A 112,188-nucleotide genomic window follows, 5' to 3' on the forward strand; every position below is an offset into this window, starting at 1 on the left:
GCCGGTTTCGATCTGCCAGCCGAGCGGTTCAGCGCGGGTGTTCACCACATCAACCGTCTGCGGATGCAGTTCGCCTGCAAGCAGGATACGGCTTCGCTTGTCGCGGTGATGACGGCAGGCAACGCCAATGGCTTCAGCAACCGCAGTTGCTTCATCGAGAAGCGAGGCGCAGGCGACCGGCAGGCCGGTCAGTTCTGCAACCAGCGTCTGGAAGTGGAACAGAAGCTCAAGACGACCCTGGCTGATTTCCGACTGGTACGGCGTATAGGCGGTGTACCAGGCAGGGTTTTCAAACAGATTGCGCTGGATGACCGGCGGCGTATGCACACCATGATAGCCCGCGCCGATGAAGCTCTTCTTCACCACGTTGCGGCCCATGATGGCGTTCAGCTCTGCAAGCGCATCGGATTCACTGAGCGGCGCCGGCAGATCAAGCGCACGGTTCAGACGGATAGACGCCGGAACCGCCTGGGTGATGAGGGTTTCCATGGAAGGAAGGCCGAGCGCCGCAAGCATTGCGCGCTCGTCTTCCAGTCTCGGCCCGATATGGCGGGCAACAAAGGGAAGAACCTGCTGGGTCATCGCGTTATCCTACCAGTTTGTCGTAACCGGCCTTGTCGAGGAGACCGGAAAGCTGGCTTTCATCCGAAAGCTTCAGCTTGAACAGCCAGCCCTCGCCTTCCGCAGCCTGATTGATAAGAGCCGGATCGCTTGCAACGGCTTCGTTGACTTCGACCACTTCGCCATCGACCGGTGCATAAACATCGGAAGCGGCCTTGACCGATTCCACAACCACGATGCCTTCGCCCTTGGTCGCCGTGCGGCCGACGTCCGGCAGCTCGACGAAAACGAGGTCACCCAGTTGTTCCTGTGCGTGGATCGTAATGCCGACAGTGGCAACGCCGTTTTCGACGCTGATCCACTCGTGATCTTCGGTGAACAGGATATTGGCCATGGAAATCATCCTTTGCGATAGCGATGCGGAGTAAAGGGAAGTGCCGAAACGTCAACGGGCACCTTGTTGCCGCGAACGTCAGCGAAGACACGTGTGCCGGGGGTAGCGAGGCTTGCCTCTACATAACCCATGGCGACCGGGAAACCTGCCGATGGGCCAAACCCACCGGAAGTAACGGTGCCGATCTGGCGACCGGATTCATCAAAAAGATCGGCGCCAGCGCGGACCGGCTGACGGCCTTCCGGCTTTAGGCCCACACGCTTGGCAGCAGCGCCCTTGGCAATGGCGTCCAGAACGGCCTTTGCGCCGTTGAATGCAGCTTTTTCCCGCACAGGCTTGGTGATCGCCCAAGTGAGGCCGGCCGAAACCGGATCGGTTTCCGGCGTGATATCCTGACCGTGCAGGCAGAGACCGGCTTCAAGTCGAAGGCTGTCGCGTGCGGCAAGGCCGATCCATTCGACGCGCTCGTCGGCAAGCAGCCTGGTTGCAAGCGCGCGGGCCTCATCGGCTGGCAGGCCAATCTCGAAACCATCTTCGCCGGTATAGCCCGAACGGGTCATGAACCAGCCTTGCTTCGGCTCGAAACCGCTCATAAAGGCAAGCTCCGCACCTTTGAGACCGGCATCATTAATGACGCTTTCAGCTTCGGGCCCCTGAAGGGCGAGAAATACCCGGTCAAGCGGATTGACGGTTACGTTCTTGCCGGAAGCAGCTTCGTTCAGATGCTCGATATCGGCATCGGCATTGCCAGCATTGGCAACGACCATGAAACGGTCTTCACCAAGGCGCGTGACGATCAGGTCATCCAGCACGCCGCCATTTTCGTTGAGGAAGAACGTATATTTAGACTGGCCTTCCTTCAGCACAGTCGGGTCAAGCGGACAGGTTTCAGCAAGAAGTGCGGCAGCGTCCGCGCCCGAAACCTCGATCAGCTTCATATGAGAAATGTCGAAAAGGCCCGCATGTTCACGCGTATGAAGATGTTCCTTCATGACGCCCAGCGGATAGGTTATCGGCATGTTCCAGCCGGCAAATCCGCCGAAGCGCGCGCCAGCCTGTTCATGCAGATCCTGCAAAGGCAGGGTATTCAAATGTGCGGTATCGCCCATAACAACTCCAGAGTCGCACGTGTGCCTCCGCAAAATGCGGTTGCTTCGTGCCCCTCTGTCTCAGGCCTGAGAGACTCGCATGGCTAAAGCCATACTTACACCTTCGGCGCAGGGTTGCCCCCGACTTTCCAGAGTTGTCTTACCGGTCTGCGGTTCCTTGTACCTGAGAGATTTCGGGCGATTTCCCCTTCGGCGGCCAATTGGCGCTCTCCCGCAGACAGACAGTGCAAGAACGTCATACGATATGGCATCCCGACACCCGACAAAACTCCCTTAACCCAATCCGGGGCGCAAGTCATGTGGAATTGTTGTCTCTAACCGACGATTTCCCGGACTTTTGCGACAAAATTCGAAGCCTCCGGGATACCCGGATCTATACTTCATTATACAAGGCTGTCACGACACGAAGGACATCGCGCAATTAGGCGCGTGAGACGAATTAACAGACAGTTGCGCCGCTACAATTTGTGGGAGCAACTTTCTGGACGGTAAATTTTTAAAGAATTTTTAACCGGTTAGCCGCCGAAGCAGCCTGAATCGAGCCGATTTCCCCAATTCGGCATGAGATTGTGATCGCATGATGACCGAGCTGCGCAAAAGACGTGCAACTGACAAGCTTAAACGCATTGCAGCTATGCAAATCTGTCTCTCCAATTCGAAATGCTTCGAGCCTATATGCTGGTTGCAACAAAGAGATAAGATTTTTACTAGGTGAGAGAAATGAACCTGATCCGCTCGTACAACAACTGGCGCCGTTACCGTAACACTGTAAACGAACTGAGCCGCCTGAGCCCACGTGAACTGAACGACCTCGGCATCCTGCCTTCGGAAATCCCGTTCGTCGCACGCAAGGCCGCTGCTCGCTAATAGCGCACCGGAAGGCATTGGCCTTCTTCAAGGATCGCGAGTCCCCATAATTGCGCGGTCCTACAGTTTCCAGAATATCGCCGGGGTGTTTTCTCCTCCTCCCATTCCCTCGGTGATACAAGACCGGATATCCTCCTCCCAAGTCCGGTCTTCCCCATAAAACACCCGTCGCTTCCTCCCGCGACGGGTGTTTTCGTTTGGCGATTACCGCGCCGCGACCACCTCTATCTCGACCTTGAACTCCTCACGCGTGAAACCGGAAACGATCATCAGTGTCGAGGCTGGCGCGGGCTGCGGGAACAGCCGGTCGCGAACATCCATATATGGGTGCATATAGGCTCGGTCGGTGACATAGGCATTGATACGCACCACATTGGATAGGTCCATGCCTCCATCGCGCAGGATGCGGCTTATATTTTCAAAGCAGAGTTCTGCCTGAGCGCCGGCGTCTTCCGGTACATTTCCGTCCGGCGCGATGCCGAGCTGACCGGAACAGAAAACCATTTCTGCACCGGCTTTTAACTTCACGCCATGGCTGTAGGCGGCAAAAGGTGCGGCCATGTCGGCGGGTAGCAGATGTTTCAAAGTGCTCATCGTATATCCTCAAGCTTTCGGCGCAGCGGCCAGCATTTCTTTCAACCTTGCCGCCCCGGCAGCAACATCTGCTTCGCTCGGACTAATGCCCGCGGCCAGGAGCCGACGCGCGATCATATGATCTGCCGGGCGATTGATGGAATCGACAGCGACAAGCCTGTCACCGGCAAAGTGAAAGATGGAGAATGCATTTTCTTCCGGGTTTCCCGAAAGGATATGCCGGTCGGCATCAAAGGACAGGCCTGCCGTCTGCAACTTCATATCGCCCTGATCCGACCAGAACCATGCAATTTCCCTAAACGGCGCCTCGCGGCCCACAATGGTACGAGCGACATGCTTTGCCTGATCTGTCGCATTTTGCACCGATTCAAGCCGCACCCGACGACCGGCCTGAAAATGATCATAGCTTACGCAATCGCCGATAGCGTAGACGTGGCCCGCAGACGTGCGCAGGTTCTCATCCACAACAATGCCGTTGTCGATCGCAAGCCCAGCCATAACAGCAAGCTCCACGTTTGGCACCGCACCCGTACCGATCACAACCATATCGGCCGGGAATTTGGTTCCGTCTGCAGCTTCCACGCCTGTCACGCGACCATTTTCACCCTCAATGGCCGTCACGCCGAGACCCGTCAAAACTGTGATACTGGCGGCGCGGCTCCGCGCTTCCACGTGGGCGGAGATGTGCGTTGCAACCGAACGCCCCAGCACACGAGGTGCTGCCTCGATCAGAACCGTTTTTTTGCCAAGCGCGATCGCGCTATGAGCCATTTCCAGACCAATAAAGCCGCCGCCAATAATGACCACATTCTCAACACTGGGCATTGCTGCCGCGATGCGGCGGGCATCCTCCATCCGGCGGAGCGTGAAAACACCGTCAAGCTCGACACCTGACAAATTGGGAATGCGAGCACGCGCACCGGTCGCGAAGATCAGTTCCGACCAGCTCAGGACTCGCCCGTCATCAAGTGTGACCGTCTTGTCTGCAATAGATACGGCATCGACGCGATGGCCAAACATCATCTCGATATTATTGTCGCGATAGGCCGATTCCGGACGCAGAACCAGACCGCCCCCTTCCGGCGCTTTCAGATAGGATTTCGACAGTGGGGGCTTATGATAGGGAATATCGGTTTCGTCATTGATGAGAATGATTTCGCCTGCATAGCCTTCCTGCCGAAGACTGATCGCAGCCTGCGAGCCAGCATGGCCAGCCCCAATGATAATGCATCTTTCGTCCATAGGACCTCCGGAACTTTCCGCACATCATAAACCTGTCGCGGCCCGTCACGTGACCAAATAGCCACGGATTCACACCTTAATTGCACGCAATCCGTATATTTAAAACATTTAGTTTGACCGATCGGTCAGATTGTTTAGTAGGATGCACTCAAATCTGGTTTGACGCGCATCTTGTTCCGAAAACCGTTTCACACTTTTCGGGATGCGCTCTAACGCCCTTGGCCCGAGCGTGTAGGAGTTGCAGTCTTGAAACGATATTGGTCCGATTATACGAGCGAGGCATTCTCCCGCCTCGAGCGTGAGAAGCTCGTGGCGGTTCTGCCGGTTGGTGCAATCGAGCAGCACGGACCACACCTTCCGCTGGCCGTCGACGCTGCCATCGTTGACGGCATGGTCAAGGAAACCATCGCCCGCCTGCCTGAAACAAGCCACGCGCTTTTCCTGCCGACGCAAGCCATCGGCAAGAGCAATGAGCACAGCCGTTACCCTGGCACATTGACGTTTTCAGCCGAGACCATCATTCGCATGTGGTGCGAGATCGGCGCTTGCGTGGCAGGAAGCGGTGTCCGCAAGATGGCGCTGCTCAATAGCCATGGCGGCCAGATCAGTGTCATGGATATCGTAGCGCGGGAGCTTCGCATCCGTCACAACATGCTTGTTGTAAGCATCAACTGGTTCGGCCTTGGAATGCCGGAAGGTGTATACAGCGATCACGACCTGAAGCACGGCATTCATGCCGGCGACATGGAAACCTCAGTGATGCTGGAGATGCATCCCGATCTCGTCGATATGTCGAAAGTACAGGATTTCCGAACGCTTACGGAAACTTTTGCAAGTGATTTCCAACATCTTTCGCTGAGCGGCGGCGCCAAGCCTGCCTGGCAGATTCAGGATATCAATCCTTATGGCGCTGCTGGTGATGCGACGCTCGCGACCGCGGAGAAAGGTCGAGCGACGATCGATTTTGCCGCCGAGCGCCTGGTAGAGGTTCTGGCGGAAATTGAACGAGCGCCGCTCTCCTGGCTCGACAACAAAACAGCCTGGTAAGGACAATGAGCGTGGCCCCCAACTCGCAAGCTCCATCCTCCCTGATCGAGATAGACGGCGTCTACAAGCAATATGGTACCGGCGTGATGGCCGTGAGCGACATGTCGCTCAGGATCGAACAAGGCCAGTTCGTCAGCTTTCTCGGCCCCTCTGGCTGCGGCAAGAGCACGGCGTTGCGCATGATCGCCGGCCTGGAATCGATTTCAGCCGGAAATATCCGTATCAACGGCCACGCTCCCGGCAAGGGGCCTATCGGCGCGCAGGATATCGGTTTCGTATTTCAGGAGCCGACGCTGATGCCGTGGGCCAGCGTCTTCGACAATGTTTATTTGCCGTTGCGACTGTCCGGCATTGCCCGCAAGGAAGCAACCCCGCGCGTCGAAGAAGCGCTGGCACAAGTGGGCCTGTCCCGCTTTGCCACGGCATTTCCGAGGGAACTGTCCGGCGGAATGAAAATGCGCGTTTCCATCGCTCGTGCTCTGGTTACGCGTCCGCGTCTTCTGTTGATGGACGAGCCATTTGCGGCGCTGGATGAGATGACGCGCTTCAAGCTCAACAATGACGTTCTGCGACTTTGGCAGGAACACGGTCTGACCGTGATTTTCGTAACCCACAGCGTTTATGAGTCGGTTTATCTGTCCAACCGGGTAGTGGTGATGGCTGCCCGACCGGGCCGCGTTGTGGCCGACATACCGATCATCGGCCCCTACCCACGTGCCGAAAACTACCGCACAACCGATGCCTACGCGAGATATTGCGCCAAGGTGTCCGACGCGCTGACCGCGACACTTTCCTCCGAAGATATCGATCATTGAGGACAGGACGATGAATCCGATACAAACCGAACTGCCTGTCCTGAATGTCGAACAGGATCGCCTCGCCCGGCGCGAACGCACCTTGCGCATTGTCATGCCGACGCTGGCGATCATAATCGCCCTTGGCATATGGGAAGGTCTCGTCCGTTACTATCAGGTGCCGCATTACCTGATCCCTGCACCTTCGCTGGTTGCTCAGACGCTTATAAAGGACGGGCCATCGCTGATGGCATCCATGTGGTTTACGGTCAAGCTGACCCTGATCTCGCTCGGCTGTGCAATTATCGGCGGCATTCTGCTCGGCATGATTTTCGCCCTCTCCCGCCCGATAGAAATGGCGTTCTTTCCATTCGCCGTTATCCTTCAGGTAACGCCGGTCATCGCTATCGCGCCGCTGATCCTCATCTATGTGCGTGATACTTTTTCAGCCCTGCTGATCTGTGCATGGATCGTGGCGTTCTTCCCGATCCTGTCCAACACGGTGATTGGATTGCGCAGCGCCGACCACAACCTCCGGGATCTTTTCCGGCTCTACCGTGCTTCGCCATGGCAGCGCCTGCGCTATCTGCTGGCGCCAAGCGCATTGCCTTATTTCATGGCGGCGCTGAAAATCGCCGGCGGCCTGTCACTGATCGGCGCAGTTGTCGCTGAGTTTGTTGCCGGTACGGCAGGTCAGAGCACAGGGCTCGCCTCACGCATTCTGGAATCGAGCTTCCGCAACGAAATTCCGCGCATGTTTGCGGCACTTTTCCTCGTATCGCTGCTCGGCATCGTGATCTTCCTCGTGACAAGTTGGCTGTCGCGCCTTGTGCTCGGACGCTGGCATGAAAGCGAGATCCGTCGTGAGCGCTAGAATGTTGCAAGGGGTAGCCATAGCCGGTCGCACCGGGCACTACGACATCCAGATCGAAGGCACCCGTATCGCCTCGCTTGTGCCGTCCCAGGCGAGGGGTGGTGGTTTGGTCACGCCGCTTTTCGCAGATGTCCATGTCCATCTGGACAAGACATTTACGATCCGGCGCATTGCTGAAAATGGCGGCGCCAAGGTGGATTGCCTGTTCGACGCAATCGACCTGATGAACGCTGACCGGAAGAACTGGAGCGAGGCGGATATTCGCGCCCGCGCGACCCGAGGCCTTGAAGCCGCGTTTGAACAAGGCGTCGGCGCAATGCGCAGCCATGTTGACTGGACGACACCGGAAGCGCCCACTGCCTGGCCCGTTCTCAACGAACTGCGTCAGGAATGGAAAGACCGTCTCGACCTTCAGCTTGCAGCGCTCGTCCATGGCGATCTTGTGCTTGATGCCGGTTCGCAAATCGCGGCCCGCGTTGCAAAAGATAGCGGCGTGTTTGGCGCTTTCTTCTATCGCAATGCCGATCTTGAAGCCAAAGTTGAGGAGATGTTCCGTGTTGCCGTGCAGCATGACCTCAACCTCGACTTTCATGTCGATGAAGGGCTGGAGGTAGAAGCGGACGGCTTCTCGCTGATCGTATCGGCCACCGTGCGCCATGGCATGGCTGGTCGGGTGTTGTGTGGCCATGCCTGTTCACTATCGCTGCGCGGGCCGGACGAACTGCAGCGGATTCTTGATGCCGCCGCCAATGCAGGCACCGCGCTCGTTTCCCTGCCAACGTCCAATCTCTATCTACAGGATCGGATCGAAGGGAAATCTCCGCGCCTGCGCGGTGTCGCGGCTCTCAAGGAAGCGCGAGCAGCGGGCATGGATGTCATGCTCGGCTCTGACAATGTCGGTGATGCATTCTACCCTTATGGCAATTATGACCCACTCGCCATACTGCGTCTTGCAGCGCCGGTCTGCCATGTCGAACCGCAGGAATGGCTCGACAGCATCACTACCCTGCCCGCCCGACTTATTGGCAGCCAGCGCATACAGCCCCTTCAGGTGGACGGCTTGGCCAGCTTCATATGGCACGATGCCGAAGACCTTACCGATCTCATCAGCCGTCCGCAGGCCCGCCGCGTTGTCTGGCGCGACGGTACAAAAATTTAATCGGAGAACCCCATGAATTCTGCCGCACCACAGCGCATCTATGACTGGGCCGCATTCCGGGCCGAAATCGACGGAATCCGCATCTACGATGACCCGAAGCAGGTCGAACTGCGCTCTCGGGATTATTTCTGGTACAGCCCCATCCTCACCGAGGATATCGGCCATTATGTCGGCGATCTCGTCGTCATTCCGAAGGATCAGGACGAAGTACGCCGCGTTGCTGCTGCTGCCGCGAAACTTCGCATCCCGATCACCGTTCGCGGCGGCGGCACCGGCAATTACGGCCAGTGCGTTCCGCTTGAAGGCGGCATCATCCTGGACATGACCAAGATCGACCGCATCATCTCCATCGAACCCGGCAGGGTTCGTGTTGAAGGCGGGGCTCGCATTTCGCGTCTTGACGATGCCGTGCGCGAGACCGGACAGGAATTGCTGATGTATCCGTCCACCCGTCGCATCGCCACGATTGGCGGCTTTTTCTCCGGCGGTTCAGGCGGCATCGGTTCACTGCGCCACGGCATGCTGCGCGACGATGGCAACGTTTATTCCGTCAAGGTCCTGACCGTCGAACCGGAGCCAAAAATCATCGAATTGACGGGACCCGACATCCATAAAGTCCAGCATGCCTATGGGACCAACGGTATCATTCTGGAACTGGAAATCGGCCTCACCAAATCGACCGACTGGATACATACCGCAGCGTTGTTCGACAGTTACGAGGCAACGCTCAACTTCTGCCTCAAGGCACTGGAAGCCAATCTGGACTGCTATCTTCTAACGACAGTAGATCGTCGTTTTGCGCGCTTCTACACCAAGTTCGGCGAACTCTTCCCTTCCGACAAGGATGCGGTTTTCGCCATGATCGCACTGGAAGAGATGGCCCGTTTCGAGGCGCTCGCCACGGAATTTGGCGGGAAGATTTCCTTCGCCATGACGCTGGACGAATTGCACAAGAACGGTCTCCAGCCCGCTTACGAATGCGGCTGGAACCATACGACCTTGCAGGCGCTGAAGGCCGAAGAAGGCTGGACCTACCTTCAGGTCGCCTATCCGCGCCCATTCGACGTTGATGTGGTGACCCGCCAGATCGCGCGCTACGGCGAAACACAATATATGCATCACGAAATGGCCCGGCTCGAGGGTGAAGTACAGATTTTCGCACTTCCGCTTGTCCGCTTCGAAGGCCGTGACGAGATGTATCGCCTGATCAAGGAACTGGAGCAGGTCGACGGCTGCGACATCTACGATCCTCATGCCTACACTATCGAGGATGGCGGCATGAAGGAGATCGACAGCGTTCAGATCGAGTTCAAGAAACTCGCCGACCCGTACGGCCTGCTCAATCCGGGTAAAACACGCGGCTGGACCGCCGACATGGCTTTGACTGATTAAAACAAGGGGAACCAATATGAAAAAAACTCTGATTGCGGCGCTGGCCGCGCTCTCCGTGGGCCTTTCCGCACAAATGGCCCATGCGTTCGACAAGGTGACGCTTGGCACCAACTGGTTGGCGCAAGCCGGTCACGGCGGCTTTTATCAGGCCGTAGCCGATGGCACTTACGAGAAATACGGCCTCGATGTGCAGATTGACATGGGCGGGCCACAGGTCAACAACCGCCCGATGCTGGCCGCGGGCCGTCTCGACTTCCTGCTGACCGGCAACCTGCTTCTGTCGTTCAACAATGTCGCCAATGGCGTGCCGACAACGGTTGTAGCCGCCTTCTACCAGAAGGACCCGCAGGCACTGATGGTGCATGAAGGTCAGTACAAGGATTTCAAGGACCTCGCCAATGCGCCGACCGTGCTGATGGGCAAGGATGCGCAGTTTTCCTTCTGGCCGTGGCTGGTGAAGGAGTTCGGCTTCAAGGACGAGCAGCTTCGTCCCTATAATTACAGCCTCGCCCAGTTTCTTAACGACCAGAAGGTCGTGCAGCAGGCTTATGCTACCGCGGAACCGATCTATGCCGAAAAAGAAGGTGCGAAGGTCACGACCTACCTCCTCGCCGATTATGGCTACAGCACTTACGGCAACACGATCGAAACCCGGCAGGACCTGATCGAAAAGAACCCCGACCTCGTACAGCGTTTCGTCAGCGCTTCCATTGAGGGCTGGACCAATTTTCTCTATGGCGACCGCAGCAAGGCCTATGAATTGATCCTGAAAGATAATCCGGACATGAGCAAGGAAACGCTCGATGCGGAACTGGAGCGGATCAAGAACCTCCAGCTCATCGACAGCGGAGACACGCTCGAAAAGGGAATCGGCGCTATTTCGATGGATCGCGTCAAGGCGTTTTACGAACTTGCTCGCAAGGCAGGAATTGTCAGCGGTGACGAACTCGACATGAGCAAGGTTGCGACCGACGCCTTCGTTAACAAGGGCGTAGGGCTCGACATCAAGAAAAAGCTGGGCCTATAAGCCCCTTATCAATCGCGGCAGGTATGGATGAATAACAGCGACGAGAATGAAGACACCGAACTGACCGGACGGGACAAGGTCCTCGGCCGCAGGCGGCGCATTCTCGGCGCAATACGGGCTGCCGCGATCGATGAGTTCGCCGAGAAAGGCCTAGCGGGGGCATCCACGCAAGGCATTGCGCACCGCGCCGGTCTCACCAAGCCGCAATTGCACTATTACATTTCCAGCAAGGAAGAACTCTACGAGGATATCATCGTCTATATCCTCGATGAGTGGGAAGAAATATTCCTCGGCGCCAATACCGAAGACGATCCTGCCAAGGTGATCCGGCAATATATTCGCGCCAAGCTCGAATACAGCCAGAAGAATCCCAAGGCTTCTCGCCTTTTCACCACCGAAATTGCCAATGGTGCGCCCTATCTCGGACGCCACTGGGCCAAACATCAGTCAGCGACCCAAAACGCTGTCCGCCTCATCCAGTCATGGGTGGACGATGGGCGCATCAGGCCTGTCGACCCGCTGCTGTTTCAGATGCATATCTGGGCCGTGACCCAGCATTATGCCGATTTCGAAGCGCAGGTGCGCAGCATGATGGAGCTCGACAAGGACGAACCGCTGGATCTCGAACGGATCGAGAAGGAAGTTTCTGCACTCTTTCTGCGCGCCTGTGGGCTGGAATAGGACAATCCTGAACGAGTTTCGTCAGCGTAGCCCTTCAAGTTCCGCAATGCGGGCGGCACTGTCCTTTTCCAGCATTCGGGTCATTTCGCGAATGACCGTTTCCGCCAGCACAAAGAGCGCAGCCGAAGAATCCCATGCGGACGGCACGGCTGTGCGCCCCGCCAGAACATGACGGGCCACGCGTGCTATCGGCGAAAGCCACTGGTCGGTGACGAGAACGACCTCGACACCGCGTGACCGCGCCTTTTCGGCAAGCTGCAAAAGACTGTCCTGATAACGGCGAATATCGAAGACCACCAGAACGTCGCGCTTTCCCATATCGAGAAGGCGGTCACGCCAGACGCTCTCCTGCCCGCCAAGATGAAAGACATGGGGACGAATGATCGTTAAATGTGCGGCCATATATTGCGCGATGGGATCGGTGAAGCGGCCGCCGATCAGGTAGATGTTTCCCTTGGCGTCGGTCAAGGCCGAAACAGCCTGCCTCAGCTGCTTTTCGCCTAGATGCCGGAAGCTTTCACGGATATTTTCCAGCGTATGCTCCACCGCCGGATAGGCCGTATCCGGCCCGGCTCCCGGCTGTTCATTGCGATGATGCGGAGACTGTAACTGGGCAGCGAGTTCGTCCTGCAACCGCGCCTGGAAATCGGGATAATTCTGAAACCCGAGCCTGTTTACAAAGCGAAGGATCGTTGGGGAACTGACACCGGCCAGAGCGGAAAATTCCGCGACGGTTTTCAGCCCCAGCATTGGATAATTGGCGATCAGCGTCTGCGCGGCGCTTCGCTCGCCTGCTGGCATCGTATCGATCCGCTCGTTGATCAGTTCCGCAACGCTTGCATACACAGACAGAGTACTTCCCTTAGCGACTGCCCTTTTCAAATTTGGGCGAAATTGTGTTTGACAAATAATCATAGGACGTATCAAATAATCCGCAATAGCGCATAATTGGAAAAAACGTAACATAAGTTACAGCGCGGGGAACGAACAGAATGACGGACGAGCGAGAACATCGCACGGCTTCGTGCGAGCCTGTTTCTGTCTTCAACAAGGAGGGGGAAAGTCCCTATCTTCTTGTCTGCGAACATGCGTCCAATTTCATTCCAGAGACTTTCGACGGACTTGGACTGGATGCCGATGCCTTGCGGGCACATATCGCCTGGGACCCCGGCGCGGTGGAAGTTGCCAGACGTCTGGCTTCGTCTCTTAACGCGCCGCTTGTCGAAAGCCAGCTTTCGCGCTTGCTGATCGACTGCAACCGACCGCTCGACGCCCATGATCTTATTCCGGAAATCAGCGAGACGACCGTGGTTCCCGGAAACCATGCACTCAACTCCATGGAGCGTATGGCACGTATCGATCTTTCGCATCGTCCATTCCACACTGCTGTTGAACAGATCATTTCAAGGCGTGCGCAACGCGGGCTTCCATCATGGATCGTGACGATCCATTCCTTCACACCCATTTATCGGGATGTACCCCGCCCCTGGCAGATCGGCATCATCCACGATGAAGACGACCGGATCGGCAAGCCACTGATTGAGGCCCTGCGCAAGGACGATACCCTCCATGTGGGCGTAAACGAGCCCTATTCGCCAGCGGATCGTGTCTATTACACATTGGAGCGGCACGCCCGGCCGCGCAATGCACCCTGCGTGATGATCGAACTGCGCAACAACGAGATTGCCGATGGTTCGGCGCAGACCGCCTGGGCCGAAAAACTCGCGACCATATTGGAGGACATAGCAAAAGCAATTGGTCCTCAAGACACTGAACAGGGAGCCTGAAGGAGCCGGAAATGCCGAAGCCGATCAGACTGTTCGTCAAATATGTTGATGCAATGAATTATTATACCGGGCGTTTTGCGATGTATCTGTTCTTCGCACTTGGCGCCTGCCTCCTTTATTCCACTTTTTCCCGTGTGTTTCTGGGCGTACCGGTGAATTGGGTACTGGAGATGTCCCAGTTCCTCCTCTCCGCCTATTATCTGCTCGGCGGCGCCTATGCCATGCAGCAAGGCGCGCATGTGCGCATGGATCTTTTCTTCGACCGCCTTTCTCCGCGAAGAAAAATGATCACGGACATGATCAGCATCCTGTTCATCATCTTCTATCTGGGCGTGATGGTTGCGGGCGGAATTTCAGCGACCAATTACGCCATCGTTTACAACCAGAAGAACTATACCGCCTGGGCGCCGCTTCTCTGGCCGATCAAGCTCATCATGACCGTCGGTATTTTCCTGCTGCTGCTGCAATGCGTCTCCAATTTCTTCAAGGACTGGGCCTCCCTGCGCGGAAAGCCGATCAGCACGATTGCGGGTCCTGCCATTGAGGAAGGACATCACATATGAGCTCTGAATTCATTACGCTCTTCATGTTTGCAACCATGATGGTGCTGCTGATGACCGGGCAGCGCGTATTTGGCGTGATCGGTTTCGTCGGTTCGCTCGCGGCACTCCTGCTTTGGGGCAAAGGCTCGTTCGAGATGCCCTATAATGCCACCTTTGCAGTACTGAACTGGTATCCGCTCATCACGGTGCCGTTCTTCGTCTTCATGGGTTATATGCTCTCGGAATCGGGCATTGCCAGCAATCTCTACCGGATGTTCCACGTCTGGTTCGGCGGCATTCGCGGCGGTCTCGCGCTGGGCACGATTGGCCTGATGGTCATCATTTCCTGCATGAACGGCCTCAGCGTCGCGGGCATGGCAATCGGCGCCACCGTGGCGCTGCCCGAACTGCTGAAACGCGGCTACAACAAGGTGATGGTTACGGGTGTCATCCAGGCGGGCAGCTCGCTCGGCATCCTCATTCCACCGAGCGTCGTGCTCGTTCTTTATGCGATGATCGCCCGGCAGCCGGTTTTGCAGCTGTGGCTCGCAGGCATCGGCCCTGGCCTTCTCATGGCAGCGCTCTTTGCGATCTACATTTATATCCGCTGCCGTATCCAGCCCGAACTCGGACCAACATTGCCCAGAGAAGAGCTGGATAAGATCACGTGGCGTGACCGTTTCGTCACCCTGCGCGCAGGCATCTTGCCGCTTGTGGTCTTCGGCGCGATGATGGGCCTGTTCCTCACCGGCGTTACCAGCCTTGTCGAAAGTTCCGCCGTCGGCGCCTTACTTGCAACGCTTGCCGCACTTTTTACCGGACGCCTGAACAAGGCGGTATGGGAAACCACGACACGCAACAGTCTCACCGTCACCTGCATGTTCCTCTGGATCATTCTGGCGGCGCTGTGCTTTTCGTCGGTCTATGACGGTCTCGGCGCGGTGAAAGCCATTGAAAAGATCTTGCTCAACACCTTCGATCTTTCGCCGTGGACAATCCTGGTACTAATGCTGTTTTCATTCATCATACTGGGCATGTTCCTTGATGATACGGCCATGCTGGTCATCGTAGCGCCGCTTTACATACCGCTGGTCAAGAGCCTCGGCTTTAACGCCATCTGGTTCGGCGTGCTCTACACCATCACTTGCCAGATCGCGTATATCACGCCGCCCTTCGGCTACAATCTCTTCATGATGCGAGCCTTGGCGCCGAAGGAAGTCACGCTGATAGATATCTATCGATCGATCGTGCCGTTCTTCTTCCTCATGGTGCTGACCATCATCATCCTGATGATTTTTCCGGAGATCGCGATGTGGTTGCCCAACTGGTACACAGGACGATGACGACAATTACGGGAGAATGCGCATAACCGGTAACAAGAGCCCCAATGGCCAGACCGGAACAAATAAAGGGTGAACTCAAACAAGAGTGGGAGAATGGGCATGAATGAGAATAGCAAGCTTAACAAACGCGATTTTCTCAAGAAGGCCGGGCTGACGTCTGTAGGTGCCTTGGGGGCAAGCACACTTGCAACGCCTTACGTCAGGGCACAGAGCCCGATCAAATGGAGGTTGCAGACCTATGCAGGCCCGGCCCTTGCCGAGCACGTCATCAAGCCCTCGATTGACGCGTTCAACAAGGCTGCCAATGGCGAAATGGTGATCGAACTTTACACGGCCGACCAGCTTGTGCCGCAAGGTGAGTTGTTCCGTGCCGTTCAGTCCGGCACGATCGACGCCGCGCAAAGCGACGACGACTCCATGGCGTCGCCGGTCGACGTTGCGGTGTTTGGGGCCTATTTCCCCTTCGCATCGCGCTACAGCCTTGATGTGCCCGCCTTGTTCAACTGGTATGGGCTCAACGAAATCTGGGAAGAAGCATATAAGGAAATTCCGGGTGTAACGTGGCTTAGTGCCGGGTCCTGGGACCCCTGCAATTTTGCTACAACCAAGCCGATCCGCAGTCTGCAGGATCTGCAAGGATTGCGTGTCTTTACCTTCCCGACCGGGGGACGTTTCCTGACCAAATTCGGCGTCGTTCCGGTGACTTTGCCATGGGAGGATATTGAAGTAGCCATCCAGACCGGCGAACTGGACGGTGTGTGCTGGTCCGGTGCGACGGAAGTATATACGGTCGGCTGGGCCGACATTAACAAATACTACCTCACCAACAATATCAGCGGCGCTTGGGCAGGCTCCTATTTTGCCAATACGGAAAAATGGAATGCCGTGCCGGATCACCTCAAGCAGCTGTTCAAGCTGGCCATGGATTCATCGCATTACTACCGCCAGCATTGGTATTGGTGGGGCGAAGCGCATTATCGCACCACAGGAGGGAAGCTGGAACTGACCAGCATTCCCGAAGCTGAATGGAAGCAGGTGGAAGATGCAGCCATGCAGTTCTGGGATGAGATTGCGGCCAAGAGTGCACGAACCGCGAAAGTGGTCAAAATCCTCAAGAAATACCAGAAGACCATGCGCGATGCAGGCGCACCGTACCGTTATGCCTGACGAACAAGGGCGCCGTGCTTTCGCGCGGCGCCTCTCACTTCATTCCGTGGGAGCACAGCAAACTAAATGGCCGGACAACTGACATTCGATGCATTGAAAAAGGCAGTCGCGGAAGATGAAATCGATACGGTTCTTGCGTGTTTTGTGGACATGCAGGGACGCCTGATCGGCAAGCGCTTCTACGGGCAGTTCTTCGTGGAGTCCGGTTACGACGAGACCCACGGCTGCAATTATCTTCTCGCAGACGATATCGATATGGAGCCGGTCCCGGGCTATGAGGCCGCCGGATGGGATAAGGGCTATGGCGATTTTGTCATCAAGCCGGACCTTTCGACCTTGCGGGTCGCCACATGGCTGGAAAAGACAGCCATCGTGCTTTGCGACGTGCTCGATCATCACGACCACCAGGATCTGGCGCATTCTCCGCGCGCCATCCTCAAGAAGCAACTCGCCCGCCTGCACGAGCGCGGCTATCGCGCCTATTTTGCATCCGAGCTCGAATTCTATCTGTTCGATGAGACCTACAAGACGGCCCGCGCCAAGCACTGGCAGGACATGGAAACGGCTTCGCCTTATGTGCAGGATTATGTCATCCACCTGACCACCAAGGAAGAACCGGTTCTTCGCGCAATGCGCAATCAACTAGCGGCGGCGGGCATTCCGGTCGAAAACTCGAAGGGTGAATGGGGCCCGGGGCAGGAAGAGCTGAATGTGCGCTACGCCGAAGCGCTCGAAATGGCGGATCGCCATGTCATCATGAAAAACGCGATGAAGGAAATCGCCGAGGCGCAGGGCAAATGCATCACCTTCATGGCCAAGTATGATTACAGCAAGGCGGGAAGCTCGAGCCACGTGCACAACTCCATCTGGAGCGCCGACGGCAAGGAGCCGCTCTTCTTCGATCCGAAAGCGCCTTACACCATGACCCCGCTGATGCGTTCATGGGTAGCTGGGCAACTCAAATACGCCACCGATTACACCTATTTCCTGGCGCCCTATATCAATTCCTACAAGCGTTTTCAGGCTGGCACTTTTGCGCCAACGAAGATCATGTGGAGCCAGGATAATCGTACGGCAGGGTTTCGCCTGTGCGGCGAAGGCACGAAGGGCATTCGCATCGAGTGTCGCATCGGCGGTGCCGATCTCAATCCATATCTGGCCTTTGCAGCCCTTATCGCAGCAGGTTTGAAAGGAATAGACGAGCAGCTGGAACTTGAAGAACCTTTCGTCGGCGACGCCTATAGTGCCGTGAAACTCAAGGAAATTCCCTATACGCTTCGCGAAGCCGCTCAGGCTCTCAAGAACTCCGCGTTTCTCAAGGAGGCGCTCGGTGAGGCCGTGGTCAACCATTATGTGCATACCGCCCATTGGGAGCAGATCGAATACGACCGGCGCGTGACCGACTGGGAGCTGCACCGCGGTTTCGAGCGCTACTGACCCCGACATAATGCCAGACTTCAAAGGAAACTACAGATGAGCGGCACAGCCAAAATCATCTCCCCGATAGACGGCTCTGTATATGCCGAACGTCCTTTCTTGAACGAGACCGCAATCGCCTCGGCCGTCGCCGCTGCCCGCGACGCGCAGGCCGGATGGGTTCAATTGAGCATAGCGGAACGCGCACGTTATTGCCGGTCAGCCCTTGATGCCCTCGCCGGAATGCAGGACGAGATCGTGCCTGAAATCGCATGGCAGATGGGACGGCCAACGCGCTACGGCGGCGAAAATGGCGGCGTTCAGGAACGCGGCCAATATATGATCGACATCGCCGAGGAGTCCCTCAAGGCCTATGTGCCAGCGCAGAAGGACGGCTTTCGTCGGTATGTCAAACATGTACCGCTCGGCGTCGTGATGGTAATCGCGCCATGGAATTATCCTTACCTCACCGCAGTCAACACGATCATCCCCGCGCTGATGGCCGGAAACACGGTGATCTTAAAACATGCGACGCAGACGCTTCTGGCAGGTGAACGCTTTGCAAAAGCGTTCGAGAAGGCCGGGCTGCCCAAGGGCGTGTTCCAGAACGTCGTCCTTGATCACGCGTCAACGGAAAAGCTGCTTGCATCCGGCGCAATCGACCATGTGAATTTCACCGGGTCGGTCGGCGGCGGGCGGGCCATTGAGAGGGCTGCTGCAGGCACCTTCATGACGCTTGGGCTGGAGCTTGGCGGCAAGGACCCGGCCTATGTGCTCCCCGACGTCAATCTGGATCATGCCGTCGCCAACCTTGTGGATGGCGCGTTCTTCAATTCCGGCCAGTGCTGCTGCGGAATTGAGCGCATCTATGTTCATGAAGCCATCTATGACCGCTTCGTTGACGGTTTCATTGACCTGACGAAGCAATATGTGGTCGGCAACCCTCTCGACGGTTCAACGACGCTTGGCCCGATGGCGCAGGCGCGTTTCGCCGATCTCATCCGCGAGCAGAAAGCCGAAGCCTTGCGCAAGGGCGCAAAGGCCCACATCGATATGAGCGTCGAAAATGATCGCGCTGGTTCCCCTTACGTCGCGCCGGAAGTGCTTACCAATGTGGACCACCAGATGAGCGTCATGCGTGAGGAAAGTTTCGGCCCCATCGTCGGCATCATGAAAGTGCGCAACGATGAGGAAGCCCTAGCACTCATGAACGACAGCATCTATGGCCTTACGGCTTCGCTCTGGACTGCCGATACGGACCACGCAACAGCCCTCGGCGATCGCATCGAAACGGGTACGGTTTTCATGAACCGCTGCGATTATCTCGATCCTGCACTTGTCTGGACCGGGGTGAAAGACACCGGCAAGGGCGCCGCACTGTCGCCCATCGGCTACGGCAATCTCACGCGACCGAAATCCTTCCACCTGCGCGAGAAAATCTGACCTGATTTGAGTTCTGGAAAGCAATCGACATGACCACTTTGACTGCCAAATGGAATTTCCCCACCACCGTGCTTTTCGGCCCTGGCCGCATCAAGGAACTGCCTGCGGTCCTCAAGGGTGCTGGCATTGAGAACCCGCTCTTTGTGACCGATCCTGGGATGGCAAAGCTTCCCGTGGTGGCCTCAACACTCGCTATTCTGGACGAAGCTGGCGTCAAATACGGAGTGTTTTCCGATGTGAAACCCAACCCGGTCGAAAGCAATCTCTACGCGGGTGTCGAGGTTTTCAAGAGCGGCAAGCATGATGGCGTCATCGCATTTGGTGGCGGTTCGGCGCTGGACCTTGGCAAGCTGATTGCCTTTCAGGCAGGACAGACACGGCCGGTCTGGGATTTTGAAGACATAGGCGACTGGTGGACCCGTGCGGACAGCAAGGCCATTGCCCCAATCATCGCCGTGCCAACCACTGCGGGCACCGGATCGGAAGTTGGCCGTGCAGGCGTTCTGACCAACGAAACGACCCACACCAAGAAAGTCATCTTTCACCCCAAGATGCTTCCGGTCACGGTCATTGCCGATCCTGAACTTTCAATGGGGATGCCGCCTTTCATTACGGCGGGCACAGGCATGGATGCGCTGGCGCACTGTCTTGAAGCCTATTGCGCACCGGGCTTTCACCCCATGGCAGATGGTATCGCGGTCGAGGGCATCCGTCTCGTTTTTGAAAACCTTCCAAAGGCTTACGCCGACGGCAAGAATGTCGAAGCCCGCGCCAACATGATGGCGGCTGCGGCCATGGGTGCGACAGCCTTCCAGAAGGGTCTGGGCGCAATCCACTCCCTCTCCCATCCGATCGGCGCTCTCTACGATACACATCACGGCATGACCAATGCGGTTTTCATGCCTTATGTTCTGATTCAGAACCGGTCGGCCATCGAAACGCGCATCGAAAGGCTCGCCGATTATCTTGGTATCGAGGGCGGGTTCGACGGGTTTCTGACGGCCATCATGAAACTGCGCAGCGACCTCGGTGTCCCCAATGCACTGCCTGAATTCATCAAGGGTCTCAGCATGGACAATGCCCGCAAAGATCTGATCGCTGAGATGGCAATAGTAGATCCTACTGCCGGCGGCAATCCGATTGAATTGACAAAGGAACGCGCGTTGAAGTTGCTAAACGCCGCTATCGAAGGTAAGGTTTGAAACACTAAATTCGGGATAAAATCCATCCTGCAACAGTGCGAAGCGATTTGCGCAGGATACTGCGCAAAAACAAAATGGATAAAGGTAAGCATCGCACCACCTACGGCGGGGGGCGATGCATTGGGGAGCAGGTTCTTGGGGAGGAGCCTGCTCCCTTTCCTTTGCAAAAGTCAGCCATGCAAGAATCCAGACCCGACTTTTAACCGGACGAAAAATGGGAACAAAGGAATAGTTTCAATCGTTCAACCTCGTTATATTAACAAGGAGGGTTGCACATGAATATATTCAAGCAGACCTGTGTCGGGGCCTTCGCCGTGATTTTCGGAGCGACATCGGTTGTACCGACAATGGCGGCACCCATGAATCTGGAGCGCCCTGTCATCAACGACAATGTGGAGCAAGTGCGCGATCATCGCCGACCGCCGCGCCATTTCCGGGGCCATCGGCACAATCGACCCGGCCACTGGAACGGTCACCGGGGTTATCGGCATCATCGCCACGGCTATCGTCGCCATAGCGATGGGTGGTGGTATCCGCTGGCGGCTTTTGGCGCAGGCGCCATTGTTGGCGGCGCATTAAGCCAGCCGCGCCACGTCTACCGGGCACCAAGAATGTCAAACGCGCATGTTCGTTGGTGCTATAACCGCTTCCGGTCCTATCGCTCCTGGGACAATACGTTCCAGCCCTATAATGGGCCACGTAGACAGTGCTTTTCGCCCTACTATCGTGGATAATCGCAAAGCGCCCTCCGGGGCGCTTTTTCATGCAATCCGCAATACGCCGAAGCGGATTGGGACGGAATTTTCCGAATTTTGCTTCGGCCACCGCTGGACGTCTCATTCAAACAGGAATAAGCAAGCCTGCGTCATATCAACGTCGCGAGGAAATTTTTCTTCGTTACATTCTTTCGCGGCGAGAAGGACAATATTCAGAACACCGATCTTGGAAGAAATGTGCTGATTTTCTCCAAGACCAGTTCAGTCCCAGCCGACGGCCACTCTTTAGCCGCGTGCATTGCGCGGGCAGGTTGATTTCGGCGCAAATTCGAGTTTGAAAATGTCGCATACTACCGCCGCAAGCCCTGCACCTTCCAACGCACAACGCGTCGCGATGACAGCCCTCATCGTTGGCGGCATCGCTATCGGCAGTTCGCCGATATTTGTGCGCCTTTCCGAGGTGGGGCCGCTGGCAACAGGCTTTTGGCGTCTAGCACTTGCAGTTTTACCGCTGCTGTTCATGGATGGTCGCGAACGGCGCGACGAAAAGGATGCGGCACCGCTCACACCAACCGACTGCCTGCGCCTCGCCCTGCCCGGCCTGTTCATCGCTTTCGACCTCGGCGCGTGGCACTTGTCGCTGCACATGACATCCGTTGCAAATGCCACGTTGCTCGCCAATATGGCGCCGATTTTCGTGACACTCGGCGCATGGCTGCTTTTCAAGTCGCGCGTGAGCACATCCTTCATGATCGGCCTTGCCGTCGCTGTCATTGGCGTCATCGTGCTAAAGGGCGGGCCGGGCGAGCTTCTCCAATCGCGATCGTCCGGCGATGCGATGGCGCTTCTGGCCGCAGTCTTCTATGCTGGCTACATCCTTTCGGTGGGTCGCTTGCGCAGCCGCTTTTCTACCATGCGCATCATGCTATGGAGCAGCGCGATTGCCGCCGTATTTTCATTGCCGATCGCCTATTTCATGGAAGGCCAGATACTGCCTGCGACGCTCTATGGATGGCTTATCCTCGCGGGCCTTGCATGGGTGACCCACGCCGCAGGCCAGAGCATGATCGCCTATGCGCTTGCCTATCTTCCCGCGTCGTTCTCGTCACTCACCTTGCTTCTACAACCGGTCGTCGCGGCGTTTCTTGCCTGGACTATCCTGTCGGAACCTATCGGCATGTTGCAGGCTCTGGGCGGTATCATCGTGATATCGGGTATTCTGATTGCTCGAAGAGGATAGGATATGAAAAAGCCCCGGAGAACCGGGGCTTTCTTACTGAGCTGATTATTCAGCCAGCCATTCCTTGATGCGGTCCGGATGATCCGCGATATATTTGTCGACGGCCTTTTCATAGGATGTTTCCTGCGCGTCGAACATTGCAGCCTCAAGCTCGCTGATCGGAAGACTCATCTTGGTGAGCAGCGAGGCAACTTTCGGATTTTCTTCCTTGAAGCCCTTGCGCGCAATTGCGTCGATATGTTCCGCACCACCAAGTGCACCTTCGGGATCAGCAATGTAACGCAGCTTGTACTTGCCAAACATCCAGTGCGGGCTCCACGACGTTGCCACGAACCAGCCGTCGGAACGTGTGGCGCGGTCGACTGTGGTCAGCATGGCCGCTTCACTGGAAATATTGAGCTTGTAGTCCAGCCCATATTTCTTGATCGCCTCCTGCGACAGGCGCGTAAGGCCGGCGCCCGGATCGATGCCCTGAATTTCGCCCTTCAGCTTTTCGCGAACTTCCGGCTTCTTCAGGTCCTCGATGGAACTGATCTCGCTTTCGGGAATGTAAGCCGGAACGATCCAGCCAAGCTTGGCACCTTCATAGAGCGGCCCGAGATTTTCGACCTTGCCTTCAATGCGCTTGTAGTAATCGGCGTGGGTTTCCGGCAGCCATGCCATCATCATGGCATCGATATCGCCACGGCTCACGCCCTGATAGAGTGGGGCCACGTCTGTCTGAACCAGTTCGACCTTCTGGCCGAGATTGTCTTCGATCAGCTTCTTGGCAAGTTTTGTGACGAATTCAGCATCCGACCATGGCGCCCAGCCGATTTTAACCGGCTTGCTGTCCTGCGCAAACGCTGCGCCCATGGTCATCGTTCCCGCCACAACTGCCGCCAGACCGAATTTGGTTAGTTTGCCTAACATAGCTTCTCCTTTTCGATTGGTATCAGTTCCCGTTATTATTCTTGGTTATTATTGCTTGCGTCATGCTTCCTGCTTGCGAAAGGATGAGGCGGACTGGGTGTCCGCCGCCTTCCTTAAAGATGCAAGCCGTTTGAAAAACCCGGTGCCACCCTTGCCGAAGCTCTGGGTAATGCGGTCGAGAATGACTGCCAGGATGACCACTGCCAGACCGCCTTCGAAGCCGAGCCCCACATTGAGGCGCTGAATACCGGTCAGAACAGTATTGCCGAGACCGCCTGCGCCGATCATCGATGCGATAACCACCATTGAAAGCGACAGCATGATCGTCTGGTTGATGCCGGCCATGATCGAGGGCATGGCGTTCGGAAGCTGCACCTTGAACAGGAGTTGCCGCGACGTGCAGCCGAAGGCCAGCCCCGCTTCGACAAACTCCGAATGCACCTGCCGAATACCGAGATTGGTCAGACGCACGACCGGCGGCATGGCAAAAATCACCGTCGCAATCGTTCCGGGCACGGCACCAAGACCGAAAAACATGGCAGCCGGAATGAGATAGACGAAAGCAGGCATCGTCTGCATGAGGTCAAGAACCGGGCGGACGATCGAAGCAATCGTGTCGCTGCGCGCCATCGCGATACCAAGCGGGATGCCGATTACGACAGCAATAACTGTCGAGGCCAGCACCAGAGAAAGGCTTTCCATCGTGCCGGTCCACAAATCCATGTGGATGATGAGCCCCAGCGCAAGAGCGGTGAAAATCGCAAATTTCCACCCCACGCGCCACAGCGATAGCAGTGCTAGCACTGCAACCCCGCCGACAGGCGGCACAGCAAGCAAAGCATTCTGGATACTATCGGTAACAAAACCGATAGTGGCTGCGATCATATCGAGCGCGGGCGTAAAGTGGTCAAGTATGTAGTTGACCACAACATCCGCCCATTCGCCGACACTGAAATTCAAATCCATATTTTACCGTCCATTTCCGTATTTCTTCTGGATTGGACCCATTCTGCCCCTGTCAGGCAAAAGTCCGTTGGCGTGCAGGTATCAACCCGCGCGGCCAAGCGTTTCGAGCAATGCCGATTTACTGATGGCACCGACATAGCGGTTCTGGCGATCCGTAACGGGGACCGGCCATGGGCTTTCGGCCACCTGCGTCAACAACCCGGAAAGCGGCGCTTCGGCTTCGATGGCAGAGACGCCTTCCAGCCTCTCCCCACCTTGCGCTGCAACACCCTTCGCCAGCGCGTCACGGCTGACCATACCGCGATAGGTGCGGTCGGCGTCGATCAGCACGCCGAATGTCTTCCCGCTGGCATCGAACCTTTCAAGCGCTGTCGCCAGCTGCTCAGGTTCGAAGACGATCAGTTCGTCCTCGCGCGCCACATCAGCGGCCTTGAAAACGCGGGATACATCGACATTGCGGAAGAACGAACGGACGTAATCGTTAGCCGGTGCAGACACGATTTCATTGGGCGTTCCAACCTGCACCACCTTGCCGTGCTGCATGATGCAGATACGGTCGCCGATGCGCATGGCTTCATCCAGATCGTGGCTGACGAAAATGATCGTCCGGCTGTGCTCCGCCTGAAGGCGCTTCAATTCGTCCTGCATTTCGGTGCGGATCAGCGGGTCAAGTGCGGAAAACGCCTCGTCCATCAGAAGAATGGTCGGCTCGCTGGCAAGGGCCCGCGCCAGTCCGACGCGCTGTTTCATGCCGCCGGAAAGCTGGTCCGGCATGCTGTGAGCATAGGGCTCCAGCCCGACGGCTGCGAGTGCCTTCAGTGCTTTCTGGTGACGTTCCGCCTCACCCATCCCGGCTACTTCAAGACCGAAGGAGGCATTGTTCAGGACCGTGCGATTGGGCAGAAGCGCGAAGGATTGAAACACCATGCTCATGTCGCGGCGGCGAAGATCAATCAGCTCGCGCTTTGTCATTTTGACGACATCGCGGCCATCGACTTCGATGGAACCCGCAGTCGGTTCGATCAGGCGATTGAGCAGACGCAGAAGCGTGGATTTGCCCGAGCCCGAAAGGCCCATAATAACGAATACTTCGCCTTCATAAATATCGAAGGTCGCGTTATCGACGCCGATTGTTGCGCCGAATTCGCTGTGAATCTGGGTTTTTGATTTACCTGCGCGCAATTCCTGCATTGCACGCTCCGGATCATCGCCGAAGACTTTAAAAATGCCTTTCAAGCTTATTTTAGTCTCAGCCGGCGACTTCATACTTTCTTCCTTGTATAAAATACCATGCATCAAGTCTAACCCCGCTGTGCTGGCGGACTTAATCTCCTTTTTAACAATGATAGAACTTCATTCCAACGCAGATTCCTCGCACGGTATCTGCGATCCGCGAACGGTCCGCATGGAATGATTATCGATAGATTTCTTGATTCTATATAGGTCATTTCCCGACATGTCCACCCACTGCCGCGATTTCGTCTAAATGAACCGTCCAGCGACCGTCCCCTTGAATGATTGTTTTGAAGGGTCGCACGACGAATTTCGAGGATTGCCAATGCCGTCCAAAACAGAGGGCAATCGACCAGCCTGAAGACAATAGTAGTCCGCTTCCAGTCAATTGCCGGAACGGCCTGCGACAAATATGCAATCAGCTGCGACATCATCCGAATTAGTATAATTCGGGACAAAAACGACTATAATTGCAGAAAAATAGTGTGATTATACTTCGAACTGGAACTATCTAGTCTATACATAAAAACGGCGCAGATCGGGCAATCCGCGCCGCGATAGACATTCCGCTTGGGCGGATATTTCAGCGATACGCCATATATCCGACAAAGCCTGTGATCTTCCAGCGTGCTTTGTCGCGGCGGCAGAAATAGAGGGTCTGCCAGTTGAGGCGGTCGACGGAGCCGTCCTTCCTTGCGATCGTCCCTTCGAATTTTTTCCGCGCCAAAGCGACGTCGCCCGTAATATCGATGACACTCAGATCGGTCGCGCGGAAGATTCCTTCTGCCAGAGATTCGGCATATTCGACCGCCGCACTTTCCGCCGCCTGACGCAGCCATTCATCACGATAACTTGCAAGCGTCGGAAATCCTGCATCCCATTTGTCGGGATTGCGATCATTATGCGCGTGGATGCCGAGAAAGCGCACCTCGTCGAAATCATCGGCCACCAGCGACCAGTCCTGCGATACGAAAGCCTCGATATCGCGCCGCACGAGCATTTCCCAAATCTGCTCGCGATCCCTGTCACCGGCAAACGGGTTGACCGCAGACCTCATGCTACCCTCCTGACTATCTCAACTTTCCACGTGCGGCGACCGGCAGGATATCGATGACATCCTCGCCCGAAACCAGATGAACCTCGTCAAAGAGATTGGAAACGACGCAGACATGATCAGGAATGATCCGCACGCGCTCGCCAACCTTCAGGTCAGCGACATCGCCGGTCAGCTTGCCGTGCTCCTCGCTCAAGCCAACAACACGGGCGTCGGAACGTCCCCTCACCTCGCCAAAGTCGCTCAGTCCCAACGTATCGCTGGAAAGCGCCTTGGACCCGGCATCTATGATGGCGCGTTCTGCTGTCGGATGGCTGACGATGGTTGAAAGCACCGTAAATGCGCAGTCATCCACTGTCGCAGCCCCCTTCTCGACCTGATACCGGTCGAAATAGATATAAGTGCCGGGACGATATTCGGTGACAACACTGTCACTGGGCTTGCGCCACATATCGGGCGTGCCGCCGCTCGAAATCGTTTCGCAGGAAAGACCGTTTGCATCCAGCAGTTCGCGGGCCGAATAAAGCCATTGTTCAGCCTGGTCCGGCTTGCCCGCTGCGGGATAGGTCATAAGACCGCCGAAACCCAGTCCAGCGCTCTGGTCGATGATGCGAGCCAGTTCCAATGCTTCGGCTGGCGTCTGCACGCCACAGCGCCCCATGCCCGTGTCGCATTCGACAAGCACTTTCAGCGGATGCTTTTCATCGGCGAAACGCGCCGCCAATCCTGCGAGGGAAGTTGAGTTATCGACCGTTACCGACAGTGTAACGCGTTGATGCAGTGCATGGAGGCGGTCGAGCTTTTCCCGCCCCAGAATATTGTAAGGCAGGAATATATCCGTCAGCCCGGCGTCGGCCATGACCTCGGCCTCGCCGAGTTTCTGGCAGGTGATGCCCGCTGCGCCAGCTTCCACCTGCATTTTGGCGAAGAACGGCAGTTTGTGCGTCTTGATATGCGGACGCAGTTTTACCCCTATCGCATCGGCATGAGCCTGCACCCGGGCAATATTCGCTTTCACCCGGTCAATGTCGATGAGGATCGCAGGCGTATCCACGTCGTGAATGGTTTTCGGTCCGGTCATGAATCAATCTCCCAGCGGCAGGCGCGGATCATCTATGGTCAGCGTATTGAGGCTATGCTTGATGCGACGCAGGCTTTCCAGCACCTTCGGCCCGCGCGCTTCCGCCGTGGCCGTGGCGATCATGTCAAGAATTGCGAGCAGCGCGAAGCGCGACGAGGTCGGCTTGTAGATATTGCCGTCTTCATTGGCCTGATAGGGAATGAGCACGTCCGCCGCCTTGGCCAGGTCGGAACCTGCAGGCGTGATCGCTACTGTCTGGGCTCCATATTGGCGCGCGACCAGCACGGCTTCCACGACCGAACGCGCAAAGCCGGAAACGGAAAAGGCGATTACCGTCGCCTCATGCGTGGTGACGGCAGCATACATGCGCTGCAACTGCCCATCCACCTGTGCGCTGACAGGAATACCGAGCCGAAACAAACGGTTCTGCATTTCCGTTGCCAGCATGGAAGAGATGCCGCCGGACCCTAGGCAAAGAACAGGGCCCCCGGCGGCGAGCCGTTCGGCCACTTTCATCAGTACGGCCATGTCCAGTCCGTCGCTGGCGCGTTGGATGGCTGCGACCGCCGCATCGGTCACAGCGGTCGCAATGCGGCTTTCACGCACATCGCGTGCGGGAATTTCAGCCGTCAGATACTGGCCGCCAATGGCCAGCGCCTGTGCCAGATAGAATTTGAAATCACGAACACCGTCGCAGCCGAGCGCGCGGCAAAAGCGCGTGACGGTAGGTTCGCTGACGCCAGCTCTGGCGGCGATTTCCGAAATTGCCGCCTTGGAAGCGTAATCCGGATCTGCCAGCACGAGCGCAGCCAGCCGCCGTTCGGATTTCGATCCGTCCTGCGCCACGACATGCAGCCGCGTGATGATGTCGGCAACCTTGCTCATGGGGAGTTCAAAGCGGGAGACCGCTATCCTTGTCGAAAAGATGTATGTGTTCGCTCTTCGCAGTTACAGGCACTTGTTCACCGGGCGCAAGATGCAAGCGCTCGCGAAACACAGCCCTTATGGGCTGTCCCGCTATCCGGCCATAGATATGCGTTTCCGGACCCGTCGGCTCGATGACTTCCACCGTAAGTGTCAGCCCCGTGCCACCCGGCGCGACTGTAAAATTTTCCGGGCGAATGCCAGCTTCGGCCTGCCGGTTTTCGGGCGATCCCGCCGAGACGGCAATTTCTTCGCCCTCTTCAGTGCGAAATATGCCTTCCGATACGGTTCCGGGAATGAAACTCATGGACGGCGAACCGATAAAGCTCGCCACGAACTTGTTGGCCGGGCGGTCATAAAGCTCAAGCGGCGCACCGATCTGCTGGATTTTTCCCTGATTCATAACCACGATCCGGTCGGCCATCGTCATAGCCTCGATCTGATCATGGGTGACGTAGATCACCGTCGATTTCAGGCGTTGATGCAGCGCCTTGATCTCGGTGCGCATCTGTACGCGCAACTGCGCATCGAGATTGGAAAGCGGTTCATCGAACAGGAACACCGACGGTTCGCGAACGATGGCCCGCCCCATGGCGACGCGTTGGCGTTGCCCGCCGGAAAGCTGGCGTGGATAGCGATCAAGATAGGAATGGAGGTTGAGAATGGACGCTGCCTTGTCCACTTTCGCTGCGGTTTCCTCCGACTTCTCGCCACGAATACGCGGACCAAAACCAATATTTTCACGCGCCGTCATATGCGGAAACAGCGCGTAGGACTGAAACACCATCGCGATATTGCGCTTTTGCGGCGGCAACTCGTTGGCCCGGTCTCCACCGATCAGGAGATCGCCGCCGGAAATCGGTTCAAGCCCGGCCACCATCCGCAGAAGCGTGGATTTCCCGCAGCCCGAAGGACCGACGAGCACGAGAAATTCCCCGCTTTGAATATCGAGATCGACACGATCGAGAACGGTCAATTGCCCGAAGGTCTTGGTAATGCCGCGCAGCGAAACCTCTTTCATCGGTCAGTGTCCTCCGAGAATATCTTCTATGAAAGGACGGCAGCCCGCAGTCAGCCCCGCATCGACCGGGAGGATGGCGCCGGTAATCCCCGATGCCCGGTCGGAAGCCAGAAAGGCTACCGTTTCCGCGACCTCACGGGTGTCAACGATACGCCCCAGAGGATAAAAACGCTGCAAGCGGTCCAGAACGCCCGCGTCCTGCGCGATACGATGATCCCATGCGGGTGTCCGTATCGACCCCGGACAGACCACATTGGCGCGCACGCCCTTTCTTCCGAACTCCACCGCGATAGCGCGCGCGAAGGCATTGATCCCGGCCTTGGCGGCCGCATAGGCCGGGTTTCCGAAATGCAGAAGTCCGTTGACCGACGAAATAAACACAAAAACACCGTGCCCGCGGGCAGCCATGGCCTGCGCCATCACATTGGAAAATCCGGCAACCGCAGTCAAATTGAGGTCGATCTCGGCGTCGATATTGCCCTGATCCAGCCCATCGAAAGTCTCGGCACGGGTCCAGCCAGCATTGTTGATCACAATATCAGGCAGGCCGGATTCCGCTATGATCCGCTTTGCTGCGGGCTCCAGCCCGTCACGGTCGAGCAGGTTGAAGGCGTGACGCGCATGGAAGCCATCGCCAGTCATTGCCTCCAGTGACGTATCGCATCCGATAACTCGGGCGCCGCGTTCGGAAAAAAGATGGACAAGCGCGTTTCCCACGCCGCCACCTGCCCCGGTAACCAGCACCGATTTCCCGGCAAATTCGCCTGCTTGCTCCACGCTATTCCCCTTTATGCGGCAGCTTTCTGCAACTGTTTATTCCCGTCAGCGTAAAAGTCAAAATGTAAGTTTGCAACAAAACTTTTCGCTTGAAACTGCTATCAATGCCGATAATGTAGGAAAATAACAAAAATAGATGGTCATCGCGCCAATGCGGGGCAAAACAAGGGAACGGGAAGATGTCTATCAACAAATGGAAGGCCGGCCTTCTGGCTGGATTGAGCATTCTGGCGTTGTCGTCAGTCGCAAATGCTGGTGAAGTACGCATGACGGTCGCGGAGTACAGCTCCAAGACAGGCCCGTATTTCGAGGAAGTGAAGAAAGCGTTCGAAGCTGCCAATCCCGGCATCACGCTTAATTTCGAAGTTGTTCCGTGGGATGTGCTCCTGCAGAAGCTGACCACCGACATTTCAGCAGGCACCAACGCGGATCTTTCGATCATCGGCACACGCTGGCTGATCGATTTCGTGCAGCAGGGCATCGCCGAACCGCTCGACGGTTACATGAACGACGAGTTCAAGGGCCGGTTCATCGAGACTTTCCTGTCGCCGTCCATCCTGGAGGGCAAGACCTACGGCCTGCCGATCGCGGCCTCGGCTCGCGCCATGTATTACAACAAGGATCTTCTTGCCAAGGCAGGCGTCGAAAACCCGCCTGCAACCTGGGACGAACTGAAAGCCGCCGCTACCAAGATCAAGGCGCTCGGCGGAGAGAATTACGGTTTCGGCCTGCAGGGCAAGGAAATCGAGACCGACGTCTATTACTATTATGCCATGTGGTCCTACGGCACCGAAATCCTCAACAAGGACGGGACGTCGGGCCTGAGCACGCGGGGGGCACTGGAGGCTGCCAAGCTTTACAAGTCACTGATTGATGACGGCCTGACCCAGCCCGGCGTCACGTCCTATGCACGAGAAGACGTGCAGAACCTCTTCAAGCAGGGCAAGGTCGGCATGATGATAACCGCGCCTTTCCTTTCCAACCAGATCAAGGAAGAAGCGCCCAATCTCAAATACGGCGTCGCAGCCATTCCAGCCGGACCGACAGGCGCGCGCGGCACCTATGGCGTGACCGATTCCGTCATCATGTTCCAGAACTCCAAGAACAAGGAGGAAGCCTGGAAAGTGCTCGACTTCCTGTTCCAGACAGAGTGGCGCGCCAAGTTCACACAGGGCGAAGGCTTCCTTCCGGTCAACAAGGAAGAGGCGAAGATGGATTATTATGTGAATAATGCCGATCTCGCCGCCTTTACCGCGCTTCTTCCTGATGCCCGCTTTGCGCCGGTCATTCCGGGCTGGGAAGAAATTGCCGACATCACCTCCAACGCCATGCAGAGCATCTATCTCGGCAAGGGCGAACCCGATGCCGTGCTGAAGGACGCCGCCGCCAAGGCGGATGCGATCCTGAAGAAATAACACTCCCCGCCTGCCCGGCAGAGCCTATGCTCCGCCGGGCGCTTTTTCTTCCCGGGATCCAGATTGCCGATGCAAAGCCGCACCCTGCCCTATCTCCTGATCCTGCCGAGCCTGCTTTTGGCTGCGGTGGTGATCTTCTGGCCCGTGGTGCATCTCGTTGAAATTGCCAGCCACGACGTCAACCGCTTCGGGCAGCTACGCGATTTCAACAACGGCGCAAACTTCACGGCGCTTTTCGCAACGCCCGACTTTCTCAATGCGGTCTGGCGCACTGCCGTCTGGACCGTCGCCGTGGTGGGCGGGGCGCTCATCGTTTCCATTCCGGTCGCCGTCATCCTGAACATGGATTTCTATGGGCGGTCGGTCGCCCGCGTCATCGTCATGCTGCCCTGGGCCGTTTCTCTCACCATGACGGCCATTGTCTGGCGTTGGGCGCTGAATGGCGAAAGCGGAATGCTCAATTCCGCATTGCGCAATCTCGGTCTCATCGACAGCAACATTCAATGGCTGGCGAGCGCCGCGACAGCCTTTCCCATGCAGATACTGGTCGGCATTCTGGTCACCGTGCCGTTCACCACCACGATCTTTCTCGGCGGGCTGTCCTCCATCCCAGACGATCTTTACGAAGCATCGTCCCTCGAAGGCGCCAGCCTGTGGCAGCAGTTTCGCGAGATCACCTTTCCGCTGCTCAAGCCCTTCGTGAACATCGCCATCGTGCTGAATACGATCTACGTTTTCAATTCCTTTCCGATCATCTGGGTCATGACACAGGGCGGTCCGGCAAACTCCACCGATATTCTGGTGACGCATCTCTACAAGCTCGCCTTCAGGCTTGGAAAGCTGGGAGAGGCCTCCGCCGTATCGCTCATCATGCTGGCGATACTGCTCGTCTTCACCGCGATCTATATCCGCCTTGCAATGCGGGGAGAACGTGCATGACCGGCTCAAAATTGAAACGCACGATCGTTGCCTGGGCCGTTCTGTCGCCGCTTATCGTGCTGACGCTGTTTCCCTTTGCGGTAATGTTTCTCACCGCCGTCAAACCGCCGCAGGAAGTTCTTTCTCCAACGTGGTGGCCAAGCAGCTTTCGCTGGCAGAACTTTTCGGAAATGTGGGTCCAGACCAAATTCGGGCAAGCGCTTCTGAACTCGCTTTACGTATCAGTCATTGCTTCCGTGGGCGCGATCATCATTTCCATTCCTGCAGCCTATGCGATGTCGCGCTTTCGCTTTGCGGGTCACGGCTTGTTCCGCCAATTCCTGCTCGTCTCGCAGATGATCTCCCCCATCGTTCTGGTGCTTGGCCTTTTTCGGCTGCTCGCCGCTTATGGGCTGATCGAAAGCGTTTCGGCGGTCGGCGCGGTCTATATGGCCTTCAATATCGCCTTCACCGTGTGGATGCTGCAGAGCTATTTCGACACCATACCGCGCGATCTGGAAGAAGCCTCCTGGATGGAAGGCGCCGGACGCGGCAAGACATTGATAAAAGTGTTCCTGCCGCTCTGCCTGCCTGCCATTGCAGTGACGGCTATCTTCACTTTCATCAATGCATGGAACGAATTCGTCGTCGCATTGACCATGCTGCGCAGGCAGGAAAGCTACACCTTGCCCATTCAGGTCTTCTCGCTGGTGGCGGGACGCTACACCGTCGAATGGCATTACGTCATGGCGGCAACCTTTCTTGCCACGCTGCCGGTCGCAATCCTCTTCATCTGGCTCCAGCGCTATCTCATCAAGGGACTGGCGCTTGGGGCAGTCAAATAACCGGAGAAAATCATGTCCAGAAAACAGGTCTTCGGCGCATCGCATGTGCCTCTTTCCCCCGCCGTCCGAGCAGGCGACACAGTCTATATCTCGGGTCAGGTGCCAGTGGGACCGAACGGCCAGATCGTCGACGGCGGCATAGAAGCACAGACGAAACAGGTGCTCGAAAACGTCAAGGCCGCGCTTGCGCTTGCAGGAGCGACCATGGAAGACGTGGTCAAAACTACTATCTGGCTGGAAGACGCGCGGGATTTCGGGCGTATGAACGCCGTCTATGCCACCTATTTTCCAAAAGAGCCTCCTGCACGAACCACGGTCGAGTCCAGGCTGATGATCGACATCAAGATCGAAGTCGAGGCCATTGCCTACGCACCGCAGAAATAAACCGCCCCTCGCCCAGAGAAATTTTCATGCGCATTTTCACCGCATCGCTTGCGACAGAAACCAATACATTCTCGCCGGTTCCGACCGACAGGGCCTCGTTCGAGATGGCATTCTACGCAGCACCCGGCAAGCATCCAGATACGCCGACATTATGCTCTTCGCCCATCGTGGCATTGCGCAAGCGCGCAGCGGCGGAAGGATTGACGGTCATCGAAGGCACCGCCACATGGGCGGAACCGGGCGGCCTGCTCCAACGGCAAGCTTTCGAGGAACTGCGTAATGAAATTCTGGATCAGTTGAAGGCCGCTCTGCCTGTCGATGCAGTTGTTCTCGGTCTGCATGGCGCCATGGTCGCGCAAGGCTATGACGATTGCGAGGGCGATCTTCTGGAACGCGTGCGCGCCATCGTCGGGCCCGATATTCTGGTCGCCAGCGAGTTCGATCCGCACAGCCACCTCACCCCGAAGCGGGTCGAAAACCTTAATATTTTCGCATCCTTCCTCGAATTTCCTCACACGGATTTCTACGAACGCGGCGAGCATGTGGTCGATCTCGCGCTGGATGCGCTGAAAGGCCGGATCAGCCCGGTCATTTCCACCTTCGACTGCCGAATGATCGGCGTCTATCCGACAAGCAAGGAGCCGATGCGCTCCTTCGTCGACCGCATAAAGGCGATGCAGGGCAAGGAGGGCGTCCTGTCCATTTCCGTCATTCATGGCTTCATGGCTGCCGATGTGCCGGAAATGGGAACCCACATTCTTGTCGTCACCGACAATGACCCGGCGAAGGGCAAATCCCTTGCGGAAAAACTCGGGCGTGAACTTATCGCCTTGCGCGAGCAGACCCTGATGACCATGTTCGACACCGATCAGGGCATCGACCGGGCGCTGGCCGCCCATGCAGCCAATCCTGCCAAACCTGCGGTGATCGCCGATGTATGGGACAATCCCGGCGGCGGTGTCGCCGGCGACGGAACCTATGTTCTTCGCCGCCTGATCGAACGGCGTATCGATAATGTCGGCGTTGCCACGATCTGGGACCCCATTGCCGTGACATTCTGCCATGCGGCGGGCGAAGGTGCGTTAATCAATCTGCGTTTCGGCGGCAAATCCGGTCCGCTTGGCGGTGAACCCATCGATGCCCGCGTTACTGTCCTGAAAACCCTCGCCGAAGGCTGGCAGAGTTTTGGGCCAAGCCGCGTGACGCTTGGACCTTCGGCAGTGGTGCGGATTGAAGGCACCGAGATCGACATCATTCTCAACACCAACCGGACGCAGACATTCGAGCCGGATATCTTTTCCAATATCGGCATCGACCCGATGAAGAAGGACATATTGGTGGTCAAGTCCACCAATCATTTCCACGCGGGTTTTGTGCCGATCGCAGCCGAGATCATCTATGTCGCGGCACCCAGCTCCTATCCGAGCAATCCGCGCACGACCAATTATCGTAAGCTCACCCGTGCTATCTGGCCGCGTGTTGAAAATCCGTGGTGAACAAACGAAAAAGCGCGGGCGTTACCCGCGCTTTTTTGATCAGAACGTCGATCTGATCAAAATCAGTTCGAAACGCAGTCTAATGAGCCAGATAGGTCGAGATAATCGGCACGTAAGTGACGAGCGCCAGCAGGATGAACAGCGCCATATACATGCTGAACGCCTGGCGGGTGAAATCTCCGACCCTTACCTTGGCGATGTTGCAGACCATCAGCATGACAGTACCGACCGGCGGCGTCAGCGTGCCAATCGAAAGATTGACGATGACGACGATGCCGAAATGTACCGGATCGATGCCCAGAGCCTTTACCGTTGGCATCAGGAGCGGAACCAGAACGATCATCAGGGCGGTACCCTCGATCAGCGCTCCGAGGATCAGCAGGATCACGTTGACTGCCAGCAGGAACGCATAAGGGTTGCTGGTGAAGGACGAGATCAGCTGCATCAGCGACTGGCCGGCCTGTTCGAGCGAAAACACCCATGCGAGCGCTGACGACGCCATGATGACGAGCATGACGGAGGCGGTCGATTTCGCCGTTTCTATCAGCGAATCCACCACATGCGAGATGCGCATTTCGCGATAGATCACAAAACCGATGATCAGAACCAGCGTCACGGCAACAGCACCGGCTTCCGTCGGCGTGAAGATGTTCATGCGGATACCGCCGATGATCGCAAACAGCAACAGGACAGCAGGCCATGCCGAGGCAAGCGTCGAGACGACTTCGGCGCCGCTCATCCGCTTTTCACGGCTCGGCTTGTAGCCGCGCTTTACCGACGTGATATAGGCCGCGATCATCAGGATGATGGCACCCAGGATGCCCGGCACGACACCAGCCATGAACATCTTGCCGATGGAAACATCCGCAATCAGACCATAGATGATGAGCGCGATGCCCGGAGGAATGATCGGCGTAATCAGCGAACCGGCAGCCGTTACCGCGCAGGAAAATGCCTTGTCATAGCCACGCTTGACCATTTCCGGCACCATCATGCGGGTAAGCATGGCACTGTCGGCCAGATTGGACGCGCTGACGCCGCCCATCAGGGTTGAAACCATGATGTTGGTGAGCGCCATGCCACCGCGCATGCGACCGACCAGAATTTCCGCGACCTTAATCAGACGTTCTGCAATACCGGTATGCGCCATCACCGTGCCAAGCATGATGAAGAACGGAATGGCGAGCAGCGATGTGTTTTGAGCCGGGCTGATGAAGCGCTGGACTGCAATCGCTATCGGCATCTGGTTGAAGAACGTAAAATAGGTGAAGACCGCAATCAGGATGGCCACGTAGAGGCGCATATTGAGCGCGATCAGCGCCAGCATGATGAGAACGATAGTCGTAAGATTCATGCCTTGCCTCCCGCAAAAGCGGCGCGCAAGGATTTGAATGCGCCTGCAAACATATAAAGGGCGATAATACCGAAGCCGACCGGCACGGCGATATCGATCCAGTAGTAGGAAACGCGCAGCACGTCGGTCACTTTAAGCTGTGCCGCCACCGACAGCTTGTAGCCGGCATAGGACACGTAGAGCAGAAACAGCCCCGACAGGATGGCAACGACAGCGTTGATGATCTCGCGCAGCTTTTCCGAAAACAGCTCAACAAGCATCGGAATGGCAAGATGCTGGTTGCTGCGTTCCGCGGCAACGCTACCGAGCATCACGATCCAGATCATCAGCAGGCCAGCCATTTCCTCGGTCCATTGCAATGGCTGGTGCATCCAGTAACGCATGACAACGGCGATGTTGAACATCGCCAGCAGGATGAACAGCGGCACGGCAGCCAGCCATTCGATCAGTTTTTCAAACAATTTCATCGGATTGAATTCCATGAGCAGACCATGCCGCGGCAAAGCCGCGACATGGCGATATCCGAAAAGGATGGATCAGTTCAGTTCGGCTTTGATCTTGTCATAAAGACCAGGCGACCATTCCGGGAACTGGGTGTAGACCTTCTCTGCAAGAGCCTTGAAGGGAGCGCGGTCGACATCGATGACTTCGACTCCGGCTTCCTTCATCTTTTCGATCATTTCATTGTCTTTTTCGATCGTCAGCTTCTGGCTGTAGAGACCCGCATCATAAGCGGATTCATGGATCATCTTGAGCTGATCTTCCGGCAGCGTGGAAAAGAAGGCTTCGCCGCCCACGATGAGCGCCACGTTGGTCAGATAGCCGACCTTGCTCAGATATTTGGCTTCTTCCTGGAATTTCTGGCCGTACAGAACAGAAATCGGGTTCTCCACACCATCGATCACGCCCTGCGCGAGCGCCGGGAAGGTTTCTCCGAGCGGCATCGGGGTCGGCGTAGCGCCCATTGCCTCGAAGGTCTTGATCTGCATGACATTGTTCGGCACGCGGATCTTCATGCCCTTCAGGTCTTCAGGCGTGCGGATCGGCTTCTTGGAAATGATCTGGCGAATGCCATAGAGATAGTTCGGCATTACGATATGAATGCCCTTCTTCTTCAGCTCTTCGCTCTTTTCCTTGAACCATGGCCCGTCATAGACCTTGAAAAGCTGCGCCGGATCGTCGGTCAGGAACGGACCATAGAGCACGCCGAGATCAGGATCATACTCGGCAAGAAAGCCCACGTCGGAAATGGTCACGACATTGAGGCCCATCATGGCCTGCTCGGTCACGTCCTTCTTGGAGCCAAGCTGCGAGCTTGGATAAAGTTCGAGCGTGATCTCGCCGTTGCTGCGCTTGGCAAGATCGTCTTTCCAGTAATGCATTACCTCATCGAAAGGCTCGCCGGGGTTGTTTTCATAGGCAACCTTGATCGACACATTGGCAGCGTATGCAGCCATGCTTCCTGCCAGCAGCATGCTGGCGGCGATCATGCCGGTAACGAGTTTCTTCATCAGTATCCTCCCGTATGGGGTCATTAAACAATGGCCTTTTGGCCGGTTTCCTCCACTAGCGTCCGGCACCGTCCATGCGGCCCGGACATTTGCTTCGATTTCAGTCGCGTTCGATGATGATCTTCAAGACATTGCGGTCGCCGTCCCAGTAGGGAAGCGCCGCTTCAGCTTCATCGAACGGAAATATTTTGGAGATCAGCTTGTCGGCATCCGCTCCGAGCTTTTCCAGATGGGCGATGACAGCCTCGAAATCCGCGAGCGTCGCATTGCGCGATCCCATGATGTCGAGTTCCTTCAGGTTGAAGAACTGCGTCTGGTAGGTGACTGGGGCCTTGGAATAGCCGACATAAACCACCCTGCCCGCGAAGCCCGCCAGATCGACGGCCTGCGTGAAAGTGATCGGTAGGCCGACCGCTTCAAAAGCAACGTCCACGCCGTCATCGTCTGTCAGTTCCTGAACCTTCGCGACAACGTCCTCGCCGCCCGGAAGCGCATGCGTGGCGCCGAATTGCAGCGCCAGTTCGCGCTTTTCAGCACTTGGATCGATGGCGATGACCTTGGCGCCACGGGCGACTGCGCCGAGCAGCACGCCCATGCCGATCATGCCGCAGCCGAGAACAGCGACCGTGTCGCCTGCCTGGACCCGTCCGCGCTCGACGGCATGGAAGCCGACCGAAAGCGGCTCGACCAGTGCCAGATGACGCGGTTCCAGCGTATCGTTGAGGATCAGCTTTTCGGCAGCCAGCACGATCTGGTCGGCCAGACCGCCATTCTGCTGCACGCCAAGCGTCTTGTTATAACGGCACGCATTGAGCCGGCCCTTGCGGCAGGACGAACATTCACCGCAATTCGTGTAAGGCAGCACGATCACCCGCTTGCCGCTGGCGTAGGCGGCGCTGACGCCCGCGCCTGCTTCAATGATCTCGCCGCCGATCTCGTGCCCCGGAATACGCGGCAGCTGCACCAGCGGATTAAGCCCCTTGAAAGTGTTCAGGTCGCTGCCGCAGAGCCCAACATGCCGTACCCGCACTCGGACATGACCCGCCAGCAACGGCGCTTCGTCGATTTCTGCAAAACGGGTAACGTTTTCGCTCTCGATACGCAGAGCTTTGACCATCGAATTATTCCTGTCAGTCGTCATTGAATAAAGGGCTATGAAACGGGGGATCAGGTTACGGCGCCGACCTGCCACGGCACGAATTCGTTGTCGCCATAGTCATAGACTTCGCTCAACGTCTTCTCGCCTGATGCGACCGCGATGATATGTTCGAAGATGCGCGTACCGGACTGCTCGATGGTCTCATCGCCGGTGACGATACCGCCGCAATTGATGTCCATGTCTTCCTTCATGTGCTCGTACATTTCGGAATTCGTGGCGATCTTGATGCAGGGTGAAGGCTTGAAGCCGGATACCGAACCGCGACCCGTGGTGAAGCAGATCACATTGCAGCCACCGGCCACCTGCCCGGTCACGGCAACGGGGTCATAACCCGGCGTGTCCATGAACACGAAGCCGGGTTCAGTCACGGTTTCAGCGAATTCATAGACGGCCTTGAGCGGCATGGAGCCACCCTTGGCAACCGCACCGAGCGACTTTTCCAGAATGGTGGTGAGACCGCCGAGCTTGTTGCCATGGGATGGGTTGTTGTTGAGTTCGTCGCCATTGCGCGCGGTGTAGTCACGCCACCAGTCGATGCGCTGCAACAGCTTTTCCGCCACCGCTGGCGTTACTGCGCGGCGCGTCAGAAGATGTTCGGCACCGTAGATTTCCGGCGTCTCCGACAGGACGGTCGTGCCGCCATTGCGCACGATAAGGTCCGAGGCATAGCCCAATGCCGGATTGGCGGAGATGCCGGAATAACCGTCCGAGCCGCCGCATTCCAGCGCCACTTTTAACTTCGACAGAGGCTGTCTGGTGCGTACCGCGGAATTGACCAAAGGCAGCATTTCCTTGATCTCGGCAATCGCATGATCGATGGTCTTGCGCGTGCCGCCATGCTGCTGGATCGTCATGGTGCGCAGGCGCGAGCCTTCTTCCATGCGATAATGTTCGAGGATCGGCGCAATCTGGTTGGTTTCGCAGCCAAGCCCGATCAGCAATATTCCCCCGAAATTCGGATGCTTGGCATAGCCCTGAATGGTGCGCGTCAAAAGGCGATAGCCTTCCGACTTTGTGTTGAGCGCGCAACCGCTGCCATGCGTCAGCGCGACGACGCCATCAACGTTGTCGAAACCGTCGAGCCCGCCCATGCGATTGAAATAATCGGCGATGTAGCGCGACACCGTGGCAGAGCAGTTGACTGACGAAATCACGCCGATGAAATTGCGCGTGCCGACGCCGCCAGCGCCACGGTCGAAGCCCATGAAATGGCGGCGTTCCGCCTCCGGCAGCATGCCGCGTTCCTCAATATCGATGGAGAACTGATGCTCGTGTTCGGAGGGCAGCATGGCGAGGTTCTGCAAATGCACGTGCTCGCCCTGCGCAATGTCCTTCGTCGCAACGCCGATCACCTGCCCGTATTTCAGGACTTCCTTGCCTTCCGGAATATCGCGAACGGCAACCTTGTGCCCACGTCCGATCAGTTCGCGGGCCTTGATCCCCTCAAGGCCGATCGGATCGCCAGCGCGAACCGAAACGCGCGCCACCGCAACATCATCCGCAGGATGCAGCAAAATTACCGGCGCAACCGCTGTAGCAACGGAATCATTCATGTGTCTGACCTCACTCCCAAATCGCCCCGGCTAATCACTCGCTGGGTTCATTATCCATCCAACGCTGCTTGGATCGGTCCAGATGCGTTCGCATCGCTGCTTGCGCCTGAAGCGGATCCTTCGCCTCAAGCGCCGCATAGATCGCCTCGTGCTCGGCCAGAGCCAGAGCCCATGTATCGTTATCCTCGAAGCGCGTTCTGATATGCGACGTCAGCGGACTATGCCGCTCGTCGAAAAGGTCGCGCACGATGCGCACCAGCACGGAGTTCCCCGATTGCTCGGCGATGAGCAGATGAAACTGCCTGTCGAGTTCAATGGCCTTGCGCCCGGCATCGACATTCACCTTCATGGCGTCAATCGTTGCGCGCAGTTCGGCCAGGCTTTCAGGCGTCATGCGCGCACAGGCCATGACAACCACGCTGCCCTCGACCATTTCGCGCGCCTGCATGATTTCGAGCGGGCTCTCGCCGATGGAAGCTCCTTGTGAAAGCGAACGCTTTTCCGACTCTGCCGTGACATAGATGCCGGAACCCATGCGGATTTCGACATTGCCGGCGATTTCGAGCGCAATCAGCGCTTCGCGCAGCGAAGGCCGCGACACACCGAGCTGCTGTGCCAGCTCGCGCTCAGCCGGAAGCCTGCTGCCAGCAGGAAACTGGCCGTCCTGAATGAGGTTTCTCACCCGGTCTGCAATCTGCTGATAAAGCCTGCGCGGTTCCGCGGTCGCCGTAAAGTCGCTCATGATGCTCCCAATTCGCCTCTCCTCGAATTGGCCTTACCATATTAGCAAGCGAAACGAAGCGCAATATACGCAGAAACTCAAAGAATTGCGGCAAATTGCACATTTCCACATCTGCGCTGAAATCATTCGGCCCTTAAATCTTCCCACTGGCTTGACCAATTTACCCTGCATCGCTTAGTTAAAACCACTGATTTATGGGAGAAGGTCATGCACGAAAAGCCAGCGATCCTGCAGTTTGGCACCAGTCGTTTTCTGTTGGCTCATGCCGATTTCTTTGTTTCGGAGGCGCTTGCCGAGGGCAAAGCCATCGGGACAATCGCCGTCGTGCAGACTACTTCAAATCCGCAGAGCAGCCAGCGGATCGCAGCCCTGAACGAAGCCCGCAGCTATCCGGTAATGATCCGCGGACTGGCTGATGGGAAACCCTTTGAGAAGGAATATCAGGCGCAAGGCGTCACCACCGCCTATTCCGCCCATCAAGACTGGCCTGCGATTCTCGACCTTGGCACCAGTGTCGATGTGATTCTTTCCAATACCGGGGACAAGGGTTTTGAGCTCGACAAGAGCGATGACAGTTCGCTTCTTGCCAATCCGGAAGCTTTACCGAAGAGCTTTCCGGCCAAGCTTCTGGTGCTTCTGCATCACCGCTGGCAGCACAATCCCGATGCGCCGCTGTCGGTATTTCCCTGCGAGCTGATCTCGCGCAATGGCGACAAGCTACGCTCTATCCTGATCGATCTCGCCCATGACTGGAAACTGCCGGACAGTTTCGTGCAATGGCTCGAAACCCGCTGCGTCTTCGCCAACAGCCTTGTTGATCGTATCGTCTCAGAACCCATCGAGCCGATCGGCGCCGTCGCCGAACCCTATGCGCTGTGGGCAATCGAGGAGGCCGATGGCCTGACGCTGCCTTGCGAACACAAAGATATCGTCCTCACCGACGATCTTGCACGCTATGAGCATCTGAAGCTCTATCTGCTCAACCTTGGCCATACATTCATCGCAGAACAATGGCTGAAGGGCGGTCGCCCGAAAGACGAGATAGTGCTGGAAGCCATGCAGGACGAAACGATCCGGCGTGAACTGGAAACGGTCTGGCGTGAGGAAGTCCTGCCGGTTTTCGCTGCGGACGGGCTTGGAGACCAGGCGGCGGCTTATATGGATTCTGTGCGGGAACGGTTTCTTAACCCCTTCCTCAAGCACCGTATCGCAGACATTGCTTCCAACCACGAGGAGAAGAAGCGCCGCCGCTTCGCGCCGGTTATCGATCGCGCGTCGGAACTCGGTCTCGACCTGGAGCAGCCACGCCTGAAAGCGGCTGTGGCCTCCTGAAACTACGCGTCGTGCTTTCCGAAAATCGGATTCGATTTTCGGGCCGATGCTGCCAGCCATTCGTTCAGCTCGACTTCGGCGCGTTCAAGCGCGCTGTAGTTCAGCAGTTTGCGCAAAAGCGCGACCGTTACCGCGCGCGCCCGCAGATTGAAACGCCCCTCATCCGGCTCGCTCTTCTCCTGATACACCCCAAGTTTTTCATAGAGTTGCTGCAATCTGTTCTGGACACTTCTCAATGACAGATTGCGGCGGCGCGCAATGACGCGATCCGTAAGCCCCAGCGCGATATCGATCAGAATCTCATATTCGCTTTCGCTGAAACCGCTGGCATGACCAAGGCTCTTTTGCTGGAGGCCGCGCACCTCACGGTCGATGACGCATTGGGCTTCGACGAAGATGCTGCGCAATGCCAGCCGCAGCTTGTCGTCCGATGCGGACTTCAAAACATAGCCGTAAGCCGCCCCTTCCGGCACGATGCGCGACACGCCGCGCACATAGGCTTCGTCGGCATAGTTCGACCAGAACAATATGCGCGTTTCGGGATTTTCCTTCCAGATGGTGCGCGCGGCTTCGATGCCGTTGCGCCCGTTCATCTGCAAATCCATGACGATATGGGCGGCCCTGTGCTGGCGCGCGAGTTTCTCGCCCGTCGACCCGTTTTCAGCTTCCAGCACATCGCTGCATTCCGGCAGCGCCGCCCGCACGGCCTCGCCGAGATAGGCGCGGTGCAACGGATCATCTTCCACGATCAGAACATGCATTTTATCCTCCGCCCTCCCGGCACATTTCCGCAGGCAGGTGAATCGTCACACTGGTGCCGCCGCCTTCCCCGTTTTTCCTGATAGCGAAACTCGCAGAAATCAACCGCGCGCGTGTGCGCATATTGTCGATCCCATGCCCAACGTCGGGACGCTGCGTATGGCGATCCATACCGATGCCGTTGTCCGCCACTTCAACATGCAGGCGACCGCCCTTGTTGCGGAACGCGACGCGCAACCGGCTTGCATGAGCATGACGGATTGCATTGTTGATTGCCTCCTGCACGATGCGAAACAGCGAGGTCGCGACCGTTTCTTCCAGCCGATCCGCCATGCCGCCGCTGCTGTCATCCAGCGTCCATTCGACGGACGATCCGCTGTCGCGCACCGAACGGCCCAGATGGTTTTCCGTCGCCTGCACGAAACCGAACAGCTGGAGGATCGAAGGCTTCGCTTCTTCAATGATTTGCCGAAGATCGTGCATGCAATGCTGGAGCCCCCGAAACAGCGGCTCGAGCTGCTCGCCGGAGAGGTCCGGGGCATGGGTGAGCCGCTCCACATGGCGCGCCAGTCGTGTCAGATCGGCGAGCGTCTGGTCGTGCAGGTCCATGCCGATGCGGTGGCGCTCGATTTCCAGCGCTTCCGTCAGTTTAAGCGCGCCGAAGCGCAAGCCTTCCTCCCGCGCTCGCGCTTCCGCTTCCACAATGGCGGACCGCTTGGCCTGCTCCGCCGCACGGATCGCGAAGAAATACGGGGTAAGCAGATCGGCAATCGACTGGGCATTTTCCACGTCCCGCATGGTGTAGCAGGCGGGAGTGAGACTGGAACAGCTGAGCGCGCCGATAATATCGCCCTGCGCCTTTAGCGGCACATGCAGGCGGCCCTTCAGATCGTGCTCGATAATGGGTCTGGAGAAAGCACCCGTAAAATGAAAGCGCGGATCGGTGCGCGCATCGTCAGTGAGAAGATGATCGGCCTCGCCGGAAAGCACAGTTCGAATGGGACTGCCGGAAAGCGGTGCGGGCGGATTGCGGCTCCAGTCCGTCGATATGCCGCTCTCATAGGCGATATGAAACTTGCCATCGAGCGTCTTGATGCAGACGTCCAGATGGTCATAGGGCACGATATGCGTGATCTCCGCCGCCACCGCCCGGATGATGGAATCGAAGTCGAGTTGTCCCGCCAGCAATCTGGAAATATTCAGATAGTGGTCGAGCAACCTTTGGGGGGCGAGTTCAAGCAAGCGTCTCTCCTCCAGAACGCAAACTGCTCATGAAGCTATAATACGCCGCGACATCCTCGGCGCGTCTTGCGGGTTTCCGCAATTTTGCTGCGGGAACCCGCAAGTCAGTTGCTTCAATGGGCCTTCACAGAAGGCTTCTCTTCTTTCATCCTCGCTTCACCAGAAAATTGCCCGCGATACAAGAGTGAAAAATCGCATCAGGCGCGGACTGGTGCCGTTGAGGAGCGGCGGTGCGGGAGGCTCGCGCCACAATCAATTCAGACGATCCGAAGTGCCGGGGCGCTGCGGGTCGCATACTGGCAACTGGGAGGAATGAATGAAACTCGCAAAAATCCTTTTCGCATCCGCAGCACTGGCAGGCGTATTGGCCGCAGGCAGCGCAATGGCCGACACATCATCGAAGAAGATCGCATTCTCGAACAATTATGCTGGCAACTCGTGGCGTCAGGCCATGCTGGAAAGCTGGGACAAGATCACCAAGGAAGCCGTGAAGGCCGGCGTGGTGGCTGCTGCCGACCCGTTCACGACGGCTGAAAACCAGGCGACCGAACAGGCCGCGCAGATCCAGAACATGATCCTGCAGGGTTATGACGCCATCGTCATCAATGCCGCCTCGCCAACCGCCTTGAATGGCGCGATCAAGGAAGCCTGCGATGCGGGCATCACGGTCGTTTCCTTCGACGGCATCGTGACCGAGCCTTGCGCATGGCGCATTGCGGTCGATTTCAAGGCGATGGGTGAAGGACAGATCGACTATCTTGCCAAGCGCCTCCCGGATGGCGGCAACCTGCTCGAAATTCGCGGCCTTGCCGGTGTTTCCGTCGATGACAATATCCATGCCGGCATCGAAGAAGGCGTGAAGAAACATCCGAAATTCAAGATCGTCGGTTCCGTCAATGGCGACTGGGCCGCAGACGTCGCACAGCGTGCCGTCGCGGGCATTCTCCCAAGCCTGCCGAAAATCGATGCGGTCGTGACGCAGGGTGGCGACGGTTACGGCGCTGCGCAGGCTTTCGCCGCCGCCAAGCGCGAAACGCCGATCATCATCATGGGCAATCGTGAGGACGAACTGCAGTGGTGGAAACAGCAGAAGGACACCAACGGCTACGAAACCATGTCGGTTTCGATTGCGCCCGGCGTATCCACGCTTGCTTTCTGGGTTGCCCAGCAGATTCTCGACGGCAAGGACGTGAAGAAGGACCTTGTGGTTCCGTTCCTCAGCGTCAGCCAGGAATCGCTCGACAAGGACCTTGCCAACACCCAGAAGGGTGGCGTCGCGAATGTCGAATATTCGCTTGAAGACGCGCAGAAGGTCATCGACGCCGCGAAATAAGCAGCGCGTTGCATCATCAGACGATTGGGGCGGGTTTCGTTCCCGCCCTTTTCCGTCACCTCTATTCAGCATTTCCAGCAGTCAGATGAACGTATGACAGAAGCAGCAGAGAAACGAGAGGTCGTCGCCGCGCGCAATATCCGCGTGCAGTTCGGTGCGGTGAAAGCACTGGATGGCGCCGAACTCGTGATCCGCGAAGGCGAGTGTGTCGGGCTTGTGGGGCACAATGGCGCGGGCAAATCCACCATCGTCAATGTCATCAATGGCGGGCTGTCGCCGCACGAAGGCAGCGTTTCCTATCACGGCGAAGCGGGACATGGCGTGGCGATGGCACGCAAGCACGGTGTGCGCTGCGTGTTTCAGGAACTGTCGCTGTTCCCCAACCTGACGATTGCCGAGAATGTCCGCATCATGCAACGCGACCTCGAAGGCGCGAACTGGCGCGGCAAGGCCGTTGAACTGATTTCCAAAAAGCTCAACGAGATTTTTCCGGGCCACAAGATCGACAGCAGCGCGACCATCGACGAACTGTCGATTGCCGAGCGGCAGATGGTGGAAATCGCAATCAACTTCACCGCTCCCGGCACTGCACCAAAACTGGTCATTCTCGACGAGCCGACCTCATCGCTCGATGCAGGCATTGCCGCGCAACTGATGGCCTATGTGCGTCGCTTCGTTGAAACCGGCGGTGCCGTTATCCTCATTTCGCACATGCTGGGCGAAATTCTCTCCACCTCCGACCGCATCGTGGTGATGAAGGACGGCAAGGTCGTCGCCAATCGCGCCGCCAGCGAATTTACCAATCGCAGCCTCGTCGAAGCCATGGGCAGCGTGGAGCGCGAGAAAGCGGCGCGCCGCGTCGCAAAGACGGATGCCACCGGCTCACCCGTTCTGTCCTTCGCAAAGCGCGCCTCCGACATAAAGCCGTTTCAGGCTTTCAAGGGCGAAGTCATCGGCCTCGCCGGTCTGGCAGGGCACGGACAGACCAGGATGCTGCTCGACCTTTACTATGCGCGGCGCCCCAATTGGATACCGGCCCGGACCTGCGAGATCGCCTTCGTCGCAGGCGACCGCAGCCTCAACGGCACTTTTCCGCTGTGGAGCATCCTGCACAATCTCACGGTCAGTTCGCTCGACCGGCTTTCGTCGCTGAAACTCGTCGACCAGACAAGGGAAGACGCGCTCGGCGGAGAATGGAAGGACCGCATCCAGATACGCACGCCTGATATGGGCAACCGCATCCTGTCACTGTCGGGCGGCAACCAGCAGAAAGTGCTGTTCGCCCGCGCTCTGGCAACCAGCGCGCATACGATCCTGATGGACGATCCGATGCGTGGCGTCGATGTCGGCACCAAGCAGGAAGTCTATGAAATTCTGCGCCATGAGGCGGAAAACGGGCGCACATTCGTCTGGTATTCTACCGAAATGGACGAAATCGAACTTTGCGACCGCGTCTATGTTTTCCGCGACGGTGCTATCGTTGCTGAACTGACCGGCGAAGACATTACGGAAAAGAACGTGCTTGCCGCATCATTCGAGGGAGGTCACGAATAATGCGCCTCTCCTCTTCCACCATCCGCCTGCTGACGCCGGTGTTCTCGCTGGTCCTGCTTCTGGCCGCCGTCTTCTACATGCAGCCGCGTGCCATGAGCTACACCGGGCTGAACCTCCTGTTCAATCTTGCCGTCCCGATCGCACTGGCAACCATCGCCCAGATGCTGATCATGGCCGTCAACGACCTCGATCTTTCGATGGGCACCTTCGTGAGCTTCGTGGTCTGCGTCGCCGCCACCTATCTTCACACCGCTCCCATCATCGGAGTGTTGATCCTCGCCGCCGCTATTGCGGCTTATGCGGCGCTCGGCGCGCTGATCCATCTGCGCAACCTGCCATCCATCGTCGTCACGCTGGGCATGAGCTTCGTCTGGGGCGGCTTCGCAGTCCTTCTGCTGCCATCGCCGGGCGGCCAGGCTCCCGACTGGGCGCGGTGGATCATGACCGCCAAGCCGCCTTTCATGCCGATGGCTATTGTCGCCAGCATTCTGATTGCGCTGGTCACGCATTTCATCGTGATGCGGTCGACCTTCGGCGTGCTGATGCGCGGCGCGGGCGGCAACACGCGCTCCATCGAGCGCGCCGGCTGGTCTGTCACCACGATCCGCGCCGGAACCTATGCGCTGGCTGCTTTCTTCGCGGTGCTTGCAGGTATTGCGCTGGTGGGCCTCACCACATCGGCGGACGCCAATATCGCGCTACGTTATACGCTTCTCTCCATCGCAGGCGTCATTCTGGGCGGCGGTGAATTCGTCGGCGGGCGCGTCTCGCCCATCGGCGCTGTCATCGGCGCGCTCACACTGACGCTTGCAGGATCGTTCCTCTCCTTTATGCGCATTTCACCGGATTGGCAGATCGGAGCGCAAGGCGGCATTCTCATCGTGGTGCTGGCCCTGCGCCTCTTCCTCAACCGCCTCGAAAAGAGGGAGAAAAAGCAATGAACGGTCTCGCCCTGCTTACCAGCCGCCCATGGATATGGTCGTTCATCGCGACCGTCGTCGTGTGGATCATCACCATTCTTTTCACCGGAGGCGCAGGCGCGCACGGGCTTTCCCACGCTGCCTTCACCTTTGCATCCTTCTCGGTGATCGTCGGCCTCGGCCAAATGTTCGTCATCACGCTCGGCCCGGGCAATATCGATCTGTCGGTGCCTGCCAACATGACGCTCGCCGCAACGCTGGCGCTGAAGCTGATGGATTCCCAGGAGGGAATGATCCTCGCCGGGCTCGCCGTGGCGCTGCTCATCGGCCTTGCCATCGGCATCTGCAATTATGCGCTGATCAAGCTCCTGCGCATTCCGCCCATCATCGCCACCTTGTCGATGAGCTTCCTGATCCAATCAACCGCCATCTGGAGCAATCGCGGCCTGCGCGTAAAACCGCCGGAAAGCCTGGCACAGTTTACCACAGCCTCGACCTTCGGCATTCCCAATGTCGCCATCGTGGCTCTGATCCTGTCGGTCATTGGCTGGGTACTCCTGAAAAAGAGCATCTACGGGCGCTGGATTTCTGCAATCGGCCAGAATCCTTTCGCGGCGCGCATGGCCGGAATCCCTGTCGATGGCACGCGCTTCATCACCTATCTGCTCTGCGCCGTTCTGGCCTCGCTCTGCGGCTTCCTGCTTGCCTGTTTCTCGGGCGGCGCGGCGCTGAACATGGGGGCGGAATATCTCCTGATGTCGATTGCTGTCGTCATCATCGGCGGTACAGCGGTTGCCGGTGGCGATTCCAACATCCCCGGCATCTGGGGCGCGGCCCTGTTCATGTTCCTCATCGTCTCGATGCTCAACACTTATGGTTTCGGCGCCGGTGTCCGCCTCGTCCTGACCGGGCTCACCATCATTGCGGTGATCATCCTCGCCAGTGGCCGTCGGGCTACGCGATAGTTTTTCCGGAGTAATTTTCCTTGCTACAGACTGTTTCGATTTACGAAATCCACGACGAACGTTTCAAGCAGATGATCGTGCCGAGCGCCGATCTGGACGAGCTTTATTGCGGCTGTCGCTGGGCGGAAGGTCCGGTGTGGTTCGGTGACCAGAACTGCCTTTTGTGGAGCGACATTCCCAACCAGCGCATTCTGCGCTGGGTGCCAGAAGGCGGAGTTTCCGTATTCCGCCAGCCATCCAATTTCTCAAACGGCAATACGCGCGACCGCGAAGGACGCCTCGTCACCTGCGAGCATGGGGGCCGGCGCGTCACCCGTACCGAACCGGACGGCAGCATCACCGTGCTTGCCGAGAGCTACCAGGGCAAGAAGCTCAATGCCCCCAATGATGTGATTGTGCGTTCAGACGGAACCGTCTGGTTCACCGATCCGACATACGGCATCATGGCCGATTATGAAGGCTACAAGGCCCTACCCGAACAGCCGACACGCAACGTCTATCGCCTTGACCCGAAAACGGGCGAACTCGATGCGATCATCACCGATTTCCATCAGCCGAACGGCCTTGCCTTCTCCCCTGACGAAACCAGGCTCTATGTTGCCGACAGCGCCTACAGCCACGACGAGAACGCACCGCGCCACATCCGCGTCTTCGACGTTGTGGATGGCGGCAAACGCGTCACCGGCGGCACGGTCTTCTGCACCATCAATAATGGCTTGCCGGACGGTTTCCGCTTCGATACGGACGGCAACCTGTGGACCAGCGCCGGCGACGGCGTGCACTGTTTCTCCCCGGAAGGCACGCTCCTCGGCAAGCTCAGAACGCCGCAGACAGTCGCAAACGTGACTTTTGGCGGCCCGCGCCGCAACCGGCTTTTCATCGCCGCCACGAAGTCGCTTTATGCGGTCTATCTCACCGTCACCGGTGCTCAATATCCCTGAAAAAAATTACGGCGGCTTTCCAGAATGAAAAGCCGCCGCTCATTATAAATAGAGTAATTCATTGAAATAACTGCATTTGCCGCACGCCCGTTAATGCGGGCGTGCCAATATTGTTTCTTGATCCAAAACGGATCTTTCCGGCCGAAAGCCAGAGAGACCCGCATATCAGGACCGAGAATGACGGAACAAATCAAAGAATGATCTCTTCTGTCCTTCTGCAATGCACCTGGAGACAAGGCTACGCCTGCCACTCGGTGCATATGCCCTGATGCGCTGAGGCTTTATAACGCCATCGTCAACGCCATGAAAACAGATTGTCAATAAATACAGTCAATTTACTGTGATTAAATTGAATAAAACGTGCAACTTATCATAATGTTAGTATTATTTTATAAGTATCTATATTAGCAATTTCTATTTTATAATCCTACTTGTTACCATATTTATTAGGATATCCACATGAAGCAGGATAATGACCGTCGCGGACTGCTGTTCAATCCTCTCACCCCCGTCAAGCCGAATATCTGAGTTTCACAGAACGTCGGTCCGGCGCTCGATAGCGGATATGGCACCCGTCGATGCCCGTGTGCTCGACGTCGACTTCTATGCCGAAGACCTCGGCGATGCGCTCTGCCCGCAACACCTCGCGGGGCGTGCCCAGCGCGACGAGGTTTCCGCGGTCCATGACCGCGATACGGTCGCAGAACATCGCGGCGTGGTTGAGGTCGTGCAAGGCAGCCACGACCGTCAGCTTCTGCCGGCTGACAAGATCGAGCAGCCCGATCTGGTGTCCGATATCGAGATGATTGGTCGGCTCGTCCAGCAGCAATATCCGTGGTTCCTGCGCCAGAGCGCGGGCTATGTGCAGTCGCTGTCGCTCCCCACCCGAAAGCGTGTGCCAGTAGCGGTCGACCAGATGCGCCATATCGACATTTGCCAGCGCCTGATCAACGATTGCATCATCTTCCGCCGACCATGGCGACAGCGCGCCCAGATAGGGCGTCCGCCCCAGCTCCACCGCCTGACGCGCCGTGATGCGTTCCGTGGTGCCCGCCTGCTGCTCGACCAGCGCCATCCGGCGTGCGATCTCGCGACGGCTGAAGCTGCCGATGGGCGCGCCGCAAAGGTTCACTTCGCCGACGCGGCACCGGCGCACGCCAGACAGCAGGGACAGAAAACTGGTCTTTCCCGATCCGTTCGGCCCGATGATGCCAAGAAATTCACCTTCCGCCACGTTTAGCGAAATATTGCGCAAAATCTCGACATTGCCCGCCGACCAGCCGACATTGCGTGCTGAAAGGATCATGACGACGCCCTTCTTTGTCCGAGCAAGAGGGCGAAGGCGGGCGCACCGAACAAAGCCGTGATGACGCCAATCGGAAGCACCTGCCCCGGAATGATTATGCGCGACAGGATATCGGCAACGATCATGAAGATTGCTCCAATCAGAGCCGCCGCAGGCAACAGCCTGCCGTGCCGAACCCCGACCACCATTCGGGCGGCATGGGGAATGACGAGCCCGATGAAGCCGACAGAGCCGACGATGGATACCATGACCGCCGTCATCATGGCGCTGACGCCGATCAGCACCGCATAGACGCGCCGTACCGGTATGCCGAGCGAAGCTGCGGATTCCGTTCCGAAGGTAAAGGCATCCAGCGCCCGTGAATGCCACAGGCAGATGGCAAGGCCCACCAGACAGGCAGGCAGGGCAAGGATGACGTCCGGCCAGCGCACGCCCGAAAGATTACCCAAAAGCCAGAACATGATGCCGCGTGCCTGTTCTGCATTTGCAGCCTTGGTGACGATGAATGATGTCAGCGCATTGAAAAGCTGTGAACCGGCAATGCCGGCGAGGATGATCGCGCTGCTGTCCCGCCCTGCCCGCAGCGCCAGCAGGGAAACAAGGCAGAAGGCAACGATGGCTCCGATGAAAGCGCCCAGCGAAAGCGATAGCACACCAGCGCCGATGCCCAGAATGGCGACGCCGACAGCCCCGGTCGAAGCACCCGCAGAAATTCCAAGAATGTAAGGATCGGCAAGTGAATTTCGCAGCAGCGATTGCAGGATGACGCCGGATATTGCGAGCGACGCGCCGCAACATGCGGCGATGACGGCCCGGCTGAGGCGATAACTCCAGACGATGCCCTCATCGATGGGTTCGAGCGCATATCCGGCGTTCCACACCCGGTTGGCCACGGTCTTGGCAACCACGTCGAGCGGTATCGCCGTTTCGCCTATCGCAGCCCCAAGCCAAAGGGCGACAAGAAGCAGGACAAGCGAAAAGACCAGGAAAGACACGCCGGAGCGTGCCCTTCCCTTGTGTTTCAAGCCCGTTGCTGTTGCCCGCGCCGTCACTTGTCGAGGTCCGAGGCGGCAATATCGGCGGCAAGCGTTTCGATGCCCTCGATCACGCGAAGCGATGTGCTCATCGATTGCGCATCCATGTCGAAGACATGCTTGTCCTTCACCGCAGGCATCAGCTTCGTGACAGCATCATTGTCGAGGAACTGGCGCTTGACGGCAATGTCATCAGCCGGATAGCGGCGGCGATCCAGCTTTGCGGCAACGATCATCGACGGGTTCGATTTCGCGATCGTCTCCCATCCGACTGTCGGCCATTCTTCCTCGCTGTCGATCACATTCCTGATGCCGAGCGCCGAAAGAATATAGGCCGGCGCACCGAACTTACCCGCTACATAGGGGTCAGCGTCAACCTGTGCGCTGGAGAACCAGACGACTGCAGAAAGATTTTCGCCTTTGGACGAAATTTTCTCACGCGCCGCTGCTTCGCGGGCCTTCAGGTCGGCGACGAGTTTCTCGCCACGGTCCTGCACGTTGAAGATTTCCGCCAGTTCGGTGATTTCCTGATAGACGATATCCATCTTGAACGCCGCAGTGCGAACGCCGTCGCCGCCACCGGAATTATCCTTGCCGACGCAATCGGATGGCGACGTGTAGGCCGGAATGCCAAGCTCCTCGAATTGTTCCGGCTTTGCCACAATGCCCGTGGGGCCTACATGCCACTGAAAATCAGCCGTCACGATTTCCGGCTTTTCCGCCAGAACGCTTTCAAAGCTCGGATCGTTATCGGCGAGCCGCTTTACCTTGGCGTTGGCCTCCTCGAAACCCTTGAGGACAGGGCCGAACCAGACCGCTGTCCCGACGAGCTTGTCGCCGAGACCGAGGCTATAGAGAATTTCTGCGCTGCTCTGGCCAACCGCGACGGCGCGGCTTGGTGCCTGCTTGAAGGTGACATCACGGCCGCAGTTTTTCAGCGTCAGCGGATATTGCGTTTCTGCTGCCCGTGCAGCCGGACCGCTTGCCAGAAATGCGACCGCGCAGAGGGCGGCACGAAACGGCGTATTGCCTGGAATTTTCATAGGAATCCCCGAAAATGATAAGAGAAACGAGCCCTGTCAGGCGGCGGAAAAAATCCGGCGCGAAAGACGGACAGGCATATCCGGGGACATGTCGAAATCATGCGATGACGATGGAAGGAAGCGTCCTGCGACGCGGAAAACTGTCATAACCGGCTCCTGCTCCGGGCATCCCCGCCCGTGACAATGGACAACACTAGACGGCAGGTCTCCTGGCTCGCGAATATCTGCTGTTCATCTGCCTTCCCGCGCTTCTCCGGCGCAGTGGCATGACGCTTTCAACGTCACGAGGATGAACGGCAATCCGCTTACAGTTGCGGGGGCAGCCACGGTCTTGGCCCCTTTTCGGGTCGTCCTCACCGTGTTCCCTATTAATCCCCTTCGCTCTCGGTCGGGGAACCGTCGTTACACTATTACGTTGGCCCGCTGCCGCCGTCAAGCAGGTCTCGACGGCTATTTCCGGCGCGCGATCTTCAAGCGATTCGAAAGCGTGTCACTTAAATTGCGGCCAAACTATTGTCGCATATGCTGGCCTATTGAATTTGTTTTCGCTAATCTCCATGTAGTTTGCTCCTGCTAGGAAAGCGGGACTTTGGGGAGGTCCGCCGCAGGGCGGCAATATATTCCGTTGGGAGGACATATGCGTAGATTTATTCTGGCCCTGACGTCGGTAGCGGCGTTGGCTATGGCAGGCTCTGCTTCCGCAGAAGACTACAAGGTGCTTGCGCCTGCTGCTCCGGGCGGCGGCTGGGACCAGACGGCGCGCACGATGCAGAGCGCGCTTCAGGACGAAAAGATTTCCGGCAGCGTGCAGGTCATCAACGTTCCCGGCGCTGGCGGCACCATCGGCCTTGCGCAGTTCGTGAACCAGAACAAGGGCGATCCGAGCCAGCTGATCGTGGGCGGCTATGTCATGGTCGGCGCGATCCTGACCAACAAATCGCCGGTTACCCTGGAACAGATCACGCCGATTGCCCGCCTTACCGGCGAATATGAAGCCATCGTCGTTCCGGCTTCTTCCGACATCCAGAACATTGGCGACCTTGCCGCGAAGCTCAAGGCCGATCCGGGCTCGGTTTCGTGGGGCGGCGGCTCCGCCGGCGGCACAGACCACATCACCGCAGGCCTTTTTGCCAAGGCCGCAGGCGTCGATCCGACCAAGGTCAACTACATTGCCTTTTCTGGCGGCGGCGAGGCGCTGGCGGCCATTCTCGGCAATCAGGTGACCGTCGGCATTTCCGGTTACGGTGAATTCGAATCGCAGATCAAGGCCGGTACGCTGCGCATCATCGGCATTTCGAGCGACGAGCGCGTGGAAGGCATCGACGCACCGACCTTCAAGGAAGGCGGCGTGGACGTTTCGATCCAGAACTGGCGCATGGTCGGCGCGGCTCCCGGCATCACTGCCGAGCAGGAAGCTGCCATCAATGCCGATATCGAGAAGATGGTGAAGTCGGAATCCTGGCAGAAGGCGCTGAAGGACAAGGGCTGGGCGGATACCTACCTTGCCGGTCCGGCATTCAAGGAGCAGCTTGCCAAGGACGTTGCCGCGACTGAAACCATCCTCAAGGAAATCGGTCTCGTCAAATGACAGGATCAAACCAGCATGAAGAGCGCCGCCCCGAAAGGGCGGCGCCAGACCTCGCTGCACTCGTCATCGCTCTCGTTCTCGCAGCTGTCGCCATCGCCATTGCCTGGTCGACAACCTATGGCAACGATGTGACGAGCTATTCGCCGGTCGGCCCGAAAACCGTTCCCTATGTCGTCGCAGCCGGATTGTTCGGCCTCGCGATCTGGACCGTGTTCGAGGCGCTTCGCGGCGATTTCCCCGAACGTGAGCATCAGGAAATCGGGCCGATGGCCTGGATAATCGGCGGTCTGGCCCTCCAGATGCTGACGATGAAGACTGTCGGCTTTTCCCTGTCCACCGGCCTGCTTTTCGCAGCGACCGCACGCGGCTTCGGCTATCGCAAATTCTGGATCAGCGTTCCCGTGGGCATCGTCTTTGCCTTCGTGATCTGGTTCATCTTTGCACGCGGCCTGCAGCTATCGTTGCCGTCTGGCTGGCTCGAACAATTCGTTTAGAGCATTCCCCGTTTCGGCTGAAACGTCGGAAATGCCCTAAGTCCTCGTGATATCGCATTATCCTACGCAAAACCGCTTCGCGCATTTGCTGGAAATGCATTCTTGTGTTGTCGCATTATCCTACGCAAAACCGCTTCGCACTTTTGCTGGAAATGCTTTCTTGTTTTGTCGCATTATACCACGCAAATCGCTTCGCGCATTTGCTGGAAATGCTTTAAAGGCTGAGTGCCCTCATGGATACTGTCGCACTTCTCGCCAACGGACTTCTGGTGGCGCTTGAACCATCGAATCTTCTTTATGCGCTGATTGGCGTAACACTCGGCACCGCCGTCGGCGTGCTGCCCGGCATCGGCCCGGCACTCACCGTCGCGCTGCTCCTGCCCGTTACCTACAAGCTCGACCCTTCGGGCTCCCTCATCATGTTCGCGGGCATCTATTATGGCGGCATGTATGGCGGTTCGACCACGTCGATCCTGCTCAACACGCCGGGCGAAAGCGCCTCCATCGTCACCGCACTGGAGGGCAACAAGATGGCCCGGGCCGGGCGCGGCGGACCAGCGCTGGCGACAGCCGCCATCGGCTCCTTCATCGCGGGCCTGATAGCCACTCTGGCACTCGCCTTCGTCGCGCCATGGGTCGTGAAATTCGCCCTCTCCTTCGGGCCATCGGAATATTTCGCGCTGATGCTGCTTGCCTTCATGACAGTTTCAGCGGCCTTCGGCGATTCCACACTGCGCGGCCTGACATCCCTGTTCATCGGCCTTGCGCTCGGACTGATCGGCATCGACCAGTTGACCGGTCAGGCGCGTCTCGTCATGGGAACGCCGAACCTGCTCGATGGGATCAATGTCACCACATTGGCAGTCGCGCTGTTCGCTATCGGCGAAACACTCGCAGTCGTGTCGAAGAAGCTTCGGCCAGAAGATGAGGTCATCGCCGTCAAGGGTTCCGTCTGGATGACGAAGAACGACTGGAAACGCTCGTGGATGCCGTGGCTTCGCGGCACCGCAATCGGCTTTCCAATCGGCGCCATGCCAGCGGGCGGCGCCGATGTGTCGAGCTTCCTTTCCTATTCGGCGGAACGGCAGTTCTCGAAACATCCGGAAGAATTCGGCAAAGGTGCAATCGAAGGCGTGGCCGGACCGGAAGCGGCCAACAATGCTTCCGCCGCCGGAACTCTCGTGCCGCTCCTGACGCTGGGCCTGCCCACTACGGCCACGGCTGCAATCATGCTTGCCGGCTTCCAGCAATTCGGCCTGCAGCCGGGCCCCCTCCTCTTTGTGACCAATGCCACGCTGGTTTGGGGTCTGGTGGCGAGCCTTCTCGTCGCCAACCTCATGCTGCTGGTTCTCAACCTGCCCCTCATCGGCCTGTGGGTGAAGATGCTCACCATCCCGCGTCACTGGCTTTATGCGGGCATTCTGGTTTTCGCGACGCTTGGAACAATCGGCGCGAATGCCTCCACCTCGATGCTGTTCGGCCTGCCGGTCTCATTCGAGCTGGGTCTGCTTCTGGCGTTCGGCGTGCTGGGCTATGTGCTGCGGCGCTTCCATTATCCCATCGCGCCGGTTGTCGTTGGTCTGATCCTCGGGCCGATGGCCGAGAAAAGCCTTCGTCAGGCATTGCAGATCAGTCAGGGCAACCCGATGGCCCTGGTACATTCATGGGTATCGATCGTGCTGATCGCGCTTGCGATTGCCGCAGTCGTCGTCCCGATGATCATGCGCCAGCGCGGCAAGGGCGAATTGCTGAGCCAGATGGCGACGGACGAAGACTGAGAAAACAAAAGCCCGGCACTGCCGGGCTTTTTACTCAGATACGCATACGCCTACTTGGATTGCTTAACCCTGGATGCGGCGGAACTGGTCAACGTCGATGCCAAGCGTCTCAAGGTCCTGCGCAGTGGGCTTCTGACCAGCGCGCACAGCGGCAGAGGCACGAACGGCGCTACCGAATTGCGCGAATGCACGACCGAAACGATTATTGAAGCGGGTAAACATTTTTTTCTCCATCGCGGACAGTTCTTCGTCCGCACTCATCAGATGGGGATCGTTCCGCCTGCTTAGAAGATCGCCCTTTGCATGCCAGCCATGCAGTTTCGGCATGTTCCTTTCCACCGGGCTTGATTGCAATCAATGCTGCCGGCTTGCTTGCTTGCGAAGCTCTTTTCAACCCAAAGGAAGGAGCCTTGGAATGTCGAATACCCCTCATACGCTCGGTGAAGAGTTTCCCGGTCAGCTCGAAGCCATCCATGCCCTGAAGGCAAAGAACGCGCGTTTTGCCCAGATTCTGGAAGAATATGATTCAGTGAACGACCGCATCCATCGGGCGGAAACGAAGATAGAACCGGTAAGCCAGGAAGAAGAGACGAACCTGCGCAAGCAGCGTCTTGCCTTGAAGGACCGCATTGCCGAGGCACTCGCCGAAGCCTGACCCATCCCTCAAAGGGATAAGGCCCGACGACAGCTCAGGAGGGCTTGCCCCCGACTTTACAGTCGACTTTGCTGTTGTCCGGGCCGACGGAGTTTTCCATCTTTCCCACCACGATCAGGACAGCGACGGCGATGAACGTCGCCATGATCGCGATATGCCAGAGGCCGAGACCGCTGGCGAGGCCGACGGAAGCTGCGAGCCACATCCCTGCGCCTGTCGTGATACCCGTTATTTTTCCACGTGCGAAAATGATGAAACCGGCCGCCAGAAAGGCAACGCCGCTGGTGATCGCCTCCACGAGACGCGAAGGGTCCATCCGGATATTCTGATCGTTGAATACCGGCACGTTGACGAGTTCCAGCGAGACGATCGTGAAGGTAGCCGAGGCGAGGCAGACGAGCATATGCGTCTTCAGTCCGGCTGGTCGCCTGCGCCATTCCCGTTCAAGGCCAATGATGGACCCGAGCAGGGTTGCCAGCAGCATTCGCGCCAGTACCACCGGCAAACTGACTATATTGTCGTGCGTGAATTCAGCCCAGAATTGTTCCCAGAATTGTTCCATGCCCGATAACGGGCATGGTGGGGTTTGGTTCCGCCGGGATTATTCGCTTACGGCTCACTCGGCCGAAGCCGGAGGAACTGTTTCAGTCGTCGCGGGCGGCAAGGAATTTTCGCCGTTCGGCGTGTTCTCATCGGGAGAAATGACGGCACCGTAGATTTCGACCAGCACCCAGACGGCCAGCGCCGCCGCGATACTGACCAGCAGCACCATGAGAACGGGCTTACCTTCACGTCCTTGCCTTGCCTCAGTCGGGTTGACCTGTTTCATGGATCAAATCCTCCTGTTGGTTGCAGCGGCTTTAAAACTGGCCGCTATAGACCTAATGGAAGGCTGGGAAATTGGTTCCAATTCAGCGAACCGCCACGCAGGCCTTGCGTGGGCGCTTCTCTAAACTCGCAGCTAATATGTGAGGGCAATGGTACGGTCGGTTGGAGTTGAACCAACGACCTCAGGAGCCACAATCCTGCGCTCTAACCAACTGAGCTACGACCGCGTACCTTTGTGTCGGCTGCGTGACGCTCTGGCGTCGCCGACAGGGGGTCACATACGGAGAATCGATCCATATTGCAAGTGATTATAGCTCTATTTTTTGAGAAATTCCCAATTGCGGGATTCTATATCAAATCCGGCTGATAAAGGTCACGGGCTGGTAACCATTCCAGATGACCGGCTGTGCACAACCGGGTTATTGGCCTGGGCCTGTAAAATTACCTTTCCCGTATTAACTAATGAAATAGAAAATGCGGCCCATATCCAATGGCAATGTGGACCCGCGCCCATAAGAGGCTTATTAACAGGGCGTTAACAAGCACTGCGGGCGGTCGAAAGAACAGGTAAGGACTGGTATGTCAGGATCATACCCCTTCATCGATATTGCCGCGCTGGATTCTATCCGCGAGGGCTTTGCAAAGGGCGATGCGCAGCTCGTGCTGACGCACGACCTGTCGGCAGTGCTCTGGGTCAATGGTCCCGGCGCAAAGCTTTTCGGCTTTGATCGCGTGGAAGACATGATCGGCGGAAGCCTTGACCTGCCCATTGCCACGCGCCGGCAGATTGCTTCGTCCAACAGCAATGCGGAGGGTGAGACCCGGACCATTTCCATTCGCCTCGGCGGTGGCCTGCGTTCCGACCTGACCCGTTTCAACGTTTCGCATATCGCACTTCCCGATGGCGTGTCCGGCCTGCTGCTGACGGCCAATGGCGAAAACACCAAGGCCGAAGCCATCATTTCCGGTCTGAGCGATGAAACCACCCATGTGGCCCTGATCGACGCAAACAGCCGCGTGATTGCAGCGAGCCCGCGTTTTGCCGCGCTTGAAATTTCTTCCGCCACGCTGGAAGACCTCGTCATCGAAGCCGCAGACGCGGCTGACCGCATCGTCAAGCGCCGCATCCGCGCTGGAAGACATTCCGTACCGGGAGCGATTGCGCGGCTGACCGATACGCGCCCCATGCATCTCCTCTGCATTATCGGCGATGCGCCGGACGTCGTGCAGGCAGCGCCCGTTGCGCTGCCCGGCGAGGCCGAGGAGATACTCGAAGAGATGCTCCCCGAGCCTGCCGAGAGCGCGAACGTCGATATGGTCGAACAAGCTTCAGCCGATCAGCCGAAGCCCCGGAATTTCGTGTTCGATCAGGATGCACCTCCCGCGCGCTTCATCTGGAAGGTTGGACCGGATGGCGCATTCACCGAAGTGTCTCCGGATCTTGCGGCGACGATCGGGCCGAATGCAGCCGATGTCGTCGGACGCCGCTTTGCCGATGTCGCCAATGTCTTCGGCTTCGATCCGGATGGCAGCATTGCCGCCCTGCTCGACAAGCGCGATACATGGTCGGGAAAACGCCTGATGTGGCCGGTGGAAGGCACGGATCTGCGTGTGCCGGTGGAGCTTGCCGCCCTGCCCGTCTATTCCCGTGATCGGGAGTTCACCGGCTTTCGCGGCTTCGGCGTGGTCCGTCCGGCAGATGCGGAAAAGGACCCTGAAAAAATCGGTCTGGTGCTTGCAGGCGGAATTCCGCAAACGCGCAAGCCCGTCAGCGAGACCGTGGAAACGGTGACGCCTGTAGAAGACGACGACATTCTGGCGTTGAGCGAAGAAGTCGCCAACGACGACAGGCCTGTCGCCACGTTGCCCAAGCCGCCGCTCGATATTGCGCCGACGCCCGGCCGTCGCGAATCCGACAAAGTCATCAGCCTGCTGAACGCCTGCGCTCAGGAAAAAGTGGCGGCGGATCAGGCGCGCATCCTGAAGGAACGGGAGCGTGAAGAGCGCCCCGAAGGCGGTCTCACCAAAACTGAACGCAACGCTTTCCGCGAAATCGCCGACCGACTGCGCAAGCAGGGTCTCGCCAGTTCGCGGTCGACCAGCGAGGCGGGCGCGCTGTCGGAAGAGGCTGTTGCGGGCAGCCCGCAGCCGGTCGCCGTTGAAGAAGCGGCACTGCACATCCCCAGCCCGGCGCACGGCGATGAAACTGCCCTGCTGGCCAATCTGCCTGTGCCGGTCATCATCCATTCGGGCGATACGATCCACTACGTCAATCAGGCCCTGCTCGATTTGACCGGTTATGAATCGCTCGACGATATTCGCGGCGCGGGTGGCGTTGATGTGCTGTTCAACAGCGAAAGCGACGATGGCGAAACGCGGCAGGGCATGGTGCTGCGCCGCGCCGATGGCAGTGAAGAGCCTGTCGATGCGCACCTCAATGCCATTGCCTGGCGCGACGGCCGCGCACTCATGCTGAGCCTGATGCCGGTAGCAGCCCCCGCAGCACCCGCGCCGGTCGAAACCGCTGCCGCTCCGGTTGAAACGCCGGTGGCGATGGACAAGGATGAAGAAAAGCAAGCGCTGGCCGATCATGTCGAGGAACTGAAGACCATTCTCGACACGGCAACCGACGGCGTTGTCCTCATCGACCCGGAAGGCCGCATCCGCTCCATGAACCATTCGGCCTCGGCCCTGTTCGGCTATGACCGCGAGGAGACGGAAGGCAAGTTCTTCTCGATGCTGTTCGCCATTGAAAGCCAGCGCGCTGCGATGGACTATCTGCACGGTCTTTCCGGCAACGGAGTTCTGAGCGTCCTCAATGACGGACGCGAGGTGATTGGCCGCGAAGCCAAGGGCGGGTTTATTCCGCTGTTCATGACCATCGGCAAGCTGCCGCATACGCGTGGGTTCTGTGCCGTGCTGCGTGACATCACGCAATGGAAGCGCACCGAGGAAGAACTGACCAATGCACGCAAGGAGGCGGAGCGCGCCTCAAGCCAGAAGACGGAGTTTCTGGCACGCATCAGCCACGAAATCCGCACGCCGCTTAACGCGATCATCGGCTTTTCCGAACTGATGGCCGACGAGAAGTTCGGCCCTATCGGCAATGACCGCTATCGGGATTATCTGCGCGACATCAATCGTTCCGGCAACCATGTGCTGGCGCTGGTCAATGACCTGCTCGATATCTCGAAGATCGAAGCCGGCGCTCTCGACATGCAGTTTGAAGCGGTGTCGCTCAACGATGCCATCGCCGAAGCCATCGCGCTGATGCAGCCGCAGGCCAATCGCGAGCGCGTCATCATCCGCTCCAGCTTCCAGTCCAACCTGCCCGACATCGTTGCCGATACGCGTTCGATCAAGCAGGTCGCGCTGAACCTTCTGTCCAACGCGGTGCGCTTCACCGCGCCGGGCGGTCAGGTGATCGTGTCGACAAGCTACGAATTGAACGGCGATGTGGTGATGCGGGTGCGCGATACCGGCATCGGCATGACCAAATCCGAGGTGGAACAGGCACTGAAGCCTTTCCGGCAGGTCAACGCGCTGGAGCGGCGCAAGGCTGAAAGCGCCAAGGACTGGCGCAACGAAGGCACCGGCCTGGGCCTGCCGCTGACAAAAGCCATGGTGGAAGCAAATCGGGCGCAATTTGCCATCGATTCCACTCCGGGACATGGAACGGTGGTCGAGATCGCCTTCCCGCCGACCCGCGTTCTGGCGGACTGAGCCTCCTCAGCCCTTGCGCGGGCAAAAAAAAGCGCCGGACGAACCGGCGCTATCGGAATCTCAGAGACAAAAGGACACAAAAGCAATTCGCAACGGAGCACCGGAAACGGCAGCTCGATCATCACTCAGGTGTTGCCTTCCTTATCGCGTGAAGCCGGTTAACAAGGGCTTAAATTCCCCGTTTCGGGTTTACGCCTTGGTAGCCTCTGTAAAATCAGGGTTAATTTCCGCGCAGCAATTGATTAACCAACTGACATTTCCCGCCTGCTTCACCTGGCGAAACAAATCAGGGCGCGCTCTATCTCTTTGTTTTCGCCGCATTTATGCAGCATTCCATCTTTCCATTTGACTGAAAAATACTCTAGTTTACACCGTAACCTTGTTTCACTGATTGGATGGTTGATGCGCTGGCCCCGATTTACGCGCCTCATAATTGCGCTCGTCATTCTCTGCGCCGCGGCTGCAGCAACCTTGCTGGCTGTGGTGCCTTTCATCGTTTCCACCGATGCCATCCGTATCCGCGTTGCTCAGGAAATCAGTGCCTGGACTGGTTACAGCGTCGAACTCAAGCAGGCGCCCCGCCTGAAGGTTTTCCCTGTTTTGCGCGCCTCCCTGAACGGCGTGACGCTCAGCAAGCTCACCGATCAGGGCCAGAAGCCGCTCATGAGCGCGGATCGCATCGATGTCGAGCTTTCGCCGCTCGATGCCATCATGGGGCATATCTCGTTTTCCGAAACGCAGATCGTCCGCCCACATGTAAACCTCGACGGGCCGGTTTCGAATTTCTCGCAACTCCTTGACGCCATCGCCAATTCCAACGGGCGCCTTGGCACCGCTATCCGCGCGCAGCGCGCATTGCAGCAAAGCGGTTCCGGCGACAATGCGCTGGCCGCGCAGCAGGCCTCGCAGCCCTTTGGCCGCGTCGTGGTTCGCGACGGGACGATTGCCTTCAACCGGCCGGGCAGCGAGCCGGAAATCACCAGCGACGAGCAGATCACCAATGTCAGCGCAACATTGGAATGGCCGCGCACATCCAGCGCCGCGACGCTGAAGGGCAGCGCCAAATGGCGTGACGAGACTTCACAGTTCAGCCTGACCGCCGCGCAGGCACTGCCGCTGCTGGCAGGCGGCACATCGGATGTGACCGCGAGCCTCACCGCCAATACGTTGAGCCTCACCTTTCAGGGCAAGGCAAATATTTCCAAGGATCGTTTTTTCGAAGGCGCGCTGACGGCAAAAACGCCCTCGCTCAGCGGCGCGGTGCGCTGGCTTAGCCTGCGGCCTATGGCGGGCAGTGCGGAGATCGGCGCGTTTTCGCTGGAATCCACCATCACCGCGACACCGAAACGGCTCAAATTTGCTGACGTGGAAATGACCGCCAACGACAGCCCGGCCAAGGGCGTGATCGAAATCGGTCTGGAGCAGGCACAACCGGCGGTGACCGGCACCCTGGCCTTCGACAAGCTGGACCTTCGCCGCCTGTTTTCGGCCTTCATTCCGCTTCCCGACAGCGCCGCGCGTTCGCCGAGCGAGCGCGACAATGCCGACCGGGAGCTGGTCGACACAAGCTTCATCGACCGCGCGGAGGTCGACCTTCGTCTTTCGGCTCAGAACGCCACGGCGGGGCCGGTCAACATGACGGGCGTGGCCGCTGCCGTGCAGATACGTGGTGGCCGTGCCATCTTCGATATCGGCGACGCCAAGGCCTTCAACGGCATCATGCAGGCCAATGTCCAGATCGTGCGCGACCTGAAAAGCGCGAGCGGCGAATTGCGCTTCAACGCTTCGGATATCGACAGCTCGCAGTTCTTCACCGCAATGGGCTTCGAGAAGCCTTTCGTGAGCGGCAAGGGAAATGTTTCCCTGTTCATGAAAGGCCCGGCCAATCGCTGGTCCGGCCTTTTGACCAATGCGCAGGGCAATGTTTCCATCCAGCTCAACAATGGCCAGATGCAGGGCTTTGCCGTGCAGGATTTTCTCTCCAAGGCGCAAAGCCAGCGTTTTTTCGCGCTTGAACGCAAGGAGAATGTTGCACTTGCCTTCAATCGTCTGGATGTGAAGGCCAATCTTTCCGACGGGGTGGCGACGCTGGAAAATGCGCGCCTCGACACATCCGACGGGACGCTGACACTGGCAGGCATCGTGCCTTTCGTGGATCGCAGCCTGGCGCTGAGCGGCGAGGTCGTCTTCCCCAACGGCCAGCCGCAACAACAGCAACAGGAAGGCGGCACCGACGGCCAGAACAGCCAGCCGCCTGCCGAAGCCCCGCCCGCAAAGCCGCCGCTCAATTTCTTTGTCGGCGGCTCGTGGGACAGGCCCTTCATCTCACCGTCCTCGCCGGGAATGGGGCAATAATCCGGTTCCTGCATGCGGGGCGCGCTTACGTCTTTCGGTGATGCGGGCCATCCGAAGGCCCGAATTGACCGAAGGACCCATGGCCCGCAAAGTCGGTTCCCTCACTAAAGCAGGGGATCGCGCTCGTGCCGATACATACCCAGCCGGGACGCTATCCCGAACTTGATGCGTTGCGCGGACTGGCAGCGACCGTCGTCCTGATGCGGCATTTCGTGAACATCTGGCCCTATGATGCCATGGGGCCATACTTTTTCATTCTGCTTCGATCCCCGCTGCGGTTCTTTTTTGCCGCTCATGAAGCAGTCCTGCTCTTCTTCCTGTTGAGCGGCTTCGTTCTCACGCTGCCTTTCATGAACCATGCGCCATCTTATCCAGCCTATCTTATCCGACGCACCTGCCGCATATATCTGCCCTATCTCGTTGCGCTTTCGCTCGCGCTTGTCGGCGCCCTGTTTCTGAACGGGCCGATCCCGCAGCTCAGCAACTGGTTCAACCTCACATGGACCACACCGGTGACGCCGCAAACGATCGCGCAGCATCTGCTGTTCATCGGCGCCTATCCCAATGGCGAAGTGAACACGGCTTTCTGGTCTCTGGTTTACGAGATGCGGATATCCATCATATTTCCGCTGCTCTTCGCCCTCACCATCGCATTACGGCCAACAACGGCCATTGTGGTTGCTTTCGGGCTTTCCATTCTCGCAAATGGCCTTCGATCCGATCCCTATACGGGCGGCTGGTGGATAACCGTGCATTTTGCCAGCTTCTTCCTGCTGGGCAGCCTGATGGCGCAGAACCTGCCTGCCATTCAAAGCTTCTACCGGCGGCTATCAAACCGGATGGCGATCGCGATCAATATCCTGGCTCTGATACTCGTCACCTATGGAGCCGGGCCGCCCATGCTCAAAAGCTGGCTCGGAGACCTGACGGACTGGGCGACGATCACAGGGCTGGTGTGGGTCATGTTGCTTGCGGTTTCCAGCGACACGTTGCGCCGCTTCCTGCTCCTGCCCCTGCCGCAATTTCTGGGCCGCATTTCCTACAGCCTCTATCTCGTCCATGCGACTGTGCTTTTTGCGCTCGTGCATGTGTTTTACGGGCATGTCGCGCTGATTGCGCTGCTGCCGGCCTATCTTGTCCTGAGCGTGGGCGTCGCTACGCTGATGCACCGCTATATCGAGTTGCCGACAATGGCTCGGGGCAAACTTCTCGCGGCGCGGTTTGCCTACTGACCGGAAACGGCCAGCAGGCAGCCACCATTACCCGAGGCGGAATGCCGCCTGCTCATCGCGGCGGCGCTGCACTTCGCGGCGCTTGTTGACGATGGATGCGACGATGACGCCGGTGGTGACCAGCGCGATCAGGATCGTACAGATCGCGTTGATTTCCGGTGTTACACCCCGCCGCATCTGGCTGTAGATTTTCATCGGCAAGGTGCTTGCGCTCGGGCCGGAGGCGAAGCTTGCAATCACCAGATCGTCGAGCGAAAGCGTGAAAGCCAGCATCCAGCCGGAAACCACGGCAGGAAGGATCACCGGTAACGTTACCTTCATGAAAGTCGTGACCGGCGGTGCGCCGAGGTCCATCGCCGCTTCCTCCAGCGAGCGGTCAAAGCTCACCAGGCGCGACTGCACGACGACTGCCACGAAACACATGGCAAAGGTGATATGGGCCAGAACAATCGTCCAGAAGCCGCGGTCGAAATTCATCGCCACGAACAACAGGAGCAGCGAAAGGCCGGTGATGACGTCCGGCATGACAAGCGGGGCATAGACCATGCCCGAAAACAGGATGCGTCCTCGAAAACGCGTATAGCGCGTCAGCGCCAGCGCGGCGAGCGTGCCGAGCACGGTTGCCACGGTCGCTGAAAGAAACGCGATGCGCAGCGTTATCCATGCTGCCGCCATCAGCGATTCATTATCCAGAAGCCCCCGATACCATTTGGTGGAAAAGCCGGCCCAGACAGTCACCAATTGCGATTCATTAAACGAAAAGATCACAAGGATAACGATCGGCAGATACAGGAATGCAAAGCCGAGCACGACTGACGCAATATTGAAACGTGACCAATTGCTATTCATGGTCTATTTCCCCTTTTCCTGCGCACGTGCCTGAACTTGCTGGAATATGACGATCGGAATGATCAGGATGACCAGAAGGACAACGGCCACCGCAGAGGCCACGGCCCAGTCACGGTTGGAGAAGAATTCGTTCCAGATCGTCTTGCCGATCATGAGCGTTTCCGAACCGCCCAGCACGTCCGGGATCACAAATTCGCCGATGGCAGGAATGAACACTAGGAAGCAGCCAGCCAGCACACCCGCAAGCGACAGCGGGAAGGTAGTTTTCCAGAAGGCGGAAAATGGTGTGCAGCCCAGATCCTGCGCCGCTTCGATCAGCGAATAGTCCATCTTTTCCAGCGACGAATAGATCGGGAGCACCATGAAAGGCAGATAGGAATAGACGATACCGATAAAGACCGCCGTATCCGTATTCAGAATAGTCAGCGGCGCATCGATAATATTCAGCCACATCAGAAACTGGTTGAGCAGTCCTTCCGGCTTCAAAATGCCGATCCACGCATAGACGCGGATCAGAAACGATGTCCAGAACGGCAGGATCACCATCATCAAAAGCGTCGGGCGGATCGTCGTCGGCGCACGCGCAATGCCGTAGGCCATCGGATAGGCCACCAGCAAAGTCAGGAAGGTTGAAATCGCCGCGATGCGGACACTCGACAGATAGGCCTTGTAATAGAGCGGATCGTCGAGCAGCCAGAGATAATTGTCGAAGGAGAGCTGTTTGATCTTCGCCCAGTTCGCGGCAAGCCCTTCAGCGATCCCAAAGGTTGGAACATAAGGCGGAATCGACATCGCGACCTGCGACAGCGAAATCTTGAAGACGATGAAGAACGGGACGAGGAAGAATACCAGCAGCCAGAGATAAGGCACCGCGATGACGAGACGGCTGGCAATGGAAGCAATCAGCTTCTGCATGGGGCAATCCTCACGCTGTGAGCACCAGACCGGCGTCGGTATCGAAGGAAACCCAGACGCGCTCGTCATAGGTCAGCGGATTTTCGGTCCTGCGCACGGCGTTGAGGCTTGCGGCCTTGATCGTGCGGCCATTGTCCAGCCGCACATGGAACACCGTCATGTCGCCGAAATAGGCGATATCCCAAAGCTCGCCTTCCACCGCGTTTATCGAAGCATCGTCCGGCTTTTCGCGCGTGATCCGCGTCTTTTCGGGACGCACCGCATACCAGACCTTCTGGCCCGGATCGAGTTCTTCGCGGGTTTCCGTCTGGATATGAAAGCCGAATTTTTCCGTGGCGATCTCAGCCTCGCCATTGGTGGCTTTCACCACCTCACCTTCAATGATGTTCACATTGCCGATGAAGTCGGCCACGAATTTGGAGCGCGGCGCTTCATAGACTTCCGCAGGCGTCGCCACCTGCTTGATGCGCCCCTTGTCCATGACCGCGATGCGGTCGGCCATGGTCATCGCCTCTTCCTGATCGTGGGTGACGACCATGAAGGTCATGCCGAGCTTGACCTGCAGATCCATCAGCTCGAACTGGGTCTGCTCGCGCAGCTTCTTGTCCAGCGCGCCAAGCGGTTCGTCCAGCAGCAGCACCTTCGGGCGCTTGGCGACAGAGCGGGCGAGCGCCACGCGCTGGCGCTGGCCGCCGGAAAGCTGATGCGGCTTGCGCTTGCCATATTGCTCAAGCTTCACGAGCTTCAGCATTTCGGCCACGCGCGCATCGATTTCCGATTTCGCCATGCCGTCCTGTTTCAGGCCGAAGGCGATATTCTTCTCGACCGTCATGTGGGGGAACAGCGCATAGGACTGGAACATCATGTTGACCGGGCGCTTGTAGGGCGGGATGCCGCGCATGTCCTGGCCGTCCAGCGTGATGCGGCCCGATGTCGGCTCCTCGAAGCCCGCCAGCATGCGCATCAGCGTGGTCTTGCCGCAGCCCGAAGCGCCAAGCAGCGCAAAGAACTCGCGATTGAAAACATTGAGCGACAGATCATCGACGGCGGTGAAGTCGCCGAAAATCTTCGTCACATTTTCAAAAGAAATGAAGGGCTTGGCCGCAGGGTCGTTCCAAGGCGCAAACTTGCGGCGAAAACTGCCAAAAGATTCCATTCCGTTCCCCTATAAGCCTGCCGGAACCTGCATGAATATGCTGTTACAAGATTGAAAGCGGCCCCCTGATAAACAGCGAGCCGCTCTTCACGATTTTACCGGGCCTGCCCTCGGCAGGTATTACTGGCCTGTGACGATCTTGGTCCAGGCGCGTGTCACCACGCGCTGGGTCTTGGTGTCGTAAGGCGTCGGCACGAAGAGTTTCTTCATGACATCCTCGGTCGGATAGATTTCCGGATCGTCAAGGATTTCCTTTTCGATGAACTCCTGCGAAGCCTTGTTGCCATTGGCATAGAACACATAGTTCGAAGCCTTGGCGGCCACTTCCGGGCGCATCATGTAGTTCATGAATTCAAGCGCTTCCGGCACATGCTTGGCGTCTGCCGGGATCGCCATCTGGTCGAACCACATCAGCGCGCCTTCCTTCGGGATCGAATAGCCGATCTCGACGCCCTGCTTTGCCTTTTCGGCACGGTCGCGGGCCTGGAAGATATCACCCGAATAGCCGACGGCCATGCAGATATCGCCATTGGCCAGCGCGTTGATATATTCGGACGAGTGGAACTTGCGAATGTTCGGGCGGATCTTCAGATAGAGATCCTGCGCCTTCTGCAAGTCGTCAGGCGACGGGGAATTCGGGTCGAGACCCAGATAGTTCAATGCCGGGCGCAGCATTTCGCTGGCGGAATCGAGCAGGTAGATGCCGCAATCCTTCAACTTGGCCGACTGTTCCGGATCGAAAAGAACGGCCCATGAATCGATGGTGTCGGTGCCGAGCGCTTCCTTGATCTTGGCCTTGTTGTAGCCGATGCCGGTCGTGCCCCACATGTAGTTCACGGAATATTCGTTGCCCGGATCGTAGGTTGCCGCGCGGGTCGAAATTTCGTCCCACATGTTCTTGAGGTTCGGCAGCTTGTCCTTGTCGAGCTTCAGGAACACGCCTGCCGGAATCTGGCGGCCAAGGAATTCGCCCGACGGCACCACGAGGTCATAGCCGCTACCGCCTGCCAGAAGCTTCGTTTCCAGAATTTCGTTGGAGTCGTAAACGTCGTAGACGACCTTGATCCCGGTTTCCTTGGTGAAGTCCTTGAGGATGGTGTCGTCGATATAATCCGACCAGTTATAGATATTGACCACCCGCTCCTGTGCGCTCGCGGAAAATGTGGCAGCTGCGACAAGGCCCGTCACGACGGTCGTTGCCAGAAGGAAGGATTTAATCCCCATCATTTGCTCCAATCTGCACAATAAATTCCGGTGCAGGTTCAAGGTGGATATACGGTTTCTTTATTGCACTTTTTTAGATTGCGCCGCGTTCGTCAACAGGGTCGTGACAGGACGAACATAAAAATTGCATCGCAGCCCCCCGCCCCAACCGTAGGGCAAGGAGATTTGGGCTGTGCGGAGTCGAAAATGGTGGGGCTTGAGAACCGGAGCGGAGCGTAATTTGGGGTAGGTGAGCACCGAAAGCGAAAAGCCACGCCATTTGCAGGCCAGCAAAGCCGAAATATCGCGCCCTACTGGAAGTCGAAGGCAGAAAGCCCCGCCACCATCTCGTCCAGCCCGAGCGGTCGGGTCAGCGGCGGCTCGGCGCGGGTGATGCAGCCCTGTCTTTCGCACAGACGACAGGCAGGGCCGATCTCCGTATTGCCGGCCTTTGAAAGCGATGCGCCGTAGACCGTGTCGGCGCCAGCTTCCAGCGCACAACCAAGCAGCAACGCAGTGCGGCGCGGACGCTCGCTGAACGCGCCCTGCGGCCCTTCCAGCGTGCGGGCAATTGTCAGAAAGGCCGAGCCGTCCGGCAGTTCCACCGGTTCGACCAGTACCTGGCCTGCCTGGGCGAAAGCCGCATAGACCGGCAGCTTGGGACATTGCCCGCCGAAGCGGGTCGGAAAACCTTCCGCACCCGCAACGCGCAGGCGGTTGCCCGCATGGTCGATCTCCATGACGAAGAAGGGCAGCGCACTTGCCCCCTGCCGCTGCAAACTGGTCAGCCGGTTTGCCGCCTGCTGGAACGAGACCCCGAAGCGCGTGCGCAGCACGTCAACATCGTAACGCGCCCGCACGGCTGCATCGCGAAACTGGCGGTAGGGCATCATCAAGGCCTGCGCCGCATAACGCGCCAGCTCGAACCGCGCGATGCGCTTCGCCTCGCCCGATGACAGCTTCAAGCCTTCCGTTTCAGCACCGATCACCACCTGCATGCGGACAAGTGCTGCCTCCATGGCGATTTCCTGCAACTGATCGAAGGGCGACAGGCGCTCGGAAATGAAAAGCCGCTGCGAATGCCGGTCATAACGCCTGCGCCAGTTCGGCATTGTGGCAACCGGCAGCGTGCGAACCGTAATGCCGTGCTCGCGGCGCAACCAATCCTTCAGGGCGCTCGATAAATCGCCGTCCGGTTTAAGCAGGGTATAGAAACTCTCTGCCTCCTCCTCGATGCGCGGATAATGATTGACCCGCCGCGCCATCACATCGCGCACTTCATCGAGCGGCAGACGTGTGGCGGAAAGTTCCGCCCCGCTTCCCTCATGCGACAGCAATTGCGACAGATCAGACAAGCGTTGCTGCTGCTCGCGATAGGCGCGGTAAAGCTTCATGATGCCGACGGCGGCATTGGGCGCCGCCTCGCCGATCTCCACCAGTTCCTGATCGCCCGGCAGTTCGCCGGTCAAAAGCGGATCAGAAAACACTTCCTTAAGGCCCGTGATCGTGGAGCCGCTTTCTGCCTGGAGACTGTCGAGGTCGAGCTTGTAGACGCTGGCAAGCTTTAAAAGAAGCTGCACCGTCAGCGGGCGCTGGTTGCGCTCGATCAGGTTCAGATAGGACGGCGAAATGCCGAGCGCCTCGGCCATCGCCGTCTGGGTCAAACCGCGTTCATTGCGGATGCGCCTGATGCGCGGCCCGGCAAATATCTTGCGCTCGCTCAACTCGACCCTCCCGATCTTTACAATTCATGACAAGATAGATGCAAAGATCGACTTTGACAATATTTACAATTTTACACCTCTCGTCAGTCAAAACACCGACAGCATTACCTCAATTATGCGGCGGTTTTGTCGGTTTTTCTGGTGGAAACCGAAACACAATTGTAAATCTGGTCACAGAAAGAGCGCAGGAAAATTGCTCTTCCCGAACCAATTCAAAGTGTGAGGAGACACCGAAATGACAGATTTTTACAGCCTTATTCCTTCGGCACCCAAGGGTCGCTTCGACGGCATCCAGCGTGCGCATACGGCCGAGGACGTAAAAAGGCTGCGCGGTTCGGTGGAGATCAAGTATTCGCTGGCTGAAATGGGTGCCAACCGTCTGTGGAAGCTGATCCATGAGGAAGATTTCGTCAATGCGCTCGGCGCGCTTTCCGGCAATCAGGCCATGCAGATGGTTCGCGCCGGTCTGAAGGCAATCTACCTCTCCGGCTGGCAGGTTGCAGCGGATGCCAACACGGCTTCGGCCATGTACCCCGACCAGTCGCTCTATCCGGCAAATGCCGCCCCTGAACTGGCCAAGCGCATCAACAAGACCTTGCAGCGCGCCGACCAGATCGAAACTGCCGAAGGCAAGGGACTTTCCGTCGACACGTGGTTCGCGCCCATCGTTGCCGATGCGGAAGCAGGCTTCGGCGGTCCGCTGAATGCATTCGAGATCATGAAGGCCTTCATCGAGGCAGGCGCCGCCGGTGTTCACTATGAAGACCAGCTCGCTTCGGAAAAGAAGTGCGGCCATCTTGGCGGCAAGGTCCTGATCCCGACGGCAGCGCATATCCGCAACCTCAACGCGGCGCGTCTGGCAGCGGACGTGATGGGAACGGCCACGCTGGTCATCGCCCGCACGGATGCGGAAGCCGCCAAGCTTCTGACTTCCGATATCGACGAGCGCGACCAGCCATTCGTCGATTACGATGCGGGCCGCACGGCGGAAGGCTTCTATCAGGTGAAGAACGGCATCGAGCCATGCATCGCCCGTGCGATTGCCTATGCGCCCTATTGCGATCTGATCTGGATGGAAACATCCAAGCCCGATCTCGAACAGGCCCGCCGCTTCGCCGAAGCCGTGCACAAGGCGCATCCGGGCAAGAAGCTGGCCTATAACTGCTCGCCGTCGTTCAACTGGAAGAAGAACCTCGACGACGCCACGATTGCCAAGTTTCAGCGCGAGCTGGGCGCGATGGGCTACAAGTTCCAGTTCATCACGCTGGCCGGTTTCCACCAGCTCAACTACGGCATGTTCGAACTGGCACGCGGTTACAAGGACCGGCAGATGGCAGCCTATTCCGAACTGCAGGAAGCGGAATTTGCAGCCGAAGCCAACGGCTACACCGCGACCAAGCACCAGCGCGAAGTCGGCACCGGCTATTTCGATGCCGTGTCGCTTGCAATCACCGGCGGTCAGTCTTCGACCACCGCCATGAAGGAATCGACTGAAACAGCACAGTTCAGACCGGCTGCTGAATAACAGCCCGGCGACAAACAGGAGGAAGTTCCATGAATTCGCCAGCACGCGTCAAGGAAAGAGCAGAAGAACAATCTTCAAGCATGACCACGGATCAGCAGACCGTTATCCGTATGCTCGCCAACGATCTGCATCGCCTTAACTACACCGTCATGAAGGCGGTCGAGGCAGGCGTTTCCGTGGAACTGGTCCGCTCGGCCCGTCATCATGGCGGCGACGGCAACTGGGGYGATCTCTTGATCCCCGTCATCGTCACCCACGAGAAATGATGGCGCTCTCGACCATCGCCGTCGCCGCCATGTTCCTTCAYTTCGTGTGCCTTCGGCAGCACGGGAGCGGCGACGGCAACTGGGGYGATCTCTTGMYCCCCKTCATCGTCACCCACGAGAAAYGATGGCGCTCTCGACCATCTCCGTCGCTGCCATGCTCACCCATCTGGGTTTTGGCAGCGACACAATGTCCAAACGCGCGGTTGTCCGTAAAATTCGATGAAACGGACTTGATATACCACTCGCTTTATGGTCGGATTTCCTCAACTGACCTCCCCGGCTGGTCCTGCCAGTCGGGGCTTTTTTTGCCTCACGCAATCGAGACGCGGTGGCAACCGCCAATACAGCAATCTGAATCTTGACCAAAAATTCACCGAACCCCGACAAAGCGGCGTCCCATGCATTGACGCCGGTGCCTCATTGATGGTCCCTGCATCCCGGCCCGGTTTCTGTTTTCGGGTCGCCTGTAGATGGTTGGGGCGGATGCCGTAGCGCCTTGCCTCCAACCGCGGTTTGAACCGCCCCTTGCGGGGGCAAGGAATACGGAATTTTCATGTCTCTCCAATCTCTCATCGACAGCATCGCCACCAAGATCAACATCGATCCGCAGCTTGCCGAAAAGCTCGCCGGCTCGGTGTTTTCCGTGCTGCAGCACAGCGCGCCTGAAATCGGCAACAAGATTTTCGCGCTCCTGCCGGATGCGCAGCAGCTCGCCAGCGCCCACGACGTGCTCGCCAACAGCGCCGGCGGCATCATGGGTGCGTTGTCGGGCCTGATGGATAATGTGGCAGGCGAAAAGATGAGCGCGCTTTTGAAAGCTGCGGCCACGCTCCGCTCCAGCGGCCTTTCCAGCGACCAGATCACCGAAGCAGGCGGACAGGTAATCAACTATGTGCGTGACCATGACCCGCAATTGATCGACCAGTTGGTGGCGAATGTGCCCGCGCTGAAGGGCCATTTCGGCCTCTGACACATGGATTTTCTTTTGTGTGCGCTTTCTGCGACGGCGCACACAAAAGCTTGGCCAACCCATTTGTCATTGCGGCCGGTCACGGCTATCATGCCGATATCGAAATCATTTTCTGGTGATGGATGTCTGCTGATACGACGGAAAAGAAGGTTACGCGCGCGCCGCGTCGCCGTACGCCTGCCTATGTCAAATCTCTTCGCGGTGTGAAGAACTGGAAGCAGGCAACCGAATGGCTCGCCTGGCGCGACATCGAAGACATTGAATGCATTACCCCCGATCAAGCGGGGGTTGCCCGCGGCAAGATGATGCCGTCGAAGAAATTCACCTCCAATACCTCGCTGGCATTGCCCTCCGCCGTCTTCATGACGACGATTTCCGGCGATTATCCGGAAGACGGCTACGGCTTCCACTATCCGGAAGATGACGGCGACCTCAAGCTGATGCCGGATCTTTCGACCCTTTCGGCTGTGCCGTGGGAGTCCGATCCGACGGCGCAGGTCATCTGCGATCTGGTCTATCAGGATGGGCGCGCGGTGGAATTCACCCCGCGCAACGTACTGCGCAATGTGGTTGCCGCCTATAACAAGCGCGGATTGAAGCCCGTCGTGGCGCCGGAAATCGAGTTCTATCTGGTTCGCAAGAACCCCGATCCCGATTATCCGCTGACGCCGCCCGTCGGCCGTTCCGGCCGCGCCATTGGCGGTGGTCAGGGCTATTCGATTGCGGGCGTCAACGAATTCGACGAACTGATCGACGATATCTATCATTTCTCCGAAGGTCAGGGGCTGGAGATCGACACGCTGATCCACGAGGAAGGCGCAGGCCAGCTTGAAATCAACCTGCGCCACGGCGACCCGGTGGAACTGGCCGATCAGGTGTTCATGTTCAAGCGCACAATCCGCGAGGCGGCGCTGAAACACGACATGTATGCCACCTTCATGGCCAAGCCCATTCAGGGTCAGCCGGGATCGGCGATGCATATCCACCAGTCCATCGTGGACAAGAAGACCGGGCGCAACATCTTCACCAATGAGGATGGCAGCGAAAGCGAGGCTTTCCGCCATTTCATCGGCGGCATGCAGCGCCATGTGCCGAACGCGCTCGTCATGTTCGCGCCCTATGTGAACTCCTACCGCCGTCTGACGCCGGACGCTTCGGCACCGGTCAATGTCAAATGGGGCTATGACAACCGCACCACGGCTTTCCGCGTTCCGCGCTCCGACCCCAATGGACGGCGTGTGGAAAACCGCATTCCCTCCTCCGACGCCAACCCCTACCTTGCCCTTGCTGCGTCCCTCGCCTGCGGCCTGATCGGCCTTGTGAACAAGATCGAGGCGGAACAGCCTGCGACCACGAGCGTCAACACCAAGGAAATCGACCTGCCGCGTGGCCTCATCGACGCGGTGGAGCTGTTCGAGGAAGACGCCGAACTGCGCAATCTGTTCGGCAGTTCCTTCATGACCACCTATGCCGCCATCAAGCGCGCCGAATTCGAAACCTTCATGGAAGTCATCAGCCCGTGGGAACGGGAGTTTCTGCTGCTCAACGTTTAAGGGAGTAAGGGAGTAAGGGAGTAAGGGAGTAAGCAGATATGCGGGGGCGTGGCTGTGGCAATCAATTCTTATCGCGATATACTTGCGTGGCAACAAGCAATGGAGCTCGTGACGGTCATATACAAATCGACTGACACCTGGCCGAAAGAGGAAATTCATGGCCTTATCGGCCAGATTCGGCGCGCTGCCGTTTCCGTGCCAGCCAATATTGCCGAAGGTTACGGACGCGACACGCGCGGTTCCTACCAGCAGTTTCTGCGTATTGCTCAAGGCTCACTGAAAGAAGTCGAAACTCACTTGCTCATTGCTGAAAGGTTGGGTTTCATCAGAAGCGAGAAAATGGAACCCATAATGGCCAAGAGTGAAAGTGTCGGAAAACTGCTACGGCTTCTGATCCGCAAATTATCGGAAACCTGACATACTCCCCTATTCCCCTACTCCCTTAAACGGAATCGCCCATGCCCTACCAGTCCCCAATCTCGCCCGGCTATTCCTGGTACGAGGCGACCGTTCCGGACCGCCCGCAATATCCGGAGATGGATGGGTCGCGGCAGGCGGATGTCGTTGTCATCGGCGGCGGGTATACGGGGCTTTCGGCGGCTTATCATCTCGCAAGGCAGGGCGTGGACGTCACGCTGATCGACGGCGCGCGGTTCGGGGATGGGGCGTCGGGCCGCAATGGCGGGCAGTTCGGCACCGGCCAGCGCACATGGGCCGAAGACCTCGAAGCCCAATATGGCTTTGAACGCGCCAAGGCCCTCTTCGATGTGGCGGAGGAAGCCAAGGCCCATCTTCTCGCCTTTGCCGACCAGCACGGGATCGACATGGAATATGTGCCCGGCCAGATTTCGGTCGTGCACAAGCCGCGCTATCTGAAATCGTATGAGCGTCACGTCGAGCTGATGGCAAGCCGGTTCAACTATCCGCATCTGCGTCTGCTCGACCGTGGGGAAGCGGCGAGCCTGCTCGGGTCCGAACGGTATCATGGCGGCGTCTATGATGCGGGGACCGGCCACATTCATCCGCTGAAACTGCTGGTCGGAACCGCAAAAGCGGCGCAGGCGGCAGGCGCAAAACTGTTCGAAGACACCAGAGCCACCAAAATCAGCACGGCGAGCGGGCGGGTCGAGGTCGAAACCGATCGCGGAACCATCGTCGCGAAAAACGCCTTCATCGCCGTCAATGCTTACGGTGGGCTGCTGGAGCCGGTCAGCGCATCGCATGTCATGCCGATCCGCTCCTTCATCGGGGCGACGGTGCCGCTGGGCGATGACAGCCCGGTTATTCCGGGCGGTGAATCCATCGACGATTCCCGCTTCGTGGTGCGCTATTTCCGCCGCTCGAAGGACGGCAGGCTGCTTTTCGGCGGGCGCGAGGCCTATACCGCCGACAATCCGCGCGACATCAGCACTCATATTCGTCGCCAGATCGCCGAGATTTATCCGGCGCTGGACAATGTCGAAATCACCCATGCATGGGGCGGTTCGGTCGGCATAACCATGCCGCGCCAGCCCTTCGTGCGCGAGGTCATGCCGGGCGTCATTTCAGCAGGCGGCTATTCCGGCCATGGCGTCATGCTGGCCAACTACATGGGCAAGCTTTATGCGGAAACCCTGGCAGGCAATCGCGACAGGCTGAAACTGTTCGAAGAACTGCGCATCCCCGCCTTCCCCGGCGGTCGCACCTTCCGCTCGCCGCTCCTGTTCCTTGCCCTGTCATGGTATGCATTGATGGACAGGATCTAGGCCGGACTTCTTCACGAAAAAGGCGGGGTGCAGTCGGCACCCCGCCATTCTTACCATCGTCCGGTGCTTCATGTTCTACGCTACGATTGCACCTGCCTTCGCGGCCAGACGCTGATAGGTTTCCTCAACCACGTCCCGCACAGGGAGAATACCGCTCATGCACAACAGCGCATGGATGTGCTGGCGGGCACCTTCATAGCCCATCAACGGCGCATAGGGCTGCATGATGATATTGGCTTCCTCCGGATATAATTCCTGATATTCGGCAAAATTGGTAAAACTCCTGTAGCTGTCGCCGCGCATCAGGTAGGTCTCCACGGCAGCCCCTTCCGCCAGCACGGCATCATGGCTGTCGAGAACGATGTTGTAATAGTCGATCGGCTTGTCCATCGACACGCGCGCGATGCTCTGGCCGTTGACCAGATCCTTGACGCGGATCAGCACGTCATCGATGAGCAGCGCGTGGTTGGGCGAAAGATAAAGGTCGCGCTGCGGTGTTTTCCCGTCGATGGCATGGCGCCTGACGCGGATCGGCATCACGCTCTCGTCCCATTGCGTGCCGCCCTTTCTGTGGCTCTGCCAGCCGACCCACTTGATCGGGCGCGCGTCGCCCCGGACCGTCGTCACAAGATCGCCGACAGATAATGCCTCCACCGCCACCGGGCCGCCGGGCGTTTCGACCAGCGTTCCTTTCAGGAGACAATTGGCGCCGGAGCCTCCGCCGCCCCCGCCATGTCCGCCATGCCACCATTTCGTGCCCAGCGCCTGTGATGGACGGGAAGACACCGTTGCAGCAAACACGCCCAGCGCCGCAACCTTGGCGGCAGTGGCGGCTGTGAGGCCCAGAAAATGCCGTCGCGCACGACTGCGCGGCGAATGCCCGTTCTTGTCTGAAGACATGAATCCCTCCGCTCTTCTCGTTACGGCACCGGCCTGAAAATCAGCGTGGATTTCTAGCAAAGCACGATGCGCAGCTTCAAAATCCGAAGCGTCGTTCCGCGTTGCCCGGACCAGCGGCGCTTCGATGCTTTGCCCCAAGTTACGACTCCGATATTAGCCGATCCCGCCCCCGAAAAGATTCCTGCAATCAGGCCATAAGGCCTCTCGAATAGGTGTAGGTCCTACCGCTAAAGGTGAATTTTTCTGCCGTTGAGAGGCGTTGCCAGCGGTCATTCCTGCTGATCGAGGTTAAACGCTCCCCATGAAAGTGTGATTTGTAACGCGCGTGAAAATAGTATACCCCCCTATTCTAAAAAGGGAGCGTTTCCATGAGCACGCATCACCATGCCGACCATTCCGTGCGTCATCCAGTCTCCGGACACGACCATGTCTTTCTGGGAGAAAACCACCGGCGCAATGAAAAGCGGACCTGGCTCGTTATCGCCATCACGGCGACGATGATGATCGTGGAGATCATCGCCGGAAACCTTTACGGCTCCATGGCACTCACCGCCGACGGCTGGCATATGTCCACCCATGCTGCGGCGATGCTGATCGCGGCCCTCGCCTATGTTTATGCACGCAAACACGCGCATAATTCGCGGTTCACCTTCGGCACCGGCAAGCTCGGCGATCTGGCAGGCTTTGCCAGCGCCATCGTTCTGGCGCTGATCGCACTCCTGATCGGCTGGGAAAGCTTCTGGCGGTTCAGCGCACCGGTCAACATCGGCTTTCAGGAGGCCATTCTGGTCGCTGTCATCGGGCTGGTCGTCAATCTAATCTGCGCCTGGCTCCTGAGGGACGACCATTCGCACCACCATAGCCATCATCACCATGAACCGGGCCACGATCATCATCACGGTCATGACCAGAACCTGCGCGCCGCCTATATGCATGTGCTCGCCGACGCACTGACATCGGTGCTTGCCATCGCGGCGCTTCTGCTGGGCAGTCTTTATGGATGGCTTTGGCTTGACCCGGCGATCGGCATCGTCGGTGCGGTGGTGATCGCACGCTGGTCGTGGGGGCTGATCAAGGACACCGGCTCGACCCTGCTCGACTACCTGCCCGATGGAGAAGACCTGCCGGACGAGATCGCCGAAATCATCAGCCGCGAGGGCGGGGAGATCGCCGACCTGCATGTCTGGCAGCTCGGGCCGGGCCATCACGGCGCCATCGTTTCCATCATCGCGGAGGAGCCGCGAGCGCCGTCCTATTACCGGAACAAGCTTGCTGCAATCCATGATTTGTCGCATGTGACGGTGGAGGTTGAACCGCGCACCGCGTGAATGCCAGCAACATTGCCATGAAGGACCGAAGCGCTCATGACCCATACCATCCGCGAGAAGCAGAAGCTCATCAACCGCGTGCGCCGCATTCGTGGCCAGCTGGAGGGCGTGGAACGGATGCTCGAAGACGAGAAGGGCTGCGCGGAAGTCATGCAGGTGATTGCGGGCGTTCGCGGCGCGGTCAACGGGCTGATGGCGGAAGTGATCGAAGACCATATTCTCATGCATGTGGCCGATGGCGCCCTTCCGCAAAAGGAGCGTGATGAAGGCGCAGGCGAACTTGTCGACGTGGTTCGCGCCTATCTGAAATAAACCACATGTTGACATGCGCCCGAAGCAGGAATAGCTAGACAGCATGAACAAAGCACGCATCAGCACCCGGTCTTATTACGCCCCGCGCACATAGCGGCGGGTTTGCTTTGTCATAGTTCAACCGCCGCATTGCCAGCGGTTGAGTTTCAAGGACAGCGCCTCTGGCCATGCGGCCCTTAAGAGGTCAGTCCATGTCTCGCGACAGAAATCAGCATACGAAAATCGGCATTATCGGCTTTGGTGCATTCGGGCAGCTTATTGCCCGTCACCTGAACCCGTATTTCCGGCTCTATGTTTACGATCCTGCCGCAGAGCCGGAACAGACCGCACTTGTGCACGGTGTTGCCCTGGCCTCCGTGGAGCAGGTTGCGGCCTGCGATATCGTCATCCTTGCAACGCCGGTTGCAACGCTCGAAAGCGTGGTGGATAAGATCGCTCCGCATCTTTGCCCCGGCGCGCTCGTTCTGGACGTAGGCTCGGTCAAGGTCGGGCCTGCCGACATCATGCGGCGTGGCCTTCCCGCGCATGTCGATATCGTCGCCACGCATCCGCTGTTCGGTCCGCAAAGCGCGCGCCACGGCATTGCCGGACTGAAAATCGCCATCTGCCCCGTGCGCGGCACGCGCTTCCACCGCGTTGCGGCCTTCCTGAAAAAGAATCTTTCCCTCAATGTCTTCATAACGACACCGGAGGACCACGACCGCGAGGCGGCGATGGTTCAGGGCCTGACGCATCTGATCGCCCGGGTTCTGGTGCAGATGGAACCATTGCCAACCCGCATGACGACGAAGAGCTTCGATCTTCTGATGCAGGCGGTCGGCATGGTGCGCCACGATGCGCCGGAAGTATTTCAGGCGATCGAACACGCCAACCCCTATGCTCCGCAGGTGCGAAGGCACTTCTTCGCACTGGCCGATCAGATCAATGAGGAGCTGGCGCGCGCGCACCCGATGCCTGCCAGAGAGGAGGCTGCATAATCGCATCCCCCCGACAAATGCCGCTACAGGGGCATTTCGGAAGTCTGCTTGACCGTCTGGCTCGGCACGTCGGTCTTCAGGTTCTGAACGCCCTTGATCCGGCTCAGATATTCCGACTGGAAGCGGCGGTAATCCTCGATATCCGCCGCGACCACCCGGATCATCGCATCATAGTCGCCCAGCATGAAATAGCATTCGAGCACCTGCGGCAGCTTCAGGATTTCCTTGGCGAAGGTCTGCAGCGTCTCCTCGTCCTGCTGGTCCAGCCGGATGCGCGTGAAGAAAGTCAAACCCTTGCCGACCTTGGCCGGGTTCAACACGGCGACATAGCGGTCGATCACGCCCGCCTCTTCCAGAAGCTTCACCCGCCGCAAGCAGGGCGAAGGCGACAGGCCGACCTCGCGTGCCAGATCATTATTGGCAATGCGGCCATCGCGCTGCAGCACGCGGAGAATCCGTTTATCGATCTCATCCAGCTTCATTGGCTTTGAATTCCATTTATGGCGATATCTGTGGCATTTCCTGCCAAACATTGGCGCAAACCGGCGTAATTCGCAACCAAATTGCCGAAGAGAACGGTTATAGTTGCGAAACCTCTCAAGAAAGCCCGCAAGAGACTGACCAAGGGGCGGCCGCGAACCAGCGGCCAGCCACAGTATCTTGCAGCCAGATGAGACGCCCGACGCTGCACAAGCGCCGCCAAACAACCAGACAGAGCGCACCGCTCCAGCAGGAATTCTATGGATATTTCACAGGCCTATGCGCCTCAAAAAAGCAGATCCGGGCGCGGCTCGGAATTCCGTCGCGGGGCCGCAGCCGGTCTGCCGGTTCTGCTTGGCATCATTCCCTATGCGCTGGTGCTGGGCGCGCAGGCGGCTCAAAAAGGCCTCAGCATCGTGGAAGTGCCGCTGATGACCGGACTGAACTTTGCAGGCGGGTCGGAATTTGCGGCCATCCAGCTCTGGACCTCACCGCCGCATGTCCTGCTGATCGTCGCCATCACCTTTCTGGTCAACAGCCGCCACCTGCTGATGGGCGCGGCGCTGGCCCCGTTCATCCGCCATCTGCCCAAGCGCAAGGCATTCGCCAGCCTGTTTCTGATGTGCGATGAAAGCTGGGCGCTCGGCCTTGCCGACGCCAAACGTCGCCAGTCGAAGGGCGTCAATCCGGCCTTGAGCCTCACCTTCTATGCCGGCGTGGCGATTCCTTTCTACCTTGCATGGGTTTTATTCACCACGCTGGGTGCGGCCTTTGGGCCGATGATGGGAGACCTGCGCCCCTATGGTTTCGACATGGCGTTTCCGGCGGTATTTCTGGTGCTGCTGGCGGGCATGTGGAAAGGCTTCGCGGCCGCGCGGCCCTGGCTGGTCAGCCTTGTCGTGGCCGCACTGACCTATCTCACCATTCCCGGCGCCTGGTATGTCGCCGCCGGGGCCTTGTCCGGTCTCGTTGCAGCCTATCTGCTGGCAGGTGAAGAATGATCGATCCGTTAGCTGTTCTGACCATCGTCCTGATGGCAAGCGTCACCTATCTCACGCGGATCGGCGGCTATGTGCTGCTGCGCAACCGTACGCTCAGCAAACGTGCGACGGCGGTGATGGAAGCAGCCCCCGGCTGCGTCCTGATCTCGGTCATCGCGCCCGATTTCGTGTCGGACAAGCCTGCCGACCTGATAGCGCTCGCGATCACCATCTTCGCTGCAACGCGCTTTTCCATGCTGCCGACCGTGCTGATCGGCATTAGCGCGGCGGGGCTTTGCCGCTATTTCATCGGATAGTGGCGCTCCAGTTCAGTGCAAGTGCTTCAGCTTGTCGGGATTGCGCACGACATAAATCCCGACGATCTTTCCTTCTTCGATATCCAGCGCCGTTGTCTGGATTTCTCCATCGGCTTCTTGCGTGATGAAGCCGGGCAACCCATTGATGAAAACCGTGCGCAACAGCGTGGACTGGTTGCCGCTGAAATAGGCGGCCAGTTTCTCGTGGGTCTTCATCACCTCGTCGAAGCCGAAAACAGGCTTCGGGAAAGCCGGGCGCTTGCCGCCGCCATCGGCATGAAGGTTCACATCTGCCGCCAGCATCGCACCAAGCGCTTTCATGTCGCCGCTGCGCGACGCCGTGAAAAAGGCCTGCGCCAGTTCGAGCCCGCGCTGCCTGTCGACCTGAAAACGCGGACGCTCCTCGCGCACATGCTTGCGAGCCCGCGCCGCAAGCTGGCGGCAGGCTGCGGCATCGCGCTGGATGGTCCGCGCTATCTCGTCGAAATCCAGCCCGAAGACGTCGTGCAGCAGGAAGGCCGCACGTTCCAGCGGCGAAAGACGCTCCAGCGCCAGCATCAGCGGCAGGGTGACATCGTCATCCGCCTCTTCTTCCACAACCGGGTCGGGAATCCACGGCCCGAAATAGGTTTCGCGCTGGTTGCGCCCGGATTTCAGGAAATCGAGGCATAGACGGGTGACAGTGCGGCGCAGGAAGGCTTCCGGCTCGCGCACCTCGCTGCGGTCGGCGTTCATCCATCGGATGAACGCCTCCTGCACCATATCCTCGGCATCGGCGACCGAACCCAGCATACGATAGGCAACGCGGATCAGTTTCGGGCGCAGCGGATCGAAGCTTTCGGCTGCATCGCCTTGTGAGGATATGTCGGTCATCAGACGGCTGCCTTTGCGACAGGCTGCTTGGTTTCGGGTTCGAACCAGAGATTGAAGCCGACCGCCATGCGGTTCCAGCCATTGATGATGTTGATCATCAGCGTAAGGTTCACCTGTTCTTCCTCGGAGAACTGTGCCTGCATGGCGCGGCGTGCTTCTTCCAGATCGTGGCCTTGTGACAGGCGGGTCAGCGCGTCGACCCAGCCCAGCGCCGCACGCTCGCGCTCAGAATAGCACGGTGCTTCGCGCCATGCCGACAACAAATAGATGCGCTGTTCGGTCTCGCCCAGCGAACGCGCCTCGACCGTATGCATGTTGATGCAATTGGCGCAGGCATTGATCTGCGACGAGCGGATTTTGACGAGTTCGATCAGGCTCGCTTCCAGACTGGAGGCGATGGTCATCGAAGCGGCCATCCAGGATTTCATCGTGGCGGGGGCAACGTTGAACGGGTTGAGCAGAGGGGTCATGGTATCGTTCCTTTTGGTTGAAGGGCTTTCGATAGACATGACGAGCGGGCAATGCCGAATGTGACATGAGACAGAAAAAAATTTGAGCGCCTGGCGTTCTGGCGCTTATGCGATGGAGCAAGTCTCCCCCGTAGAGCGACGAAGGAAAAGACGCACGAGCAGGCCCCACGATCGGCATTGCATGTTTTGACTGGACAATTGGACTGCTGCATCTGGATGTTTACGCGGGTCTCCTCCCCGTTGCGATGGTATCTCCCTTTCGCTGTTCTCTTCGCACCTGCCGCCACCTTCCCGGCTTTTCATTGCCCGGCACGCTGCTTCGCCCCCGCCTCTTTCTCCGTTTCCCAATCCGTCCCTCCTTTCCTGTTATCCTCGGCCCGATCTCCTCACCGTGTCTCCCCTTCCTGAAACAACAGTTGCGTTCCTCGTGATGCCGGGCGGCAAAGAACATTTTTTGCGCTCCGGTGCTCGCGTATCCTTAACCCCGCTCCCCTCCGTGCTCGAAAATCGCTCTGTTCGCCACGACCTGATGAATGTGCAACTGTAGTGCTAGCTTTTCACCCGCGTTGACAACATACCAACTGGTCGGTATTGTTTGGAGAACAAGGCGGAGATTGCATCGGAAAGCCCGGCTTGCATTTGAAGTGATGTTGAGGAGGAACCATCATGACGAAAACGCCTTCCAGCGGCGACAGTCCGCCACGTCCTATCATCACCGCATTTGAAAATTCTCCCGATCGCGGCCGAGGGATGGCGCGGGACATGCCCGTTCGATGGGCGCTTGAAGAGACCGGGCGGGACTATGATATGCGCCTCGTCTCGTTTGAGGCGATGAAAGCCCGCCCCCACCTCGATCTTCAACCCTTCGGGCAGATACCGACCTATCAAGAGGGCGATCTGGCGCTGTTTGAATCCGGCGCGATCGTGCTTCATATCGCGGAGCAGAACCCCGGTCTTCTGCCGGATGACGCCAATGGCCGCGCACGCGCCATCACATGGATGTTCGCTGCGCATAACACCATCGAACCGGTAATCGTCGAACGGGAAATGGCCGGTTTTGTCGAACGGCAGGAAAGCTGGTACGAGCAGCGCATGCCGATCGTGGAAGCGCGTATCCGCAAAAGACTGGACGCACTTTCCGCCTGTCTGGGCGATAATGACTGGCTTGAGGGCGCATTCAGTGCCGGTGATCTTTTGATGGTGTCCGTACTGCGGCGGCTGAAGAGTTCAGGCATATTGAACGACTATCCGAACCTTGCCGCCTATGTCGCGCGCGGGGAGGCACGCGCGGCTTTCAAGCGCGCATATGACGCCCAGCACGCGGTTTTCCTCGCCGCATCGAAAGATTGAGCCTTTCTGCTGCCATCTATCCGCAGTCGAGTTCGCTCAATATCCATTCCCTGAATGCGCGGATTTTTGGCGTGGTGCGGCGGGATTTGGGATAGACCAGCCAATAGGCGCGACCATCGTCGCCGAGAATGTCGAAGGGCTGGATAAGCTGGCCGGTGGCGATTTCCATCTGGTGGAAAGCGGGCGTCAGGATGCCGACGCCCTGCCCTGCGGCAGCCGCCCGCCCTTCAATGTGCTGCGCTCCAAGCCGGTTCTGCGTATTGCCCGGTAATTGCGGGTTTTCGATCCCCGCCGCCTCGAACCAGATTTTCCACCAGGGGTCGCTCGCGTCGATGATCTTGAGCCGTAGCAGGTCGGCAGGTTCCTTCACCCCGCCGATGGTTGCGGCCAGAGCCGGGCTCAGCATCGGCGTGAAACTCGCCTTGATGAGCTGATGCGCTTCCAGTCCCGGCCATTTGCCGAAGCCGCTTCGGATCGCGATATCGACATTGGTCGTCGCGAAGTCGATCAAGCTGTCGGACGTGTCGAGCCTGACCGCAAGCGATGGATGCCGCATCTGGAACGAGCCGAGCCGATGCGCCAGCCAGTTGGCGGCAAAGGTGGCCAGAACGCTGATCGACAGGGTGCCCTCCGCATCCTCCCGCAGGCTGGCAAAGGCATTGCGCATCGTCTCGAAGGCTTCCGTGATGGAAGGCGCCAGACATTTGCCAAGTTCCGTCAGTTCCACCTGTCGCGGCATACGCAGAAACAGGGGCGCGCCGACGCGCTCCTCCAATATCTTGATCTGATAGCTGACCGCAGCCTGCGTCATGCCCAGCTCCGCCGCAGCGCGGGTGAAACTTGCATGGCGGGCGGCGGATTCAAAAACGCGAATGGCCGATAAAGGGGGAAGCGCTGTCGTCATGATGCATAAGTTTTCCTTATGCACACTACTCGATGTTCGATTGGAAAACAAAGGTTTTCCGGCGCATAGCTATAGGCAGAATTTAACAGGCGGCTGCCTCCCACAGCCGCTTCATCCGATAGGTGAGATCATGAAAAACCTCGATTCTGCCTGCACGACCGCCACGGCCTCCGCGATCAGCCACGCAACGGAAAGCGGCTGGAGCGCGCTGTTTTCACGCCTGTTTTCGTTCAGGCGCACCCGTATCACCATCAACGAATATTCGCCGGAATATCTCTTGCGGGATATCGGCATCGGTGATGGGCGCACGCAATATTATTCGCGAGACGGGCATAAGCTGCCCGAATGGCGGTGACCCCTGTCACGCGCTGATGACGGCAAAGCCGCGCGCCTTGAGGCCGCGACGGTCCTCGTGGAGATTGCTGACGAGGCGGCTGCGGCTTCCGTCCAGATGCGCGCCCATCAGCGCCGTCGCCTTTTCGGCATTTCCTTCGCGCACCGCGTCGAGAATGGCGCGGTGTTCGGCCCATGCGCGGGCGAGCGCCGCCTCGTCGCGCACCTCCAGCCAGCGCGCCCGTGAGAGGCGCTGCATGGCATCGCGCACGCCACGGCTGAGAAACTCGTTGCCGGAAAGCCGCGCCAGCTCGATATGAAAATCCATGCCGATCCGGTGCCATTCCTCGCGCGAGGTGTCGGCGTCGCAACTGTCCAGCATGGCCGCAATAGGCTCCACGCCGCTGCGATCTTCCAGCGCGCAGGTCAGCTTTAACGCGGCGATTTCCAGCGCCTCGCGATAGACGCCGATCTGTTCGATCTCGCCGAGATTGATTGGCGAAACCGTCCAGCCGCGCCCTTCGCGGCAGATCAGCCCCTCCGCTTCCAGCCGCAGAAGTGCCGCCCGGATCGGTGTGCGCGAGGCGGCAAACTGCGCCTCGATCCAGCGTTCGGTCAAACGCTCGCCCGGCCCCAGTTCCAGGCCGAGGATCATGTCGCGAAGCTGCGTTTCAACCTGCCTCATCTGTGACATCGGCAACCATTCTCCGTTTTAAGGCAGCGCCCCGATTGACAAGTCGTTTCGACAGGCGCATTCATGCATACCGTTTTGGTATCCCAAAATGGAATACATTGCAATCGCGAGATATGACATGAGCACCGCCCAAGCCGCTGCCGACGATGAGACCGCAGCCTGCCAGGAAAATGTGACCGCCGAAGACAACCCGGAACGCTACTGGAAGCAGAACCTGCTGATCTGCCTCCTCGGTTCCTTCACTACGCTCATAGCCATGTCGCTCCTCCTGCCCTTCCTGCCGCTCTATGTGGAACAGCTGGGTGTCGCGGATCATGCGGCGATCGTGCAATGGTCGGGCATCGCCTATGGCGCGACCTTTCTGGCCGCAGCCTTCGTCGCGCCGCTGTGGGGCAAGCTCGGCGACCGTTACGGACGCAAGCTGATGCTGATCCGCGCCAGCCTCGGCATGGCCATCGCCATGTCGCTGATCGGCATGGTGACGAGCGTGTGGCAACTGGTGGCGCTGCGCCTGTTCGTCGGCATTGCGGGCGGCTATTCGTCCGGCTCCATGATCCTCGTCGCCACGCAGACGCCAAGGGAAAAAACCGGCTGGGCGCTGGGCGCGCTTTCTGCGGGCATCATGGCGGGCAATCTGGCAGGCCCGCTGCTCGGCGGCGCATTGCCGCCGCTGATCGGCATCCGCGCAACCTTCTGGCTGGCGGGCGGCGTGATCTTTCTCACCTTTCTGGCCACGACATTTCTGATCCGCGAAGAGCGCAAGCCGCCCAAGCCGACGAAAGAGCAGAAGGCGGAATCCATCTGGGCAGCCGTTCCCGACAGGAAACCGGTTATCGCCATGCTGGTGACGGGCATGCTGCTGCTTTTCGCCAATATGTCGATAGAGCCGATCATCACCGTCTATGTGATGCAGTTGATGGACGACCAGACGAAAGTGACGCTAATTTCCGGCGTGGTGATGGCGGCTGCCGCACTCGGCAGCATCCTGTCGTCATCGCGGCTCGGTCGCCTTGCCGACCGCATCGGCCATACGCGCGTCATCATCGGCGCGCTGTCGATTTCCGCACTCCTGTTGATCCCGCAGGCCTTCGTGACCGAAGCCTGGCAGCTGATCGGCCTGCGCTTTCTGATGGGGCTGGCACTGGGCGGCCTCCTGCCCTGCATCAGCAGCGTCATAAGGCACAATGTCCCCGACCGTGTGGCGGGCGGCATTCTCGGGCTTTCCGTCTCGGCGCAATATGTCGGCCAGGTTGCCGGGCCGGTCGCGGGCGGCTTTGTCGGCGGTCACTTCGGCATGCGCTCCGTGTTTCTCGGCACATGCCTGATCATGATGCTCGGCGCATTTTATAACTGGACCGTGCTGCGCAGGAACCCGTAATTCTGTCATGGACCGAATCCCCCAACCATGGCGGAACCAGCATGACAGCACATATCTTCACGCCCTTTGAAACGCTCGCCGAAAGGCTGCTGCCTCATGCGCTCGAACATGGCGAGGACGGGTCGCACGACCTGTCCCACCTTGCCCGCGTCTGGAAGAATGCAGCCGCCATTCAGCGTCATGAAGGCGGCGATGCGGAAGTGCTTTGCGCCGCCGCCCTGCTGCATGATTGCGTGAGCGTGGAAAAGAATTCGCCCGACCGAAACCGCGCTTCGCGTCTGGCGGCAGAAAAGGCGACGGGGCTGCTGCGCGATCTCGGCTGGAATGAAGCGAGCATCGGCCTTGCCGCCCACGCCATCGAGGCGCACAGTTTTTCGGCGAATATCGAGCCTGTCACGGTGGAAGCGAAAATATTGCAGGATGCCGACCGGCTCGATGCCATCGGCGTCATTGGTGCAGCGCGGTGCTTCTACATTGCGGGCCGCATGGGCAGTGCGCTTTACGACTGGCGCGACCCGCACGCCGAAAACCGCCCGCTGGACGACAAGCGTTTCGCGCTCGACCATTTCCGCACGAAACTGTTCGGCCTTGCCTCCGGTTTCAAGACGGAAACCGGAAAGCTCATGGCAGCCGAACGGCACAGGCGGCTGGAAGCCATCTTCGATGACTTCCTCGCCGAAGCCAACGGCTAGATTGGTAGATTGTGGTTATGGTGAGCATGAGCACCGGAGGCGCAAAACAACGCCATTTGCAGGCCGCCAGAGCTGCAATCTCAGATTGAGTAACCGCCGTCGATATTGAGTGCCGTCCCCGTCACCATCGACGCGGCGTCCGAGGCCAGCCAGAGAGCGGCTTCCGCCACATCGTCGGGCGTCGAGAACCGGTCGAGCGGAATGGTCGCCTTGAGCGCTGCCCGCGCTTCCGGCGTATCCTCCTCCAGAAACAGCTTCAATGCCTCACCCTCGCTTTCGGCAGGGCAGATGCAGTTGACGCGGATGTTCTTTTCCGCCAGCTCCAGCGCCATGGCCTTGGTCGCGCTGATGATCCAGCCCTTGGAGGCGCTGTACCAGACCAGCCCCTTGCGCGGACGCAGCGCAGTTGCGGAAGCCGTGTTGATGATGACGCCGCTGCCCTGATGCTCCATGATCGGCACCACGATCTGGGTCGAATAATAAAGCGCCTTCATGTTGACCGCGGCGATCAGATCGAAATTGTCCTCCGTGACTTCCGTCAGCGGCATGTTTCGATGTGTGAAACCGGCATTGTTGATCATGATGTCGATGGAGCCGAATGCTTCAAACGCCGCGCGCGCCACGCGCTCCATGTCGTCCTTGCGCGAAACATCGGCCTGCACGGCAAGGCCGTTCTTGCCGATCTCGGCGAGTTCATCCTCAACATGCTTCACGTTCACATCGGCGAGAACGACCTTGGCACCCTCGGCTGCAAATCGGCGCGCCATGCCTGAACCGAAGCCCGAACCGGCGCCGGTGATGATTGCGACCTTATCCTGCAGCCTCTTCATGTCATTCTCCTTTGGCATAACCAAGATACCGTCCAACTTGGCCAAATCACTTGAATCCAGATTGTTTGTTCCAATATGGCCTTAAGATGAACATGTCATGTGTGCACAAGCCGTTAATCCGTCAATTATCGCAGGATGCTTTCACTTTCGCGGGAATGCGGCATTGCGACTGTTGAATTTAAATCGATTAGATAATAGACAAGGGCAGCGTTAAAATCGCATGCTGCCCACAGGCAGACTGATTTGCGCAAGAAGAGAAGAGAGCGATAGATGACCAGCCAGACAATTCCGGTAGAGCCCTTCGACTGCATCGTGTTCGGCGGTTCCGGCGATCTTGCCGAACGCAAGCTCATCCCGGCGCTGTATCAGCGTCAGCGTGCAGGCCAGCTCACCGACCCGACGCGCATCATCGGCGCATCGCGCAGCGCCATGACGGATGACGAATACCGGCAGTTCGCACGCAATGCCATCCATGAGCATGTGAAGCCAGAGGAAGTCGACGAGAAGGAAGTCGACGGGTTTCTCGCCCGCCTCAGCTATGTGGCTGTCGATGCCAAGTCGGAAGAAGGCTGGGATGCACTCAAGACCCTGATCGGCAAGAAGCCGGAAAAGATCCGCGCTTTCTATCTCGCCGTCAGCCCGACGCTGTTCGGTGATATCGCCACTCGGCTGAAAGCGCATGGGCTAATCACCCGCGACACGCGCATCATCGTGGAAAAGCCGATCGGTCGCGATCTGGAATCCGCCATGGCGCTCAACGACACGCTCGGCAGCGTTTTCCGCGAAGACCAGATTTTCCGCATCGATCACTATCTCGGCAAGGAAACCGTGCAGAACCTGATGGCGCTGCGCTTTGCCAATGCGCTTTATGAGCCGTTGTGGAACTCCGCCCATATCGACCATGTGCAGATCACCGTCGCCGAAGCGGTCGGCCTGGAAGGACGCGCCGGTTATTACGACAAGGCGGGCGCGCTGCGCGACATGGTGCAGAACCACATTCTCCAGCTTCTCTGCCTTGTTGCGATGGAGCCGCCTTCATCGGTCGAAGCCGATGCGGTCCATGACGAAAAGGTCAAGGTTCTGCGCTCCTTGAAGCCGATTACCAATCTCAATGTCGAAGATGTGACGGTGCGCGGCCAATATCGCGCCGGTGCCTCGGCGGGCGGGCCGGTGCGCGGCTATCTGGAAGATCTGGAAAGCGACACCAGCAATACCGAAACCTTTGTGGCGCTGAAGGCCGAAATCGCCAACTGGCGCTGGGCTGGCGTACCCTTCTACCTGCGCACCGGCAAGCGGCTTGCCACGCGCGTTTCGGAAATCGTCGTTACCTTCAAGCCGATCCCGCATTCGATCTTTGGCGAAAGCGCCGGCAAGGTGATCGCCAACCAGCTCGTCATCCGGCTCCAGCCCGATGAGGGCGTGAAGCAGTGGCTGATGATCAAGGATCCGGGTCCGGGCGGCATGCGCCTGCGCCATGTGCCGCTGGACATGAGCTTTGCCGAATCCTTCAGCGAGCGCAATCCGGATGCCTATGAACGCCTCATCATGGATGTGGTTCGCGGCAACCAGACGCTGTTCATGCGGCGCGACGAAGTTGAAGCCGCATGGCGCTGGGTCGATCCGATCCTGCAGGGTTGGGAGTTGAACAGCCAGCCTGTGCAGGGCTACACGGCAGGAACATGGGGGCCGTCATCGTCCATCGCGCTCATCGAGCGTGACGGGCGCACATGGCACGAAAGCCTCTGATTTCTGTCTTGGAAGGGAATGGAATGAGCATCGAACGGCACGATTTCACCAGCGGAACAGAACTGGCGCAGGCGCTCTCCGAAGCCATTGCGAACAAGCTGAATGCCGCCATCGCTGAACGGGGACAGGCGACGCTCGCCGTCTCCGGCGGCACCACGCCGCTCAGGCTGTTCGAAGTGCTCTCCCGCAAGATGATCGACTGGAACCTTGTTACGATCACACTTGTGGATGAGCGTTTCGTGCCCGTCGAAAGCGACCGCTCCAACGAAAAGCTGGTGCGTGAGCATCTTCTGCGCGACCATGCGGGCGTGGCAAGGTTCGTCGGCCTTTACAATCCGGCAGCGACCGCTGAAACGGCGGCGCTTGCCGCCGCCAGCCGCATCGATGCGCTGCGCCGTCCTTTCGACGTGGTGGTGCTTGGCATGGGCAATGACGGGCATACCGCCTCCTTCTTTCCGGGTGCGGACCGCCTCGATCAGGCGATCAACCCGAAAACCCGGGCGCTCGTGCTGCCCATCCATGCCGAGGGTGCTGGTGAGAAACGCCTGACCCTGACCCTTCCCATCATCGCCGAAGCCGAAATGCTGGTTCTGCATATCGAAGGCGCCGCCAAGCAGGCAACGCTGGAAAAGGCGCTTTCCGGCGATGACGAGAATGAAATGCCCGTGCGGGCTGTCTTCCATCATGCCCGCACACCGATCCAGCTTTACTGGAGCAGCTAGAGCGCATCCCGAAAAGTGGGAACCGGTTTTCGGAAAAGATGCGCGATAAAACAAACAGATCGAGCATTTCCAGCGATTCATCAAAAACAGGAAATGCTCTGGTTATATCGGCAAAGGTGACACCCATGCCCACCGAGACGGCGCATAAACGCATTCAGGAAATCACCGCGCGCATTCGCGAACGGTCCAAGCCGACGCGCGAAGCCTATCTTGGCCGTGTGCGTGAGGCTGCATCCAACAAGCCGAAGCGGGCGGTGCTGGGCTGCGCCAACCTCGCGCATGGATTTGCCGCCTGCGGTCCGCACGATAAGGCGGCGCTGACCGGCGACGAGATTCCGAACCTCGGCATCATCACCGCCTATAACGACATGCTGTCGGCGCATCAGCCGTTCGAAACCTTTCCGCAGCTCATCAAGCAGGCTGCGCGTGAAGCAGGCGGCGTGGCGCAGGTTGCAGGCGGCGTGCCCGCCATGTGCGATGGTGTCACGCAAGGGTTCGCGGGCATGGAACTGTCGTTGTTCTCCCGCGAAGTGATTGCGATGGCGACCGCCGTCGGCCTGTCGCATGATATGTTCGATGCCGCCGTTTATCTCGGCGTCTGCGACAAGATCGTTCCCGGCCTCATCATCGGTGCGCTGGCCTTCGGCCACCTGCCCGCCGTGTTCGTGCCTGCCGGGCCGATGACCAGCGGCCTGCCGAACGACGAAAAGGCCAAGACCCGCCAGCTTTATGCCGAAGGCAAGGTCGGGCGCGCCGAATTGCTGGAATCGGAGTCGAAATCCTATCACGGCCCCGGCACCTGCACTTTCTACGGCACGGCCAATTCCAACCAGATGCTGATGGAAATCATGGGCCTGCATCTGCCGGGCGCATCCTTCATCAATCCGGGAACGCCGCTGCGCGACGCCTTGACCCGCGAAGCGGCAAAGCGTGCGCTGGCGATCACCGCGCTCGGCAATGAATACACGCCGGTCGGCGAAATGCTGGACGAGCGTTCCTTCGTCAATGGCGTCATCGGTCTCAATGCGACCGGCGGTTCCACCAACCATACCATCCACCTGATCGCCATGGCCGCCGCCGCCGGCATCAAGCTGACATGGCATGATATTTCCGAGATTTCGGACGTGGTCCCGCTGCTGGCGCGTGTCTATCCGAACGGTCTTGCCGATGTGAACCATTTCCATGCCGCTGGCGGCATGGGCTTTCTCATCCGCGAGCTTCTCGATGGCGGCATTCTGCATGAGGATGTGCGCACCGTCTTCGGCGAAGGTCTGCGGCCTTACGCCATCGAGCCGAAGCTTGGCGCTGACGGCAATGTCGTGCGCGAGCCGGTGCCGGAAAAAAGCGGCGACGACAAGGTTCTGGCGAAGATTCACGCGCCCTTCCAGCCTACCGGCGGCATCAAGGTCCTGACCGGCAATATCGGCAATGCGATCATCAAGGTTTCCGCCGTGAAGCCGGAACGTCAGGTTATCGAAGCGCCCGCCAGGGTATTCAACGATCAGGCGGAAATGCAGGCCGCGTTCAAGGCGGGCGAGCTGACCGGCGATTTCATCGCCGTGGTTCGCTATCAGGGCCCGAAAGCCAATGGCATGCCGGAACTGCACAAGCTGATGACAGTTCTGGGCATCTTGCAGGATCGCGGCCAGCGTGTCGCCCTTGTCACCGATGGCCGCCTGTCCGGCGCATCGGGCAAGGTTCCCTCTGCCATCCATGTCACGCCGGAAGCGCTTGATGGCGGCATCATCGGGAAAATCCGCGACGGCGATGTTATCCGCCTCGATGCCGTCAACGGTACGCTGGAAGCCTTGACCAATATCGCCCTGCTGAACGATCGCGGCGAGGATCGCCCCGATCTTTCCGGCAATGAACATGGCATGGGACGCGAATTGTTTCGTGCTTTCCGCCAGATCGCCGGTCGGGCTGACGAAGGCGCTTCGGTGTTCTGAAAAGGCCGGAAATGAAATTAAGGCAAAACAGTGATTTCAGCTGTTTTGCCTCTCAAACCATCAAAACCGGAATGAAACTGCACAAAAAGCGCAGTTCAATTGTGTCAAAAAACTGGCTTTTTCACGCCAGCAGTGCGGCAAGCCGAGGTGAGCGTGTTCGCCATGAGCATGGCGATGGTCATCGGACCGACGCCGCCCGGAACCGGGGTGATCGCTCCGGCGACCTTTTCGGCTTCCGCGAAATCGACATCGCCGACCAGTCGCGTCTTGCCTTCGCCCCTTTCAGGCGCCGGAATGCGATTGATGCCGACATCGATCACTGTTGCGCCCGGCTTGACCCAGTCGCCCTTGACCATCTGCGGGCGTCCGACCGCCGCCACCAGAATGTCCGCCGTGCGGGCAATCGCGGGCAGGTCTTTCGTGCGGCTATGCGCTACCGTAACCGTCGCATTGGCGGCGAGCAGGAGATTGAACATCGGCTTGCCGACAATGTTGGAACGCCCGATCACCACGGCATTGAGCCCCGAAAGATCGCGGCCATGCACGCGCTCGATCATGATCATCGCGCCCGCTGGCGTGCAGGGTACGAAAGCCGTTTCAACCTCGCCGGTGCCAAGCTTTCCGACATTGATGAAATGGAAACCGTCGACATCCTTGTCGGGGGAAATGGTCTGGATCACCCGGCCTGAATCAATGTGCCTGGGCAGCGGCAACTGCACCAGAATGCCATGGATGGCGGGGTCGTTGTTCAGGCTCTCGATCAGGTCGAGAAGCTCGCGCTCCGACGCCGTTTCCGGGAGGTCATGCTGAACGGAGTGAAAACCGCATTCCTTGGCCTTGCGGCTCTTGGAAGCGACATAGACCTGGCTTGCCGGGTCTTCGCCGACAATCACCACTGCAATACCGGGCACAATGCCGGTTGCAGCCACGAGCTTTTCGGTCTCGGTCTTCACCGTGGAAACCACATCCTCGGCGAGCTTCTTGCCATCAATCAATTGGGCCATAGCGAGCGCTCCGTTCATTCGGGATTGTCTGGGAAATACACGACATATTTTCCGCACACATGCCCATAAGCGTCATGACGCCCGATGACAATTGGCGAATGCGCGACAATGCAGGATTTTATGGCAGGATTTTATGAAATTTCAGAACGCCGGGTCATGTCAGAGCCGCGAAGCACGGGACGAACGCACCTCGTCGATGGCACGACCGAGGGCGGTGTTTTCCCTCGGTCGGCTGACGCCTTCATTCTCGGCTTCCCACCGCGCATTGGCCTCGCGGATTACGGCGGCAAGACGCGTCTCGCCGTAGGTTTCAAGAACCTCTTCCGGTTCAGCTTCCATCTTTGACGGCGACCGAGGCTTGCGACCGGCCAGCGCCATGGAAAGAAGGCCAAGCAGGAAACCGCCCCCAAAGCCAAGGGCGATGATCCACTGCGGCGGGAGATCGCGCGGGTTCGGTTCAGCAATGGCCGGCGCTACAATCCGCACCGTCGCCGCGGAACCAGCGGAGGCCGGTTCACCGCGCGCCGCACGCATCTGCAAATCTTCAAACAGCGCCTGCTTCGCCGCTGCATCGCGCTCCAGCATTTGCAGGCGGGCTTTGTCTTCGTCCGTGGCGGGCGTCGAGCCGAAACCGGCAATGGCGGCGGCTGCTTTTTGTTCACGTTCGACCGCATTCTTAAGATCGGCCTGCAAGACGCTGCGCTGGCTTGAAATCTCCGTCGCGATCTGGGCCTCGATCTGCTTCGCTTCGCCCCCCTGCCCCGCTGTGCGATAGCGCTCCACCAGCGCTCCGAGGGCTCCCGAACGCATGCTTTCCGGCACGCCCTTGCGGACGAGACTTTCGGCGCTGGCCCCATTCAGGCTGTTGGCCTCGGCTGCGATCCGCGCCGTCTCGGCCTTGCTGTCGGCGAACTCGCGCTGAAGCGCGGCCTTGTTGTTGTCATCGCCGAAATCCCGGCTCATACGAAAGGCATTTGCCGCCTGCCGTGCCGCTTCGGCATCCGCTTCCAACCGTTGCAGTCGCGCCGGAAGGTCGCCTTCAGGCCCGCCCGGCGAAGCGCCGCCCTGCAGATGATCGCGAAACGCCTGCGCAACGGCATTGGCGAGAAGTGCCGCCGTTTCCGGCTTGTCTGCCGTCGCTTCGACATTCACCGTCCCGCTGTCCAGCGCCTGCGTGAAATCGAGGCGCTGGCGCAGCAATTGCGCGCCCGGCAAGTGGGGCCATGCAACTGCGGGAGACCGCAGGTCTTCGGGCAGCAGTCGGGTCAGGCGAAAACGCAGTTCCTCCAGAACGGATGGGGCACCGAGGTCGGTGGCACGTTCGATACGCGCCATCTGCGCGGCCCGCTCAAGAACGGCATTGGAGGCAATTTCGCTGCGCCGCTCCGGCGGGAAGACCTGCATGGAAGCCGTAGCCGCATATTGTGGCGGCACCAGAAAGGCATAGGTAGTTCCGATAATTCCGCCCAGCAGCGTGAAACCGGCCAGAAGCCCCCAGCGCCGCCTGCGACGGGGCAATTTCACCGGCTGGCTTTCAGGCTTTGAAGCGGTTGTGGGAGTTTGCGGCACTGGTTGCGCCCTGGCCGCCGCACCATCGAGATTGGCCTGCAAGGCCTCACGCACGGCGTACATCCGGCCTTGCATATCGGCCTTCGGATCAATGGAGCCATCATGTTCGGCGTCCAACAGTTCCTGCTTGCGGCGAAGCAGTTCCTCCCGGCGTCTTTGATGTTCGCGCTCTTCAGTATCCTGAAATCCACGGAACGAGGAAGCAGGTTGCAGGAATTCCGGCGCATAGGCCAGAAGCGGACGGCCAGCCGCACGTTTCCCCTCTCTGTCCCTCTCCACCATCGTTCCGTCCCGATTGCACCCTGTTTATTGATCCAGATTAATATTCATCATGGCAAATAAACCGTTAAAATTGCAATTATATACGTTGATTCATGCAGATAAATCAGGAGGCCCGCATGAACGCCGAAACGGAATACGCCATCGATCCAGACCGGCTGCACGGCATCATTCGATTTATCCAGAATGCAGAACGACTGAAAAGCACATTACGTTCCGGCCATACCTCTCAAGGCCGACCGGAAAGCACCGCCGAACATAGCTGGCGACTTTGCCTGCTGGTATCGCTGTTCGACCGGGAACTGGGCGATTGCGACCGGCTGAAACTCATCAAGATGTGCATCGTCCACGATCTGGGCGAAGCGATTTCGGGCGATGTGCCCGCCATCCATCAATCCGCCGATGACGGGCGAGCCGAGCGCGAAAGAGCCGACCTCATGACGCTGTGCGAGCCGCTGCCGGACGATCTGCGCACGGAAATCATCGAGCTTTGGGCGGATTATAACGAAGGCGGCTCACCGGAGGCGATCTTCGCCAAGGGCTTCGACAAGCTTGAAACCATGATGCAGCACAATATCGGGCTCAATCCGCCCGATTTCGACTATGCTTTCAACCTGGGTTACGGCGTGAGGCAGACCGCCCGCCACCCGCTGCTGCGCCGGTTCCGCGAAATCGTGGACGGTGAAACCCGGCGCAATGCAGAGCGACAGTCGTAAAGCGGTTCCGGTTAAAACAGAGCCGCTCTAACTATTTGTTTCATAGCATTATCCAACGCATCGAAGCGGCATAAGAAATCAGTCCAGTGAACTGATTTCCCCGCATAGACGTTTCACACTTTTGCTGGAAATGCTCTAACTCAAGGTCGCGAAATGGCGCAGCGTGAAGGTGATCTGATAAACCAGCGCAACGGCAGCAAAAGCCGCATGATAGCGCCTGTCGCCCCAGTACACGGCAATCAGGCTGAACAGGATGAAGCAGGCGACCTGTATGGGATATTCGATGCCGTAGACCCGGTAGTGATCGGCGCCCTTCAACAGCGTGTCGATGAAATCGGCGACATAGACCAATGCCAGAATGCCGAAAAACCACTTGCGCCGGGAAATGAAGTAATCGCGGTAGCCGGTATATTCCTCCATGCTGTCGGGAAAGAGCAGCGTGCAGAGCAGGAAATGGAGACCGGCGTAGAAAATCACGAAGAGATACTTCTCGAAGGTCCAGAGCTGAATGGTGCGCAGGCCGAATTCGAACCACCAGAAATGGATGACCGAAAGCAGGATGAAACCCACCCAGGCCAGATGGACCGGATAAATCTTCTGCTTGCCCGGATGCTGGATGAACCGCGCCAGTCCTGTCAAAAGGCGGGAAACGCACAAGCCGAGGATCATGCCTATGATGATGCGGACATGGCCGAAAGCTTCGGCTGGCGGCACGCCCGTTGTCAAAGCCGGATCCATTCTTCCCCTCCGAAACTCCACTCAATTCAGGCTCATAGTGCGCGATATAGCCTGATCGATCAATGATTTAACCTTAGAAACACGTGGATAGGCCGCATATGCTTGCGCAGTCCGGCGAGGCGGCGCTATACCATGCTCCAAACGAACTCCAAGGGTGGAACGATCAATATGCATGACACGGTAATTCTGGTCGGTTGCGGCAATATGGGCTTCGCCATGCTCAAGGGCTGGCTCGATAGCGGTATCCTCAAGGCGAAGGACGTTTATGTCGTTGAGCCGACCGAAGCGCTTCGCGATCGCGCTGCCGGCGCTGGCGTCCATGCCTTTGCCGATGCAGACGCCCTGCCCGGTGATCTGAAGCCGCGCATGGTTCTCGTAGCCGTCAAGCCGCAGGTCATGGCAAAGGTTCTGCCCGCCTATAAGCGGTTTGCATCGGCTGCCACTTTCGTCAGCGTCGCAGCGGGCATTCCTGTCGCGCTTTTTGAAAGCGAGCTGGGACAGGACGCTGCCGTGCTCCGCTGCATGCCCAACACGCCAGCGGCCATCGGCAAGGGCATGCTCGTCACCTACAAGAACGCCAATGTGAGCGATGAGGACGAAGCTTTCATCGCGCGTCTGCTTGAGACCTCCGGCAAGGTTGCGCGTGTGGACGAAGAAGCGCTGATGGATGCCGTCACCGCCGTTTCGGGTTCCGGCCCGGCTTATGTGTTCCACTTCATCGAGGCGCTGACCGACGCTGGCGTGACCGCCGGTCTGCCGCGTGAAACGGCAACGTTGCTTGCCATGCAGACCGTGATGGGCGCAGGCGCCCTCGCTGATGCCAGCACGGACACGCCGTCAAAACTGCGCGAACAGGTGACAAGCCCGAACGGCACCACCGCCGCCGCGCTTGAAGTGCTGATGGGCGGCGACCGTCTCAAGACGCTTGTGGCCGAAGCCGTGGAAGCGGCCCGCAAGCGTTCGGTGGAACTGGGGAAGGCTTAGACAAATAGTCTCGGCACCGCATCGATCAGCGCCTTTGTGACAGGCGCTTGCGGTGCCGTTATCAATTCCTGCGTCGGGCGGCATTCGACAATCTGCCCGCGCTCCATCACCGCGATACGATCCGCCATCCGGGCCGCGACCGCGAGATCATGCGTGATGAAAAGATAGGCCGTCCGCTCGGCTTTCTGTATTTCCCGCAACAAGGCGAGAATGGCGCCGCGCACGGTAACATCGAGCGCCGAAACCGCTTCGTCCAGCACGACCAGCGACGGAGCGGTTGCAAGCGCCCGCGCTATCGCTACACGCTGGCGCTGCCCGCCGGAAATCTCATGGACGCCGCGCCGCGCCAGCGCCGGATCAAGCCCAACCCTTTGCAGAAGGCTGGCAATGTCGCGCTTCAGCCCGTGAATGCGCAGCGGCTCGCGCAGGAGATCATAAACGCTCGCACGCGGGTTGAAGGCTGAAAGCGGGTCCTGAAACACCATCTGCATGCGCGCGCGCTGCCTGCGCAGTTCAGCTCCCTTGAGCGCCATCCAGTCGCGGCCTTCAAAGCGGATTGCGCCACTTTCAGGCGGGTGAAGCCGCAGAAGTGCACGCGCCAACGTGGACTTGCCGCTGCCCGATGGACCGACCAGCGCCAGCGTTTCACCCGGCTCGATCGTGAGGCTGATGCCGTCAAGCGCAACGGCGTCGCCATAGCGAACCACAAGCTGATCTGCCTGCAAAAGCGGTTCAGCCATGCGCCGCCTCCAGCACTGGCACGGCGGCAATCAGCGCCCGGGTGTAATCCGTCTGCGGGTTGGAGACGATATTTCGTGCCGGGCCGAACTCCACCAGCTTTCCCTGCCGGAAAACCGCGATGCGGTCGGCCAGTCCCGAGGCCAGCGCGATGTCATGGGTGATGAAGATCAGCGTCATCCCGTCTGTGCGCACCAGTTCGCGCAGGAGGGAGACGATCTCCTTCTGCACGATGGTGTCGAGCGCACTCGTCGGTTCGTCCGCGATCAGCAGGCGCGGGCTGGCGGCAATGGCGAGCGCAATCGCGATGCGCTGTTTCTGCCCGCCGGAAAACTGATGCGGATAGCGTGCGAAACTGGCGTCGGCTTGCGGAATATGGACACGCTGCAAAAGACCTGTCGCTCTTGCTTTCGCCGCCACCCTGTCGATTTTCGCATGGGCGCGAATGGTTTCCACAAGTTGTGCGCCGACGGTCATCAGCGGATCGAAGCTCGACGCGGGGTCCTGAAATACGAAGCCTATATCGCGGCCCGCTCGCGGCTTGCCATCCGCCCAATCCAGTTGACCGGAAATGTGCGCATTGCCCGGCAGGAGAGAGGCCAGGGCCAGCGCCAGCGTGCTTTTGCCCGAGCCGCTTTCGCCAATGATCGCCAGCGTTTCGCCCTGTCCTATATCCAGATCGATATTCTCCAGCGCGGGCTCGCTGCCGTAGGATACGGATAGCTTTTCAAGGCGGACAAGGGGGCTCACGACAGCGCCTCCCGGCGGGATATGGCGTTCGTCAGCCCTTCGCCTGCCAGATAGACGCCGACAACAGTCATTGCCAGCGCCAGACCCGGCAGGATGGACAGCCAGGGGGCCGAACGCAAGACCGTGCGCCCTTCGGCGATCATGCCGCCCCAGGTGACGCGGTTTGGATCGCCCAGACCCAGAAAGGACAAGGCGGCTTCGATCAATATGGCGGAAGCGACGATGACCGGCGCCAGCGCCAGCACCGGCGGCAGCGCATTGGGCAATATCTGGCGGAAGGCGATTTCCATCGGATGCATGCCGATGACGCGGGCCGAGACCACATAGTCGCTTTCGCGGATCGAAAGTACCTGCCCGCGTGTCAGACGTGCAGCCTGTGTCCAGCTTGAAAGGGCGATTGCAGCAATCAGCACCGGCAGCGACGGCCCGGCAATGCTGGTGAGCGCCAGCGCCAGCAGGAAGCCCGGAACTGTCTGGAAGGCTTCGGTGATGCGCATCAGCACTTCATCGATGATGCCGCCCGCAAAACCGGCCAGCGTTCCGACGATGCTGCCAAGGACAATTGAAGCAAGGGCGGCGGCCAGCCCGACGCCCAGCGATGTGCGCGCACCATAGAAAAGCTCCGCCAGAACATCGCGTCCAAGCCGGTCTGTTCCGAAAAGAAAATGGGAATTTTCAAGGGGTTGCAGCAGCGGCGTTGCGACAATGCTTAAAGGATCGCCGGGAAAGATGAGAGGTGCGGCAAGTGCCGCCAGAACCAGCAGCGCCAGCAGGATCATGCCTGTTATGCCCTCACCCGTTCTGAAATAACGTTTAGGCTGGTTCATGCCCTGCCATCTCCCCTCGCGATGCGCGGATCGAGCCAGAGATAGATCAGGTCGATGAGGAAATTGACCGCGATCACCATGATGGCGCTGACCAGAATGACGCCGAGCAGAAGCGGCGTGTCACGGCTCGCAACGGCCTCCTGCGCCAGCCGCCCCAACCCCGGCACGGCGAAAACGCTTTCGATCACCACGCTGCCGCCGAGCATCGATGCGGCCTGCAAGCCCAGCACGGTCACGAGCGGCAGCAAGGCGTTGCGCACCACATGGCGCAGGATGATGCGCGAACGCGAAATGCCCCTCGCCCGCAAGGCCCGCACGAAATCCATGCGCCATATGTCGGCCATGGCGGCCCGCATGACCCGCAGGTAAAGCGCCAGATAGATCACCGCCAGCGAGACAACCGGCAGCACCAGATGGACAGCAATGTCGCCTGCCCGCGCCAGCCCTTGCTTGCCGGAAGCGATTGTTTCAATGCCGCTCGACGGCAACCAGCGCAGCCTGATCGAAAACAGGATGACCAGCACGAGCGCCAGCCAGAAACCGGGGATCGCATAGAGAACGAGCGATGCGACTGACAGCAGCCGGTCGCGAAAGCTTCCGGGCCTCGCCCCGGCCACAATACCGAGGAGCGAACCTGCGGCAAAGGACAGAGCGGTCGCCGCCCCCATCAGAAGCAGCGTGTTGGGCAGGCGTTCCAGTATAACGTCAAGAATGGGCCGGTTGAAACTGACGGACCAGCCGAGATTACCCTGCGCAAGCGCTGCCAGATAGGCTCCAAGCCGGTGCCAGATGGATTGATCCAGCCCCCAGCGCGCCCGCATCTCGGCAATGGTTGCCGCATCCCCGCCGAATGTCACGGCATAGGCGTCGACGGCATCGCCGGGCGCGCTTTCCAGCATGAAAAAGCAGCCGACAATGACAATCAGCAGCACGATGATGCTGCCGACCAGTCGCTTGCGGAAAAGGGCCAGAATCTGTTTCACAATGGCAGGATACAATCAATCCAGGTGGTTCGTCACTGTTCGAGCCAGGTATCCGCCCAGTTGGAAACAGCCCAGCGCGGATTGTTGGAAACATTCTTCACGCGGTCGCTTGCAACCGTGATGAAACCCCATTCCGCGACATTGATGAGCGGCAAATCCGCCTGCACCATCTGCTGGAACTGGTGGTAAAGGGCGGTGCGCTTTTTCTCGTCGATCTCACGCGCGGCCTTGGCGATCAACGCATCCAGTTCCGCATTGGCATAGCCGCCCTGATTGGAGAACGGCACGCCTGCCGGAATGCCGCTTTCGACCAGAATTGTGGTCGATATGGCCGGATCGCCGCGATAGACCGTGGGCGCAATGGCGAGATCGAAATCATGATCGGTATAAACCGCCTTCTGATGCGCGGCGGAATCATTGTTGACGATGTGCGCATCGATACCGACAGCAGCAAGCGCCTGGCGCAGATAATCGCCGAACTGTTTCGTTTCGTTGAAATAGGGTGCGGGCAAAAGCCTCAGCGTGAAGCGCGTGCCATCCTTGCCCCGCCTGTAGCCCGCCTCGTCCAGAAGCGCGTTGGCCTTGGCGACATCGAACGGATAGGACGGCACGTCATCGGTATAAAACTGGCTGTCATAACGCGGCACAGGGCCGGTTGAAGGCTTGGCATAGCCCAGGAAAATCGTCTTCACGACGAAATCGCGGTCGATAGCGTGGGCGATCGCCTGCCTGACCTTCAGGTCGGCCAGTTCCTTGCGGCGATGGTTGATCTCCACCACCAGCTGATAGGTCAGCGCCTCATACCCCTTGGAAATGACGGTGAGGCCCGGAACCTTCGAGATACGGTCCAGATCGGCAAGCGGCACGGCGGAAAAGGCGGCCAGGTCGATTTCCTCGGCCTCCAGCGCACCCGCCGCTGCTGCCCTGTCCGGCAGCACACGATAGACGATCTCGTCCAGATAAGGCTCGCCTTCGCCCCAATAATCGTCGTTGCGGACCAGCCGGTAATATTCGCCGGTCTTATGCTCGGCATATTTGAACGGGCCGGTGCCAATGAGCTTTTCATTGGCCGGATTGGCCATGATGTCACTGCCGGCAAAGACGTGCTTCGGCAGCACTGCGGTCAAGGCCGGCAAGGCATTGCGGATAAGCTGGAAGGGTGTCGGTTCGGAGAAATGGAAGATAGCCGTCAGATCATCCGGCGTTTCGACCTTTTCCAGCGCCTTGAAGACGACACGGCCTAGGTTTTGCAGCGGTTTCCAGACTTCCATCGCCGAAAAGGCCACATCCGCCGATGTGAAGGGCTTGCCGTCATGCCATTTGACACCATCCCGCAGGCGGAATGTCGCCGTCAGCCCGTCGGCGGAACCTTCCCAGCCAGTGGCAAGACGCGGCGCGAGACCGTTCTCGCCCTCGAAGGAGGCTTCCGCCAGAGGCTCGACCACCTTGCTTGCGACGAAGAAGACGCCATTGGATGCCACGATGGCCGGATTGAGATTGCGCGGCTCTGAATCTGCGGCCACAACCAGCCGCCCGCCTTTCTGCGCCTGACCTGCCGCAGCCGACCGTTGCGGCCAGACGGCGACAGCAGCCAAGGCGGTTGAGCCCGCCAGAAAAGCCCTACGCGACAGAACCAGTTGCGCCATATCCCGTGCCCCGCAATCTTGCCTCAGTTGTTCGCATTTCTACATCAGTCACCCATAAATGACAGGATCAAAATCTGTTACGGTGACAATAAATGCCGAAAAAGACTTCGTTTTCCGGCATTTGTAACCGTAGAGTAAAACTAATATTTCAAAGATTGGCCAGCTTATTATTGCAGTAATTCAACCTATGCGTTTGAATTATTTTTCCGCCAAAAGCTGAATTAAAGAAAATCGCCTCTTGTCAAACAGGGCTTTCTCCGTAGATCATGGTTAATTATGTGTTGTCGTATTTCGTGAGCTTCAGTTTCTGATCGGCACACATAGACCAGTGAAGAGCATTGCATGGCTCTTGTTTGAAATGCATTTGTGCGCTGCCAGTTCATCCATCCAGCGGCAAATGCCCCCTGAAAAACTGAACCACATTGGAAGAGAGGAAACAGAAATGTCCAGTTTGCTGCCCCCGCTTCATGACGGTCACGCACCGATCTATCTGCATCATGCATTTCAGGATGCAGTCGATGCCTATGAGGATTGGGCCTTGGAAACCGCCGAGCCGTCCGTTCAGGTCAACGGCAAGGTGACACGGATCAGCGTCGTCTTCCGCCGCCTGTGGAACTGCACCGACATGGTGCCGCGCCACACGCTGGAAGCGCTGAAAGCTATCGTCCCGACCGGCATCATTCATGCTGAACACTGGAAGGAAACGCCCACATTCGCAGAAGCTGCCCGCATCATGCGTGTCGCTCTGGAAAGGCGCAAGGCACGACTGCTCCCGGTCGTGTGCTGATTTTCCCGAACGAATAGAAACGGGCGGATTTTCCGCCCGTTTTGCATGCCCAGGATCAGGAAAGCCGTTCTAGACAGCAGGATCGAGCTTGCGGAAGCGCACGCGGGCGCTGCGCTCGATGGCGGCGACGGTCAGTTCATCCAGCGTCCAGCGGTCACGCAGCATCTGGAGGAATTCAAGCTCTTCCTGCTCCACATGCAGATCAGCGGCCGCCACTTCGACGGCCAGCGCATAGGCCGTATCGTAGAGGCGTTCCGGCAAGGCGTCATGCGCGAGATCAAGGATTTTTTCCAGTCCGTCCTCATCCGCCAGAAGCGCATAGCAGTCGCTGGCGAGTTTCGGCAGGCGCTCCTTGTCGAAGCCCTGAAAGACCGGCAGGCGGGAAACGACATTGCCGATGGACGACAGTTCGGCATCGGTCATTGTCGTGTCCGCAGCAGACGTCGTGATCATGATGTAGACAAGCGCATCCTGCGGCGTGATCTTTTTCATCGGGCTACTCCTGTACAACATGATCGGAATCATCATTTCATTGGAATTGACGGGAAAATTAGGAAGCCTCACGCGGTTACGCAAGGAAATTCGGCGCTGACCGTTGACGGCACCGGGGTTGCCGCGCCATAGAGCAGGGGTGCGCATTTGGCGCATCGTTTTCAAAGAATAAAGCCCTTCACAGGATATCAGGATAAAATCATGACTTCGCACCGCCTTCCCGAAATCACGCTGACCCCGGAACTGACCGCGGCGGCTGCGGAAGCGAAAGCATGGCCCTTTGAAGAAGCGAAGAAAATTCTCAAGCGCTATGAGAAGACCGGCCTGCCCGATACGGTGATCTTCGAAACCGGCTATGGCCCATCCGGCCTGCCGCATATCGGCACCTTTGGCGAAGTGGCGCGCACCTCGATGGTGCGCAATGCCTTCCGCATCCTGACCGGCGACAAGGTCAAGACGCGCCTGATCTGCTTCTCCGACGACCTGGACGGCATGCGCAAGATCCCCGACAATGTGCCGGACCGGGCAGCGCTCGAGCCCTATCTGCAAATGCCGCTTTCGGCCGTTCCGAACCCGTTCGGCGGCGACTACAAGAGCTTTGCGGATCACAACAACGCCATGCTGTGCCGCTTCCTCGACACTTTCGGCTTCGATTACGAGTTCGCCAGCGCGACCGAATATTACAAATCCGGCAAGTTCGACGCGGTGCTTCTCAAGGCCGTCGAGCGCTATGACGACATCATGAAGGTGATGCTGCCGACGCTCGGCGAAGAACGGCAGGCAACCTACAGCCCGTTCCTGCCGATCTCGCCGAAGTCCGGCCGCGTGCTCTACGTGCCGATGAAAAGCGTGGATGCCAAGGCTGGCACCATCACCTTCGACGATGAAGACGGCGTTGAGACCACCCTGCCCGTCACCGGCGGCAATGTGAAGCTGCAATGGAAGCCGGATTTCGGCATGCGCTGGGCGGCGCTCGGCGTCGATTTCGAAATGTTCGGCAAGGACCACCAGACCAATGCTGGCGTTTATGATCGCATCTGCGAAATCCTCGGCGGGCGCGCACCGGAGCATTTCGTCTATGAACTGTTCCTCGACCAGCTTGGCCAGAAGATTTCCAAGTCGAAGGGCAACGGCATTTCCATCAACGAATGGCTGGCCTATGCGCCGACCGAAAGCCTTGCGCTTTACAATTTCCAGAAGCCGAAGACCGCCAAGCGGCTCTATTTCGATGTCATCCCGAAGGCGGTGGACGAGTATTTCAGCTATCTTTCGGCCTATGAACGTCAGGAATGGAAGGACCGGCTGAACAATCCGGTCTGGCACATTCATTACGGCAACCCGCCGAAGGTGAACCTGCCGGTCACCTTCGCGCTGATGCTCAATCTGGTCAGCGCATCGAATGCCGAAAATCCGGGCGTGCTGTGGGGCTTCATCTCGCGGCACGTGCCGGGCGTCACACCGGAAAACAATCCGGAACTCGACGCGCTCGTCGGCTATGCGATCCGTTACTTCAACGATTTCGTGAAGCCGACCAAGCAGTTCCGTGCGCCGGACGATGTGGAACGCGCAGCCCTCGAAACGCTGGATGCGAAGCTCGCAACGCTGCCTGCGGGAACCGATGGCAACGACATCCAGAACGCCATTCTCGATGTCGCCCGTGCCATCGAGCGCTATCAGGACCATACCAAGAAGAGCCCGGAAGGTGGCCCCGGCGTTTCGGTTTCCTTCTTCCAGATGCTCTATGAAGTGCTGATCGGTCAGGAACGCGGCCCGCGTTTCGGCTCATTCGTCGCGCTTTACGGCATTGATGAAACCCGCGCGCTGATCAAAAAGGCGCTGGCTGGCGAACTGGCGTAGAGATCAATACATACTTAACCCAGATCAATGAATCGAACAAAAGGGCGGCTTCGAGCCGCCCTTTTGTTTTATACCGACATCCTCATCCTGAGGTGCGGAGCGAAGCGTAGGATCATCCTGAGCCTGTCGAAGAATCGTCGGACGAAGGTTCAGAAAGCTCAAGCCCGACCCTTCGCCCCCCCTTAGGCCCGCCCCTTCGACACGCTGCTTCGCACGGGCTCAGGATAGGGCTGGTTGCAGCCCATAGCGGGATGATGGTTGACTTGGAGCGTTTCCTGTTCTGCTTAAACCGTTGGAAATGCTCTCAATTCGTCCCGCTCTATTGTGCGGGCGGCGCGGGTGGAAAACCGTCCAGTGGCTGTGGCGATGGCGATGGCGATGGCGGCTGCGGTTCCTGTTCAGGGGCCAGAGGTGAAGGGTTATCCATCATATCGCTGCTGCCGGGTTCCGGATTGGGCAGCGACGTATCGGGCCTGTCGCCGAAAATCCCAAGGCGTGCTTCCACGGCCTTGCGGCCTGCTTCCTCATAGGCGTTGCCGGGGGCAGCCTTCGCCCAACCATTGGCAACGAGCCACGCGGCGGCATCTTCATTGCCAAGCGTGCATTCGGTCGCGACCGCAGCGCCACTATCGTTTTGCGGCAGGCGGCACATGACGGCGCGGGAGCGCAGCCACTGCCGGAAGGCTGTGCGCGCCTGCATGCCGCACGGCCAGCTTTCGCCGGAAGCGGTCTGGCAGGTTTGTTCGACGGGCACGATTTCAATGCCCTGCAACTCGATCGTGCGGCCCTGGCTTTCCAGCCGTCCGGCCGCCACGGCGACGGGACGCTGCAAAAGCTGCATCTGCTCGCCTGCGTCAACAGGCGTAGCCGGTGCCGGTGGCTCCGGTGGCTTTGGCGTGGATGCAAGGCCGAGATCGCTCAGCGGCGGGCGCGGCGCTTCGCGTTCCATGCCGCCATCATCAGCCTGATCGTTTGGCTTGCCCGTTTCTGCTGCCGCAGACGCCTGCCCATCGGCGGGACCTGTCTGGCCCGGTTGCGACGGCGTTCCCTCCGGCGTATTGCCCGTTTCAGGCGAGCTTCCCGGCTCGTTATAGTCGAACTGTTCGACAACGATGCCGTTGCCCGTACCGGTCTTCGTCTGTGCATCACCGGAATCGATGACGACGACGGGACGGTCCAGCGCGCCAAAAAACGGCGCCACGAAGGCCGCGACCAGTACAGCGCCCGTTATACCTGCCAGCCCGCCGAAAACGGCGCGCGCGTGGCTTCTGTTCTGCGATTGCGCCATTACTGGCTCGCCCACAAAATGCGGGCGACCCATTCGATATCTCTGGACTCGAAGACGCGGTTTGGATGCTCTGGATTGAGCGAATGAAGCTCAATGGTTCGCGGCGTCTGGCGATGCAGGATCTTGGCCATCACTTCTCCGTCTTTCGTTCGCACCACCACGCGATCGCCCCGGCGAATGGCGGTATTGGGTGCAACGATCAGCGTATCGCCATCCCGGTAAAGGGGCAACATGGAGTCGCCCGAAACCTCCAGCGCATACACCCCTTCGCCCGTGCTGGCGGGAAATTCCACGATGTCCCAGCCCTGCCCTGCCGGAAAACCGGCATCGTCGAAGTAGCCGCCCGCGCCCGCTTCGGCCATGCCCAGCAGCGGGATCGACTGCATGTCCTGCGTATATTCGCCAAATTGCGGCGTGCGGGTTTCCCCGCCGATGAGCCGTGTGAACTCATCGAAGGTCGAGCCGGTCGCTTCCATCACCTTGGCCAGCGATTCCGTCGAAGGCCAGCGCGCGCGCCCGTCCGACGCATAGCGCTTGGATTTGTTGAAGGTCGTCGGGTCCAGCCCTGCCCGACGCGCCAGCCCGGACGCACTCAGGGAATGACGTTCGGCCAGAGCATCGATGGCCGCCCACACGCTCTCGTGAGAAAACATAGTCATGATCCGCCACATAGGTTCCGACATATCATCCGGACAGCCCCGTCAGGAGATATGTTTCAAAGGATTTTAAACCTAATCTTCCGTCCCATCTTCAGCTGCAACCTACCGAAAAAGCGTGAATTGCGCAAGATGGCTGAATTAACAGGGAAAATTTTCTTATTGGCGGTGAGCGCAATCCAGCAGCGGCGGAAGCGTAAACAAAAGCGCGGCATGAAACATGCCGCGCTCCGATGATCCTAGGAAGGGACGAGCTTACGCTGCCTTCTTCGTTTCCGCCTTGTACGGATTGAAACGCTTGTAGAAGCTTTCGCCGTTTTCAGCCATGTCGATGAGAAGCTTCGGCGCCTTGAACTGCTGGCCGTATTTCTTCTGCAATTCCTTGGCGAGCTTGACGAACTTCTTCGCACCCATGCCATCGATATAGGACAGCGTGCCGCCGGTATAAGGCGCGAAACCGAAGGCCAGAATGGAGCCGACATCGGCTTCACGCGGGTCGGTGACGATGCCTTCTTCCATCACGCGGGCAGCTTCCAGGGCGATGGTGACGAGGAAGCGTTCCTTCAGTTCCTTCACATCGACCTTGTCAGGGTCCTGCTGCGGGTAGAGGTCCTTCAGTCCCGGCCACAGATGCTTCTTCGCAGGCTTGGCCGGATAATCATAGAAGCCCTTGCCATTCTTGCGGCCCTTGCGGTCGAACTCGTTGACG

At 58.5% G+C, this 112,188-nt stretch carries 110 protein-coding genes, 1 tRNA gene and 2 riboswitches (2 of these 113 cut by a window edge); of the genes, 57 read left to right on the forward strand and 54 right to left on the reverse strand.

The genetic code is table 11. The features are described 5' to 3' along the window. The 3 genes in view from gcvP to gcvT are tightly spaced (at most 5 nt apart) and all read right to left on the reverse strand, a layout consistent with a single transcriptional unit that may run on beyond the window. Positions 1–582 carry the start of an aminomethyl-transferring glycine dehydrogenase gene (gcvP, locus tag ACOWVS_RS09130; protein ID WP_075041855.1) on the reverse strand. It extends 2,232 nt beyond the left edge of the window, so only the first 582 of its 2,814 coding nucleotides appear in the window; its start codon is at positions 580–582; its stop codon lies beyond the left edge, outside the window. A 4-nt stretch (positions 583–586) separates the two neighbouring features. Continuing rightward, positions 587–955: a glycine cleavage system protein GcvH gene (gcvH, locus tag ACOWVS_RS09135; RefSeq protein WP_006471988.1), complete on the reverse strand. Its 369-nt coding sequence runs from the start codon at positions 953–955 to the stop codon at positions 587–589. A gap of 5 nt (positions 956–960) precedes the next feature. Continuing rightward, positions 961–2,064 (reverse strand): glycine cleavage system aminomethyltransferase GcvT, encoded by a 1,104-nt coding sequence (gene gcvT / locus ACOWVS_RS09140; RefSeq protein ID WP_006469127.1) that lies wholly within the window; start codon positions 2,062–2,064, stop codon positions 961–963. Positions 2,065–2,204: 140 nt separating this feature from the next. After that, positions 2,205–2,288, reverse strand: a riboswitch (glycine riboswitch). A 496-nt stretch (positions 2,289–2,784) separates the two neighbouring features. Between gcvT and ACOWVS_RS09145 the strand changes: the two genes are divergently transcribed. After that, complete coding sequence (locus ACOWVS_RS09145) at positions 2,785–2,931, forward strand: DUF1127 domain-containing protein (protein ID WP_002965914.1); 147 nt, start codon at positions 2,785–2,787, stop codon at positions 2,929–2,931. 204 nt (positions 2,932–3,135) lie between these two features. On the opposite strand, the gene ACOWVS_RS09150 is transcribed toward ACOWVS_RS09145, so the two are convergent. Together ACOWVS_RS09150 and ACOWVS_RS09155 are read right to left on the reverse strand one after the other, a co-directional pair. Next, complete coding sequence (locus tag ACOWVS_RS09150) at positions 3,136–3,525, reverse strand: RidA family protein (RefSeq protein ID WP_006469129.1); 390 nt, start codon at positions 3,523–3,525, stop codon at positions 3,136–3,138. A gap of 9 nt (positions 3,526–3,534) precedes the next feature. Beyond that, a complete protein-coding gene (locus ACOWVS_RS09155) occupies positions 3,535–4,767 on the reverse strand; it encodes an NAD(P)/FAD-dependent oxidoreductase (RefSeq protein ID WP_006469130.1) in 1,233 nt (410 codons plus the stop codon). 246 nt (positions 4,768–5,013) lie between these two features. Between ACOWVS_RS09155 and ACOWVS_RS09160 the strand changes: the two genes are divergently transcribed. The 7 genes from ACOWVS_RS09160 to ACOWVS_RS09190 are packed head-to-tail and all read left to right on the forward strand — an operon-like array spanning position 5,014 to position 11,741. After that, positions 5,014–5,814 carry a creatininase family protein gene (locus ACOWVS_RS09160; protein WP_006469131.1) on the forward strand — a complete coding sequence of 267 codons (801 nt, stop codon included), beginning with the start codon at positions 5,014–5,016 and terminating at the stop codon, positions 5,812–5,814. 5 nt (positions 5,815–5,819) lie between these two features. Beyond that, entirely contained in the window at positions 5,820–6,629 is an 810-nt protein-coding gene (locus ACOWVS_RS09165; RefSeq protein WP_006469132.1) for an ABC transporter ATP-binding protein, read from the forward strand. A 10-nt stretch (positions 6,630–6,639) separates the two neighbouring features. Beyond that, on the forward strand, positions 6,640–7,482 hold the full coding sequence (locus ACOWVS_RS09170) for an ABC transporter permease (RefSeq protein WP_025090014.1): 843 nt from the start codon (positions 6,640–6,642) through the stop codon (positions 7,480–7,482). 1 nt (position 7,483) lies between these two features. Further along, positions 7,484–8,641 (forward strand): amidohydrolase family protein, encoded by a 1,158-nt coding sequence (locus tag ACOWVS_RS09175; protein ID WP_075041854.1) that lies wholly within the window; start codon positions 7,484–7,486, stop codon positions 8,639–8,641. Between the two features lie 12 nt (positions 8,642–8,653). Then, complete coding sequence (locus ACOWVS_RS09180) at positions 8,654–10,033, forward strand: FAD-binding oxidoreductase (protein WP_075041853.1); 1,380 nt, start codon at positions 8,654–8,656, stop codon at positions 10,031–10,033. 16 nt (positions 10,034–10,049) lie between these two features. Continuing rightward, positions 10,050–11,060 (forward strand): ABC transporter substrate-binding protein, encoded by a 1,011-nt coding sequence (locus ACOWVS_RS09185; protein ID WP_075041852.1) that lies wholly within the window; start codon positions 10,050–10,052, stop codon positions 11,058–11,060. A gap of 27 nt (positions 11,061–11,087) precedes the next feature. Further along, complete coding sequence (locus ACOWVS_RS09190) at positions 11,088–11,741, forward strand: TetR family transcriptional regulator C-terminal domain-containing protein (protein ID WP_075041851.1); 654 nt, start codon at positions 11,088–11,090, stop codon at positions 11,739–11,741. 21 nt (positions 11,742–11,762) lie between these two features. Here ACOWVS_RS09190 and ACOWVS_RS09195 read toward each other — a convergent pair whose 3' ends face one another. Then, positions 11,763–12,707, reverse strand: a complete 945-nt coding sequence (locus ACOWVS_RS09195) for a MurR/RpiR family transcriptional regulator (protein WP_266019133.1) — start codon at positions 12,705–12,707, stop codon at positions 11,763–11,765. Positions 12,708–12,733: 26 nt separating this feature from the next. Between ACOWVS_RS09195 and ACOWVS_RS09200 the strand changes: the two genes are divergently transcribed. The 9 genes from ACOWVS_RS09200 to ACOWVS_RS09240 all read left to right on the forward strand — a co-directional run bounded on the left by ACOWVS_RS09200 (position 12,734) and on the right by ACOWVS_RS09240 (position 22,597). Then, positions 12,734–13,528 carry an N-formylglutamate amidohydrolase gene (locus ACOWVS_RS09200; protein WP_075041850.1) on the forward strand — a complete coding sequence of 265 codons (795 nt, stop codon included), beginning with the start codon at positions 12,734–12,736 and terminating at the stop codon, positions 13,526–13,528. Between the two features lie 11 nt (positions 13,529–13,539). Next, positions 13,540–14,091, forward strand: coding sequence for a TRAP transporter small permease subunit (locus ACOWVS_RS09205; RefSeq protein ID WP_075041849.1), 552 nt, complete (start codon positions 13,540–13,542; stop codon positions 14,089–14,091). Then, positions 14,088–15,413 (forward strand): TRAP transporter large permease, encoded by a 1,326-nt coding sequence (locus ACOWVS_RS09210; RefSeq protein ID WP_006469140.1) that lies wholly within the window; start codon positions 14,088–14,090, stop codon positions 15,411–15,413. The genes ACOWVS_RS09205 and ACOWVS_RS09210 overlap by 4 nt, the downstream gene beginning before the upstream one ends. Before the next feature lie 99 nt (positions 15,414–15,512). Further along, positions 15,513–16,580, forward strand: a complete 1,068-nt coding sequence (locus ACOWVS_RS09215) for a TRAP transporter substrate-binding protein (RefSeq protein WP_006471985.1) — start codon at positions 15,513–15,515, stop codon at positions 16,578–16,580. Positions 16,581–16,646: 66 nt separating this feature from the next. Continuing rightward, positions 16,647–18,017 (forward strand): glutamine synthetase family protein, encoded by a 1,371-nt coding sequence (locus ACOWVS_RS09220; RefSeq protein ID WP_006469141.1) that lies wholly within the window; start codon positions 16,647–16,649, stop codon positions 18,015–18,017. 36 nt (positions 18,018–18,053) lie between these two features. After that, the gene (locus tag ACOWVS_RS09225; protein ID WP_006469142.1) at positions 18,054–19,439 is read left to right on the forward strand and encodes an aldehyde dehydrogenase family protein; all 1,386 of its coding nucleotides are present in this window, start codon (positions 18,054–18,056) and stop codon (positions 19,437–19,439) included. A gap of 29 nt (positions 19,440–19,468) precedes the next feature. Continuing rightward, a complete protein-coding gene (locus ACOWVS_RS09230) occupies positions 19,469–20,641 on the forward strand; it encodes an iron-containing alcohol dehydrogenase (protein ID WP_006469143.1) in 1,173 nt (390 codons plus the stop codon). Positions 20,642–20,916: 275 nt separating this feature from the next. Beyond that, positions 20,917–21,375, forward strand: a complete 459-nt coding sequence (locus tag ACOWVS_RS09235) for a BA14K family protein (protein WP_006471984.1) — start codon at positions 20,917–20,919, stop codon at positions 21,373–21,375. A gap of 322 nt (positions 21,376–21,697) precedes the next feature. Beyond that, entirely contained in the window at positions 21,698–22,597 is a 900-nt protein-coding gene (locus ACOWVS_RS09240; RefSeq protein ID WP_021587287.1) for a DMT family transporter, read from the forward strand. Between the two features lie 45 nt (positions 22,598–22,642). On the opposite strand, the gene ACOWVS_RS09245 is transcribed toward ACOWVS_RS09240, so the two are convergent. From ACOWVS_RS09245 to ACOWVS_RS09280, 8 genes are all read right to left on the reverse strand, one after another. Further along, complete coding sequence (locus tag ACOWVS_RS09245) at positions 22,643–23,509, reverse strand: glycine betaine ABC transporter substrate-binding protein (protein ID WP_006469146.1); 867 nt, start codon at positions 23,507–23,509, stop codon at positions 22,643–22,645. A 60-nt stretch (positions 23,510–23,569) separates the two neighbouring features. Then, positions 23,570–24,475, reverse strand: coding sequence for an ABC transporter permease (locus tag ACOWVS_RS09250; protein WP_006469147.1), 906 nt, complete (start codon positions 24,473–24,475; stop codon positions 23,570–23,572). Positions 24,476–24,556: 81 nt separating this feature from the next. Beyond that, the gene (gene proV / locus ACOWVS_RS09255) at positions 24,557–25,741 is read right to left on the reverse strand and encodes a glycine betaine/L-proline ABC transporter ATP-binding protein ProV (protein ID WP_006471982.1); all 1,185 of its coding nucleotides are present in this window, start codon (positions 25,739–25,741) and stop codon (positions 24,557–24,559) included. 550 nt (positions 25,742–26,291) lie between these two features. Beyond that, entirely contained in the window at positions 26,292–26,765 is a 474-nt protein-coding gene (locus ACOWVS_RS09260) for a hypothetical protein (protein WP_006469149.1), read from the reverse strand. A gap of 13 nt (positions 26,766–26,778) precedes the next feature. Then, positions 26,779–27,843: a D-TA family PLP-dependent enzyme gene (locus ACOWVS_RS09265; protein WP_006469150.1), complete on the reverse strand. Its 1,065-nt coding sequence runs from the start codon at positions 27,841–27,843 to the stop codon at positions 26,779–26,781. A 3-nt stretch (positions 27,844–27,846) separates the two neighbouring features. Beyond that, the gene (locus ACOWVS_RS09270; RefSeq protein ID WP_006469151.1) at positions 27,847–28,728 is read right to left on the reverse strand and encodes a MurR/RpiR family transcriptional regulator; all 882 of its coding nucleotides are present in this window, start codon (positions 28,726–28,728) and stop codon (positions 27,847–27,849) included. Between the two features lie 7 nt (positions 28,729–28,735). Beyond that, positions 28,736–29,788, reverse strand: a complete 1,053-nt coding sequence (locus ACOWVS_RS09275; protein WP_006469152.1) for an ABC transporter ATP-binding protein — start codon at positions 29,786–29,788, stop codon at positions 28,736–28,738. A gap of 3 nt (positions 29,789–29,791) precedes the next feature. After that, positions 29,792–30,565 (reverse strand): SDR family NAD(P)-dependent oxidoreductase, encoded by a 774-nt coding sequence (locus ACOWVS_RS09280; protein WP_063621103.1) that lies wholly within the window; start codon positions 30,563–30,565, stop codon positions 29,792–29,794. Positions 30,566–30,744: 179 nt separating this feature from the next. Here ACOWVS_RS09280 and ACOWVS_RS09285 point away from each other — a divergent pair, with 179 nt between their 5' ends. The 5 genes from ACOWVS_RS09285 to ACOWVS_RS09305 all read left to right on the forward strand — a co-directional run bounded on the left by ACOWVS_RS09285 (position 30,745) and on the right by ACOWVS_RS09305 (position 35,623). Continuing rightward, entirely contained in the window at positions 30,745–31,980 is a 1,236-nt protein-coding gene (locus ACOWVS_RS09285) for an ABC transporter substrate-binding protein (protein ID WP_063621104.1), read from the forward strand. 69 nt (positions 31,981–32,049) lie between these two features. Continuing rightward, positions 32,050–32,919 carry a carbohydrate ABC transporter permease gene (locus tag ACOWVS_RS09290; protein WP_006471981.1) on the forward strand — a complete coding sequence of 290 codons (870 nt, stop codon included), beginning with the start codon at positions 32,050–32,052 and terminating at the stop codon, positions 32,917–32,919. Then, positions 32,916–33,743 carry a carbohydrate ABC transporter permease gene (locus ACOWVS_RS09295; RefSeq protein WP_075041848.1) on the forward strand — a complete coding sequence of 276 codons (828 nt, stop codon included), beginning with the start codon at positions 32,916–32,918 and terminating at the stop codon, positions 33,741–33,743. The genes ACOWVS_RS09290 and ACOWVS_RS09295 overlap by 4 nt, the downstream gene beginning before the upstream one ends. 12 nt (positions 33,744–33,755) lie before the next feature. Next, the gene (locus ACOWVS_RS09300; protein ID WP_025089990.1) at positions 33,756–34,127 is read left to right on the forward strand and encodes a RidA family protein; all 372 of its coding nucleotides are present in this window, start codon (positions 33,756–33,758) and stop codon (positions 34,125–34,127) included. A 26-nt stretch (positions 34,128–34,153) separates the two neighbouring features. Next, on the forward strand, positions 34,154–35,623 hold the full coding sequence (locus ACOWVS_RS09305) for a M81 family metallopeptidase (RefSeq protein WP_063621108.1): 1,470 nt from the start codon (positions 34,154–34,156) through the stop codon (positions 35,621–35,623). Positions 35,624–35,702: 79 nt separating this feature from the next. On the opposite strand, the gene ACOWVS_RS09310 is transcribed toward ACOWVS_RS09305, so the two are convergent. The 6 genes from ACOWVS_RS09310 to ACOWVS_RS09335 all read right to left on the reverse strand — a co-directional run bounded on the left by ACOWVS_RS09310 (position 35,703) and on the right by ACOWVS_RS09335 (position 41,942). Continuing rightward, complete coding sequence (locus ACOWVS_RS09310) at positions 35,703–36,977, reverse strand: TRAP transporter large permease (protein WP_006469159.1); 1,275 nt, start codon at positions 36,975–36,977, stop codon at positions 35,703–35,705. Then, entirely contained in the window at positions 36,974–37,444 is a 471-nt protein-coding gene (locus ACOWVS_RS09315; protein ID WP_241083937.1) for a TRAP transporter small permease, read from the reverse strand. The genes ACOWVS_RS09310 and ACOWVS_RS09315 overlap by 4 nt, the downstream gene beginning before the upstream one ends. 69 nt (positions 37,445–37,513) lie before the next feature. Further along, on the reverse strand, positions 37,514–38,488 hold the full coding sequence (locus ACOWVS_RS09320; protein WP_006471979.1) for a C4-dicarboxylate TRAP transporter substrate-binding protein: 975 nt from the start codon (positions 38,486–38,488) through the stop codon (positions 37,514–37,516). Between the two features lie 100 nt (positions 38,489–38,588). Further along, positions 38,589–39,605, reverse strand: coding sequence for a zinc-binding alcohol dehydrogenase family protein (locus ACOWVS_RS09325; protein ID WP_063621112.1), 1,017 nt, complete (start codon positions 39,603–39,605; stop codon positions 38,589–38,591). 50 nt (positions 39,606–39,655) lie between these two features. Continuing rightward, on the reverse strand, positions 39,656–41,200 hold the full coding sequence (locus ACOWVS_RS09330) for a UxaA family hydrolase (RefSeq protein ID WP_006469163.1): 1,545 nt from the start codon (positions 41,198–41,200) through the stop codon (positions 39,656–39,658). A gap of 34 nt (positions 41,201–41,234) precedes the next feature. Continuing rightward, a complete protein-coding gene (locus ACOWVS_RS09335) occupies positions 41,235–41,942 on the reverse strand; it encodes a FadR/GntR family transcriptional regulator (protein WP_006469164.1) in 708 nt (235 codons plus the stop codon). Positions 41,943–42,149: 207 nt separating this feature from the next. Between ACOWVS_RS09335 and ACOWVS_RS09340 the strand changes: the two genes are divergently transcribed. Then, on the forward strand, positions 42,150–43,274 hold the full coding sequence (locus ACOWVS_RS09340) for a D-mannonate oxidoreductase (RefSeq protein ID WP_063621114.1): 1,125 nt from the start codon (positions 42,150–42,152) through the stop codon (positions 43,272–43,274). A 2-nt stretch (positions 43,275–43,276) separates the two neighbouring features. Here ACOWVS_RS09340 and ACOWVS_RS09345 read toward each other — a convergent pair whose 3' ends face one another. Together ACOWVS_RS09345 and ACOWVS_RS09350 are read right to left on the reverse strand one after the other, a co-directional pair. Then, positions 43,277–44,035, reverse strand: a complete 759-nt coding sequence (locus ACOWVS_RS09345) for a response regulator transcription factor (RefSeq protein ID WP_063621116.1) — start codon at positions 44,033–44,035, stop codon at positions 43,277–43,279. A gap of 1 nt (position 44,036) precedes the next feature. Continuing rightward, entirely contained in the window at positions 44,037–45,275 is a 1,239-nt protein-coding gene (locus ACOWVS_RS09350; RefSeq protein ID WP_063621118.1) for a GAF domain-containing sensor histidine kinase, read from the reverse strand. A 316-nt stretch (positions 45,276–45,591) separates the two neighbouring features. On the opposite strand from ACOWVS_RS09350, the gene ACOWVS_RS09355 reads away from it, so the two are divergent. The 5 genes from ACOWVS_RS09355 (at position 45,592) to ACOWVS_RS09375 (ending at position 50,988) form a co-directional block, all read left to right on the forward strand. Then, positions 45,592–46,608 carry an ABC transporter substrate-binding protein gene (locus tag ACOWVS_RS09355; RefSeq protein WP_063621120.1) on the forward strand — a complete coding sequence of 339 codons (1,017 nt, stop codon included), beginning with the start codon at positions 45,592–45,594 and terminating at the stop codon, positions 46,606–46,608. A gap of 93 nt (positions 46,609–46,701) precedes the next feature. Next, the gene (locus tag ACOWVS_RS09360; RefSeq protein ID WP_063621122.1) at positions 46,702–48,162 is read left to right on the forward strand and encodes an ATP-binding cassette domain-containing protein; all 1,461 of its coding nucleotides are present in this window, start codon (positions 46,702–46,704) and stop codon (positions 48,160–48,162) included. Continuing rightward, positions 48,162–49,103, forward strand: coding sequence for an ABC transporter permease (locus ACOWVS_RS09365; protein WP_063621124.1), 942 nt, complete (start codon positions 48,162–48,164; stop codon positions 49,101–49,103). The genes ACOWVS_RS09360 and ACOWVS_RS09365 overlap by 1 nt, the downstream gene beginning before the upstream one ends. Continuing rightward, positions 49,100–50,047 carry an ABC transporter permease gene (locus tag ACOWVS_RS09370; RefSeq protein WP_063621126.1) on the forward strand — a complete coding sequence of 316 codons (948 nt, stop codon included), beginning with the start codon at positions 49,100–49,102 and terminating at the stop codon, positions 50,045–50,047. Before ACOWVS_RS09365 ends, ACOWVS_RS09370 begins: the two co-directional genes overlap by 4 nt. Positions 50,048–50,118: 71 nt before the next feature. Further along, positions 50,119–50,988: an SMP-30/gluconolactonase/LRE family protein gene (locus tag ACOWVS_RS09375; protein ID WP_075041915.1), complete on the forward strand. Its 870-nt coding sequence runs from the start codon at positions 50,119–50,121 to the stop codon at positions 50,986–50,988. Here ACOWVS_RS09375 and ACOWVS_RS09380 read toward each other — a convergent pair. The 4 genes from ACOWVS_RS09380 to ACOWVS_RS09395 all read right to left on the reverse strand — a co-directional run bounded on the left by ACOWVS_RS09380 (position 50,976) and on the right by ACOWVS_RS09395 (position 54,371). Next, positions 50,976–51,239, reverse strand: coding sequence for a hypothetical protein (locus ACOWVS_RS09380; RefSeq protein WP_138725209.1), 264 nt, complete (start codon positions 51,237–51,239; stop codon positions 50,976–50,978). The genes ACOWVS_RS09375 and ACOWVS_RS09380 overlap by 13 nt on opposite strands. A 260-nt stretch (positions 51,240–51,499) precedes the next feature. Beyond that, a complete protein-coding gene (locus ACOWVS_RS09385; RefSeq protein WP_075041847.1) occupies positions 51,500–52,294 on the reverse strand; it encodes an ABC transporter ATP-binding protein in 795 nt (264 codons plus the stop codon). Further along, a complete protein-coding gene (locus tag ACOWVS_RS09390) occupies positions 52,291–53,346 on the reverse strand; it encodes a FecCD family ABC transporter permease (protein ID WP_100652645.1) in 1,056 nt (351 codons plus the stop codon). Before ACOWVS_RS09390 ends, ACOWVS_RS09385 begins: the two co-directional genes overlap by 4 nt. Next, positions 53,343–54,371: an ABC transporter substrate-binding protein gene (locus ACOWVS_RS09395; protein ID WP_063621132.1), complete on the reverse strand. Its 1,029-nt coding sequence runs from the start codon at positions 54,369–54,371 to the stop codon at positions 53,343–53,345. The genes ACOWVS_RS09390 and ACOWVS_RS09395 overlap by 4 nt, the downstream gene beginning before the upstream one ends. 181 nt (positions 54,372–54,552) lie before the next feature. Beyond that, a riboswitch (cobalamin riboswitch) is annotated at positions 54,553–54,787 on the reverse strand. Positions 54,788–55,008: 221 nt separating this feature from the next. On the opposite strand from ACOWVS_RS09395, the gene ACOWVS_RS09400 reads away from it, so the two are divergent. The 3 genes from ACOWVS_RS09400 to ACOWVS_RS09410 all read left to right on the forward strand — a co-directional run bounded on the left by ACOWVS_RS09400 (position 55,009) and on the right by ACOWVS_RS09410 (position 58,231). Continuing rightward, positions 55,009–55,959, forward strand: coding sequence for a Bug family tripartite tricarboxylate transporter substrate binding protein (locus tag ACOWVS_RS09400; protein WP_006471974.1), 951 nt, complete (start codon positions 55,009–55,011; stop codon positions 55,957–55,959). After that, positions 55,956–56,453 carry a tripartite tricarboxylate transporter TctB family protein gene (locus ACOWVS_RS09405; protein WP_063621134.1) on the forward strand — a complete coding sequence of 166 codons (498 nt, stop codon included), beginning with the start codon at positions 55,956–55,958 and terminating at the stop codon, positions 56,451–56,453. The genes ACOWVS_RS09400 and ACOWVS_RS09405 overlap by 4 nt, the downstream gene beginning before the upstream one ends. A 233-nt stretch (positions 56,454–56,686) precedes the next feature. Further along, positions 56,687–58,231 carry a tripartite tricarboxylate transporter permease gene (locus ACOWVS_RS09410; RefSeq protein WP_006469180.1) on the forward strand — a complete coding sequence of 515 codons (1,545 nt, stop codon included), beginning with the start codon at positions 56,687–56,689 and terminating at the stop codon, positions 58,229–58,231. Positions 58,232–58,294: 63 nt separating this feature from the next. Here the strand turns inward: ACOWVS_RS09410 and ACOWVS_RS09415 are convergent, their stop codons facing one another. Then, a complete protein-coding gene (locus ACOWVS_RS09415; protein ID WP_075041846.1) occupies positions 58,295–58,558 on the reverse strand; it encodes a hypothetical protein in 264 nt (87 codons plus the stop codon). Positions 58,559–58,646: 88 nt separating this feature from the next. Between ACOWVS_RS09415 and ACOWVS_RS09420 the strand changes: the two genes are divergently transcribed. After that, on the forward strand, positions 58,647–58,886 hold the full coding sequence (locus tag ACOWVS_RS09420; RefSeq protein WP_006471972.1) for a YdcH family protein: 240 nt from the start codon (positions 58,647–58,649) through the stop codon (positions 58,884–58,886). A 34-nt stretch (positions 58,887–58,920) separates the two neighbouring features. Here the strand turns inward: ACOWVS_RS09420 and ACOWVS_RS09425 are convergent, their stop codons facing one another. The 3 genes from ACOWVS_RS09425 to ACOWVS_RS09435 all read right to left on the reverse strand — a co-directional run bounded on the left by ACOWVS_RS09425 (position 58,921) and on the right by ACOWVS_RS09435 (position 59,941). Continuing rightward, positions 58,921–59,448, reverse strand: coding sequence for an MgtC/SapB family protein (locus ACOWVS_RS09425; RefSeq protein ID WP_006469183.1), 528 nt, complete (start codon positions 59,446–59,448; stop codon positions 58,921–58,923). 54 nt (positions 59,449–59,502) lie between these two features. Further along, a complete protein-coding gene (locus ACOWVS_RS09430) occupies positions 59,503–59,715 on the reverse strand; it encodes a hypothetical protein (protein ID WP_063621138.1) in 213 nt (70 codons plus the stop codon). Positions 59,716–59,864: 149 nt separating this feature from the next. After that, positions 59,865–59,941: transfer RNA gene (locus tag ACOWVS_RS09435), tRNA-His, on the reverse strand. A 352-nt stretch (positions 59,942–60,293) separates the two neighbouring features. On the opposite strand from ACOWVS_RS09435, the gene pdhS reads away from it, so the two are divergent. The 3 genes from pdhS (at position 60,294) to ACOWVS_RS09450 (ending at position 67,024) form a co-directional block, all read left to right on the forward strand. Then, positions 60,294–63,437, forward strand: coding sequence for a cell-division control histidine kinase PdhS (gene pdhS / locus ACOWVS_RS09440; protein ID WP_063620257.1), 3,144 nt, complete (start codon positions 60,294–60,296; stop codon positions 63,435–63,437). 402 nt (positions 63,438–63,839) lie between these two features. Next, a complete protein-coding gene (locus tag ACOWVS_RS09445) occupies positions 63,840–65,792 on the forward strand; it encodes an AsmA family protein (protein ID WP_075041845.1) in 1,953 nt (650 codons plus the stop codon). A gap of 125 nt (positions 65,793–65,917) precedes the next feature. Next, on the forward strand, positions 65,918–67,024 hold the full coding sequence (locus ACOWVS_RS09450; RefSeq protein ID WP_063620259.1) for an acyltransferase family protein: 1,107 nt from the start codon (positions 65,918–65,920) through the stop codon (positions 67,022–67,024). A 27-nt stretch (positions 67,025–67,051) separates the two neighbouring features. Here ACOWVS_RS09450 and ACOWVS_RS09455 read toward each other — a convergent pair whose 3' ends face one another. From ACOWVS_RS09455 to ACOWVS_RS09475, 5 genes are all read right to left on the reverse strand, one after another. Beyond that, complete coding sequence (locus ACOWVS_RS09455) at positions 67,052–67,873, reverse strand: ABC transporter permease (RefSeq protein ID WP_025091033.1); 822 nt, start codon at positions 67,871–67,873, stop codon at positions 67,052–67,054. A 3-nt stretch (positions 67,874–67,876) separates the two neighbouring features. Next, a complete protein-coding gene (locus tag ACOWVS_RS09460; RefSeq protein WP_063620260.1) occupies positions 67,877–68,788 on the reverse strand; it encodes an ABC transporter permease subunit in 912 nt (303 codons plus the stop codon). Positions 68,789–68,798: 10 nt separating this feature from the next. Further along, positions 68,799–69,944 (reverse strand): ABC transporter ATP-binding protein, encoded by a 1,146-nt coding sequence (locus ACOWVS_RS09465; protein WP_063620261.1) that lies wholly within the window; start codon positions 69,942–69,944, stop codon positions 68,799–68,801. 120 nt (positions 69,945–70,064) lie between these two features. After that, the gene (locus ACOWVS_RS09470) at positions 70,065–71,168 is read right to left on the reverse strand and encodes a polyamine ABC transporter substrate-binding protein (protein WP_063620262.1); all 1,104 of its coding nucleotides are present in this window, start codon (positions 71,166–71,168) and stop codon (positions 70,065–70,067) included. Between the two features lie 290 nt (positions 71,169–71,458). Further along, positions 71,459–72,871 carry a helix-turn-helix domain-containing protein gene (locus tag ACOWVS_RS09475; RefSeq protein WP_063620263.1) on the reverse strand — a complete coding sequence of 471 codons (1,413 nt, stop codon included), beginning with the start codon at positions 72,869–72,871 and terminating at the stop codon, positions 71,459–71,461. 235 nt (positions 72,872–73,106) lie between these two features. On the opposite strand from ACOWVS_RS09475, the gene aceA reads away from it, so the two are divergent. The 6 genes from aceA (at position 73,107) to ACOWVS_RS09505 (ending at position 78,930) form a co-directional block, all read left to right on the forward strand. Next, entirely contained in the window at positions 73,107–74,396 is a 1,290-nt protein-coding gene (gene aceA, locus ACOWVS_RS09480; RefSeq protein ID WP_006469275.1) for an isocitrate lyase, read from the forward strand. A gap of 29 nt (positions 74,397–74,425) precedes the next feature. Then, complete coding sequence (locus ACOWVS_RS09485) at positions 74,426–74,662, forward strand: hypothetical protein (protein WP_006473055.1); 237 nt, start codon at positions 74,426–74,428, stop codon at positions 74,660–74,662. A gap of 553 nt (positions 74,663–75,215) precedes the next feature. Next, complete coding sequence (locus ACOWVS_RS09490; protein WP_021587386.1) at positions 75,216–75,632, forward strand: DUF2267 domain-containing protein; 417 nt, start codon at positions 75,216–75,218, stop codon at positions 75,630–75,632. 122 nt (positions 75,633–75,754) lie between these two features. Beyond that, positions 75,755–77,185, forward strand: a complete 1,431-nt coding sequence (locus tag ACOWVS_RS09495; RefSeq protein WP_006469280.1) for a glutamine synthetase family protein — start codon at positions 75,755–75,757, stop codon at positions 77,183–77,185. A 54-nt stretch (positions 77,186–77,239) separates the two neighbouring features. Then, positions 77,240–77,602 (forward strand): four helix bundle protein, encoded by a 363-nt coding sequence (locus ACOWVS_RS09500; protein WP_025091029.1) that lies wholly within the window; start codon positions 77,240–77,242, stop codon positions 77,600–77,602. Positions 77,603–77,643: 41 nt separating this feature from the next. Continuing rightward, positions 77,644–78,930 carry an NAD(P)/FAD-dependent oxidoreductase gene (locus tag ACOWVS_RS09505; protein WP_075041844.1) on the forward strand — a complete coding sequence of 429 codons (1,287 nt, stop codon included), beginning with the start codon at positions 77,644–77,646 and terminating at the stop codon, positions 78,928–78,930. 75 nt (positions 78,931–79,005) lie between these two features. On the opposite strand, the gene ACOWVS_RS09510 is transcribed toward ACOWVS_RS09505, so the two are convergent. Then, complete coding sequence (locus tag ACOWVS_RS09510) at positions 79,006–79,830, reverse strand: Hint domain-containing protein (RefSeq protein WP_075041914.1); 825 nt, start codon at positions 79,828–79,830, stop codon at positions 79,006–79,008. Between the two features lie 368 nt (positions 79,831–80,198). On the opposite strand from ACOWVS_RS09510, the gene dmeF reads away from it, so the two are divergent. The 3 genes from dmeF (at position 80,199) to ACOWVS_RS09525 (ending at position 82,447) form a co-directional block, all read left to right on the forward strand. Then, positions 80,199–81,158, forward strand: a complete 960-nt coding sequence (dmeF, locus tag ACOWVS_RS09515) for a CDF family Co(II)/Ni(II) efflux transporter DmeF (RefSeq protein WP_075041843.1) — start codon at positions 80,199–80,201, stop codon at positions 81,156–81,158. Between the two features lie 36 nt (positions 81,159–81,194). After that, positions 81,195–81,470 carry a metal/formaldehyde-sensitive transcriptional repressor gene (locus tag ACOWVS_RS09520; RefSeq protein ID WP_021587391.1) on the forward strand — a complete coding sequence of 92 codons (276 nt, stop codon included), beginning with the start codon at positions 81,195–81,197 and terminating at the stop codon, positions 81,468–81,470. Positions 81,471–81,661: 191 nt separating this feature from the next. Then, entirely contained in the window at positions 81,662–82,447 is a 786-nt protein-coding gene (locus ACOWVS_RS09525) for a prephenate dehydrogenase/arogenate dehydrogenase family protein (RefSeq protein WP_063620268.1), read from the forward strand. Between the two features lie 23 nt (positions 82,448–82,470). Here ACOWVS_RS09525 and ACOWVS_RS09530 read toward each other — a convergent pair whose 3' ends face one another. After that, the gene (locus ACOWVS_RS09530; protein WP_006473061.1) at positions 82,471–82,929 is read right to left on the reverse strand and encodes an Lrp/AsnC family transcriptional regulator; all 459 of its coding nucleotides are present in this window, start codon (positions 82,927–82,929) and stop codon (positions 82,471–82,473) included. 258 nt (positions 82,930–83,187) lie between these two features. Between ACOWVS_RS09530 and ACOWVS_RS09535 the strand changes: the two genes are divergently transcribed. Together ACOWVS_RS09535 and ACOWVS_RS09540 are read left to right on the forward strand one after the other, a co-directional pair. Next, a complete protein-coding gene (locus tag ACOWVS_RS09535; RefSeq protein WP_006473062.1) occupies positions 83,188–83,928 on the forward strand; it encodes an AzlC family ABC transporter permease in 741 nt (246 codons plus the stop codon). Beyond that, complete coding sequence (locus ACOWVS_RS09540) at positions 83,925–84,224, forward strand: AzlD family protein (RefSeq protein ID WP_063620269.1); 300 nt, start codon at positions 83,925–83,927, stop codon at positions 84,222–84,224. The genes ACOWVS_RS09535 and ACOWVS_RS09540 overlap by 4 nt, the downstream gene beginning before the upstream one ends. Positions 84,225–84,236: 12 nt before the next feature. On the opposite strand, the gene ACOWVS_RS09545 is transcribed toward ACOWVS_RS09540, so the two are convergent. Continuing rightward, entirely contained in the window at positions 84,237–85,097 is an 861-nt protein-coding gene (locus ACOWVS_RS09545; RefSeq protein ID WP_063620270.1) for a sigma-70 family RNA polymerase sigma factor, read from the reverse strand. Further along, a complete protein-coding gene (locus ACOWVS_RS09550) occupies positions 85,097–85,567 on the reverse strand; it encodes a carboxymuconolactone decarboxylase family protein (RefSeq protein ID WP_063620271.1) in 471 nt (156 codons plus the stop codon). The genes ACOWVS_RS09545 and ACOWVS_RS09550 overlap by 1 nt, the downstream gene beginning before the upstream one ends. A gap of 666 nt (positions 85,568–86,233) precedes the next feature. On the opposite strand from ACOWVS_RS09550, the gene ACOWVS_RS09555 reads away from it, so the two are divergent. Next, positions 86,234–86,917 (forward strand): glutathione S-transferase family protein, encoded by a 684-nt coding sequence (locus ACOWVS_RS09555; RefSeq protein WP_075041842.1) that lies wholly within the window; start codon positions 86,234–86,236, stop codon positions 86,915–86,917. A gap of 16 nt (positions 86,918–86,933) precedes the next feature. Here ACOWVS_RS09555 and gcvA read toward each other — a convergent pair whose 3' ends face one another. Further along, positions 86,934–87,821 carry a transcriptional regulator GcvA gene (gene gcvA / locus ACOWVS_RS09560; RefSeq protein ID WP_063620273.1) on the reverse strand — a complete coding sequence of 296 codons (888 nt, stop codon included), beginning with the start codon at positions 87,819–87,821 and terminating at the stop codon, positions 86,934–86,936. Positions 87,822–87,951: 130 nt separating this feature from the next. Here gcvA and ACOWVS_RS09565 point away from each other — a divergent pair, with 130 nt between their 5' ends. Then, complete coding sequence (locus ACOWVS_RS09565; protein ID WP_063620274.1) at positions 87,952–88,176, forward strand: hypothetical protein; 225 nt, start codon at positions 87,952–87,954, stop codon at positions 88,174–88,176. Positions 88,177–88,182: 6 nt separating this feature from the next. Here the strand turns inward: ACOWVS_RS09565 and ACOWVS_RS09570 are convergent, their stop codons facing one another. Continuing rightward, positions 88,183–88,848: a GntR family transcriptional regulator gene (locus tag ACOWVS_RS09570; RefSeq protein ID WP_006473066.1), complete on the reverse strand. Its 666-nt coding sequence runs from the start codon at positions 88,846–88,848 to the stop codon at positions 88,183–88,185. Between the two features lie 118 nt (positions 88,849–88,966). Between ACOWVS_RS09570 and ACOWVS_RS09575 the strand changes: the two genes are divergently transcribed. Together ACOWVS_RS09575 and ACOWVS_RS09580 are read left to right on the forward strand one after the other, a co-directional pair. Continuing rightward, a complete protein-coding gene (locus tag ACOWVS_RS09575) occupies positions 88,967–90,226 on the forward strand; it encodes a multidrug efflux MFS transporter (protein WP_063620275.1) in 1,260 nt (419 codons plus the stop codon). 41 nt (positions 90,227–90,267) lie between these two features. Beyond that, positions 90,268–90,918, forward strand: a complete 651-nt coding sequence (locus ACOWVS_RS09580) for an HD domain-containing protein (protein WP_063620276.1) — start codon at positions 90,268–90,270, stop codon at positions 90,916–90,918. 80 nt (positions 90,919–90,998) lie between these two features. Here the strand turns inward: ACOWVS_RS09580 and ACOWVS_RS09585 are convergent, their stop codons facing one another. Then, positions 90,999–91,748 (reverse strand): SDR family oxidoreductase, encoded by a 750-nt coding sequence (locus tag ACOWVS_RS09585; protein WP_006473068.1) that lies wholly within the window; start codon positions 91,746–91,748, stop codon positions 90,999–91,001. Positions 91,749–92,018: 270 nt separating this feature from the next. Here ACOWVS_RS09585 and zwf point away from each other — a divergent pair, with 270 nt between their 5' ends. From zwf to edd, 3 genes are all read left to right on the forward strand, one after another. After that, complete coding sequence (gene zwf, locus ACOWVS_RS09590; protein ID WP_006469298.1) at positions 92,019–93,494, forward strand: glucose-6-phosphate dehydrogenase; 1,476 nt, start codon at positions 92,019–92,021, stop codon at positions 93,492–93,494. A gap of 23 nt (positions 93,495–93,517) precedes the next feature. Beyond that, the gene (pgl, locus tag ACOWVS_RS09595) at positions 93,518–94,216 is read left to right on the forward strand and encodes a 6-phosphogluconolactonase (RefSeq protein ID WP_021587394.1); all 699 of its coding nucleotides are present in this window, start codon (positions 93,518–93,520) and stop codon (positions 94,214–94,216) included. Positions 94,217–94,341: 125 nt separating this feature from the next. Continuing rightward, positions 94,342–96,165, forward strand: a complete 1,824-nt coding sequence (gene edd, locus ACOWVS_RS09600) for a phosphogluconate dehydratase (RefSeq protein ID WP_025091016.1) — start codon at positions 94,342–94,344, stop codon at positions 96,163–96,165. 104 nt (positions 96,166–96,269) lie between these two features. On the opposite strand, the gene folD is transcribed toward edd, so the two are convergent. Both folD and ACOWVS_RS09610 read right to left on the reverse strand, forming a co-directional pair. Continuing rightward, a complete protein-coding gene (folD, locus tag ACOWVS_RS09605; protein ID WP_025091015.1) occupies positions 96,270–97,169 on the reverse strand; it encodes a bifunctional methylenetetrahydrofolate dehydrogenase/methenyltetrahydrofolate cyclohydrolase FolD in 900 nt (299 codons plus the stop codon). 159 nt (positions 97,170–97,328) lie between these two features. Further along, positions 97,329–99,020: a Wzz/FepE/Etk N-terminal domain-containing protein gene (locus tag ACOWVS_RS09610; RefSeq protein ID WP_063620277.1), complete on the reverse strand. Its 1,692-nt coding sequence runs from the start codon at positions 99,018–99,020 to the stop codon at positions 97,329–97,331. Between the two features lie 116 nt (positions 99,021–99,136). On the opposite strand from ACOWVS_RS09610, the gene ACOWVS_RS09615 reads away from it, so the two are divergent. After that, on the forward strand, positions 99,137–99,733 hold the full coding sequence (locus tag ACOWVS_RS09615; protein WP_063620278.1) for an HD domain-containing protein: 597 nt from the start codon (positions 99,137–99,139) through the stop codon (positions 99,731–99,733). Positions 99,734–99,868: 135 nt separating this feature from the next. Here ACOWVS_RS09615 and ACOWVS_RS09620 read toward each other — a convergent pair whose 3' ends face one another. Then, on the reverse strand, positions 99,869–100,471 hold the full coding sequence (locus tag ACOWVS_RS09620) for a hypothetical protein (protein WP_063620279.1): 603 nt from the start codon (positions 100,469–100,471) through the stop codon (positions 99,869–99,871). Positions 100,472–100,639: 168 nt separating this feature from the next. Here ACOWVS_RS09620 and proC point away from each other — a divergent pair, with 168 nt between their 5' ends. Beyond that, positions 100,640–101,455 (forward strand): pyrroline-5-carboxylate reductase, encoded by an 816-nt coding sequence (proC, locus tag ACOWVS_RS09625; RefSeq protein ID WP_075041913.1) that lies wholly within the window; start codon positions 100,640–100,642, stop codon positions 101,453–101,455. Here the strand turns inward: proC and ACOWVS_RS09630 are convergent. From ACOWVS_RS09630 to ACOWVS_RS09650, 5 genes are read right to left on the reverse strand one after another with little or no spacing between them, the layout of a single operon-like run. Further along, a complete protein-coding gene (locus tag ACOWVS_RS09630) occupies positions 101,452–102,195 on the reverse strand; it encodes an ABC transporter ATP-binding protein (RefSeq protein WP_063620280.1) in 744 nt (247 codons plus the stop codon). The two genes, proC and ACOWVS_RS09630, sit on opposite strands and share 4 nt — an antisense overlap. Beyond that, the gene (locus ACOWVS_RS09635; protein ID WP_063620281.1) at positions 102,188–102,943 is read right to left on the reverse strand and encodes an ABC transporter ATP-binding protein; all 756 of its coding nucleotides are present in this window, start codon (positions 102,941–102,943) and stop codon (positions 102,188–102,190) included. The genes ACOWVS_RS09630 and ACOWVS_RS09635 overlap by 8 nt, the downstream gene beginning before the upstream one ends. Further along, a complete protein-coding gene (locus ACOWVS_RS09640; RefSeq protein WP_063620282.1) occupies positions 102,940–103,770 on the reverse strand; it encodes an ABC transporter permease in 831 nt (276 codons plus the stop codon). Before ACOWVS_RS09640 ends, ACOWVS_RS09635 begins: the two co-directional genes overlap by 4 nt. Continuing rightward, positions 103,767–104,768 carry an ABC transporter permease gene (locus ACOWVS_RS09645; RefSeq protein ID WP_063620283.1) on the reverse strand — a complete coding sequence of 334 codons (1,002 nt, stop codon included), beginning with the start codon at positions 104,766–104,768 and terminating at the stop codon, positions 103,767–103,769. Before ACOWVS_RS09645 ends, ACOWVS_RS09640 begins: the two co-directional genes overlap by 4 nt. Positions 104,769–104,785: 17 nt before the next feature. After that, the gene (locus tag ACOWVS_RS09650) at positions 104,786–106,399 is read right to left on the reverse strand and encodes an ABC transporter substrate-binding protein (protein ID WP_063620284.1); all 1,614 of its coding nucleotides are present in this window, start codon (positions 106,397–106,399) and stop codon (positions 104,786–104,788) included. Between the two features lie 442 nt (positions 106,400–106,841). Between ACOWVS_RS09650 and ACOWVS_RS09655 the strand changes: the two genes are divergently transcribed. Beyond that, positions 106,842–107,186 carry a hypothetical protein gene (locus ACOWVS_RS09655; RefSeq protein WP_063620285.1) on the forward strand — a complete coding sequence of 115 codons (345 nt, stop codon included), beginning with the start codon at positions 106,842–106,844 and terminating at the stop codon, positions 107,184–107,186. Between the two features lie 69 nt (positions 107,187–107,255). On the opposite strand, the gene ACOWVS_RS09660 is transcribed toward ACOWVS_RS09655, so the two are convergent. Continuing rightward, a complete protein-coding gene (locus tag ACOWVS_RS09660) occupies positions 107,256–107,678 on the reverse strand; it encodes a tellurite resistance TerB family protein (protein ID WP_006470576.1) in 423 nt (140 codons plus the stop codon). 201 nt (positions 107,679–107,879) lie between these two features. Here ACOWVS_RS09660 and ACOWVS_RS09665 point away from each other — a divergent pair, with 201 nt between their 5' ends. Beyond that, positions 107,880–109,535, forward strand: a complete 1,656-nt coding sequence (locus ACOWVS_RS09665; RefSeq protein ID WP_075041841.1) for a lysine--tRNA ligase — start codon at positions 107,880–107,882, stop codon at positions 109,533–109,535. 319 nt (positions 109,536–109,854) lie between these two features. Here the strand turns inward: ACOWVS_RS09665 and ACOWVS_RS09670 are convergent, their stop codons facing one another. The 3 genes from ACOWVS_RS09670 to ACOWVS_RS09680 form a co-directional block, all read right to left on the reverse strand. Further along, the gene (locus tag ACOWVS_RS09670; RefSeq protein ID WP_063620287.1) at positions 109,855–110,823 is read right to left on the reverse strand and encodes a thermonuclease family protein; all 969 of its coding nucleotides are present in this window, start codon (positions 110,821–110,823) and stop codon (positions 109,855–109,857) included. After that, positions 110,823–111,476: a S24 family peptidase gene (locus tag ACOWVS_RS09675; RefSeq protein WP_025091003.1), complete on the reverse strand. Its 654-nt coding sequence runs from the start codon at positions 111,474–111,476 to the stop codon at positions 110,823–110,825. Before ACOWVS_RS09675 ends, ACOWVS_RS09670 begins: the two co-directional genes overlap by 1 nt. Positions 111,477–111,734: 258 nt before the next feature. After that, on the reverse strand, positions 111,735–112,188 hold the 3' portion of the coding sequence (locus tag ACOWVS_RS09680; RefSeq protein ID WP_075041840.1) for a 3-hydroxyacyl-CoA dehydrogenase NAD-binding domain-containing protein. It continues 1,763 nt past the right edge of the window; 454 of the gene's 2,217 nt are visible here — the last part of the coding sequence; its start codon lies beyond the right edge, outside the window; the stop codon is at positions 111,735–111,737.

This window comes from Brucella sp. IR068, from assembly GCF_049065885.1.
In the GTDB taxonomy this organism is placed as follows: domain Bacteria; phylum Pseudomonadota; class Alphaproteobacteria; order Rhizobiales; family Rhizobiaceae; genus Brucella; species Brucella intermedia.

Excerpts from the sequence above, each read along its gene's own strand:
- ACOWVS_RS09530 (WP_006473061.1), bottom strand. The coding sequence starts at position 82,929 with ATGAAGCTGGATGAGATCGATAAACGGATTCTCCGCGTGCTGCAGCGC.
- ACOWVS_RS09410 (WP_006469180.1), top strand. The coding sequence starts at position 56,687 with ATGGATACTGTCGCACTTCTCGCCAACGGACTTCTGGTGGCGCTTGAA.
- ACOWVS_RS09240 (WP_021587287.1), top strand. The coding sequence starts at position 21,698 with ATGTCGCATACTACCGCCGCAAGCCCTGCACCTTCCAACGCACAACGC.
- ACOWVS_RS09300 (WP_025089990.1), top strand. The coding sequence starts at position 33,756 with ATGTCCAGAAAACAGGTCTTCGGCGCATCGCATGTGCCTCTTTCCCCC.
- ACOWVS_RS09220 (WP_006469141.1), top strand. The coding sequence starts at position 16,647 with ATGGCCGGACAACTGACATTCGATGCATTGAAAAAGGCAGTCGCGGAA.
- ACOWVS_RS09340 (WP_063621114.1), top strand. The coding sequence starts at position 42,150 with ATGCACGAAAAGCCAGCGATCCTGCAGTTTGGCACCAGTCGTTTTCTG.
- ACOWVS_RS09540 (WP_063620269.1), top strand. The coding sequence starts at position 83,925 with ATGATCGATCCGTTAGCTGTTCTGACCATCGTCCTGATGGCAAGCGTC.
- ACOWVS_RS09610 (WP_063620277.1), bottom strand. The coding sequence starts at position 99,020 with ATGGTGGAGAGGGACAGAGAGGGGAAACGTGCGGCTGGCCGTCCGCTT.
- ACOWVS_RS09330 (WP_006469163.1), bottom strand. The coding sequence starts at position 41,200 with ATGAATGATTCCGTTGCTACAGCGGTTGCGCCGGTAATTTTGCTGCAT.
- ACOWVS_RS09555 (WP_075041842.1), top strand. The coding sequence starts at position 86,234 with ATGACGAAAACGCCTTCCAGCGGCGACAGTCCGCCACGTCCTATCATC.
- ACOWVS_RS09295 (WP_075041848.1), top strand. The coding sequence starts at position 32,916 with ATGACCGGCTCAAAATTGAAACGCACGATCGTTGCCTGGGCCGTTCTG.
- ACOWVS_RS09415 (WP_075041846.1), bottom strand. The coding sequence starts at position 58,558 with ATGCCGAAACTGCATGGCTGGCATGCAAAGGGCGATCTTCTAAGCAGG.
- ACOWVS_RS09650 (WP_063620284.1), bottom strand. The coding sequence starts at position 106,399 with ATGGCGCAACTGGTTCTGTCGCGTAGGGCTTTTCTGGCGGGCTCAACC.
- ACOWVS_RS09385 (WP_075041847.1), bottom strand. The coding sequence starts at position 52,294 with ATGATCCTTTCAGCACGCAATGTCGGCTGGTCGGCGGGCAATGTCGAG.
- pdhS (WP_063620257.1), top strand. The coding sequence starts at position 60,294 with ATGTCAGGATCATACCCCTTCATCGATATTGCCGCGCTGGATTCTATC.
- ACOWVS_RS09465 (WP_063620261.1), bottom strand. The coding sequence starts at position 69,944 with ATGGAATCTTTTGGCAGTTTTCGCCGCAAGTTTGCGCCTTGGAACGAC.
- ACOWVS_RS09305 (WP_063621108.1), top strand. The coding sequence starts at position 34,154 with ATGCGCATTTTCACCGCATCGCTTGCGACAGAAACCAATACATTCTCG.
- ACOWVS_RS09400 (WP_006471974.1), top strand. The coding sequence starts at position 55,009 with ATGCGTAGATTTATTCTGGCCCTGACGTCGGTAGCGGCGTTGGCTATG.
- ACOWVS_RS09345 (WP_063621116.1), bottom strand. The coding sequence starts at position 44,035 with ATGCATGTTCTGATCGTGGAAGATGATCCGTTGCACCGCGCCTATCTC.
- ACOWVS_RS09200 (WP_075041850.1), top strand. The coding sequence starts at position 12,734 with ATGACGGACGAGCGAGAACATCGCACGGCTTCGTGCGAGCCTGTTTCT.
- ACOWVS_RS09535 (WP_006473062.1), top strand. The coding sequence starts at position 83,188 with ATGGATATTTCACAGGCCTATGCGCCTCAAAAAAGCAGATCCGGGCGC.
- ACOWVS_RS09460 (WP_063620260.1), bottom strand. The coding sequence starts at position 68,788 with ATGCAGAAGCTGATTGCTTCCATTGCCAGCCGTCTCGTCATCGCGGTG.
- ACOWVS_RS09660 (WP_006470576.1), bottom strand. The coding sequence starts at position 107,678 with ATGAAAAAGATCACGCCGCAGGATGCGCTTGTCTACATCATGATCACG.
- ACOWVS_RS09190 (WP_075041851.1), top strand. The coding sequence starts at position 11,088 with ATGAATAACAGCGACGAGAATGAAGACACCGAACTGACCGGACGGGAC.
- ACOWVS_RS09325 (WP_063621112.1), bottom strand. The coding sequence starts at position 39,605 with ATGGTCAAAGCTCTGCGTATCGAGAGCGAAAACGTTACCCGTTTTGCA.
- ACOWVS_RS09495 (WP_006469280.1), top strand. The coding sequence starts at position 75,755 with ATGTCTGCTGATACGACGGAAAAGAAGGTTACGCGCGCGCCGCGTCGC.
- ACOWVS_RS09320 (WP_006471979.1), bottom strand. The coding sequence starts at position 38,488 with ATGAAGAAACTCGTTACCGGCATGATCGCCGCCAGCATGCTGCTGGCA.
- ACOWVS_RS09290 (WP_006471981.1), top strand. The coding sequence starts at position 32,050 with ATGCAAAGCCGCACCCTGCCCTATCTCCTGATCCTGCCGAGCCTGCTT.
- ACOWVS_RS09615 (WP_063620278.1), top strand. The coding sequence starts at position 99,137 with ATGAACGCCGAAACGGAATACGCCATCGATCCAGACCGGCTGCACGGC.
- ACOWVS_RS09165 (WP_006469132.1), top strand. The coding sequence starts at position 5,820 with ATGAGCGTGGCCCCCAACTCGCAAGCTCCATCCTCCCTGATCGAGATA.
- ACOWVS_RS09360 (WP_063621122.1), top strand. The coding sequence starts at position 46,702 with ATGACAGAAGCAGCAGAGAAACGAGAGGTCGTCGCCGCGCGCAATATC.
- ACOWVS_RS09170 (WP_025090014.1), top strand. The coding sequence starts at position 6,640 with ATGAATCCGATACAAACCGAACTGCCTGTCCTGAATGTCGAACAGGAT.
- ACOWVS_RS09575 (WP_063620275.1), top strand. The coding sequence starts at position 88,967 with ATGAGCACCGCCCAAGCCGCTGCCGACGATGAGACCGCAGCCTGCCAG.
- ACOWVS_RS09525 (WP_063620268.1), top strand. The coding sequence starts at position 81,662 with ATGTCTCGCGACAGAAATCAGCATACGAAAATCGGCATTATCGGCTTT.
- ACOWVS_RS09180 (WP_075041853.1), top strand. The coding sequence starts at position 8,654 with ATGAATTCTGCCGCACCACAGCGCATCTATGACTGGGCCGCATTCCGG.
- ACOWVS_RS09510 (WP_075041914.1), bottom strand. The coding sequence starts at position 79,830 with ATGTCTTCAGACAAGAACGGGCATTCGCCGCGCAGTCGTGCGCGACGG.
- ACOWVS_RS09265 (WP_006469150.1), bottom strand. The coding sequence starts at position 27,843 with ATGACCGGACCGAAAACCATTCACGACGTGGATACGCCTGCGATCCTC.
- gcvH (WP_006471988.1), bottom strand. The coding sequence starts at position 955 with ATGGCCAATATCCTGTTCACCGAAGATCACGAGTGGATCAGCGTCGAA.
- ACOWVS_RS09185 (WP_075041852.1), top strand. The coding sequence starts at position 10,050 with ATGAAAAAAACTCTGATTGCGGCGCTGGCCGCGCTCTCCGTGGGCCTT.
- ACOWVS_RS09570 (WP_006473066.1), bottom strand. The coding sequence starts at position 88,848 with ATGTCACAGATGAGGCAGGTTGAAACGCAGCTTCGCGACATGATCCTC.
- ACOWVS_RS09375 (WP_075041915.1), top strand. The coding sequence starts at position 50,119 with ATGATCGTGCCGAGCGCCGATCTGGACGAGCTTTATTGCGGCTGTCGC.
- ACOWVS_RS09565 (WP_063620274.1), top strand. The coding sequence starts at position 87,952 with ATGAAAAACCTCGATTCTGCCTGCACGACCGCCACGGCCTCCGCGATC.
- ACOWVS_RS09335 (WP_006469164.1), bottom strand. The coding sequence starts at position 41,942 with ATGAGCGACTTTACGGCGACCGCGGAACCGCGCAGGCTTTATCAGCAG.
- ACOWVS_RS09145 (WP_002965914.1), top strand. The coding sequence starts at position 2,785 with ATGAACCTGATCCGCTCGTACAACAACTGGCGCCGTTACCGTAACACT.
- ACOWVS_RS09505 (WP_075041844.1), top strand. The coding sequence starts at position 77,644 with ATGCCCTACCAGTCCCCAATCTCGCCCGGCTATTCCTGGTACGAGGCG.
- ACOWVS_RS09620 (WP_063620279.1), bottom strand. The coding sequence starts at position 100,471 with ATGGATCCGGCTTTGACAACGGGCGTGCCGCCAGCCGAAGCTTTCGGC.
- ACOWVS_RS09470 (WP_063620262.1), bottom strand. The coding sequence starts at position 71,168 with ATGGGGATTAAATCCTTCCTTCTGGCAACGACCGTCGTGACGGGCCTT.
- ACOWVS_RS09630 (WP_063620280.1), bottom strand. The coding sequence starts at position 102,195 with ATGGCTGAACCGCTTTTGCAGGCAGATCAGCTTGTGGTTCGCTATGGC.
- ACOWVS_RS09285 (WP_063621104.1), top strand. The coding sequence starts at position 30,745 with ATGTCTATCAACAAATGGAAGGCCGGCCTTCTGGCTGGATTGAGCATT.
- ACOWVS_RS09665 (WP_075041841.1), top strand. The coding sequence starts at position 107,880 with ATGACTTCGCACCGCCTTCCCGAAATCACGCTGACCCCGGAACTGACC.
- ACOWVS_RS09445 (WP_075041845.1), top strand. The coding sequence starts at position 63,840 with ATGCGCTGGCCCCGATTTACGCGCCTCATAATTGCGCTCGTCATTCTC.
- ACOWVS_RS09355 (WP_063621120.1), top strand. The coding sequence starts at position 45,592 with ATGAAACTCGCAAAAATCCTTTTCGCATCCGCAGCACTGGCAGGCGTA.
- ACOWVS_RS09405 (WP_063621134.1), top strand. The coding sequence starts at position 55,956 with ATGACAGGATCAAACCAGCATGAAGAGCGCCGCCCCGAAAGGGCGGCG.
- ACOWVS_RS09250 (WP_006469147.1), bottom strand. The coding sequence starts at position 24,475 with ATGGATTTGAATTTCAGTGTCGGCGAATGGGCGGATGTTGTGGTCAAC.
- ACOWVS_RS09260 (WP_006469149.1), bottom strand. The coding sequence starts at position 26,765 with ATGAGGTCTGCGGTCAACCCGTTTGCCGGTGACAGGGATCGCGAGCAG.
- ACOWVS_RS09210 (WP_006469140.1), top strand. The coding sequence starts at position 14,088 with ATGAGCTCTGAATTCATTACGCTCTTCATGTTTGCAACCATGATGGTG.
- ACOWVS_RS09425 (WP_006469183.1), bottom strand. The coding sequence starts at position 59,448 with ATGGAACAATTCTGGGAACAATTCTGGGCTGAATTCACGCACGACAAT.
- ACOWVS_RS09395 (WP_063621132.1), bottom strand. The coding sequence starts at position 54,371 with ATGAAAATTCCAGGCAATACGCCGTTTCGTGCCGCCCTCTGCGCGGTC.
- proC (WP_075041913.1), top strand. The coding sequence starts at position 100,640 with ATGCATGACACGGTAATTCTGGTCGGTTGCGGCAATATGGGCTTCGCC.
- ACOWVS_RS09155 (WP_006469130.1), bottom strand. The coding sequence starts at position 4,767 with ATGGACGAAAGATGCATTATCATTGGGGCTGGCCATGCTGGCTCGCAG.
- ACOWVS_RS09430 (WP_063621138.1), bottom strand. The coding sequence starts at position 59,715 with ATGAAACAGGTCAACCCGACTGAGGCAAGGCAAGGACGTGAAGGTAAG.
- ACOWVS_RS09275 (WP_006469152.1), bottom strand. The coding sequence starts at position 29,788 with ATGAAAGAGGTTTCGCTGCGCGGCATTACCAAGACCTTCGGGCAATTG.
- ACOWVS_RS09315 (WP_241083937.1), bottom strand. The coding sequence starts at position 37,444 with ATGAAATTGTTTGAAAAACTGATCGAATGGCTGGCTGCCGTGCCGCTG.
- ACOWVS_RS09520 (WP_021587391.1), top strand. The coding sequence starts at position 81,195 with ATGACCCATACCATCCGCGAGAAGCAGAAGCTCATCAACCGCGTGCGC.
- ACOWVS_RS09205 (WP_075041849.1), top strand. The coding sequence starts at position 13,540 with ATGCCGAAGCCGATCAGACTGTTCGTCAAATATGTTGATGCAATGAAT.
- ACOWVS_RS09675 (WP_025091003.1), bottom strand. The coding sequence starts at position 111,476 with ATGTTTTCTCACGAGAGCGTGTGGGCGGCCATCGATGCTCTGGCCGAA.
- ACOWVS_RS09270 (WP_006469151.1), bottom strand. The coding sequence starts at position 28,728 with ATGAGCAAGGTTGCCGACATCATCACGCGGCTGCATGTCGTGGCGCAG.
- proV (WP_006471982.1), bottom strand. The coding sequence starts at position 25,741 with ATGAAGTCGCCGGCTGAGACTAAAATAAGCTTGAAAGGCATTTTTAAA.
- ACOWVS_RS09310 (WP_006469159.1), bottom strand. The coding sequence starts at position 36,977 with ATGAATCTTACGACTATCGTTCTCATCATGCTGGCGCTGATCGCGCTC.
- ACOWVS_RS09655 (WP_063620285.1), top strand. The coding sequence starts at position 106,842 with ATGTCCAGTTTGCTGCCCCCGCTTCATGACGGTCACGCACCGATCTAT.
- ACOWVS_RS09245 (WP_006469146.1), bottom strand. The coding sequence starts at position 23,509 with ATGTTAGGCAAACTAACCAAATTCGGTCTGGCGGCAGTTGTGGCGGGA.
- gcvA (WP_063620273.1), bottom strand. The coding sequence starts at position 87,821 with ATGACGACAGCGCTTCCCCCTTTATCGGCCATTCGCGTTTTTGAATCC.
- aceA (WP_006469275.1), top strand. The coding sequence starts at position 73,107 with ATGACAGATTTTTACAGCCTTATTCCTTCGGCACCCAAGGGTCGCTTC.
- dmeF (WP_075041843.1), top strand. The coding sequence starts at position 80,199 with ATGAGCACGCATCACCATGCCGACCATTCCGTGCGTCATCCAGTCTCC.
- ACOWVS_RS09420 (WP_006471972.1), top strand. The coding sequence starts at position 58,647 with ATGTCGAATACCCCTCATACGCTCGGTGAAGAGTTTCCCGGTCAGCTC.
- ACOWVS_RS09215 (WP_006471985.1), top strand. The coding sequence starts at position 15,513 with ATGAATGAGAATAGCAAGCTTAACAAACGCGATTTTCTCAAGAAGGCC.
- ACOWVS_RS09235 (WP_006471984.1), top strand. The coding sequence starts at position 20,917 with ATGAATATATTCAAGCAGACCTGTGTCGGGGCCTTCGCCGTGATTTTC.
- ACOWVS_RS09195 (WP_266019133.1), bottom strand. The coding sequence starts at position 12,707 with ATGTTACGTTTTTTCCAATTATGCGCTATTGCGGATTATTTGATACGT.
- ACOWVS_RS09670 (WP_063620287.1), bottom strand. The coding sequence starts at position 110,823 with ATGGCGCAATCGCAGAACAGAAGCCACGCGCGCGCCGTTTTCGGCGGG.
- ACOWVS_RS09175 (WP_075041854.1), top strand. The coding sequence starts at position 7,484 with ATGTTGCAAGGGGTAGCCATAGCCGGTCGCACCGGGCACTACGACATC.
- gcvT (WP_006469127.1), bottom strand. The coding sequence starts at position 2,064 with ATGGGCGATACCGCACATTTGAATACCCTGCCTTTGCAGGATCTGCAT.
- ACOWVS_RS09370 (WP_063621126.1), top strand. The coding sequence starts at position 49,100 with ATGAACGGTCTCGCCCTGCTTACCAGCCGCCCATGGATATGGTCGTTC.
- pgl (WP_021587394.1), top strand. The coding sequence starts at position 93,518 with ATGAGCATCGAACGGCACGATTTCACCAGCGGAACAGAACTGGCGCAG.
- ACOWVS_RS09225 (WP_006469142.1), top strand. The coding sequence starts at position 18,054 with ATGAGCGGCACAGCCAAAATCATCTCCCCGATAGACGGCTCTGTATAT.
- folD (WP_025091015.1), bottom strand. The coding sequence starts at position 97,169 with ATGGCCCAATTGATTGATGGCAAGAAGCTCGCCGAGGATGTGGTTTCC.
- ACOWVS_RS09640 (WP_063620282.1), bottom strand. The coding sequence starts at position 103,770 with ATGAACCAGCCTAAACGTTATTTCAGAACGGGTGAGGGCATAACAGGC.
- zwf (WP_006469298.1), top strand. The coding sequence starts at position 92,019 with ATGACCAGCCAGACAATTCCGGTAGAGCCCTTCGACTGCATCGTGTTC.
- ACOWVS_RS09365 (WP_063621124.1), top strand. The coding sequence starts at position 48,162 with ATGCGCCTCTCCTCTTCCACCATCCGCCTGCTGACGCCGGTGTTCTCG.
- ACOWVS_RS09230 (WP_006469143.1), top strand. The coding sequence starts at position 19,469 with ATGACCACTTTGACTGCCAAATGGAATTTCCCCACCACCGTGCTTTTC.
- ACOWVS_RS09150 (WP_006469129.1), bottom strand. The coding sequence starts at position 3,525 with ATGAGCACTTTGAAACATCTGCTACCCGCCGACATGGCCGCACCTTTT.
- ACOWVS_RS09455 (WP_025091033.1), bottom strand. The coding sequence starts at position 67,873 with ATGAATAGCAATTGGTCACGTTTCAATATTGCGTCAGTCGTGCTCGGC.
- ACOWVS_RS09545 (WP_063620270.1), bottom strand. The coding sequence starts at position 85,097 with ATGACCGACATATCCTCACAAGGCGATGCAGCCGAAAGCTTCGATCCG.
- ACOWVS_RS09585 (WP_006473068.1), bottom strand. The coding sequence starts at position 91,748 with ATGAAGAGGCTGCAGGATAAGGTCGCAATCATCACCGGCGCCGGTTCG.
- ACOWVS_RS09490 (WP_021587386.1), top strand. The coding sequence starts at position 75,216 with ATGTCTCTCCAATCTCTCATCGACAGCATCGCCACCAAGATCAACATC.
- ACOWVS_RS09550 (WP_063620271.1), bottom strand. The coding sequence starts at position 85,567 with ATGACCCCTCTGCTCAACCCGTTCAACGTTGCCCCCGCCACGATGAAA.
- ACOWVS_RS09580 (WP_063620276.1), top strand. The coding sequence starts at position 90,268 with ATGACAGCACATATCTTCACGCCCTTTGAAACGCTCGCCGAAAGGCTG.
- edd (WP_025091016.1), top strand. The coding sequence starts at position 94,342 with ATGCCCACCGAGACGGCGCATAAACGCATTCAGGAAATCACCGCGCGC.